We start from the raw sequence: 115,343 nt of genomic DNA, 5'->3' as shown, positions 1-115,343 counted from the left end.
CATCGAGATCCAGTAGCCGCCCGAGGCGGCCACGTTGCCCATCGAGACCACCACCGGCTTGCCGACGGCGCGGATCAGCTCCACTTCGCGGCGGATCTGCTCGGACGGAAACACGCCGCCGCCGGGGGAATCCACGCGCAGCACCACGGCCTTCACGTCCGCGTCCTCGCGCGCATCGCGCAGCAGGCGCGAGGTGGACACGCCGCCCACGGTGCCGGGCGGCAGGTCGCCGGCCGCGATTTCGCCCTGGGCCACCACGATGGCCACCTTGGGCCGCGCATCGAAGGCCGGGCGCTCGCGGTCCACGAAGCCGAGATAGGCGTCCATCGACACCTGGCGGAAGCTGTGGGTTTCGGTGTCCTCGACGCCGCGCTCGACCATCAGGTCGCGGAACTGGTCCTGGGTGACGAGGCCGTCCACCAGCTTCTGCTCCAGCGCGAGCTTGCCCATGTCGCCGGCCACGGACTCGACCCGCGCCGCGAAATCGTCGATGCCGGCCTGCAGCGCGTCGGCGTCCAGCGAGCGCAGCCGCGCTACGTCGGCCAGGAAGTGCCGCCAAAGGTCGTTCATCCAGTAGAGATCGGCCTCGCGCGACTCGGGCGAGGCGGCGTCGAGGATGTAGGGCTCGGCGGCGGACTTGTATTCGCCGACGCGGAACAGGTGCACATCGACGCCGAGCTTGTCCTCCAGCGCCTCGCGGTAGTAGGCGCGGTAGCGCGACAGGCCTTCGAGCAGCACCATGCCGTCCGGGTGCAGGTAGACCTCGTCGGCGAGCGCGGCGAGGTAATACTGCTTCTGGTCCATGCCGTCGGCGTAGGCCACCAGCTGCTTGCCGCTCTTCCTGAACTCGGTCACCGCACGCGCCAGCTCTTCGAGCGCGGCGAAGCCGATCCCGGTCATCTGGTCGGGACGGATCACCACCCGCTCGATGCGGGAATCCGTGGCGGCCGCCTCCAGCGCGCGCACCAGATCGCGCAGCTGGGTTTCCGGCAGCGGCTGGTTGATCGCCTTGGACAGCGCGCGCTCGAACGGATCGGCGCTGAACTGCTCCACCACCTGGCCCTGCGGCGCGATCACCAGCGCGCTGCGCTCGGGCAGCTTGGGGCGGCCGCTGAACAGCGCCACGAGCACGATCAGCCCGATGAACAGGAAGATCGCGTTGAAGACCAGTCGGCGGGTGAAGTTGACGGCGTTCCAGCCGGCGCGGGCAAACCGCAGTAGCGGTCCGGGAGCAGATCGAGACATGGCGTTATCGCGTAAGAACGGGGATGTGGGGACAAGAATACGCGCTTGCCCGGCGCGGGCTACGTGCCGGAGGGCACGGGTGCCGCGGTACGGGCGCGTGGTTCAGGCGGCCGTTGGCGCAGGCTGTGGCGCAGCCGCAGGCCCAGCAGCAGCGCCGCGAAGGTCAATCCCGCCACCAGTCCCACCCACATGCCCGGCGCGCCCCAGCCCAGCCCGAGCCCGAGGCCGGCGGCCAGCGGCATCCCGACGCACCAGTAGGCAAAGGCCGCCAGCAGCATCGGTACGCGCGTGTCCTTGAGCCCGCGCAGCGAAGCGCTGGAGACCACCTGGATGCCGTCGGACACCTGGAAGGCGGCGGCGTAGAGCAGCAGCGTGGCCGCCAGCGACAGCACCGCCGCATCGCGGGTGTAGATGGAGGCGATCAGGTCGTTGCCCAGCGCGATCGCCGACGCCGTCACCAGCTGCACGCCGATCACGATGACATATCCGGCCAGGATGGCGCGCCTCAGCCCGTGGCGATCTCCGGCACCGGCGGCGTGGCCGACCCGCACCGTGGTGGCCTCGGCCAGTGCCAGCGCGCCCATGAAGGTGATCGAGGCGACGTTGATCGCGATCTGGTGGGCCGCTGCCGGCACTTCGCCCATGCGTCCGATCAGAAGCGCCGTGGCGATGAACAGTCCGCCCTCCATCGCCACCGTCACGCCGATCGGAACCCCGAGCGCCAGCAGCCCGCGGATCGTCTCCCGGCGCGGCCACTCCCAGCGCCCGAACAGGGCCAGATCCGCGAAGCGCCGGCTGGTCGCCAGGTGCGCCGCGAAGGCCAGCGCCTGGCACCAGAGCATGATCGAGGTGGCATAGCCCACGCCGCCGGCACCCAGCTCGGGCAGGCCGAAGCGGCCGAACATCAGCACGTAGCCCAGCGGTGCCAGGATGGCGAGCCCGGAGACGCCCAGCACCATCGTGGGCAGGGTCCAGTGCAGGCCCTCGCTCAGGTAGCGCATGCACAGGTAGAAGGCCAGCGCCGGCACGCCCCAGCGCACGCCGTGAATGAAGTCGGCCGCGGCGGGCCGGATTTCCTCGGCGATGCCCATGGGTTCCAGCAGCCCGGTGGCGAGCTGCAGGAATCCGACCAGCAGCGCCGCCAGCGCCGCCGCCAGCCACAGCGTCTGGCGAAACAGCGAAGGAATCTCGGCGCGTCGCCCGGCACCGGCCAGGTGCGATACCGAAGGCGGCACCGCCAGCAGCACGCCCACCAGCACGATCGCCACCACCGACCAGATCGCCGCGCCCACCGCCACCGCCGCCAGGGTGTTGGGATGGTGATGGCCGGCCAGCACCGAATCGACGAAGCCGATCATGCCGGTCGCCACGTGCCCGAAGATCAGCGGCAACGCGAGCGTGAAGGTGCGGCGCATCTCGCGCGCGAGCAGCGCGAAACGGGTGCGGGCGGAGGGCATGGGACGGGTCCTTGCGGAAAATCAGCGACGCGCAGGGGCCATGGCGGCGCGGGCCGGTCGCTCCGGCCCGAAACCGCCGTCAGGCCAGCGCAGCGAGGGCGGCAGCGTACTCCGGTTCCTGGGTGATTTCCGCGACCCGTTGGGCGTGAATCACCGTGTCGTGCTCGTCCAGCACCACCACCGCGCGCGCCGCCAGCCCGGCCAGCGGGCCGTCTTCCATCGCCACGCCATAGTCCTTCAGGAACTCGCGCCCGCGCATCATCGAGAGCATGGTGACGTTCTGGATGCCTTCGGCACCGCAGAAGCGCGCCTGCGCGAAGGGAAGATCGGCCGAGATGCACAGCACCGCGGTGTTCGCGAGCGTGGCGGCCTCCTGGTTGAAGCGCCGCACCGAGGCCGCGCACACGCCGGTATCGATGCTCGGGAAGATGTTGAGGACCTTGCGCTTGCCGGCGAAGTCCGAGAGCGTGCGCTCGGAAAGATCGCCTGCCACCAGCCGGAATCCCGCTGCCTTGCTGCCGACCTGCGGAAATGTGCCGCCGATGCGGACCGGACTGCCTTTGAATGTCACCGTGGCCATGGCCAGGCTCCTTGGGGTTGGGAAAACACCGCACAATCTGGAGGCTGGCGCGCCCGCTTTCAAGCTGCCGCCGCGCGCGGCGGGGGGCGCATCGGATACAGTTCACCGCCTTGGCGCGGCAATGCGCGCCGCCCTGTCTGCACGCGGCCATCGCGCCGGAGGAACCCGCCGTGGCCTATCGCACCATCATCGAACCCTTCCGCATCCACTCGGTCGCGCCGCTGCGCATGACCACCGAGGCGCAGCGTCGCGAGGCGGTGAAGGCCGCCGGCTACAACCTGTTCGGCCTGCATTCGGACGACGTGCTGATCGACCTTTTGACCGACTCGGGCACCGGCGCGATGAGCCGCGACCAGTGGGCCGCGATCCAGCACGGCGACGAGTCCTATGCCGGCAGCCCCTCGTTCGAGATCTTCCGCAGCGCGGTGCAGGAGCTGTTCCCGTTCGCCCACGTCATTCCCACCCACCAGGGTCGCGCGGCGGAGAAGATCCTCTTCACCGCACTGGGCGGCACCGGCCGGGTCATCCCGAGCAACACCCACTTCGACACCACCCGCGCCAACATCGAGTACAGCGGTGCCGAGGCGGTCGACCTGGTGATCGCCGAGGGCCGCGACCCGGTCAGCCGCCATCCGTTCAAGGGCAACATGGACACCGCGCGCCTGGACGCCTTCCTCACGCAGAACGCGGGCCGCGTGCCGGTGGTGATGCTCACCCTCACCAACAACTCCGGCGGCGGCCAACCGGTGAGCCTGGAGAACATCCGCGAAACCAGCGCGGTCTGCCACCGCCACGGCGTGCCGCTGTTCCTCGACGCCTGCCGCTTCGCCGAGAACGCCTGGTTCATCCGCGAGCGCGAACCGGGCCAGGGCGAGCGCGAGGTGTCGGACATCGTGCGCGACATGGCGCGGCTCGCCGACGGCATGACGATGAGCGCCAAGAAGGATCCGATGGGCAACATCGGCGGCTGGCTCGCGCTCAACGACGACGCGCTGGCCGAACAGTGCCGCGCGCTGCTGATCCTGACCGAAGGCTTTCCCACCTACGGCGGCCTTGCCGGACGCGATCTGGAGGCGCTGGCGCAAGGCCTGAAGGAGGTCGTCGACCACGACTACCTGCGCTATCGCATCCGCTCCACCGCGTATCTGGGCGAGGCCTTGGCGAAGGCCGGGATTCCCGTGCTCCAGCCCATCGGCGGCCACGCGGTCTATCTGGATGCCAAGGCGTTCCTGCCGCACATTCCGCCGCTGCAGTATCCCGGCCAGGCGCTCGCGGTGGCGCTGTACGAAGCCGGCGGCGTGCGCGGCTGCGAGATCGGCACGGTGATGTTCGGTCGCCACCCGGACGGCTCGGAAACGCCCGCGACCATGGAGCTGGTGCGCCTGGCCATCCCGCGCCGCACATACACCCAGAGCCACATCGACTACGTGATCGAAGTCTGCGGGGAAGTCGCCCGCCGCGCGCCGACGCTTTCCGGCTACCGCATCAGCCACGAGCCGAAACAGCTGCGCCACTTCACCGCGCGCTTCGAGCCGCTGGCGTAGGGAAACCCCGAGCGGGGCCGTCATGCCCGCGAAGGCGGGAGCGACGAGCGAAGATCGGCGTGCCTGGAGGATCGCCAGGCGCGCGGCAGGCGCGGTCGGCATCGGCCACCAGCGCCCGCCGCGCGGCTCAGATTTTCCTCCACAGGCCGAGCAGGGCCACGGCGGAAAACGCGGCACCCGCGTAAAAGGTGAACGAGGCACCGAGCTGGTCCCACAGCAGCCCGGCGATGACGCTGGCGACCAGCATGGCCAGACCGCTGACCAGGTTGAAGACGCCGAAGGCGGTGCCGCGCAGATCGGACGGCGCGGCCTTGGCCACCATCGTCGCCAGCAGGCCCTGGGTCATTCCCATGTGGACGCCCCAGAGCGCAACGCCGGCCAGAACCGTGGTCCAGCGCGCATCCATCGCCAGCACCAGATCGGCGGCGATCAGGACCACCAGGCCCCAGACCAGGAGCTTCTCGTGGCTCATGCGGTCCGACAGGGTCCCGAACGGGTAAGCGGACGCGGCGTAGACGAGATTCATCGCCACCATCACCAGCGGCACCAGCGCCAGGGCGATGCCGCCCTGCTGCGCGCGCAGCACCAGGAAGGCTTCGCTGAATCGGGCCAGGGCGAAGACCGCGCCCAGGCCGACCACCCACCAGTACGCGCCGCCCAGCCGCCTGAGGTTTTCACGCCGTATCGGGTTGGTGCGCTTCCCGCCCGCCTGACGTTCGGGTTCGCGCACGCCGAACAGCAGCAGCGCGACCGCGAGCAGGCCCGGAATCACCGCCACCCAGAATACCGCCCGAAAGTCGTCGGCCCACAAGAGCATCAGGCCGACCGCCAGCAGCGGGCCGAGGAACGCGCCGACCGTGTCCAGCGACTGGCGCAGCCCGAACGCCGCGCCGCGCACCGCGGGCGGAGCGATATCGGCCACCAGCGCATCGCGCGGCGCGCCGCGCACGCCCTTGCCGACGCGATCGAGCAGGCGCGCCGCAAGCACGACGCCGAGGCTGGGTGCCATGGCAAACAGCGGCTTGGTGAACGCCCCCAACGCGTAGCCGAACACGGCCAGGCCCTTGCGCTTGCCCAGGTAGTCGCTGATCGCACCGGAGAACACCTTGACGATCAGCGCGGTCGCCTCGGCCAGGCCTTCGATCAGACCAACCGCGAATGCGCTGGCACCCAGGGTTCCGACCATGAACAAGGGCAGCAGGCTGTGGATCATCTCCGAAGAGATATCCATCAGCATGCTCACGAATCCGAGCACCCAGATGCCGGCTGGAATCGTGTGGCGCTGCGTTCCCGGCGTTCTTGCCATGGGCATGATTCCGTTGCCTCTATCCGGAGGCGTCGAGAGCCGAAAGGCTCGCCGCCCCTTGGACGGTCTTCTAACCGCGCGTCGTCCGTCACCTCGCGTGACGGGCTTCTTCCGTTCAAGGGGGCCGCGATGAATCACCAGCACACCATGGATTGCCTCGACCAGCTCTATCAGCTGCTGACCTCGATGCAGGGACAGATCAACCTGCTTGTTGACGTGCTCCATTCCTGTCCACGGCACGAGCTGTCCATCTCCAGCGACAACCTGCTCAATGCACTGGTGGTGCTGTCGCAGCAACTGGAAGCTGTACAGGGCATTGCTAGCGGCGAGCTTCTGGAGACGCTTGGGTTGAATGCTGGGCGGATGAAGCGATAAGCGAATATTGCTTGGTAGCTTGCAGTGCACCTCCTCAAGAGATCGCATTATTCATTGCACGCCACCAGTTATCGGATCGGCCTCGGCTTGCAAGGTGTGCGAGGTGTTGGGGTTCGCAAACTCAGTCCAACCTATCGTACTATCGTGCTGTCGTGATCAGATAATCTTCCAGCAGCCTTCCTCGCCATTCCATAGATTTTCGCCGTACACTGAAAATTCAAGTTCGTCTATCACTCCTTTATCTACACAAATCGTCGCCATCAATCCATGATCCAAGCCTTTCATTTCGATGAAGTGTCCTCGCATATCCAAATATCCAGAATATGTATCGAGAAGCGTGGGGGCCTTTAATATGACGCGCCGACCCGACCCGGTATTTATTCGGTCAATTATCTCAATGCTTTGGGGGTTAGGGAAAGAGAGGTCTGAATACTCACGGTAAAATAATTCTAACACATCGGCTTCAAGCGCTGTTGGTTTCATTTGATTTCTCATCTGTCTTTCAGGAATTGCCTGCTGGCACTCCCGATCTCCACAATGGTTCCATTGACTCGCCCACCCACGAGTTGAACATCAATACCATTAACATTAAGAATTGCTCCGGATTGCCCTCCAGGGAGGATTCCGTTAGGCCCGGGTTTTAGCACCCCCTCAGCGAGCGCATTATTCGCAGCATTTTGAAGTCCTGCAAAAGCCCTTTCACGAGACCCTCCGCTAACCTCGACCAAAGCATCTAATTTGTGTTTAGGATTATCAAATAGATGGGAAATTTTCGATGCAGTCCCAGCGGCTAGTGCAGTTGTCCCGGCAAGACTTGCCCCTCCCAGCGCATCACCTGCCGCCACTTCCGCAATGGCGTTGACGACGTTTGTTGTCAGCACCGGGTTCGAGATCGCGGCACCATAAACGAACCCTGCCACTGGCGCTGCAACCATCGCCGTCAGCGCGCCTCCAATCGCCGGTCCCAACCAGTCGTTGGCATTCCGAGGCGGAGGCTGCACCCCTAACCTCTTGTTCTCCATCTCGAACTCTCGCCCGCCCGGAAACCGCCCATCCGGATCAACCAGCGTGTACGGGTTGTTGTTCGCATACCAATACCGATTGAAGCTCCCATGATCGGCGGCCACCGGGTCCGGGCTGATGAAGCCGGTCTCCGGGTCATGGTAGCGCTGCTGCATGTAGACCAGCTGGTTCGCCGGGTCCATCGCATGGCCGGTGAAGCCGGGGCCGTCGCGCCAGAGGTGGTCGTGGGGTTCGCCGTAGGCGTCGTTCCAGCTTCGGTAGATGACGTCGCGGTTGCTCGCGGTCTTCACGCTCGGGGTGCCGCGATGATCGCTGTGCAGGTACGCGACGGTGGCGGCGCTGGCGTTGAGCGCGCGCGTGCGCTCGGCGACCAGCTGGCCGTTGAGGTGGATGTACTCGGTGCGCTGGTTGCTGGCGCTGTCTTCCGCGTAGCGCAGCGCGCCGCTGCGATCGTAGACCTGGTAGCGCGTGCCCCACATGGGTTCGATGGTGAGGACCCTTCGGCCGTGGGCGTCGTAGCGGTGGGTGATGCCGTTGGCGTTGACCAGGCGTCCGGCGTTGTCGAAGGTGAAGGTGCCCGATGTGCTGATGAGGTCTTCCTCGAAGCCGTTGCGGAAGATCGTCGGCGGCGTGACGCCGGGGTTGCCGGCGCTGTGCCAGGTGGTCGACCTACGCGCCCAAGTGTTGATGCTGACCCACGACCGACCGGCCCAGCGGCGGCGCTGGTGGCCTTGGGGGGCTTGACTTTTCCCCTGAATGTTGTTACAATCGTAGTTGCTGCTGAGTAAAAACTATGCAATTCGACTGGGATGAAGACAAAGCCGCCACCAATCTGATCAAGCACGGCGTACCGTTCAATGAAGCCTTGGCCGTGTTCCTCGACGTAAACCGACTCGACCGCTACGACGAGCGCGAAGACTACGGCGAGGATCGCTTCATCACGGTGGGGCTGGTTGATGGCCACGAACTGGCCGTCGCCTACACCTTGCGCGACGACACCATCCGCATCATTTCTGCCCGAAAGGCCACTCCCCATGAGCGACGCGAATACTGGAAAAACCGTTAGGTTCACCCTCGACCCGGCCAACCCGCCCAAGATGAGCGAGGAAACCAAGGCCCGGTTGAAGGCCATGAAGGACGAGGACATCGACTTGAGCGACATTCCGGCCAGCTCGGATAACGCCATATGGACGCGCCCCGGCCTGCTCACCAGCGAGAACAAGCAGCAACTGACCCTGCGGCTGGATCGGGATGTGGTGGACTTCTTCAAGCAGTCTGGCCGCCGGTACCAGACCCGGATCAATGCCGTGCTGCGCGCCTTCGTGGATGCCCAAAGGCCCCGTCCATGACGCAACCCACCTCATGGGCGATACAACCCGTGTGGTCGAGCCGCTTGCCGCCGCTGTACTGATCGAGGATGCGGCCCGGCAGGCCGCGGGCGTTCTGCGTGACGCTGCGCGCGAGGCCGTTGCCGTAGCTGAACCCCTTGACCTGGCCGTTGGGGTGATACGTGGCGGAGATGGCGTGGCTGCCGGCCTGCGTGGGCTGGCCGAGGGCGTTGGGGGTGAAGGCAAGGCTCAGGGCGGTGCCGGGCGCGGTGTCCGGATAGGTGAGCGAGGCGTCGTGGCCGAGGGCGGTGTAGCCGCGGGTGAGGGCGAAGGTTCTGTTTTCCGGCGGCAGGTGCAGGGAGTCGGTGGTGGGCAGGCGGCGCGCCGAGGCGGGCAGCATTGCACCGACTTGATGCGGAGCGTAAGCTCGAATTGCCAGCACGCAACGGTGCTGGCCGGGGGTGACAGCCCGTTGGAGACATGCGCGCAAGCGCCCACTGCCTGATGTTGGCGCTTTTTTTTGCGCCTTCCGCATCGGTAGTGGCTGTGTGCCTCGCCAATCCATGGCGGGCGGCGCGCGGGAGCCGAAAGGCTCGCCGGTGCTTGTCTCCCGGTCTGTCAACCGCGCGTCGTCCGCCACCTTCGGCGGCGACTGGTTGACGGGCACAAGAGGAGCGCGCGATGAATCACCAGCACACCATGGATTGCCTCGACCAGCTCTATCAGCTGCTGACCTCGATGCAGGGACAGATCAACCTGCTTGTTGACGTGCTCCATTCCTGCCCGCGGCACGAGCTGTCCATCTCCAGCGACAACCTGCTCAATGCACTGGTGGTGCTGTCGCAGCAACTGGAAGCTGCACAGGGTATTGCCAGCGGCGAGCTTCTGGAGACGCTTTGGTTGAATGCTGGGCGGATGAAGCGATAAGCGAATATTGCTTGGCAGTTCCTGATTAGCCCTGACTCTCAGTTCGTCATTCCTGCGAAGGCAGGAATCCAGTGTCTTTGCTTCCAGATGCATCCACAACAAAAGCCAAGTCACCGGGTTTCCGCCAAAAGCATGCGGGAATGGCGAGCCAAAGCCACTCTTCGCCGAAGCATCGGCTGAGGATCAGGGCTAATCAGGTAAGCGAATGTTGCTTGGCAGTTTGCAGTGCGCCTCCTCAGAAGGTTGCATTATTCATTGCGACGCCTCCAGTTATCGAATCGGCCTTGCTTGTGAGGTGTACGGGGTGGTGGGGTTGGCAGGCTCACCCCAACCTTTTATCGCGCCGCCAGTAATGATAAATATAAATTGGCTGGGGCAACAGAAATGCGAATAAAAAGAATAGCATGCCTTTAAGCAGGCCGTACCCATACCACATGAATCCCCCGGCAATAAGTGCTATCAGCAAAGCGGATTTTTCATGGTCCAAGAGTATTTTTCTTGCTGCGCTCACTATTTTTTCTCCTCGATTTTTCGCTGTGCGGCAGAACCTATGACATCTACGGAAAACTCGGCAAAAGATGCAGAAGCCGATTGAGAGGCCGCTGCTCTTTGGGCGCTCGCAGTAGATCTGGCAACGCTGCCGCCGATGCCCGCCGGAGTATTAACAGCTGCCCCGCTAATATTTTCTAACTTGATTGCAGTGGCATTTGATATCCTCCCAGCCGCAGCGCTCATCCCCATTGTGGCAGCCCCAGAAATTGCCATGCTGGTAGCACTTGGGGCTTCTCCATGGGCAACACTATCTACAGCCGAGCCCGCGGCACCTATTGCGCCATTTGTTCCTGCGGTACGTGCAACTGCTTGTATGGTGGTTATTGGCTTTCCCGCAATCATCCCGATTCTCGCCGCATTGGCGTAGATCGCACCCACTCCGCCAGTTGCCGCCCCAACACCTGCTGAAACATATACAGAAGTGGTGTCTATATTAGATCCAAGCCCATTCACGAATTGCTGAGCCACCACATCAACCGTTGCGCCAATAACTGCTCCCGTAATTATCGCGCCGAGCAGTTGGGGGAATTTTCCATCCGGATCAACCAGCGTGTACGGGTTGTTGTTGGCATACCAATACCGATTGAAGCTCCCATGATCGGCGCTCACCGGGTCCGGGCTGATGAACCCCGTCTCCGGGTCATGGTAGCGCTGCTGCATGTAGACCAGCTGGTTCGCCGGGTCCATCGCGTGGCCGGTGAAGCCGGGGCCATCGCGCCAGAGGTGGTCGTGGGGTTCGCCGTAGGCGTCGTTCCAGCTTCGGTAGATGACGTCGCGGTTGCTCGCGGTCTTCACGCTCGGGGTGCCGCGCTGGTCGCTGTGCAGGTAGCGCAGGATCGGTGTGGTGGCGTTGAGTGGCCGGCTGCGTTCGCCGACCAGTTGCCCGCTGAGGTGGACGTACTCGGTGCGCTCGTTGCTGGCGCTGTCTTCCGCGTAGCGCAGCGCGCCGCTGCGGTCGTAGACCTGAAGGCGCGTGCCCCACTGCGGTTCCGTGGTGACAACCCGCCGCCCGTGAGCGTCGTAGCGGTGGGTGATGCCGTTGGCGTTGACGAGGCGCCCGGCGTTGTCGAAGACGTAGCCGTGGGGGGTGCTGATGAGGTCTTCCTCGAAGCCGTTGCGGAAGATCGTCGGGGGCGTGAAGCCGGGATTGCCGGCGCTGTGCCAGGTGCGCGTGGTCCATTCGCCGCGGGTGTTCCAGGCGTAGCTGCGCTGCGGGGCGCTGGCCGGGTTTTTGATCTCGTGCAGGCGGAAGGTGCCGGCGTCGTAGTGATAGCGCCAGTCCCTGCCGGGTTGGACGACTCTGCGGATGCGGTCGAGCGGGTCGTAGGCCCAGGTTTCCGCGTAGCTGCCGGCTGAGGGCGTGGCGCTGGTCTGGATCAGGCGGTCGCGGGCGTCGTACTGGAAGGTGCGGCTTTCCTGCGCGCCGGCGAGGCCATCGACGAGCCCGGCCAGGTTGGCGTTGGGGTCGTAGGTCAGGGCGTGGTCGAGCCGCGCGCCGCCGCTGTACTGATCGAGGATGCGGCTCGGCAGGCCGCGGGCGTTCTGCGTGACGCTGCGCTTGAGGCCGTTGCCGTAGCTGAACCCCTTGATCTGGCCGTTGGGGTGATACGTGGCGGAGGTGGCATGGCTGCCGGCCTGGGTGGGCTGGCCGAGGGCGTTGGGGGCGAAGGCCAGGCTCAGGGCGGTGCCGGGCGCGGTGTCGGGGTAGGTGAGCGAGGCGTCGTGGCCGAGGGCGGTGTAGCCGCGGGTGAGGCCGAAGGTTCTGTTTTCCGGCGGCAGGTGCAGGGATTCGGTGGTGGGCAGGCGGCGCTTGTTGTAGCCGTAGGTCCACTCGCTGGTCCTGCTGCTCCAGGCCAGCGGGGCGGTGGCGGACAGCGTGCCGGTGGTGGCGGTGTGCAGCGCGCCGTCGGGGTGGTAGGTGAAACCCACGTCCTCGGTGCTGCCGGGGTGGTCGATGGCGATCAGGCGGTTGCGCGCATCGTGGACATGGGCGCTGCGCTTGCTCGGGCCGACCGAGCCGGTCTGGCAGCTGGTGGTGCTGGTGAGGGTGTTCTGGCCGGTGGCGCGCCAGGCCAGGTTGCCGGCGGCGTCGTACAGGAACAGCGAGATGCCGGCGTCGGGCTCGATGGTCTTGCACAGGCGCTGCTGGCTGTCGTACAGGTAGCGGCGCGTCAGGCTGAGGCTTTCCGGGCCGCCGCCGGGCGGGGTGTAGCTGCCGCTGCGGGTGAGGGTGAGCGGCTTGCCGTAGGCATCGCGCGTGTAGGTGGTGGTGACGCCTTCGGGCGCGGCAACGCTCAGCGGCAGGCGGTAGTCGGGCTCGTCGAAGGTCTGGTGGCTGGTCGTGGTGACGTGGCCCCTCGGATCGATGACGGCGACCTGGTTGCCGGGCAGGTAGCTGATTTCGGTGGTGAGGATGCCGAGCTCGGAGTTGGCCTGCGTTTTCCGGGTTCGGCCCAGCGCATCGTACTGGGTGGTGATGCCGGTGGCGGGGCTGCTGCCGGTGCTGGGATAGGAGGCGAAGGTTTCCCGGCCCTGGCTGTCGAAGGCGCGCTTCACGTAGCGGGTGGTGGCGCTGCTGGCGGTGTCGCGTTCGCGGGTGAGCACGGGGCGCCACAGGGCGTCGTAGAAGGTGTCGCGGCTATGGGTTCCGGTCGTTTCGGCCAGCCGCCAGCGGCCGGCGGGAATGCCTGCGTCGGTGTCGTCACTGGCGAGCGGGGCGAAACTTCGCGAGGTGGGGGTCCAGGCGGTGCTGTCGCCGGCGGGCCAGGTGATGCTGGAGAGCCTGCCCATCGGGTCATAGCCGTAGTTCGTGGCGTAGCCCAGTTCGTCGGTGATCCGGGTGATTTCGCCTCGCGTGCTGACGATGGCCGTCTGCGTCGCGCCGGCGGGTGCTTCGGCGGTGGCCGGGTGCCGGATGTGGCGCGGCACGCCGCGGTACCAGTCGGTGAAGGTGGTGGTGTGGCCGTTGCCGTCGGTGCTGGTGTGCAGCGAACCGTCCGCATGCCAGGTCAGGGTTTGCAGCACCTGGCCATAGGCGGCGTGGATGAGAGGCAGGGCGGTGACGGGATCGAAGGTGGTTTGCGCCACGGCGGTGTTGGTGCAGCCCGTGCCGCCTGTCGTGGTGCTGAGGCAGGTGCGTTTTTCCATCTGGCCCAGCACCCACCGCGCGGTGTTGTCGTGATAGGCGATCTTTTCAACCCGCGTGGCACTGCCCGTCCGGGTGATCCGGGTGGGGCGGGCGAAGATATCGAAGTCCGCCGGCGCGACGGACCAGCCGAAGGTGTTGCCATCCTGCGTGATCGTGTTGCCTTTTTGCGGAATGTTCCGGCCTGCCATGCCGTCGGTGCGCTGCATGGGGCTAAAACCGACATGCGATGGAAAGGCAAGCCCCGCCGATGACGTCTGATGGGTCATCGTTTCGGTACGAAGGATAGTGTTGATGTTGGGACCGGTTTCCCGCTTCAGCAGTCGTCCTTCGTTCTCCGCGTACTTCGTGCCGAAGGTGTGCCGGACGAAATCGTCCGGCCCGGTCACCGCGACCGCCTTGGTGGTGATGCATCCGCTGCCGCACTCGCCCTGCCAGGTGGCGTTGGCGGTGCCGTAGTCGAACTGCCAAGTCAGCGGCGCTGCGAGGCCCGGCCCGGAGATGGTCTTGGTCTTGAGGGCAAAGGATGAGAAGTACCGGGGGTGAACCGTTTAATAGCTGGTTCCGTTATTTTGATTCAGGTACGGTGCGCAAATCTGCGGAACGCTCGCGCGGCCATGTTGCGTGGGCCGGAATGTGAACATGCCCGTGGCACCGGAAGGGTGCGTGATCGTTGCGTGATGGGAGGTTTGCGCGTTGTCTCGCAGCAACTCTCCTCCACACCCCCGGTCTTCCAGGGTCATGGGATAAAGCCACACCAGGTCTGCCATCTGGTAGCCCCAGGCCGAACCATCCGGGCGCGTGGCGCTCAACAGGAAGTCACGCGCGGCATCGTACTGGTAGTTCCAGGTTCGGGTGCCATCCGTGGCCGAAGCAATGACATCGTTGTCGTACGTCAGTGTGATGCTGCGCCCGTCGCTGGCCGCGATCTGCATGAGCTTCGCACCATACCAGGTGAAGGCGACGAAGTTGCCGAAGCGGTCCTCGATCCGGGTCGGGTAAATCCAGACATCGTCACGCGGAAGGATTGCCATGCCCGGTGCCGTCGGCACCAGATCCTTGCTGTCCTCCGTACCAGGCATACTGGGTGTCGCGCGCAACGGCGGCATGCCAAGAGGCTTGCTCAGAAGTTGCGTTCGATAAGGAACCATCCAGTCGAAGGTGTAGCGTGTGCCATTCGGGTCGATGGCCAGAAAGCCCTGCCCTGAATACCCGTTGCCGTTGGCCAGCGTGGACAGACAGCTGAAGAACCACTGGTCCTGCGTGACCCAGTAGTATGGTCCGCCGCTGGCGGGCTGGTTCGGATTGCTGCTCTGCTGGTAGACGAGCAGTTCCTGTTCACCTGCGCCGGGCGCATAGAGGTGATGGCCATACCAGTAGTCGGCACCGCTGAACGGCTGCCCCAGGTAATACACCGTCGGTGGCTCGGTGAGCATGACGTTCGAGCAGCGGTTACCCGAAGGAGGCGAGGACCAGCCCGTCTGGCGGGCAAACGTGCCGTGGACGTGCGGGATGTCGATCTGCCAGTCGGCGAACGGATAGATCGGTTGCTCATCCGCGTCGATCTTGTTCTCGACGACATAGCGCCGCCCTAGCCGGACCGGTACCAGGCCGGGACCGGGCAGTTCGATGTCGGTGACGGTGAACTCGGTGCTGCCGGTGTACAGATTGGTCTGCTCGCCAAAGGCGTCCGGACCCAGGTTGCCGACCACTTCCGCACTTTGGATCACCCGCCCGTATTCGTGCGCCAGCGTGGTTTCCTGGGCGCGGGTGGGGGCAAGAACCGGCAAGGCCAGCAGCAGGAGCGAGAGGCGGCGCAGGAAGCGTGGCGGCGGGATGCCTGCCGAGGATGCGAATGCCTTGTCATTGCGGATCATGGGTTGTCTCCGGTGGAGCGGGCGAGAGTTCTTTCGTACAGGCAGCCGTTGATCCGGCGGTGATCGCAGGTCGGTCGTGGTTCATCCTGCCCCTATGCGGGCTCGGCGGGGAGTGGAGGTGAAGTATTGATTCAATCATTTCACCTGATTAGCCCTGACTCTCAGCTCGTCATTCCTGCGAAGGCAGGAATCCAGTGTCTTTGCTTTCAGATGCCTCCACAACAAAAGCCAAGTCACCGGGTTTCCGCCAAAAGCATGCGGGAATGGCGAGCCAAAGCCACTCTTCGCCGAAGCATCGGCTGAGGATCAGGGCTAATCAGGTCATTTCATGAATCAAACTTCAAATTTCATTGAACCGGAACTTCATCTTCCGGCTCCATGGACGAGAAAAAGCAATTTGCCAAGCGACTGCGTGCCGCGATGATTGCCGCAGGTCATGAGCCGCGCCCCAGCGTGCTCGAAAAACACTTCAACGCCCGTTACTGGGGCCGCTCCGTGACCTATCAGGCGGTGCGCCGCTGGCTTCTCGGGCTATCCATTCCGGCGCAGGAGAAGTTGCAGGTTCTCGCCGATTGGCTGCATGTCGAGCCGCAAGTGTTGCGCTACGGCCTTACCGGGGGCACCCGACAAGCCGCGAAAAGCATGGGCATCCGCGCGCCGCACTGGGACTCGATTGCGGCGACTGACCAGGCACTGATCCAAGCCTATCTCTCGCTCCCCGAGGCCACGCGCCAGCATCTGCGCGCGTTCATCGCGGCGCTGCGGTGATTCGGAGCACAGGGGCGGGAGCGGCGCGCAGCGGCGATGTTCCCGCAGGGCGGAACATCGCCACCTTGCCGGGTCAGGGCACGACCTCCATCCATTCCTGGGTGCCGAACTTCGCCGCGACCAGCGCCTTGGCGCGGGTCATTTCTTCGGCCGAGATCGCGCTCGGGGCGAGGCCGTGGTCCTGGCGGAAGGTGTCGATCATGCATTCGATCACGGCTTCGCGGGGCAGGCCGGTCTGGCTGCGCAAGGGATCGACGCGCTTGACCGCGCTCTGGGTGCCCTTGTCGGAGAGTTTCTCGCGGCCGATGCGCAGCACCTCCAGCATCTTGGCCGCGTCGATGTCGTAGGCCATGGTGACGTGGTGCAACACCGCCCGCGAGCGGCGCGCCTGGGCCGCGCCGGCGATCTTGCCCGATGCCGAGGCGATGTCGTTGAGCGGCACGTACCAGGCCTCGATGCCGAGTGATCGCAGCGCCTTGAGCACCCAGGCATCCATGAAGGCGTAGGCCTCCTGGAAGCTCATGCCTTCGACCAGGGACTCGGGCGCGGAGAGTGAATAGGTGATGGTGTTGCCCGGTTCGATGAACATCGCGCCGCCGCCGCTGATGCGGCGCACCACCTCGATGCCGTGGTGCCGTGCGCCCTCGGGATCGACTTCGTTGCGCAGCGACTGGAAGCGCCCGATCACCACTGCCGACGAGGCCCACTCCCACACCCGCAGCGTGGGTGGACGACGGCCGGCGCCGACTTCATCGGTGATGACCTCGTCCAGCGCCATGTGCAGCGCGGGCGATTGCGGTGCGGCGTGGATGAGCTGCCAGTCGTGCCGGTTCCAGCGTTCGATCACGCGGATTCTCCCACGTCGATGGCGCGCCGCACCGCGGTCGCGATGGCTGCGGGGCTGACGCCGTACATCCGCACGCCGTCCGGCAGGCCGGACGCGATCGCGTCCGCGAGCGCCTCCGCGTCCGTATCGGCGGACAGGCCCGCGAGGGCGGCGTTGATCGCCTCCAGCGCGGCATCGGGCTCCAGGAAGAAGTCGCCGCTGACCTGCACCCGCGCCAGGCACCCGCGTTCGATCGAGAGATCGACGACGGTGAGCTTGCCGCCGGGCATCTTGTATTCGCCGTGTCTGTTCATGCGCGCATCTTAGTGCCGCAGGCGGGGATCGGGATAAGCTTGGGCGATGCGTTTGCCCTGCCTTCCCATCGCACTGGTGTCCGGCTGATGCGTCTGTCCGAGCGTTCCGGCCTGGCGCGTGCCGGTGTCGTCGCGGTGCTGCTGTTGCTGTTCGCCCTGCACCTGGCGCTGTTCGCCTTCGCCACCCTGGTCACCGACTCGGGCCGCGATCTGGCCAACGCCTGGGCGATCGGCCACGGTGGGCCGTATCCGGAGTACGGGCCGAGCCTGTTCGGGCGCTGGAAGCTGGGGCCGGTCTGGTTCTACGCGCTCGCGCTGCCGCTGCGGGTGTTCGGCAGCGTGACTGCGGCGGCGCTGTTCACCGGCGCGCTCGCGGCGCTGAAGATCCCGCTGGCGTTTCTGGTCGGGCGTCGGCTGGTGGATGCGCGCCTGGGCCTGCTCGCGGCATTGGCCATGTCGCTGCCGGGCTGGAGCAGCGTCGGCACGCTGGTGGTCGCGCACACCAGCGCGGTGGAAACCGGCGTGCTGGCGACGATCTGGCTGGCGCTGGCGGCCTGGCAGGACCGCCGTCCGGCCTTCCTCGCGCCGGCCTTTCTTGCGCTGGCGCTGGCGCTGCATGCGCATCCGACCGCGCTGGTGGCCGCGCCGGTGCTGTTGCCCGCGCTCCGGCAGGCGATCCGCACGCCGGGGGTGCGGCGCTGGATCCTCGCGGGTGGCGTGCTGTTCGCGCTGCCCTTCCTGCCGGCGCTGCTGGCGGAAATGCGCGCCGGCTGGCCGCAGGCGGCGGCCAGCCTGGGCTATCTGCAGGAGGCCGATCCGATGGCGCGGCTGGCGCGGATTCCGGCCATCGCCTCGGCGCTGGCGCTGGGCGGCGCGTGGTTCGGCGGGCGTTTCCTGCTGTCGCTGCCGGCCGCGAGCGTCTGGATGCTGCACGGACTGGTCCTGCTGGCCGCGTCCGCGGGCGCGATCCGGTTGCTGCGTATCGGGCCGGGCAATGAAAGCGTCCGGCGCGCGCGCCGCGCGTGGTGGGTCGTGGCGGTCGGTACGCTGTGCGCCATCGCCTTTCTCGCCCTGCTGCGCGACGCCACGCCCGCCTGGATGACCTACGCGCTGGCACCGTTCGGCGCGGGCCTGCTGGCGCTGGGCGGCTGGGGCCTGATCCACGACCGCGCGCGCCGCGACGCTGCGCTGGGCGTGCTGGCGCTGCTGGCGCTGGGCAGCGCTGCGCTGGGGCTGTCGCAGCGCGCGGCGCTGGAATCGTCCGGACGGATTCTGCTGCCGGGCGGCAGCATCGGCGACATCGCCGCCTCGCGCGCCGCAGCGGCGCAGTACAGCCCCTGGCTCTCGGTGCGCCAGTTCGACGCGCTGGCGGCGCGCGCCTGTCCCGCGACCGGGGCCTTGACCCTGCACGGCGAGCTGGCGGCGGTATTCGATTTCAGCCAGGGCGTGGCGGCGCGGCTGCACTGTCCGCCCGATCGCCTGCCGGGGCTTGGCGGCAGCGCCGGGACGCGGCATCTGGCGGGCGTGGCGGCGGGGTTGGCGGTCGAGCTCGGGCTGGAGCCGATGCCGGTCGAGTTCGGCCACGTGCTGCGCACCCCGCTGCGCGTGCTGACCGATGCCGCGCGCCTGGCCGAGGTCGACGTGCGCTATCGGCCGGAGCGGCAGGCGGCCTTCGATGCCGCCGGCGACCAGGTGCTCGAAGGGCGCGCACCCTGCCCACCCGATGCGCTGGTGGCCTTCACCAACCTGACGCCGATGGTCAACCGCGCGCAGTTCGAGCTGTGGATCGACGGGGAAGCGGTGCCGCCGCTCGCCGATTCGCGCCTGACGCGCTACTACGCCTGCGGCGGTAGCGAGGTGGCCTGGCGCGTCCGTACGCCCGATCCGGCCTCGATCGACGCGGTGATTCTCTCCCGCCGCGCCCGCTGAGCCGCGGCGCAACGGCCGGACAGGCCTGCCGAGTGTGCCGGGGCCGCGGCCGGCCGGCATCGGCTACAATCCGCCGGCTGTACCTATTCCTTTGCGATCTTCCGGAAATCCCATGAGCGACGAGTCGGCCACCTGGTTTTACGAGCACTTCGAGCATTCGGGGTCGGCGATCGGCTTTCGCGTCACCGGCAAGGTCGACGAAGTGCAGTCGCCGTTCCAGAAGATCGAGATCTGGGATACCACCGACTGGGGCAAGCTGATGGTGATCGACGGGGCCATCATGCTCACCACGCGCGACAACTTCCTCTACCACGAGATGATGTCGCACCCGGTGCTGTTCACCCACTCCAATCCCAAGCGCGTGGTCATCATCGGCGGCGGCGACTGCGGCACGCTGCGCGAGGTGCTCAAGCACAAGGAAGTGGAGCAGGTGGTGCAGGTCGACATCGACGAGCAGGTCACGCGCATGGCGGAAAAGCACTTCCCCGAGCTGTGCGATGCCAACGCCGACCCGCGCGCCCAGCTGCTGTTCGATGACGGCATCGCCTACATGAAGAACGCCGCGCCCGAGAGCGTGGACGTGATCATCGTGGACTCCACCGATCCGGTCGGCCCGGCCGAAGGGCTGTTCAACGAGGCCTTCTACGCCTCCTGCCACCGCGCGCTGCGGGCCGGCGGCATCCTGGTGCAGCAGTCCGAGTCGCCGCTGGTGCACCTGTCCCTGATCAAGTCGATGCGTCACCACATGGCCGCCGCCGGCTTCGCGCACTTCCGCACCTTGCCTTTCCCCCAGCCCTGCTATCCGACCGGCTGGTGGAGCTGCACGCTGGCGCGCAAGGGGGCCGAGCTCAGTGGCTTCCGCGAGCGCGGCGCGCACTCCAAGATCTTTCCCACCCGTTACTACAACGTCGACATCCACCGCGCCGCGCTCGCCAGCCCCGAGTTCATGCGCGAGCTGGGCGACTGACACAGGATTTTCCCGTGCTGCTTGAACGCCTGCCCGAATTCGTCAGCGCCCATCCGATCCTCGTGCTCGGATTCGTCGCCGTCACCCTTGCCCTGATCGCCAACGAGTTCTCGCGCTTCACGCGCGGCTACAAGGCGCTGACGCCCGCGCTCCTGACCCATCTCATCAACCGCGAGAACGCGCTGGTGGTGGACGTGAGCCCGCTCAACGACTTCGAGAAGGGCCACATCGTGGGTTCGAAGAACGTGGTGATGAGCCAGTTCGATCCGGAGAACAAGCTGCTGGCCAAGGCGCAGGAGCTGCCGATCGCGGTGGTCTGCCGCAACGGCATGGTGTCCGGACAGGCGGCCAAGCGGCTGGTCAAGGCCGGCTTCAAGCGCGTGCACTGGCTGGACGGCGGCATCGGTGCCTGGCAGGCGGCCGATCTGCCGCTCGCACGTGGGCGCTGAGGCGCGGGTTCCGCGCGATGGCTCGCACCACGGGCGCGGATGCGCAAGAATGAAGGCATGAGCCGCTCGCCGCTTCGCAGACTGCTGATCCTCTTCGCCCTGATGCTCCCGGCCGGCTGCGGCGTGGGCACGCAGAACGACCTGCGCGACAACGCCCTGTTCGCCTATGCCGGCGCCATCCGCTGGGGTCACATCGATGATGCGTGGTCGATGGTCGACCCGGACTACGCGCGCGAGCATCCGATGACGGCGCTCGATCGCGAGCGCTTCGAGCAGATCCAGGTGACCGGCTACCAGGTCAAGGGCAGCGAGATGCTGTCCGAGAACGAGATGCTGCAGCTGGTGGAAATCCGGCTCATCAACAAGCACACCCAGGCCGAGCGCACGGTGCAGGATCGGCAGCGCTGGCGCTGGGATCCGCAGCTGCGGCGCTGGTGGCTGACGACGGGCCTGCCAAAAATCACCGCCGGCACTACCTGATCGGTCCACTCGACACCCCCATGATCGCCTCCAACCGGATTCCCGGCGGCCAGTTCGAGCCCAAGCTCGTCTCGATCCTGCGGCACGGCTATACCCTGCGCGACCTGCGCGCCGACGCCATCGCCGGCTTCACCGTGGCGGTGGTGGCGCTGCCCCTGGCCATGGCGCTGGCGATCGCCTCGGGTGCCACGCCCGACAAGGGTCTGCACACCGCCATCGTCGCCGGCTTCCTGATCTCGGCGCTGGGCGGCTCCAAGGTCCAGATCGGCGGCCCCACCGCGGCCTTCATCCCGGTGGTGTTCAACGTCATCGAGAAGTTCGGCTACGGCGGGATGATCATCTGTACCCTGATGGCCGGCCTGATGCTGATCGCGGCGGGCGTGCTGCGGCTGGGCAACCTGATGAAGTTCATGCCCCAGCCGGTCATCACCGGCTTCACCGCCGGCATCGCGGTCACCATCTTCGTCAGCCAGATCAAGGACGCCCTCGGGCTGGAGATCGAGCACCTGCCGGGCGAGTTCATCGCGCGCTGGAAGACCTACTTCGCGCACATGGACAGCTTCAGCCCGGTGACGCTCGGCCTGACCCTGGCGTGCCTGGCGCTGATCATCGTGATCAAGCGCTGGCGGCCGAAGTGGCCGGTGCTGCTGATCTGCGTCGCGGTCGGCTCGCTGGCGGCGCTTGCCCTGCCGGTGGCCACCATCGCTTCGACCTTCGGCGAGCTGCCGAGCACCCTGCCGCGCCTGAGCTTGCCGCACATCCCCTTCGACCGCGCGCTCGAACTGCTGCCGGCCGCGTTCACCATCGCTTTCCTCGCCGGCGTCGAATCGCTGCTGTCGGCGGTGGTGGCCGACGGCATGATCGACGGCCGCCACCGCTCCAACGCCGAGCTGGTGGCGCAGGGCGTGGCCAACATCGGATCGGCCCTGGTCGGCGGCCTGCCGGCCACCGGCGCGATCGCGCGCACCGCCACCGGCATCCGCGCCGGCGCGCGTTCGCCCATGGCCGGCATCCTGCACGCGGCATTCCTGCTTGCCTTCATGCTGCTGCTGGGCCCGGTGATGGGCTACGTGCCGCTGGCCGCGCTCGCGGCGGTGCTGCTGATGGTGGCCTGGAACATGAGCGAGGTGGAGCGCTTCCGCTACCTCATGCGCTCTTCCTGGGGCGACCGGCTGGTGCTGCTGACCACGTTCGTTCTGACGGTGATGTTCGACCTCACCGTGGCCATCGAGGTGGGCGTGGTGATGGCCGCCTTCGTCTTCATGAACCGCATGAGCCGGGTCGTGGAAGTCGAGCCCGACGCGCCGGGACAGGCGCTGCTGGACGAGGTTGGCGAGGAGGCCGGCTCCGCCCAGCGCGAGGCGCTGCCCGCAGGCGTGGAAGCCTGCCGGGTGTCGGGTCCGCTGTTCTTCGCCGCGGTCAGCCGCATCGACAACGTGCTCGACCAGGTGCCCCGCACGACGCGCGTCTTCATCCTGCGCACGCGCCTGGTGCCGATCATGGACGCCTCCGGCGTGACCGCGCTGCAGGGACTGCTGGATCGCTGCCAGCGCTACGGGATGCGCGTGATCTTCTCGGGCCTGCAGGCGCAGCCGCGCCGCGCCGTGGTGCGCATGGGTCTGTCCCGTCACCCGGCCCTGCTGGGCATGGCCGAAGACTTTCCCACGGCCATCGCAATGGCACAGGACTATCTGGCCCGGGAGTGAGCGCGGATTCGGGGGCGGGCGCAGTCGCGGCGCGGCACCGCTACACTGGCAGACCGATTCGCTCCACGAGGATGCCGCCGATGTTCCACGCGCAGGCGCTTGCGGGCAGCAAGCCCGAACAGTACGCCCAGCTCCTGGCGCAGGCGCGCGCGCTGCTGCACGGTGAGCGCGACCGCATTGCCAATGCGGCCAACCTGTCGGCGCTGGTCTACCACGCGCTGCCGGCGCTCAACTGGGTCGGCTTCTATTTCCACGATGGCAGGGAGCTGGTGGTCGGCCCGTTCCAGGGGCGGCCGGCCTGCGTGCGCATTGCGCTCGGGCGCGGCGTCTGCGGCACGGCGGCGGCCACCGGTGAAATCCAGCGCGTGGATGACGTCAACGCCTTCCCCGGCCACATCGCCTGCGATACCGCCTCCCGTTCGGAGCTCGTGATCCCGCTGCACGATGGGCAGCGGCTGGTCGGCGTGTTCGACCTCGACAGCCCCGAGCCGGCCCGCTTCGACGACGAGGACGCGGCGGGCCTGGCGGCAATCGCCGCCCTCTACCTGGAGTCGATCCGATGAGCACACCCCTGAAAATTGGCCCCAAGTCCGTCGCCTGGCTGCGCCAGGTGGGCATCCGCAGCCAGGAGGATCTGGCCGCCGTCGGTGCCGTGGCGGCTTATGTCAAATGCAAGCGCGCCGGCTTCCGCCCCAGCCTCAACATGCTCTACGCGCTGGAAGGCACGCTGCTGGGCTGCCACTGGCAGAAGGTGCCGGAAGCGCGCCGCGCCGAGCTGTCGGCCCAGGCCGAGGCGCAGGTGGCGCTGATCCCGCCTTCGCGCGGACGCGCGGCGGCGCTGGCGGTGTCGGCGGTGCGCGACGTCTCCGCCGAGGCTGGCGAGGCCGCGCCGATGGAGTTCAGCTTCGGCTTCGACGAGCCGGGATCCTCGTCCGCCGAGGATCACTGAGGCGCAGGCGCATCACGCCGGGCGCACCGCTGCTCGCGAACGCGCCTCCTCGCCCCAGCGTGGCGCTGCGGCGATGCCGGGCAGCACGTCCTCGGGCCGCGCCACCCGCGACCACAGTTCGCGGTGCTCGGGATTGAGGAAGCGCTGTGCGATGACCTGTTCATCCATGAACTTCAGCAGCGGCTGCCAGTAGCCGAGCGTGTCCAGCAGCAGGATCGGATTGGCGTAGAGGCCCAGGCGCTTGAGCGTGATGGCCTCGAACAGCTCTTCCAGCGTGCCGCTTCCGCCCGGCAGCGCCACCACCGCATCCGAGCCGGTGAGCAGCAGGTGCTTGCGCTCGCGCATGTCGCCCACCAGCTCCAGACGGGTCAGGCCGGGATGGCCCCACTCCAGGTCGGCCATGAAGCGCGGCAGGATGCCGATGACCTTGCCGCCAGCCGACAGCGCGCCGTCGGCGATCGCGCCCATCGATCCACGCGAGCCGCCGCCATAGACGATCTCGCAGCCAGCCTGCGCCAGCAGCACGCCCAGGCGGGTGGCGTCGTCGGTGTAGGCGGCGGGGGCGTAGTCGCTGGAGGAGGCGTAGATGCAGACGCGCACGGGCGGATGTCCTTGGGGCGGGCCGGCATTCTGCCACGGCGAGGCGGCCGGGTTGCGTGCCGTCCCGGCGCGCATGGCCCCTGATCGCGCCGATTCGCGTGGAGGAAGTCGACCACCCACGGAACCGCCGCCATGACCCTGCGACTGATGCGCTCCTTCCTCTTCCTGCTGCTGGCCGGCACCCTGCCTGCCCACGCCGCCGAATACTGCGTCGGCACCCCGGGAACTTTCCAGATTGCGCTCGATGACGCCGAGCTGGACGGCGAGGACAGCTTGATCAAGGTGCGCGCCGGCACCTACAACCTGAGCAACGAGCTGCGCTACGAGCCAAGCCTCGAATACGCGTTGCCGGCCGGGCGCCTGACCATCCGCGGTGGCTACAACGCCGACTGCAGCAGCTATTCGCTGACGCCGGGTGCAACCACACTGGTCAGCAGCAACCACTCCTCCCTGGATATCATCACCAGCACCGGCCATGCGAGTGTGGCCGGAATGAGCTTCCAGGGCAGCTCGCTGGTGATGCAAAGCCCGATCCTGAGCCCCTGCCCCGCGCAACGGCGCACGTTCGCCCTGTATCGTGTACGCATCGACCAGGCCCAGTTCGATGCCGTCGCGTGGTGCCACAACGTACGGGTCGAGAACTCGCTGTTCACCAACGGGATACGTCATCCCGACAACACCATCGTTCCCTACAACACCGCCTTCAGCACCTATCTGGCTGATGACGATGACACCTACGACGCGGCCTCGACCCTGACCATGGTGAACTCGACGGTGTTCAATGGCTTGACGTGGCTGAACAGCCTGGATGCCGGGAGGCAGGGCACAGCGATCCTCTACAACAGCATTTTCAGCGTCTCCGGCAACGACATCGAAAGCCGGGCGCACATCTTTGCCGCCAGCAGCCGCTATGACGGCATCAGCTTCATCGGCGGCGCGCTGCTGATTCCGGGTTCGGGCCAGAACACCACCGCCAACCCGCAGCTCGATGCCAACTACGTGCCGGCGGTCGGCTCGCCGGTGATCAACGCCGGCACCAGCGTCGTGCCCGACGGGCTGCCGGAGACCGATCATGCCGGCGGTGCCCGCGTGATCGGTGCCGCCGTGGACATCGGCGCGCTGGAATCGCCGGTCGACGGCACCGGCGTGTTCACCGTCACCAATACCAACGCCTCCGGCGCAGGCTCGCTGGCCCAGGCGCTGGCCAACGCCAATGCCGATCCGGGCTTCAACCGCATCCGCTTCAACATCCCCGGCGGCTGTCCGCAGACGATCGCCCTGTCCGGCTCGCTGCAGGCGCAGGAAAGCGTGAACTTCGACGGCTGGTCGCAGCCCGGCTCGGTCAAGAACACCAGCGAATCCGGTTTCAACGCGCTGCCCTGCGTGATCCTGAGCGGCAACGGTGGCATCGGCATCGAAACCATGGGCAGTCTCGGCAGCGACCCGATCACGGTGCGCGGGCTGGCCTTCGGCGGTTTTGACCTGGCCATCTCGCTGGCCTTCGGCAAAGGCCACGCCGTTTACGGCAACCAGTTCGGCGGCCGGATCGGCAGCCAGTTCGGTCCGCTCCTGTCCGCCAACAACCAGGCCATCGCGCTGATCGGAGGCGGTCTCAGCGTGATCGGCGGCAATCCTGCGGCCTATCGCAACATGATCGGCGGCTCCACCGATGTGGGCGTGCTGATCACCACCTTCCTGGGGCTCGGTGGCAACGACAACAGCGTGATCAACAACCTGATCGGCATCGACAAGGATGGCATGAGCGCGCTCGCCAACGGCACCGGCATCCGCATCAACGGCGGCTTCAACCTGATCCGCGGCAACCGCATCGGCGGCAATCTGCAGGACGGCATCCTGCTCTCCGGCGAGAACGCCAGAAGCAACCGGATCGAGGACAACCGCATCGGTGGCGGGGTCCTTGCATTCGGGTTTGCCTCATCCAGCAACGGCCGCATGGGCGTCATGGTGCAATCGGACGCGAACAACAACCGCATCGGGCCGGACAACGTCATCGGTCGCAACGGCGACGACGGCGTGCGCATCATGCCCACGGCGCGCGGCCACAACACCGTCTCCGGCAATCACATCGCCCGCAACTCGGCGCTGGGCATCGACTTGGGTGCCAATGGCGTGACCGCCAACGACGCCGACCCGGTGATCTGCGATCCGACCCTGGGCTGCGCCGCCAATCGCGGGCAGAACTTCCCGGTGCTGACGAGCGCCGAGCTGCGCCACAGCGGGATCATACCGCTCGGCCGGCCGATCCGCGTCCAGGGCACGCTGCGGTCGACCCTCGGCGGACCGTACCGTATCGAGGTCTTCGGCAGCGACGGCTGCGAGGCCAACGGGCACGGTGAAGGCCAGCGGCTGCTGGCCGCGACGTTCCTGACCATCGACAATGCGCCCTATTGCCCGCCGGGCGGTGGCATCTGCATTGTTTGCGCGGACGGCAACTGCACCCAGCCGTTCACGGCGTGGCTGCCCGAGGTCGATGCCGCGGTGGGCGATTCCATCACCGTGACCGTGACCAGCCCCGCTGGCGACACCTCGGAGTTTTCGGCCTGCAAGACACTGACCGAAGAGCAGGGTGTGCCAGGCGGCGATGCGATCTTTGCCGACGGCTTCGAGGATTGATCGTGCAGTGAAGCCGGAGCGCCACGGCGGGCCGCGCACCTTCCCGGGGGCGCTCCGCCGTGGCCTTGGCAGCCCCGGCACGCATGCAAGGGCCGATCCCGGCTTGCGCCACGCCTGATCGAAACCTACAGTGCGTGGGGAAAGTCGAAGGGGTGCGGCACGATGCGGGTGATGGTGACCGGGGGCGGCGGGTTTCTCGGTCGGGCGATCTGCGCCCGGCTGGTCGAGCGTGGCTGCGAGGTGCTTTCCTATTCGCGCGGCGAATATCCCGAACTCAGGGCCATGGGCGTGCGTCAGCTGCGCGGCGACATCGCCAGCTTCAGCGACGTGACCGCCGCCTTTGCCGACGTCGACGCCGCCTTCCACGTTGCGGCCAAGGCCGGTGCCTGGGGCAGCTTCCACGACTACTTCGATGCCAACGTGCGCGGCACCTGGAACGTGATCGCGGCCTGCCGCATGAACCGCGTCCGCACCCTGGTGCATACCTCCACGCCCAGCGTCGCGCACCGCGGCACGCGCCCGGTGACCGGGGCCAATGAAGAAGGCGCGCCGCTGGCCGAGCGTTACAAGGCCTGGTATCCCGCGACCAAGCGCGTGGCCGAGGAGCACGTGCTGGCGGCCAACGGCAATGCGCTCAGCACCGTGGCGCTGCGCCCGCGCCTGATCTGGGGGCCGGGCGACAACCACCTCCTGCCGCGCCTGGCCGAGCGCGCCCGCGCCGGCAGGCTCAAGTTCGTCGGCGATGGCCTGAACCTGGTGGACACCACCTACATCGACAACGCCGCGCAGGCACATCTGAACGCCTTCGACGCATTGCACGACAAGCCCGGCGCGCCCTGCGCCGGCAAGGCCTACTTCATCTCCAACGGCGAACCCAAGCCGATCGGCGACATCCTCAACGGCCTGCTGCGCGCGGTGGGCGCGCCCACGGTGACCCGGCTGATGCCGTTCCGCGTGGCCTACTACGCCGGCGCGCTGCTGGAGCTCGGGTATTCGATCCTGCCGCTCAAGGGCGAGCCGCCGATGACGCGCTTTCTCGCCGAGCAGCTTTCGACCGCGCACTATTACGACATCGGTGCCGCGCGCCGCGATTTCGGTTACCAGCCCAAGGTCAGCACGCTCGAAGGCCTGCGCCAGCTCACGAACTGGTGGCGCAAGCAGGGTGGCGGCGCGCCAGGCACCTGAGCGGGAAGGCGTACTGCACGCGCCGGCGTCGCCCTCACGGGCGAGGGGTCATTCCGGATCGATGCCGTTGGTCGGTACGTCCGGCGCAGCGCCCGCTGCCGCATCGTCGCGTGCCGCCGCCTCGCCTGCGATCATCGCGCCGACCGTGGCCACGCCCACGATGGCCGCCTGGTCCGCACTCGGCTGCGCCGCCTTGCGGCGCGCCTCGGCCTCGCGCATCTGGCGGATTTCCTCCGGACCGATCAGCCGCCCGGCGTCGCCGCGGCTGTTGTCGATGCGCTGCGCGGCCACCGCCAGCGTGCCCACGACCATGAAGACCAGCGCACCGATCAGGCACAGCGCCGCCAAGGCAATCGAGGTGGTCTTGAAGACCACCGCAAAGCACAGCAGGGAACCCACAAACCAAAGCCAGCGCATGGACATCTCCGGGAGCGGCGGACAGGCAGCGGTGACACTGCCCTCCCCGCTAGTTTACGGGCCATCGCGACGGGCAGGCCAGCACCGCGCGGACGGCTGTCGGGCTTGCCGTGCCGGCGGTCGCTTTTGCTAGAGCAGCGGCGAAAACAGCCGCGCGGTGGCGTCGCCGAGGTGGCGCCAGCGCGAGACGGGCTGGTTTGCGCGAACCTCCACGCAGCGCGTGGCGTAGTCGTTCCAGGCCGCTTCCATCGCCAGCGCGAGCTGCGCGTCGCTGACCAGGGTGGACAGTTCGAAGTTCACCCGGAAGCTGCGGTTGTCGAAGTTGGCGCTGCCGATCATGACGTGGTGCCGGTCGATGAGCAGGGTCTTGGCGTGCAGCAGGTTGGGCTGGTATTCGAAGATGCGCACGCCCGCGCCCAGCAGTTCGTCGTAGTAGGAGCGCGCCGCGGCGCTCACCAGGCGCGAGTCGGCGCGCCGCGGCAGCATCAGACGCACGTCCACGCCGCACAGCGCGGCATTGGTCAGCGCCATGCGAGCCGCTTCGCTCGGCACGAAGTAGGGCGTCACCAGCCAGACCCGCGCGGTGGCATCGTGGATCGCTTCGACGCTGACGCGATGGTAGGCCTCCCAGCTGCTGTCGGGGCCGGACGGGATCACCAGCGCCGGCGAACCAGCGGAATCCATCGCCGGCCAGAAGCCGTCGTCGCACAGCGCGGCACCGGTGACGTAGCTCCAGTCTTCGACGAAGGTGACCTGCAGGCCCTGCACCGCCGCGCCGGAAAAGCGCAGGTGCAGGTCGCAAAACGCATCGGCGCGGCGGCGCGGGTCCTGGGTATCGGAGATATTCACCCCGCCGGTGAAACCGAGCCTGCCGTCCACGATCAGGAGCTTGCGGTGGCTGCGCTGATTGAGCGCCGGGCGGCGCGCAAAGCGCAGCCGCACCGGGTGGAACCAGGCGACTTCGCCACCGGCCGCGCGCAGCGCTGCGAAGAAGCGGTTGCGCGTGCCCGCGCTGCCGACGCTGTCGATCAACAGCCGCACCGCGACGCCCTCGCGCGCCTTGGCCGTCAGCGCGTCGCGGAAGCGTCGTCCGGTTTCATCGGGATCGAAGATGTAGCTGGCGAGGTGGATGTGATGGCGCGCCGCCGCAATGGCTTCGAGCATGGCCTCGTAGGTTTCCGCGCCGTCGCGCAGCAGGTGCGGCTCGCGCATGCGCTTGGGCGCGAGTCCGGTGGTGCGCCGTGCCAGCCGCGCCACCTGCAGATCGGAGATCGGAGCCAGATCGTCCGCGAGCGCGGGTGAGGCCAGTGCGGAACGCGCCCGCGCGCGCCGGATGCGCTGGCGGCGAATGCGCATCGGTCCGAACAGGTAGTAGATCACCAGGCCCACGACCGGCAGCGCCGCCAGCGACAGCAGCCAGCTCAACGTGGCGACCGGCTCGCGCCTGTCCCAGATGATCCAGAGCGCCAGGACCACGAGATAGAGGCTCCAGGCCAGCGCCAGCGGCACGCCGATGTGCGGGATCGAGGCAAGCTGCAGCCAGAACGATTCAAGCATGGGCGGCACCAGAGAGGCGACCCATCATCGTCGGCGCGCGACGGTCCGGCAAGTGCGGCCTTCCGGCGGGTCTGCCATGCCGCAAGCGCGCTGCGATCCGCGTCCGGCCATGCGTTCGCATCAACGTGACCGTAGCAAAACCGACACATCCCTGTCGCAGGACCGTCACGCCGGCCGCCTAAGGTACGTGCTCCCTCCCCAACAGGATTGGCAACCATGTCCTTCCCGCTTCGCAAGACTGCCCTCGCGCTGGCGCTGTCCAGCGCCTCACTCGCCTGCGCCGCGCAAGTGGTCGTCAACGACGGCCTCGACGGCAACTGGTTCGCGCCGAACGCGGGTGGACGCGGCGTTTCGGTTGATGCCATCGCAAACGAAGACGGCAGTTCCCGCATCTACGGCGTGGTGTTCACCTACGACACCGCCGGCAAGCCGCTGTGGCTGACCATGCTCGGCGACGTGCCCGCCGGCCAGAGCGTCGTCGACGGCGTGCCCGTGCTTCGCTTCGAAGGCGGTCGCTTCGACAGCGCCAACCCCGCCCCGACCAGCACCGTCGTCGGCACCGCCTCCATCGACGTCTCCAGCTGCAAGGCCATCAGCCTGACGTTCGACATGAACGCAGACTCCGGTCTGCCCGACGCCACCCTCGACGTGGCCCCGGCGCAGGTCAACGTGGGCTATGCCGCCAACCCGCTGTGCGCAGCGGCACCGGTGCTTGCCGCGTGCCCGACCGGCACCACGGCCGAAGGTGCCGACTGCCTCCTGCCCAACAGCATCACCGGCAACCTTTACCTGCCGGCCGGCAAGAAGTACCTCGTGCGCGGCGCGGTGATCGTCGAAGGTGGCGGCACCCTGACCGTCGCCCCGGGCGTCACCGTGCAGGGTCATTCCGACATCTCGGTCGCCAACTTCATTGGCGTCAAGCAGGACGGGCGCATCTACGCCGATGGCACGCCCACCCGCCCGATCGTGTTCACCGGCCCGACGCCGGAAGTCGGCTCCTGGGGCGGCCTGCACATCGCCGGGCGCTCCACCTGCAACGACTACGTCTCCGCGGCCGAGCCGTGCCGCTTCGAGGCGTATCCCGACATGGCCTTCGGCGGCGGCAAGCTCGATGACAGCTCCGGCGTCCTGCGCTACGTGCGCATCGAGTGGGCCGGCGTTCCGATCCGCCCGAACGAAGAGCTGAACTCGCTGACCCTGCTGGGCGTGGGCGCGGGCACCGTGCTCGATCACGTGCAGGTCGACGGCGGCAAGGACGATGGCTTCGAGTTCTTCGGCGGCAACGTCAACGGCAGCCACCTGGTGTGCTCGAACATGGGCGACGACTGCTTCGACTTCGACGACGGCTACCACGGCAAGCTGCAGTTCCTGCTCGCCTGGCAGGGTGACAACACCGACATCGGTTCGGACTCCAACGGCATCGAGTCGGACAACAGCAAGGATTCCCCGGACATTCAGCCGCGCACCCAGCCGCAGATTTCCAACATCACCCTGCTCGGCTCGTCGACCTTCCCCAACAAGCACGGGCTGCGCATCCGCCGCGGCAGCGGCGGCAACTACGCCAACCTGGTGGTGCATGGCTTCACCGACCGCTGCCTGGCACTCGATGATGCCGCCACCTTCGCGCTCGGCACCGCCAGCGGGCAGGGTGCGGCGCTCTCGATGACCCATTCCTTCGTCGGCCAGTGCGGGGGCGGTGCGTTTGACGACAGCGCCAACGATCCCTACCTGGTGAGCGCGTGGTTCAACGCCACCGGAGCCGGCAACCAGAGCGGCGATCCGAAGCTCAACGGCTTCCTGCCGGCGGCCGGTTCGCCGCTGCTGCAGGGTGGCAAGTCGCTGGCGGACCCGTTCTTCCGCCCGGTGAGCTACCGCGGCGCCTTCGCCGGCGCGCATGATGACTGGACCGCCGGCTGGACGGTCCACCTGCCGCGCTGATTGGCAGAGCCACCCCGGGGGCGACCCGCGTGTCGCTCCCGGGACGGCTGTCACACGACTGTCATGATGGTGCGATGCAATAATCACTTTGTCGACATAACGCCATCGCGAATGCACAAGCGAATCCTCATTGTCGAAGACGAAGCCTCCATCCGCGACATGGTCGCCTTCGCCCTGCGGCGGGTCGACATGGAGGTGCTGCAGGCGTCCGACGCGCGCAGCGCGCTGATCGCCCTGGCCGACGGTGCCCCCGACCTGATCCTGCTGGACTGGATGTTGCCCGGAACCTCCGGGCTGGAGCTGGCGCGCCGCCTGCGCGCCGATCCGCGCAGCGCCGAGGTGCCGATCATCATGCTGACCGCGCGCGGCGAGGAAACCGACCGCGTCGCCGGGCTGGAAGCAGGCGTGGACGATTACGTCGTCAAACCTTTTTCCACCCGCGAACTGATCGCGCGCATCCGCGCGGTGCTGCGCCGCGCGCAGGGCGACGATGGCACCGGCTCGATCGAAGTGGGCGGGGTGCGCATCGACGGCCCGGCACACCGGGTCTACGTGGGCGAAGAGCGCGTCGAGATGGGCCCGACCGAATACCGCCTGCTGCATTTCTTCCTCACCCATCCCGAGCGCGTGCATTCGCGCGCGCAGCTGCTCGACCAGGTCTGGGGCGGCAGCGTGTACGTCGAGGAGCGTACCGTCGACGTGCATATCCTGCGCCTGCGCAAGGCGCTCGAACCCTACGGCTGTGAACGCCTGGTGCAGACGGTGCGGGGTGCCGGCTACCGGTTCTCCGCCAAGCCGTGAGCCGCGTCCGCAAGCTGCTGGCCGGTCTCCACGATGTGCGGAGCGCGGCGGCGGCTTTCCCCGATGCCCTGCTGCTGCTCGATGCCTGCGGCCGGCTGCGCTGGTGCAATCCCGCAGCGGACCGCCTGCTCGGACTGGCCTGGCCGCAGCATCGCGGCGTTTGCGTGGCCGAGCACTTTGCCGATACCGAGGTGGGCGCGTGGCTGCGCGATGGCACGAACGATCCGGACGACATCGCGGCACCGACCGCTGCCGGCATGCGCCTGCAGCTCACCGCGATTCCCTACGGTGAACGCGGCCGGCTCCTGCTGGCGCGCGACGTCAGCCACGTCAGCCGCCTGGAGCAGATGCGGCGCGACTTTGTCGCCAACGTCTCGCACGAACTGCGCACGCCGCTCACGGTGATCCACGGCTACCTGGAACTGCTGGAGCCGGACGAGGTGCCGGCGCTGGCACCGGTGCTGGCCGAGATGCGGCTGCAGTCCCAGCGGATGCGCGAGATCGTGGAGGATCTGCTGACCCTGTCGCGCCTGGAGATGGAGCGGCAGCTGCCGGAAGAGTGGGTCAACATGTCCGCGATGCTCCGGGTGATGCGACGCGAAGCGGAGGCGCTGAGTCAGGGCCGCCACCGCGTCGTTCTCGAGGATGAAGCCGGGCTGGACCTGCTGGGCTCACACCGTGACCTGCACAGCGCGTTCTCCAATCTGGTGAGCAACGCGGTGCGCTACACGCCGGAAGGCGGCGTCATCACGATCGGTTGGAAGCAAACGCCCAAGGGCGCGACGTATTCGGTGGCGGACACCGGCTACGGCATTCCCGCCGAACACCTTTCGCGCCTGACGGAACGCTTCTATCGCGTGTCCTCCAGCCGCTCGCGCATCACCGGCGGTACCGGGCTGGGGCTTTCCATCGTCAAGCATGTGCTGAATCTGCACGCGGCGCGGCTCGACATCGCCAGCGAGCTGGGCAAGGGTTCGCGCTTCAGCGCCACCTTTTCCGCCGCGCGCCTGCGCAAGACCGAGCATCCCTGATGTCCGTCACGAAGCGCCGGAGAGCTTGAGCGCAATCAGCGCCGAGGTGTCGGCCTCGCCGTGGCCCTCGCGCACCAGCACGCCGTAGTCGGCCTCGGCCTGCGCCAGCACCGGATGCGCGATGCCGACGCCCTCGGCCGTGGCGCGCGCGATGCGCAGGTCCTTGAGCATGTGCTCGCACTTGAAGCCGGGGGTGAATTCACCGCGCAGCATGGTCGCGCCGCGCTTGTCCAGAAACCAGTTGGCGGCAGCACCCGAGCCCAGCGTGGGCAGCAGCACTTCGGCATCGAGGCCGAGCTTCGCGCCCAGCGCCAGCGCCTCGCACACCGCCTCGTTGATGCCGGCCACCATCACCTGATTGACCGCCTTGGCGGCCTGACCCGAACCCACCGGGCCCATGCGCGAGACGCGCGCTCCGTAGCATTCCAGCGCCGGGCGCACGGTTCCCAGCAGCGCCGGATCGGCACCGCACATCACCGAGAGCCGCCCGTTGCGCGCGCCTTCCACCCCGCCCGACACCGGCGCGTCGATGAAGCCGATGCCCTTGGCGGCGAGGATCTTCTGCGCCTCGATCGCGGTATCGCGCGCCACCGTGGAGTGGTCCACCACGATGGCTCCGGGCCTGAGCACCTCGGCCAGTGCGCGCACGTTGGCGAGCACGTCCGCATCGGCCGAAACGCAGAGCATCACCGCGCCGCAACCGGCGAATCCCGCCGCATCCGCGGACGCGCCCACGCCCAGCTCGGCGGCCAGCGCCCGGGCTTTGGTGTGGGTGCGGTTGCCGACCACGGTCAGCAGGCCTTTCGCGGCCAGGTGGCCGGCCATCGGCGCGCCCATCGCGCCCAGACCGATGAATCCGCAGCGCAGCGTGCTCATGGCGCGTTTCCTTGTGCAGATGCCGACGTCGCCTGCGGCTCCTCGGCCAGATAGGTATAGCCGGTCAGGCCGGCCTCCAGCGCCGCGCCCAGGCGCGCGGCTTCCTCGCGCGCCAGCCCGGCGGCGTCGATCAGCGCGGCGTAGCGCGCGCGCAGTGCGGCGAGGTCGTAGCCGACATAGTCGAGCATCACGTCGGAGGTGTCGCCGCGGCGCGAGCGCTCGAGGCGGTAGCCGGCACCGTCGAGGCGCACGTTGACCGCGTCGGTATCGCCGAACAGGTTGTGGATGTCGCCGAGCGTGTCCTGATAGGCCCCGACCAGGAAGATCCCGAGGCGATAACTCTCGCCCTCGCGCAGCGGGTGCAGCGCCATCGAGGTGTCGAGGTCGCCGTCGTCCACGTAGGTGTCGATGCGTCCGTCCGAATCGCAGGTGAGATCCGCGATCACGCCGCGTCGGGTGGGTTCCTCGTCGAGGCGCGTGATCGGCGCGATCGGGAACACCTGGTCGATCGCCCAGATGTCGGGCGCGGATTCGAACACCGAGAAATTGAGGAAATACTTGTCCACCAGCCGCTCGGCCAGTTCGTCGAGCACGGCGCGGTGATTCTTTTCGTCGTAGGACAGCCGCGCCCGCACGCCGTGGGCGATGGCGTGGAACAGGTCGTCCAGGCGCGCGCGCTGGCGCAGGTCGAGCTGGCCCAGGGCGTACAGGTCCTGGCCCTCGCTCTGGTAGTGGCGCGCTTCCTGATACAGCTCCAGCGCCGGACGCTCGTCGAGCGCGGCGTGGATTTCGCGCAGGTGGCGGATCGTGGCCGGCTCCTCGGCGTCGGGCGGCGGCACGGCACCCGCCGGTGCCGCCTCCACCTCGGTCACGTTCGCCACCAGCACCGCGTGGTGGGCGGTGAGCGCGCGGCCCGATTCGGTGAGCACGCGCGGCGGCGTCAGCCCGTGCTCGGCGCAGGCCTCGGCCAGCGGCTGCACGATGGTGGCGGCGTACTGGCTGAGGCCGTAGTTGATCGAGCAGAAGCTGCGCGAGCGCGTGCCCTCGTAGTCCACGCCGAGGCCACCGCCCACGTCCATGAAGCGGATCGGGCAGCCCATGTGCGAGACCTCCACGAAGTAGCGCACCGCCTCGCGCACCCCGCGCGCGAGGTCGCGCACGTTGGAAATCTGCGAGCCCATGTGGAAGTGCAGCAGCTCCAGGCAGTCGAGCAGGCCGGCGTCGCGCAGGCGCTCGATCAGGTCGAGCAGCTGGCGCGGGGAAAGCCCGAACTTGGCCTTGTCGCCGCCGGAGTTCTGCCACTTGCCGGCACCCAGCGAAGCCAGTCGCATCCGCACCCCGAGGCGCGGACGCACGCCCAGCGCGCGCGCCTCTTCGATCACCAGATCGAGCTCGGAAGCCTTCTCGATCACGATGAAGGTCTCCAGCCCCAGGCGTTGGCCGATCAGGGCGAGGCGGATGTACTCGCGGTCCTTGTAGCCGTTGCAGATGATCGTGCCGCCCGGGCGCGACAGCGCCAGCACCGCCATCAGCTCGGGCTTCGAGCCCGCCTCCAGGCCGAAACCATCACCTGCGTGCGCCGCCAGTTCGCCGGCGACGCCGCGGTGCTGGTTGACCTTGATCGGATAGACCGCGGTGTAGCCGCCGGCGTAGTCGAGCTCGTCCATCGCCTGGGCGAAGGCCGCCTGCAGGCGCGCCAGGCGGTCGCCGAGGATGTCGGAAAATCGCAGCAGCAGCGGCAGCTTCAGCCCGTCGGCGAGCGCGGCATCGACGGCATCGGGCAGGGTGATGCGTGGCCCGCCCGCGCCGCGCGGCTGCACCGTCACCTGCCCGCGGGCGTCGATGTCGAAATAGCCCTCGCCCCAGTGGGCGATGGAGTAGGTGCGGCGGGCATCATCAAGGGTCCACGCGCTCATCGTGCGGCAGGTCTCCGGGTGGGAACGCCGGCAGCGGCCGGTCGGGGCGCAAATGGTATCAGGCGGTTTGTCCGGGTCGGCGGAAAGCTCAGCGCGCCGCGCCGGCCGCCTGCTCCAGCGCGGCACGTGCGGCGATGACGCGGCGGGTCTCCGGATGCTCGTCACCAAAGCCCTTGCGCAGCAGAGTGACCACCGCGTCCTGCTCGGCCAGCGCCAGGTCGTGCCGCCCGAGCGCCGACAGGGCCGCGGCGCGCGCCTCCATGATCTGCCCGCGTTCGCTGTGCAGGGCGGGATCGTCCGATAGCGCGCGCGCCGCGGCCTCGGCCTCGTGCAGCGCCCGTTCGGCCTGACCAGTGCGTGCCAGCAGCATGGCGTGGTTGGCGCGCACCACCACGCAGAGCTGGTTCTCGCTCCGGCCCGCCTGTTCGCACAGGCTCACCGCGCGGTCGAGCGAAGTCAGCGCGGCATCGTGGTCGCCGACCAGGTTCCGGGCGATGGACAGGTAGCGCAGCGGCGAAATCGCGCCGCTGCCGCCGAGGCGCTCGAACATGGTGATGGACTCGTCCAGCAGCGCGATTCCCTCCGACACGTCGCCCCGGTGGGCGCGCTGCAGGCCGAGCTGTGCCAGCGAGGCGGCGGTCCACGGGTGGTCGCCGGTGAAGCTGGTCCGCGCCAGCGCCAGCGCGCGCTCGGTCAGGACCTGTTCCTGCGCGATGTTGCCGAGCTGGTACTCCTGCTGCGCCAGCGAGGTGAGTGCGGGCCACAGCGTGGGGGAGTTGGGGCCATGCTCGCGCTCGATCAGCGCCATGACCTCACCGAAAAGCGCCTGCGCCAGGGGATACTCGCCCGCCTCGGAGGCCAGCAGGGCGGAGTTGGACAGCGCCGGGATCATCCGCGCATCGCCGGGTATCGACTGGCGGTACAGGCGCAGCGCGCGATCGCTGCTCGCGCGGGCGGCGCGGCGATCGCCTTGCGTGTGCTGCAGCGCGGCGAGGGAGGTGAGCGCCGCCGCCAGCGCGACCGGATCGCCGCCCTCGTCGCGCTCGAGGATCGCCACGGCGCGCTGGATGTAGCGGTTCGCGTCCTGGATCCGATCGGTGATCTCGGCGACCACGGCGAGGTTGACCAGCGATTCGGCGGCGACCGGATGGTCGGGGCCGTACTCCTTCTCGGCCACTGCCAGTGCCTGTTCGAACAGCGCTGTCGCCTCGTCGAAACGACCCTGGTTGGCGCGGATTTCGCCGAAGTCGTCGAGCACGTCGGCCTGCAGCACCGGATCGTTGGAAAGCTCGGTGCGGGCGCGTTCGAGCGCGGCGTCGAAGGCCTGCGCGACCGTTTGCGGCGCGTCCGCATCGCGGCGCATCGGATCGGCGGCGATAAAGATCGACACCATGAACTCTTTGACCTTGCCGGTGCGGGCCACCTGCGCGCGCGCCTGCTCCGCCGCGCGCTCGGCGCGCTGCGCCTCGGCGTTGGCACGCACGGCGTGGTCCTGCGCGATCCGGGCCTGCCACAGCGCCAGCGCCAGGCCGCCGAGCAGCGCCAGCAGCACCGCGCTGGCGCTGCCCACGGCAAAACGATGGCGCGCGACGAACTTGCGCATCCGGTAGCTTGCCGTGTCCGGCTGTGCGGCGATCGGCCGACCATCGAGCCAGCGCCGGATGTCATCGCCCAGGCACCGTGCATCGGCGTAGCGTCGCGCCGGGTCCGGCTGCAGCGCGGTGGCAACGAGTGTGTCCAGGTCGGCGGGAATGTCGCTGGCTGCGGCGGTGGTGCGGCTGCCGCCGGTGTCGCGGATCTGCTCGCGCAGCGCGCGGCCGGGATGCGGCGCGGTTTCGTTGGCGAGATCGGCGATGAGGCGCTCCGGGGAGGCGCTGCGCCCGGGATGCGGTGGCGCGCCGACCAGCAGCTCGAACAGCACCGCGCCGAGCGCGAACACATCGGCCGCCGTGCCCACCGCCTGGCCGCGGATCTGCTCGGGGGCGGCATAGGCGGGAGAGAATACGCGTACGCCGGTGCCGGTCAGTGCCTCGGTGCCGGAATCGTCCAGCAGCCGCGCAATGCCGAAGTCCAGCACCCGCACGCGGCCCTGGGCGTCGACGAGGATGTTGGAAGGCTTCAGGTCGCGGTGCACGATCAGCTGCGTCTGCGCGTGCGCCACCGCGTCGCAGACCTGCAGCAGCAGCTCCACCCGCTCGCGCACGCCGAGCGTCCGGTCGTCGGCGAAGCGCACGATGTCGCTGCCCGTCACGAACTCCATCGCATACCACGGCGTACCGTCATCGTTCACGCCGCCGTCGAGCAGGCGCGCGATGCCGGGATGATCCAGGCGCGCCAGGATCTGCCGCTCGCGCGCGAAGCGCTCGCGCAGCGCCGGCGAATCAAGCAGCGGGCGGATCAGCTTGATCGCCACGGCCTGTTCAAAATCGCCCACGCGCTCGGCGCGCCACACTTCGCCCATGCCGCCGGTGCCGAGGTGCCGGGTGAGGATGTAGTGGCCAAACCGCCTGCCGCCGACCGCTTCCGCGCCAGCGCCGTCGGCTGCGGAGGACGCCAGCTGCGACATCACCGTGGCGGCGACGCGGACCACGCCGGCATCCAGCACGCCGTTGCGTTCATCCACCGCCAGCAGGTGTTGCAGCTCGGACGCCAGCGCCGCGTCCTCGCGTGCGATCTGCGCCAGTCGCGCCGCGCACGCCGGCGCGTCCAGCTCGAACAGTTCGTCGAGCAGGGACGCAAGCCGCTGCCAGCGTGATTCATGCATCGTCATGTGCTCCTTCCAGCGCCGCGTGCAGCACCGCGCGGGCGCGCCGCCAGTCGCGCTTGAGGCTGCGCTCGGAGCGGTCCGTGATGGCGGAGATCTCGGCCAGCTCCAGCCCGGCGAAGTAGCGCATTTCGACCAGGCGCACCAGCTGCGGGTCGAGTGCCGAAAGCCGATCCAGCGCCTGATCCAGCTCCAGCATGCGGCCGGCGTTTTCGTGCGAGGGGACGAGCCCGGCAATGTCGTCGAGGTTGTCCGGCACCGCGCCACCGCCACGCTTGGCGCTGGCGCTGCGGCGGGCGTGGTCGACCACGAGCTGGCGCATGGCGCGGGCGGCGAGCGCGAAGAAATGCTCGCGGTCGTTGATGCTCAGCGCCTCCGGGCCGGCCAGCCGCAGGTAGACTTCGTGTACCAGCGAGGTGGCACCCGGCCCGGACGCGGCGCGCTGCACCTGGCGGCGCGCCAGCATCCGCAGGTCGGCATAGACCAGCGCGAACGCCTGATCAGCCGCCTCGCGGTCACCTGCGTTCGCCGCCGCCAGCAGAAGACTCACATCCCCCATTCCGCTCTCCGCATCCGGTAGCGCGGGCGCAGTGTAAACCGATGTGGCGCGACGTGCGGTGCAGGGCAGCATGCCGCTGCCGCACACAGATTCACGGCAGGAACGCTGCCATCACATCGTTGAGGAAGCGCCAGCCGAGTTCGCTCGGGCGCACCCATTCTTCCGCCACGTCGAGCAGGCCGCGTTCGGACAGATCGGCAAGTTTGGGCGCGATGGTGGCTCGCGCAAGGCCGGTGCGGGCCTCGAAGTCGGCAAGCGGGAAGCCTTCGCGCAGGCGCAGGGCGTTGAGCATGTAGTCGAAGGGGCGGCGCTCGGCAGCGAGGTGCTCGTCGCCGCCGATGCGCGCGTCGCCGGCGGCGGCGTCCATGTAGGTTTTCGGGTGCTTGAGCTTCCAGCGCCGCAGGATGGTGCCGTCGGCGGGCAGGGTGATCTTGCCGTGCGCGCCGGCACCGATGCCCAGGTAGTCGCCGAAGCGCCAGTAGTTGAGGTTGTGCGCGCACTGGCGGCCTTCGCGGGCATAGGCGGAGACTTCGTACTGCGCGTAGCCCGCCTCGGCCAGGCGGGTCTGGCAGGCCTCCTGCATGTCCCAGGCGTCATCACCTTCGGGAATGCCGGCGGGTGGCTGGCGCGCGAACGGGGTGCCCGGTTCCAGGGTGAGCTGGTAGTGCGACAGGTGCGCGGGATCGAGCGCGATCGCGCGTTCGAGATCGGCCAGCGCCATCGCCGTGGTCTGGCCGGGCAGGGCGTACATCAGGTCGAGATTGATGTTGGAAAACCCCGCGTCCTGCGCAAGCTTCACCGCGCGCTCGGCCTGCGCGGCGTCGTGGATGCGCCCGAGGCGCGCGAGGCAGCCGTCGTCGAAGCTCTGGATGCCGAAGCTCAGGCGGTTGACGCCGGCGCGCGCGTAGGCGTCGAAGCGGTCGTGCTCGACCGTGCCGGGATTGGTCTCCAGCGTCACTTCCAGATCGGGGCGAAAGCGCAGGCGCGCCGCCGCGCCCTGCAGGAACTCGCCGATGGCCTCGCCGGAAAACAGGCTGGGCGTGCCGCCGCCGAAAAACACGCTGGTCACGGTGCGGCCCCACACCAGCGGCAGATCCTGTTCCAGGTCCGCGAGGAGCGCGGCGACGTACTCGCGCTGCGGCAGGGCCTCGGGCGCGCGGTGCGAATTGAAGTCGCAGTACGGACACTTTCGCACGCACCAGGGGATGTGCACGTAGAGGGCGAGCGGCGGCAGACTGAGCATGGGCGGGCAGTGGTAGAACGGGACGAAACGACGCGGATCCGTACCGCGGCGTACGCGACGCCGCCAGCGCGGGCGCTGGTAGACTGCCATGCTGACACACGCACGCAGAAGCCGGTTATCGAACCGGCCCGTGCCGGGTGTGCCACCACCAGAAACAGCGCCGGGGCGCAGATGCCTCGCAGGGAGCAACCATGAATCCGTTGAATGACATGCCCGACAACGATGCCACCGAAACCCGCGAGTGGCTGGAGTCCCTGCAGGCGGTGACCGAGCGCGAGGGCACCGACCGCGCCCACTATCTGCTCGAGCGCATGGTGTCGCAGACGCGCCGCGCTGGCGGCTTCCTGCCCTTCGCGCCCACGACCGACTACATCAACACCATTCCGCCCCACGCCGAGGTGAAAAGCCCGGGCGATTCGGCGATGGAGTGGCGCATCCGTTCCCTGATCCGCTGGAACGCGATGGCGATGGTGGTGCGCACCAACCGCAAGCCGGGCGATCTGGGCGGGCACATCGCCAGCTTCGCCAGCGTGGCGACGCTGTTCGACGTCGGCTTCAATCATTTCTGGCGCGGCCCCACGGCCGATCATCCCGGCGACCTCGTTTCACTGCAGGGCCACTCCAGCCCCGGCGTGTATGCGCGCTCCTTTCTGGAGGGGCGCTTCACCGAATCCCAGCTCGACAACTTCCGCATGGAGGTGGACGGCAAGGGCATTTCCTCCTATCCGCATCCCTGGCTGATGCCCGATTACTGGCAGATGCCCACGGTGTCGATGGGCCTGGGGCCGCTGGCGGCGATCTATCAGGCGCGCAACAGCCGCTATCTCGAGCACCGCGGCCTCCTGCCCACCACCGACCGCAAGATCTGGTGTTTCCTGGGCGACGGCGAGTGCGACGAGCCCGAGAGCCTGGGCGCGATCTCGGTCGCCGGACGCGAGAACCTCGACAACCTGGTGTTCGTCGTGAACTGCAACCTGCAGCGCCTGGACGGCCCGGTGCGCGGCAATGGCAAGATCATCCAGGAGCTGGAAGGCGTGTTCCGCGGTGCCGGCTGGAACGTCATCAAGGTGCTCTGGGGCAGCTACTGGGATCCGCTTTTCGCGCGCGACAAGGACGGCATCCTGCGTCGCCTGATGATGGAAACCGTCGACGGCGAGTACCAGAACTACAAGGCCTTCGGCGGTGCCTACACGCGCGAGCATTTCTTCGGGAAATACCCGGAGACCGCGGCCATGGTGGCGAATCTCTCCGACGAGGACATCTGGCGTCTCAACCGCGGCGGCCACGATCCGCACAAGGTGTACGCCGCCTACCATCAGGCGGTGAACACCCGGGGCATGCCCACGGTGATCCTGGCCAAGACGGTCAAGGGCTACGGCATGGGCTCGGCGGGCGAGGCGCTCAATCCCACCCACCAGACCAAGAAGATGGACGACGGCGCGATCAAGGCCTTCCGCGATCGCTTCAACATCCCCGTCAGCGACAAGCAGATCGACGAATCCGAGCAGGTTCCGTTCTACCACCCCGGCGAAAACTCGCCCGAGGTGCAGTACATGAAGGAGCGACGCGCCGCGCTCGGCGGCTTCCTGCCGCGCCGCCGCCGCACCGCCGACCAGACCTTCGAAGTGCCGGCGCTGGACAGGTTCGAGCGCCTGCTCAAGAGCACCGGCGAACGCGAAATCAGCACCACCATGGCCTTCGTGCAGGCCCTCAACATCCTCCTGCGCGACAAGATCATCGGCCCGCACGTCGTCCCCATCGTGGGTGACGAGGCGCGCACCTTCGGCATGGAAGGCCTGTTCCGCCAGATCGGCATCTATGCCTCCAGCGGGCAGAAGTACAAGCCGGTGGATGCCGACCAGCTCATGTATTACCGCGAGGACCAGGCCGGGCAGGTACTGCAGGAAGGCATCACCGAGGCCGGCGCGTTCGCCTCGTGGCTGGCGCTGGCCACCAGCTACAGCACCAACAACCTGCCGATGCTGCCATTCTTCATCTACTACTCGATGTTCGGCTTCCAGCGCTTCGGCGACCTGGCCTGGCAGGCCGGCGACATGCGCGCGCGCGGCTTCCTGCTCGGCGCCACCGCCGGGCGCACCACGCTCAACGGCGAGGGCCTGCAGCACGAGGACGGCCATTCGCACCTTTTCTCCAGCGCCATCCCCAACTGCCGCTCCTTCGATCCGGCGTTCGGTTACGAGGTCGTCGTGCTGCTGCAGCACGGCATGCGCAAGATGCTGACCGAACAGGTGGACGAGTATTACTACCTCACCCTGCTCAACGAGAACTACCCGCACCCGGACATGCCGGAAGGTGCCGCGGAAGGCATCGTGAAGGGCATGTATCTTCTGCGCGAATCGGGAATGGGGAATGGGGAATCGGGCAAGGGCAAAAGCCGTAGCAAGGCGCCGAGCGCGCCGTGCGTGCAGCTGATGGGCTCGGGCGCGATCCTGCGCGAGGTGATGGCGGCGGCGGAGCTGCTGGACAAGGAGTTCGGGGTCAAGGCCGACATCTGGAGCTGCACCAGCTTCACCGAGCTGGGCCGCGACGGCTTCGACGCCGAGCGCTGGAATCGCCTCAACCCCGAGACCAGGACGCCGCGCGTGCCCTATGTGACCGCGCAGCTGCAGGGCCGCACCGGCCCGGTGATCGCCGCGACCGACTACGTGCGCACCTTCGCCGACCAGATCCGCGCCTTCGTGCCGGGCCATTACACCGTGCTGGGCACCGACGGCTTCGGCCGCTCCGACACCCGCGCCAACCTGCGCCGCTTCTTCGAAGTGGACCGCTACCACATCGCCCACGCCGCCATCGACGCGCTGGCCAGGGAAGGCACGATGAACGCCCGCGACGTGGCGCGCGCGATCAAGGTGTTCGGCATCGATGCGGCGCGGGAAAACCCGATGCATGTGTGAGTCGGGCGAGGAACGTTGACACAGCGGCGCAAGACGCCGTGACTCTGCTGTCCAGGCTGTGCGCCGGGTTGTCGATCATGGCACCCAGCGCATTCTCCGCGCGGTTCGCGAGGTGCCCTTTCTGCGGGCATTCGGTATTCGTACGCTTGAATCGCAGCGAGTCCGGTGTGCGCTGCCTGCGCTGTGCGGCAAGTACCGTGCATCTTTCCATCGGTCTGGCGGTGGCGAGCGAAATCGAACTCGCCGCCCTTTCCAAGATGGATGTCTATAAGCTTTCCGCCACGGGACCGTTCGTCGAACATTTGCGCAAGCGTGCGGCCCGGGCCGCGTTCTCCGAATACCACCCTGACGCCGTGCCCGGAACCACATGGCAGGGCGTCCGCTGTGAGGACGTGCAGGCCCTGACCTGGCCGGACGCCTGTTTTGATCTGGTTGCCCATACCGAAGTATTCGAGCACGTGCCCGACGATGCGCGCGGATTTTCGGAGTTGCGTCGGGTTCTGCGGCCAGGGGGGAAGATGCTGTTCACCGTGCCGCTGTTCGATGCGCCAGACACCGTGGAGCGAGCCCGGGGTGGGGGCGCCGGCATCGAATACCTGATGCCGGCGGAATATCACGTCGATCCGTTCAAAGGAAACGAGCCGGTGCTGGTATTCCGTGATTACGGTCGCGATATCGTGCAGCGACTCGAGCGCGCGGGCTTTGGAGAGGCAAGGATTGAAGTGCCGGCCTTCCCGGTGCCGTGGGCGCGGCTGCGGCCGGTGGTGCGGGCCATCGCGGCGTGAGGTGACGATTCACGGCGTTGGACGCGCTGAACGCGACCGTTCGTCTGCCCGGATGCCAGCCGGGGTGCAGGCGACTATGCTCTTGCGTTCCGAACGACAGGAGACGTCCCATGAACATCCGCGCCAAGCACTTTTTCACCGCACTGGCCATCGCGTGTGCCGCTGCGGCGTGTTCCCAGCCCGCCGAACCGCCGCCGCCGCCGGCTCCGGCGCAGCCGCCACCGCCGGTTCCGCCCGCACCTCCCGCGCCGCCGCCGGCTGCGACAGCCAGCGCGGCGCTGGCGCCCACCGAGGGCAACGCTGCGTCCGGCACCCTGACGCTGACCGCCGAAGCGGACGGCGTGCGCATCACCGGCAGCCTCGCCGGCGTTGCGCCGGGCGGCACGCACGGCTTCCACGTGCACGAAACCGGTGACTGCAGCGCCCCCGATGCCTCCAGCGCCGGCCCGCACTTCAACCCGGGCGGCCACCCGCACGGCCATCCGGGCCAGGGCGAACACCACGCCGGCGACATGCCGAACCTGGTGGCCGACGACGCGGGCGCGCTGGCGGTCGATGTGGTGGTACCGGGCGTGACCCTGGGCGATGGCGCTGAAACGGACGTCCTCGGCCGCGCGCTGGTGTTGCACGCCAAGGCCGACGACTACGCCACCCAGCCGTCCGGTGATTCCGGCGCGCGCATCGCCTGCGGCGTGATTCGCTGATTTGACGCATCGTGGCGGGAACCCTCGCCGACGCTCGTGCGGAACGGGCGTCGGCGGCGCAGCCTCGAGCCGTGCGGCCGACGCTCCGCCCGGTCGGCTCCCGCCGCCAACACAGTAGGTCGGCCCTACGCGGCCGACGCTCCGCCCGGTCGGCCTCCGGATCGAATCCGGGGCAGGCCGCCGCGGCCGGCGCGGTGCTTCTGCCAGAATTGCGCGGATGAACGACCTGCCCGCACCGCTTGCCGGACACCTGCACCGCCAGCTCGAACGCCTGCGCGCGGCGGCACCGCAGGCGCTGGCGGAGCGGGCCGCCGCGCCGGCGCGGATGGCGTCGCTCGAACGACTTCTGCTCGCCAGCGATTACGCGCTGGATCGGCTGTGCGCCGAGCCGGCGCTGCTGGCCGCGCTCGATGCGCCACGCGAAGCGCTGGCGCTGCCGCCGGGGGATCCGGCGTCGTGGGCCGCGCGCCTGCGCCGCCATCGGCATGCCGAAAGCGTGCGCCTGATCCACCGCGACGTGAACGGTATCGACACCATCGAGGACACCCTCGCCGGCTCGTCGACCCTGGCCGAAGCCTGCCTTTGCGCCGCGCTGACGGCGGTGGAGGACAGCCTGCGTGCGCGCCACGGCGTGCCGCGCAACGACGCGGGGCAGGAACAGCGCCTGGTGGTGTTCGCGCTCGGCAAACTCGGCGGCGGCGAGCTGAATTTTTCTTCCGATGTCGATCTGGTGTTCGCTTTTCCCGAGGCGGGCCAGAGCGACGGCGCGCGTCCGCTCGACAACGGCGACTGGTTCCAGCGCGCCGGCCAGCAGCTGATCCAGATGCTGTCGGCGGTGACCGCCGAAGGCATGGCCTATCGCGTCGACATGCGGCTGCGTCCGTTCGGCCAGAGCGGGCGGCTGGCGCAGTCGTTCGCCGCCATGGAGCACTATTTCCAGCGCGAGGGGCGCGACTGGGAACGCTATGCCTGGATCAAGGCGCGACCGGTGGCCGGCGACCTTGCCGCTGGCGAGCGTTTCCTGGCGACGCTGCGGCCCTTCGTCTACCGCCGCTACCTCGATTTCGGCGCGTTCGAGGGCCTGCGCGAAATGAAGACGCTGATCGAAGCCGAGGTGCAACGCCGCGATCTGGAGGGCCACCTCAAGCTCGGGCGCGGCGGCATCCGCGAGATCGAGTTCATCGTGCAGCTGCAGCAGCTGATCCGCGGTGGACGCGAGCCGACGCTGCGCGAGCGCGGCCTGCTGCCGGCGCTGGCGCGCCTGCGCGAGCACGGCCACGTCCCGGACGCCAGCGCCGCGGCGCTGGATGCGGCCTATCGCTTTCTGCGGCGTCTGGAAAACCGCCTGCAGATGCTGCGCGAGGAGCAGACCCACAGCCTGCCCGAAAGTGAAACCGACCGGGCGCGTATCGCCCTGGGCCTGGGGTTTGCGGACTGGGGCGCGCTGCTGACGATGCTGGAACGGCACCGCGATGCCGTGCGCGACGAATTCGCGCGGGTGTTCGAGGCGCGCGACCAGTCGCCTCGCGGCGCGACCCGGGAGGACGTCGCCGCGCTCGACCTGGTCTGGATCGATCCGGAGGATGCCGCCGCGCCGTCGCGTCTGGCACAGGCCGGATTCACCGATGCTGCCGCGCTGGCGCGGCGGCTGATCGCGTTTCGGTGTCTTCCGGCGCTGGCGACGCTGTCGGCGCGCGCCGCCGGCCGGCTCGATCGCCTGATGCCGCGCCTGCTGGATGCGGCGGCGCACAGCGCTGCGCCGGATGCCGCGGCGATGCGGGCGCTGGAGCTGGTGCAGGCGGTGCTGCGTCGCTCCAGCTATCTGGCGCTGCTCGACGAAGCGCCCGCCGCGCTGGCGCGGGTGGTGGACGTGATGGCGCGCAGCCGCTGGATGGCCGAGCGCCTGTGCGCGCATCCGCTCCTGCTCGATGAACTGCTCGACGCGCGCGCCGATGCCGCACCGCCTTCGCAGGCCGAAATGGAGGCGGCGCTGGACCGCGCGCTCGCCTCCCACGCGGAGGATGACGTCGAGGCGCGCCTCATCGCGCTCAACGAGTTTCGCCTGAGCTGCACGTTCCGGGTCGCGCGTGCGCGCCTGGTGGACCGGCAGGATGCGCCCAGCAGCGCCCGCCAGCTTGCCTTCATCGCCCAGGCGGTGCTGCGCGCGGTGCTGCCGATGGCGGTGGATGAGCTTGCGCGCCAGCACGGCCGCCTGCCGTCCGGCGGCGTGGCCGCGATCGCCTACGGCAGCTTCGGCGGTGACGAGCTGGGCTTTGGCTCGGATCTGGATCTGGTCTTCCTCTACGACGAGGGCTTGGACGCGTCGGAAACCGACGGCGCGCGCCCGCTCGAAGCGGTGCGCTACCACACCCGCGTGGTGCAGAAGGTGATCGCGCTGCTGGCGATGGCGACGCCGGCCGGCCGCCTGTACGAAACCGACCTGCGGCTGCGCCCGGACGGTGCCAAGGGGCTCCTGGTCTCCAGCCTGCAGAGCTTTTCCAGCTATCAGCACGAGCGCGCCTGGACCTGGGAACAGCAGGCGCTGGTGCGCGCCCGCGCCGTGGCCGGGGACGCGGCGGTGCAGGCGGCCTTCGAGCGGATCCGGGCCGAGGTGCTGTGCCGCCCGCGCCCGCGCGCGGCGGTGTGCCGCGACGCGCGCGACATGCGCCAGAGGATGCGCGCCGAACTGGACCGCTCACGCGAGGGCCTGTTCGATCTCAAGCAGGGCCATGGCGGGCTGGTGGACCTGGAATTCCTGGTGCAGGCCGCGGTGCTGATCGCCGCAGCCGAGGCACCGGGCGTGACCGCCAGCACCCGCACGCCGGAGCTGATCGACGCGCTGGCCGGCTGCGGTTTCTTCAGCACGCGTTCCGCGCAGGCGCTGCGCCGGGCGCACGGCGTGCTGCTTGCGCGCGCGTTGGCCTGTACGCTGGACGGCCGCGCGCGGCTGGCGACACCCGACGCCGCGCTGGATGACGCGCGTGCCGCGATCAAGGCCGCGTGGCAGAACTACCTGGCAAAGCCGCTGTCTGATGCAACGGGTTGAGCAATGTCTTCGAACGATACCGGGTCCGTGACCCCTGCGAACGCCCTCGGGCGAGTGATCGATCTTCTGCGCGGACCGGCCGGCGGCGGCGTGCTGCTGGTGCTGTGTGCGGCGGCGGCGATGGTTGTCGCCAACAGTCCCTGGCGCGAAGCCTACTTCGCGCTGCTCGGCTATCCGCTCGGGCTGGGCAGCGGCGCGATGCGGCTGGAGCTGTCGGCGCTGCTGTGGATCAACGATGCGCTGATGGCGCTGTTCTTTCTGCTGGTGGCGCTGGAGATCAAGCGCGAGATGGTGGTGGGGCAACTGCGTACCCGCGCCCAGCTGATGCTGCCCCTGCTGTGCGCGATCGGCGGCATGGCGGTGCCTGCGGCGATCTACGCCGGCTTCAATTTCGGCGACAGCGAAGCGATCCACGGCTGGGCCATTCCCTCGGCCACCGACATCGCCTTCGCGCTGGGCATCCTCGCGCTGCTGGGCAGCCGCGTGCCGCTCGGACTCAAGGTGCTGCTCTCGGCCATCGCGGTGCTCGACGATCTGGGTGCCATCGTGGTGATCGCGCTGTTCTACACCGACAAGCTTCGGATCGCGCTGCTGCTGGCCGCGCTCGGCGTGCTGGGGCTCATGTACCTGCTCAACCTGTTCGGTCTGGCGCGTACCTGGCTGTTGCTGGCGCTGGGCGCGGTGCTGTGGGTGCTGGTGTTCAACTCCGGCGTGCACGCGACGCTGGCGGGCGTGGCGACCGGCCTGATGATCCCGCTGCATGATCGCACCCGGCCGCAGCGCGGGCCGCTGGAGCGACTCGAACGCCAGTTTCATCCCTGGGTGACCTGGCTGATCCTGCCGCTGTTCGCTTTCGCCAATGCCGGCGTCGATCTGGCCGGGGTGACCCTGGAAATGGGCCTGCACCCGGTGCCGCTGGGTATCGCGATGGGCCTGGTGGTCGGCAAGCCGATCGGTATCGGCGGTGCAGCCTGGCTGGCGCGCCGCGCGGGCCTGGCGGCGTGGCCGGCGGGCGTGCGCGGTGACGCCTTGCTCGGCATGGCGATGCTGTGCGGCATCGGCTTCACCATGAGCCTGTTCATCGGCGGCCTGTCGTTTGCGCCCGGCAGCGAAGCCGCGCACATCCATCGACTGGGCATCCTCGGCGGTTCCACCCTCGCTGCCATTTTTGGCAGCTTCTGGCTGCGGCGCTGCCTGCGCCCGGTGGAGCCGGTCTGATGCGCGCACTGGTGCTCGGTGCGACCGGACAGATCGGGCGGTTCCTGCTGCCCGAGCTTCTCGCCCAGGGGTTCGTGATCGAGGCGGTTTCGCGCCAGGCGCAACCCGCACGCGAAGGCGTCACCTGGAGCCGCTTCGATCTTTACGCCGGCGGCGATGCGGCGACGGCACCGGATGTCGTGTTCAGCACCGGGCCACTCGACGGCCTGCTCGCCTGGCTCGGGCGCACGCGGCACCGGCCCGAGCGCATCGTCGCCTTCAGCTCCACCAGCGCGGAAACCAAGCGGGACTCGCCCGATGCGGGCGAGCGCGAACTGGCCGCCAACCTGGCGCGCGCCGAGGCGGCGCTCGAAGCCTTCTGCGAGGCACGCCGCATCGGCTGGACCATCCTGCGACCGACCCTGGTCTACGGCTGCGGCCTGGACGCCAACCTGAGCCGCATCGCCGCGCTGGCCCGGCGCTGGCGCGTGGTGCCGCTTTCCATCGACGCCGTCGGCCTGCGCCAGCCCGTGCATGCGCAGGATCTGGCGGCTTGCGCAGTCCGCGCAGCGATGCGTCCACAAAGTGCGCAACGGCACTATGACCTTGGCGGCGGAGAAGCACTTTCGTATCGGGAAATGGTGCAGCGCACCGTGGCGTGCATCCGGCCGCGGGGCTACCTTGTGCTGCTGCCCGCCTGGCTGTTCGATGGCCTGATGCAGACGGTCTCGCGGTTTCATGCCATGTCGGGAGCGGGGCGCGGCGTGGTGGAGCGGATGCGGCGCGACATGGTGTTCGACAACGCTGCCGCGGCGCGTGATCTGGACTGGAACCCGCGGCCCTACCGGCCGGGCGCGGCGGATTTTCCGAACGCCTGATGCCCGCGTGATGGTGCGTCGCATCATGCGAACTCTTCGGTACCGTACGCCACAGCATTGCTAAGAGCTGAACGCGATACCTATGATAGGACCGCGTTGCGTCCATCCCCGGTTGCCGAAGGAACCCAGAACATGCCACCCAGGATCACCCTGACCTTGGCGCTGTCCTCGCTGCTGCTCGCCGCCTGTGGCGGTTCCAGCAACAGCGACCGCGCCGTGCCGACTTCACCCTCGAACAACAACAACGGCAACCCCGTCACCGGCGTGCTGACCGCGCGCTTCGACCCCACCAACGCGGTGCTGCCGCTGCCGAACAACCTGCTGCTGTCGGGCACCACCGACCTCACGCTGAACCCGCCGGTGGCCAATCCGAACAACTATGGCGATCCGACCGTGGCGATCGGCACGCTGGACGGCTGGAGCACGGTGGGTCCGATGTCCACCAGCTTCAACGCCAAGCCGGACGTGGCGTCGGTGGTTCCGGGACAGAGCGTGCGCATCTTCGAAGTCTCGCTGACCGGACCCGGCGGTGGCACCACCAACATCGTGCGCGAACTCGCCGGCGGTGCCGAATTCGTCACCGCGCTGGCACCCAGCGATGCCAGCGGACGCACCCTGGCCATCATCCCCACCAAGCCGCTGCAGCAGCTCACTTCCTATCTGGTGGTGCTGACCGACGGCATCCGCGATGCCGGCGGCAACGACGCCACGCCCGACCAGACCTATTTCCTCTCCAAGCGCGCCTCGCCGCTGTGCGTCGGCGGCCAGAGCACCGAGCCCCTGCTGCCTGCGGCCACGGCCTGCGCGCTGGAGCCGCTGCGCCAGCTCACCAACTCGCACCTGGCGGTGGCCAATGCCGCCGGCATCGCGCGCGATGACGTGGTGCTGAGCTGGGTCTTCACCACCCAGAGCATCACCCCGGTGATGCAGGCGGTGCGCTCGGTGACAGAGCCCGGTCAGGTGCAGTTGGCGAACAGCGGCCTGACCACGGCGGCTGCGGGCCTGCCGCCGATTGCCGACATCCATATCGGCACGCTGACCGTGCCCTATTACCTCTCGGCGCCGAGCAGCGCCAACCCGACCGCGCCGCTGACTGCCTTCTGGAAGGCTGCGCCCGGTGCCTACGTGCCGCCCTTCAACGCTGCGGGCCTGAGCCCGGCGTCGACCAACATCACCTTCGCCAACCCGTTCCCGGTCAAGACCAGCGACGTCACGATTCCGGTGCTGGCCACGATCCCGAACGCGGCGTCGGGTCGCAGCAGGCCGGACAGCGGCTGGCCGGTGGTGATCTTCCAGCATGGCATCACCGGCAACCGCACCCACGCGCTGGCGGTGTCGGCCACGCTGGCGGCGCAGGGCTTCGCGGTAGTCGCCATCGACCTGCCGTTGCACGGCCTGCCGCCGGAAAGCCCGTTCGCGATCGGCAACACGCCATTCGGCGCGGTCGCCTCGGAGCGCACCTTCAACGTCGACTACGTCGACAACGGCACCGGCGCACCCGGGCCGGACGGCGCTCCGGATGCCTCCGGCACGCATTTCATCAATCTTGCCTCGCTCCTGACCTCGCGTGACAACCTGCGCCAGGCGGTGGCCGATCTCTTCGTGCTGACCGCGTCGATCCCGCGGATTGACCTCGACGGCAACGGCACGGGGGATTTCGATTCCTCCAACATCCAGTTCGTCGGCCTGTCGCTGGGCGCGATGGTCGGCACCTCGTTCCTGGCGCTGGAGCCCAACGTCAACGTCGGCCTGCTGTCGGCACCGGGCGGCGGAATCGCGCGCCTGCTCGACGGCTCCGCCTCGTTCGGTCCGCGCATCCGCGCCGGTCTGGCCGCGTCGGGCGTGCAGGCCGGAACCCCGACCTACGACAGCTTCATGGGTGCGGCCCAGCAGGTGATCGACGCCATCGATCCGATCAACTATGGCTACGCCTCGGCGCAGAACGCCATCCTCCTGCACGAGATCGTCGGCGGCGGCTCCAACCTGCCCGATCAGGTCGTTCCCAACAGCGTGCCTGGCGCGCCGCTCGCGGGCACCGATCCGCTGATCCGCGCGCTGGGCCTTACCACCCTCACCCAGACCACGCAGGCCGCCAACGGCATCCGCGGCGTGGTGCGTTTCACCGCAGGCGAACACGCTTCGCTGATCAGCCCGACGGCACCGGCGGTCACTGCCGAAATGCAGGGCCAGATGGCCAGCCTGCTGGTCAGCGGTGGCGCTGCGGTACTGATCCAAGACACTTCCGTCATCCGCGCGCAGTAAGCCAGGAGCTCTCCCATGATCCCTATGCACAAGACCTCCCGCGCGGCACGCACGCCTCTGGCGCTGGCCATCGCCGGTGCCATCGCGATGGCGCTCCAGCCGGCCGCGGCCTTCGACTTCAGCCGAGGTGAACTTTCCGGCTCGCTCGACACCATCGTGTCCTTCGGTGCTTCCTGGCGTGCCGAGGACCCATCCGAAGATCTGCTGGCCAAGTCCTATATCGATCCGACCATCGTCGCCCAGATCAGCGCACTCACCGCCGCCGGCCGCTACCTGGACGCCCAGGCGCTGCAGGTCGCGGCGAATGGCCGCTTCTCGGCCAACCGCGATGACGGCAACATCAAGTACGAGAAGGGCGACGTGATTTCCAATGCGCTCAAGCTCACCTCGGAACTATCGCTCAACTGGCGCGACTCCGGTGCGTTTGCCCGCGCCACGTACTTCTACGACTTCGAGAACGCCGACCGCAGCGACCTCACTCGCGAGGCCAAGGACCTGATCGGCGAACGCTTCCGCCTGCTGGATGCCTTCGTCTACCACAACTTCAGCTACGGCGAGGCCGGCACCGGCACGGTGCGCCTGGGTCGCCAGGTGGTGAGCTGGGGCGAGAGCACCTTCATCCAGAACGGCATCAATGTCATCAACCCGTTCGACCTGTCCGCCCTGCGCGTGGCCGGTGCGGAGCTGAAGGAAGCCTACCTGCCGGTCGATTCGATCTGGGCCTCGTTCTCCCTCACCGAAAAGCTCTCGCTCGAAGCGCTTTACCTGTTCGAGTTCGAGGAAGTGGAAATCGACGCCTCGGGCACCTACTTTTCCGCCAACGACTTCGCCTCGCCGGGTGGCGAGTACGTGATGCTGAACTTCGGCACCGTGCCGCAGCCGGTCAACAACCCCTCGCTGTACCGCAGCACCTGTTACAACGGTACCGCGGGCTACGCCAACAGCGACCTGTTTGCCGACTACAGCGCGCGTTACGGCGCGGCGACCGCCATGCAGCTGATCGGTGCCGGCTGCGCGGCGGCCTTTCCGCGCAGCCCCAACAACAACGCCAAGGACAGCGGCCAGTACGGTGCCGCGCTGCGCTACTACTCCGACTGGTTCAACGGCACCGAGTTCGGCCTCTACTACCTGCGCTACCACAGCCGCCTGCCGCTCATTTCGGGCATCTCGGTCGTCAACACCGCGCCCAACTCGGGCAGCTATTTCCTCGAGTATCCGGAAGGCATCGACCTCTACGGCCTGTCCTGGAGCACTTCGCTGCCCGGCGGCATCGCCTTCCAGGGCGAGCTGAGCTACCGGCCGAACATGCCGCTGCAGGTGGATGACGTGGAGCTGCTGTTCGCCGGCCTGACCCCGCTCAACGCGGTGATCCCGCAGCCGGCGCTGCGTTTCTCCAGCCAGCTGGGCGAGTACGGGCCCGGCGAGTACATCCGCGGCTGGGAAAAGCACAAGGTCAGCCAGATCCAGTCGACCTTCACCAAGATGTTCGGCCCGGGCAACTTCCTGGGTGCCGACCAGATCGCCGTGGTGGGCGAAATCGGTGCCACCAACGTCTGGGATTTCCCGGATGCGTCCCAGCTGCGTTACGAGGGCGAAGGCACCGATACCGGCGGCGGCTATGCCATCGATACGGGCTACCTGCGCAATCCGGCCAGGACTGCGGGCGGCTTCCCCACGGCCTTCAGCTGGGGCTATCGCGTAGCGGCACGCGCCGAGTACCCCGGTGCCTTCGGCGGCTCCATCAACCTGGCACCGCGCATCGCCTTCAACCACGACGTCAACGGTACCACCCCGGGTCCCGGCGGCAACTTCCTGGAGGGGCGCAAATCGGGCACGCTGGGCGTCGAGGCGAGCTACATGCAGCGCTGGAGCCTCGACTTGAGCTATACCATTTTCAGCGGCGGCAAGCCTTACAACCAGATCTACGACCGCGATTTCTACTCGCTCGTGGCCAAATACTCGTTCTGATCGCAGCCCAAGGAGTGCACACATGACCTTCCGTACCCGTACCACCTTGGCTGTCGTCGTTGGCATGGCGTTTGCTACCGGCAGCGTGTTCGCGGCCGTGGACGCCGGCCAGGCGGGCAAGCTGGGCAAGGAACTCACGCCGATCGGCGCGACCAAGGCCGGCAATGCCGCAGGAACCATTCCGGCATGGGAAGGCGGCATCACCAGCCCGCCGGCCAACTACGTCCAGGGCAAGTTCCACCCCGATCCCTTCGCCGCGGACAAGCCGCTATTCTCGATCACCCAGGCCAACTACAAGGAACATGCCGATCAGCTGACCGAAGGCCAGAAGAGCATGTTCGCGAAGTACGCGACGTTCCGGATGGATGTCTATCCGACGCGCCGCTCGGCCTCGTTTCCCAAGCGCACTTACGAGTACACCATCAAGAACGCCACTACGGCCAGGCTGAGCGAGGACCTCAACGGCGTGCTCGACGCCGCCGAGGGCATCCCGTTCCCGATTCCGCAGAATGGTTCCGAAATCATCTGGAACCACAAGATGAAGTACAAGGGCATCAGCGCCGCGCGCTGGACCAACCTCGCCCCGGTGACCGCCGGTGGCCAGTTCAACATGGTCAAGATCCGCGAGGAGTTCATGGGGCTGTACTACAAGCCCGGCAACACCATCGCCGACATCAACAACGTGCTGCTCTACTTTTACCAGTCGGTGGAAGCGCCGGCGCGCCTCGCCGGCCAGGTGCTGCTGGTGCACGAAAGCCTCAACCAGGCGATCCAGCCGCGCAAGGCGTGGGTGTACAACCCCGGCCAGCGCCGCGTGCGCTTGGCACCCAACGTGGCCTACGACAACCCCGGAACGGCCTCCGACGGTCTGCGCACCTCGGACATGACCGACATGTTCAACGGCTCGCTGGACCGCTACGACTTCAAGCTCGTCGGCAAGCAGGAAATGTACGTTCCCTACAACTCGTACCGGCTGAAGAGTTCCGGTGCCAAGCTGTCGGAGATCATCAAGCGCAACCACATCAACCCGGACTACCTGCGCTACGAGCTGCACCGGGTCTGGGTGGTGGACGCCACGCTCAAGCCGGGCAAGCGCCACATCAATCCTCGCCGCACCTTCTACGTGGACGAGGACAGCTGGCAGATCCTGGTACTGGACCACTACAACGCCCAGGGCCAGGTGTGGCGCTACTCGGAGGCACCGGCGATCAACTACTACGAAGTGCCGGTGTTCTGGACCGCGATGGAAAACAGCCACGACCTGCAGTCCGGCCGCTACCTCGCCACCGGCGTGGACAACGAGGACTCCCCTGCGGACTTCTCGTTCCAGTCCTCGCTCGAGAACTTCACTCCGCAGGCGCTGCGTACCCGCGGCGTGCGTTGATCCATCCGCAGTCTCCGTCCCGTCAGCCGTGTCCGCAAGGCGCGGCTGACGGCGTTTGTACGGCGGGTAAAACCGTGAATCGGCCCCTTGCCTGCCGCGTACCAGTAGCGGCACCATGCGATCAGGGCCGATGCCGGCAGGACCGGCACGGCGAATGCCCAGGGGAGGGTTGTCCATGCAAGTGATCCGAATCGTCTCGCGGCGCGTCGCGCTGGCCGTGCTCGGCGTCAGCCTGGCGGCGTCGGCATCGGCCGCCGAGCCCTTGCACAGCGAAATGATGCCGCTCGCGGTCAGCCGGGGCCTGATCCTTGACCTGGCTGAGGCGGCTTCGCGCGCCGTGGCCGTGGGAGATCGCGGCCAGATTCTCGTGTCCGAGAGCCGCACCGAATGGCGCCAGGTCGCCGACGTGCCCACCCGCGCCACGCTGACGGCGGTGGCAGCCGTGGGCGATGCGGTCTGGGCCGTCGGGCACGACGGCACCATCCTCGCCAGCCGCGATGGCGGCCTGAGCTGGGTGCTGCAGCGCGAAGACGTGCTCGACACCGGTCCCGATGCGGCGTTCGATCCGCGCCAGGGCGTGCCGCTGCTCGATATCCTCATGCTCGACGCCGACCGCGGGTTTGCCGTCGGTGCCTATTCGCAGCTGTTGCGCACCACCGATGGCGGTGCGTCGTGGCAGTTCGTATCCACCGCATCCGATGCTCCCGAAGCCGATCCCGTGGATCAGGGCGGGGCGGTAGGAGACGAAGACAACTGGACGCTGTCCGATGCGGATCTGGCCATGGGCGATGTGAGCGACCCACACTTCAACGCCATCGCCCGCACCGGCAGCGGCGCGCTCCTGATCGTGGGCGAGCGCGGCTCGGCATTCCGCTCGCGCGATGGTGGCGACACCTGGGAGCGCACCGAGCTGCCCTACGGCGGCTCGATGTTCGGCCTTATCGGCTACGAGGGTGAGCATGCGCTCGCGTTCGGCATGCGCGGCAACGTGTTCGAGACCCACGACCTGGGCGAGAGCTGGAGTGCCATCGAGACCGGCACCGATCTGAGCCTGATGGGCGGCGCGGCGCGGGGCGAGGGCGGCTTCGTGCTAGTGGGCGCGAACGGCATCGTTGTCCTGCGTGACGGGGCAGGCGAGGCCGTCACCAATCAGGTCTATGCCAACGCGGCGCATGAAACCCCGGTTCTGGCGGCGGTTCTCGCGCGCGCCAACCGCAGTCTGGTGGTATCCGGTGACAAGGGCGTGGACCAGTTTGCGCCACGCAGGCAATAAGCAGGGGAGCAAGCAATCATGGCGCATGGCGGCAACGTGGAAGCAGGCCCGATCACCCGGGCGCTGGAAAGCCTCATCTTTGGCGCGCGGCCGGTGGTGCTGGCGATATTCACCATCGTCACGGTCATCGCGCTGGTCCTGGCCAGCCAGCTGCGCGTGGACGCGGGATTCAAGAAACAGATCCCGCTGGAACACGAGTACATGCAGACCTTCCTCGACTACGAGGCGGACTTCGGCGGTGCCAACCGCGTGCTGGTCGCGCTGATGGCGCGCGATGGCCAGGACATGTTCACGCCGGGGTTCTTCACCGCGCTGGAGGGCCTCACCTCCGAGGTCATGGCGATCGACGCCACCGACAACGCCCGGGTGCGCTCGCTCTTCACCCCCAACGTGCGTTTCGTGGAGGTGGTGGAAGACGGTTTCGCCGGCGGCAACGTCATTCCCAACGAATTCAGTGCCGAGCACGCGACGGACGAGAGCTTCGAGACCATCCGCAGCAACATCGTCAAGGCCGGCATCGTCGGCCGCCTGGTCGCCAAGGACTGGTCCGGCGCGATGATCTGGGCCGACCTCATCCCGGAAAGCGAGGTCAACAAGATCGACTACCAGGACATCGCCGCCCAGTTCGAGGCGCTGCGCGGCAAGTACGAGGCCCAGGGCTATGACGTGCGCATCATCGGCTTTGCCAAGATGGTCGGCGACATCAGCGACGGCGCGCGTTCGGTGATCCTCTTCTTTTTCCTGACCGTGGCCTTCACCTGGCTGCTGCTGTTCCTGTATTCGACCTCGGCCAAGCTCGCGAGCCTGACCGTGTTCGCCTCCCTCGTCGCGGTGGTCTGGATGCTCGGCGCGCTGCGCCTCATGGGCTTCGGCATCGACCCGATGAACATGCTCACGCCCTTCCTCATCTTCGCCATCGCGGTTTCGCACGGCGAGCAGATGATCAACCGATTCCGCGGCGAGCTGTTCTTCGGCGGCCTGGAAGACGGCACCGTCGACGAGTTGCGCCAGCGCCAGGGCGTGGATTCACTCACCGCCGCGCGCGCCGCCTTCCGCATGCTGCTCATCCCCGGTGCCGTGGCCCTCATCGCCGGCTGCATCGGCTTTGCCACCATCCTGATGATCCCGATCCGGATCATCTTCGAGCTGGCCATCACTGCCACCGTGGGCGTGGCCCTCACGCTCCTGACCGATCTCATCCTGCTGCCGGTGCTGCTGTCCTATACCCGCCTGCGCAACATGGAGCGCAAGCGCGAGTACCGCCTGCGCCAGCTCACCCGCTTCGACGTGATCTGGGCCTTCCTCACCCGCTTCAGCAAGCCCATCCCGGCCGCCATCATCATCCTGATCGGCGTGACGACCTGGTGGTTCGCCGAGGACTATGGCGACAAGGTGATGGTCGGCGATGCCCAGGAAGGCGTGGCCGAGCTGCGCCCCGAGGCGCGCTACAACCAGGACGCGCGCGCCATCACCGAAAAATTTGCGCTCGGCGTGGACATCCTCAACGTCATCGTGGAAGGCCGCCCGGACGCCTGCACCATGAGCTATCCCACCATGGAACTGGTGGACCGCTTCGCCTGGCACCTGACCAACGTGCCGGGCGTGCAGCAGGTCATCACCCTGCCCATGGCCGCCAAGCTGGTCAACGCGGGCTGGAACGATGGCGCGATCAAGTGGCGCGTGCTGCCGCGCGATTCGGATTCGCTGCGCCTGGCCACGCAGGGCTTCGAGACCGATTCGGGCCTGCTCAACTCCGACTGCTCGGCGATGCCGGTCACCGCCTTCCTGTCCGACCACCGCGCCGAAACCATCGACCGCGTCGTTGCCTCCGTCAAGGATTTCCGCGAGGCGAACGGTGCCTGGCACGAAGGCGTGAACCTGCGCGAGCAGCTTGCCGCCGAGGCGCAGAAGGCCGAGGAAGCGGGCGAAGCCTTCACCAGCGATGCGGTCAACCTGCGCCTTGCCACCGGCAACATCGGCGTGATGGCCGCCACCAACGACACCGTGCGCGCGGTCGAGCAGCACATGCTGCTGTTCCTCTACGCCGCCGTGTTCCTGATGTGCCTGATCAGCTTCCGCAATCCGCTGGCGGCGCTGTGCATCGTGCTGCCGCTGGTGCTGGTGACCGAGCTGGGCCACTCGCTCATGGTCGAGCTCGACATCGGCATGAAGGTCAACACGCTTACCGTGGTGGCGCTGGGCGTGGGTATCGGCGTGGACTATGCGATCTACATCTTCGCCCGCATGCGCGAATCGCTGCGCCAGGGCAAGACCGTGTCCGAGTCCTACTTCATCGCGCTCAAGACCACCGGCATCGCGATTTTCTACACCGCGCTGACGCTGGCCGTGGGCGTGGCCATGTGGATCTTCTCGGATCTGAAATTCCAGGCCGACATGGGCGTGATGCTGACCTTCATGTTCGTGGTCAACATGATCGCCGCGATCATCTTCTTGCCGGCCCTGTGCCGCTGGCTGCTGCGCCCGTTCGAGAAGGACACCTTCAAGCCGCAGCTTTGAGCACCGCAGACGGCACAGACCCATCGCCGCGCGTTCGCGCCCCCGCCCACGGCGCGGGGGCGCGACGGCACTGACGTGGCCGGTTCAGGCCGCCGCGTCGCCCGCCAGCCGCGCCAGCAGCGACGCCAGCAGCGCCGGAAGCTGCGCGTTGGCGGCGGCGAGGTTGGCGAACACGTCCTCAAGGCTGATCTCCTTGCCGTCGTCGCAGCCGGCGGCCCAGTTCGCCACCGGTGCCAGGCAGGCGTAATCGAGTTTCAGCTCGCGCGCCAGCGCGGCCTCGGGCATGCCGGTCATGCCGACGAGGTCGCAGCCGTCGCGCCGCATCCGCGCGATCTCGGCGCGGGTTTCAAAGCGCGGGCCGTTGGTCGCGCCGTAGCAGGCTCCATCCACCAGCGCCACGCCGGCGTCGCCGCCGGCATCGAGCAGCGCGTTGCGGATCCGCGCGCCGTAGGGCTCGCTGAATTCGACGTGGCGCATTTCGCCGGCGCCGTCCCAGTAGCTGGCGACGCGGCCGTGGGTGTAGTCGATGAGCTGATCGGGGACCACCAGTGCGCGCGGCGCACAGGCGGTCGTGATGCCGCCGACGGTGTTGATCGCAAGCACGGCCTGCGGGCCAAACTCGGCCAGCGCGTGCAGGTTGGCGCGGTAGTTGACCCGGTGCGGCGGCAGCGCGTGGCTTTCGCCGTGGCGGGCGAGGAACGCGACGGAGTAGCCGCAGAGCCGCCCGACGCGGATCGGGCCGGAAGGCTCGCCCCACGGCGTTGCGGCTTCAATCGTGCGTTCCGGCGTGAAGCCGGGCAGCGCATACAGTCCGCTGCCGCCGATGACCGCCAGCGCGATCGGCCCGCCGCTCATATCGCGTAGATGCCCGGCAGGTTGCGGCCCTGTTCGTAGTAGTCCATGCCGAAGCCGAAGACATAGCGATCCGGCAATTCCACGCCGACGTAGTCGGCGCTGATGCCCGGCACGCGGCGGTCGTGAAGTTTGCTGGTCAGCACCGCGATGCGCACTTCCTTCGCGCCTTCGCGAAGGCAGGCGTCGCGCACCGCCACCAGCGTCTGTCCCTCGTCGAGGATGTCGTCGACCAGCAGCACGCGCCGGTCCAGCATCGGCACCTGCGGATGGCGCAGCCAGCTGAGCCCGGTGCCGCGCGTCTTGCCGCGGTAGCGGGTGGCGTGCAGGTAGTCGAACTCCAGGTCGGTCCTGATCTCGAGCGCCAGCAGCGATGCGAACAGCATGCCGCCGTGCATCACGGTGAGGAACAGCGGACGGTCGCCGGCGTAGTCGGTGTCGATCTGCCGCGCCATGCGCGCGATTTCGCGTTCGAGCGTGGCGCGATCGAACAGCAGGTCGGCGGTGGGCAGGGCGTCGGAAAGCTTGGGGGGAGTGGACATTGGCTTGGCGGCTCTTGCAAGAAACCTTCTCCCCTCGGGAGAAGGTGCCCGGAGGGCGGATGAGGGTACGAACGAAGCGTGACAGCAAAGCCTTGCAGCGAGACTCGGGCACGCGCTTCGGTCGCGCCCTCACCCTCTCCCGGCCAGGAGACGGGCTATGCCGTCTGCATTATGCCAAGCGCGGCGCGCGCATCGGACCAGCGCGCGTCGGCCAGCAGCGACGTCCAATCCATCGCGGGCTTTCCCGCCATCGATGCCAGCGCATCGGGGCGCATGTCCCGCGCGCGCATCGCCGCCAGCGCATCGGGCACCAGCGCCGGCGCGCACACCAGCACGCTGTCGCAGCCGGCATCGTAATGGGCGTGCAGCCGCGCCGCGATGCCGCCGGCGGATTCGGCCGCCGCCATGCCGATGTCGTCGCTGAAGACCACCCCGCCGAACTTCAGGGTTTCGCGCAGGTACGCGATCCAGCGGCGCGAGTAGCCGGCCGGGTCCGCATCCACTGCGGGATAGCTGACGTGGGCCATCATCACCGCTTCGGCACCGGCGGAAATTCCGCTGCGGAAGGGCAGCAGGTCCTCGGCTTCCAGCGCCTGCAGCGGGCGTGGATCGGTCGCGGCATCGAAGTGGGTGTCTTCCAGCACCGAGCCGTGGCCGGGAAAGTGCTTGAGCGTGGCCGCCATGCCGGCCGCGTGCATGCCCTGCACGTAGGCGGCGGCAAGGTTGGCCGTCACGCCGGGCGCGAGGTGGAAGGCGCGCTCGCCGATGGCGCGGTTGCCGCGCTTGAGGTCCACCACCGGCGCAAAGCTGAGGTCCAGCCCGATGGCGCGGATTTCCGCCGCCATCAGCCAGGCATGGGTGCGCGCGGCCTCCATCGCGCCGGCGGCGTCCGTATCGAACTGCGTCCCGAAGCGCGCCAGCGCCGGCAGCGCGGAAAACCCCTCGCGGAAGCGCTGCACCGGACCGCCTTCCTGATCCACGCACAGCAGAAGCGGGCGCGGCGCGGCCTCGCGCAGCGCCGCGCACAGCTCGCCGACCTGCGCGCGCGAAGCGAAATTGCGGGAGAACAGGATCACCCCGCCCACGCCCGGATGCGCCAGCCAGTCGCGCCCGGCGGCGTCGAGTCCGGTACCGGCAATGCCGATCACGAGCACGGGTGGCGCTCCTTCTGCGTCCACTGCGAATACGGCCGCTCGGCCAGGGTCAGGTTGTAGTAGCGCAGCTGGTCGGTGACTTCCGGGCCCACCCATTCGGGCCTTTCGAAGGCCTCATCCAGCGCCGCAAGCTCGATCTCGGCCACGACCAGCCCGGCGTTTTCGCCGCCGAACTCGTCGATCTCCCACAGGTGCCCGGCGTGGTGCACGTGGTGGCGCGTCTTTTCGATCCGCCCGCCCACGCACAGCGCCAGCAGCGCCTCGGCATCGGCCAGCGGCACGGGATAGTCGAACTCCTGCCGCCACGCGCCCAGCTCGCGCGATTTGATGTTGAGCGCCGCCGATTCCCCCGCGATGCGCACCCGAATCGAGACGTTCTGCGCACCCTCGCGCAGCGCCCGTGCGTCGTTGAGATAGCCCTGCGCCATGCGCTGGCTGTACGAGGCACGCGCACGCCAGGCGTCGCTTGCGGGCAGGAACTTGCGCTCGATTTCGATGGACATCCAGAACCTCAGCCTTCCCGCGTCGAACGCGCGCTCGCGTCCTGCCCGCCGACGGTGACGCGGGTTGCCACGCGCTACGACTAGCGAGGCAAAGGGCACCCATTCTGGTGGCGCCTCACCCTCGCATCAACCCTTCTCGAACAGCGCGATCGACTCCACGTGTGCGGTGTGCGGGAACATGTCCATCACACCGGCCGCCGCGAGCCGGTAGCCATGATCGCGCACCAGGAGGCCGGCGTCGCGCGCCAGCGAGCCGGGGTGGCAGGAGACGTAGACGATGCGGCCGATCCCGTCGAGCGGAATCTGTGCGATGGTGGCATCGGCACCGGTGCGCGGCGGGTCGAGCAGCAGCGCATCGAACCCTTGGCGCAGCCACGGCGCATTGCGCAGGTCGCCGACCAGGTCGGCGGCGTGGAAGTCGACGTTGCCGATGCCGTTGCGCCGCGCATTCTCGTGCGCGCGCCGCACCAGTCCGGCGTCACCTTCCACGCCTACTGCCTGGGCGCAGCGGCGCGCCAGCGGCAGGGTGAAGTTGCCCAGGCCGCAGAAGAGATCGAGCACGCGCTCGTGCGGCGCGGGATCGAGCAGGGAGAGCGCGTGGTCGATCATGCGCTGGTTCATCGCGCCGTTGACCTGGATGAAATCGAGCGGGCGAAAGGCGTAATCCACGCCGTGGGCGGGAAGCGCGAAATGCAACTCCTCCGCGCCGCCGTCGATCGGCACCACGGTATCGTTGCCGCCCGGCTGCAGGAAGATCGCGAAACCTTCGCGCTCGCCGAAGGCCACCAGCCGCGCGCGGTCCTCATCGGACAGCGGCTGGAGGTTGCGGAACACCAGCGCGGTGCGGTCGTCGCCGGCGGCGATCTCGATCTGCGGAATCTGCGCGCGCGCGTCCATCGCATCGACCAGTTCGGCGATGGCCGCGACGCGGCTGCCGACGCCCTCGACCAGCACCTCGCAGCGCGAAACGTCCGCGATGAAGCGCGGATCGGCGGCTTCGCGGAAGCCGGCCAGCACGCGGCCCTTCTTCGGCACGAACTTGACGCCGAGCCGGGCCTTGCGCCGGTAGTTCCACGGCTCGCCCACCAGCGGTTCGAGCCAGCGCTCGGGCCGTACCTGGCCGATGCGCTCGAAGTTCTCGGCCAGCGTGTGCTGCTTGGCCGCGACCTGCGCCTGCGGGGCCAGATGCTGCAGGACGCAGCCGCCGCACACGCCAAAGTGCGCGCAGCGGGGCGTGACGCGATGTGGCGAGGCGGCAAGCACCTCGATGGTGCCGCCTTCGTCGAACTGTTTGCGCGAAACGCGGACCTGGGCGCGGACCTTTTCACCCGGCAGCGCGCCGGTCACGAAGACGGCCTTGCCCTCGTGACGCGCGACGCCGCGGCCATCGTGGCTCAGGTCGGTGATGTCGAGCTCAAGCTCGACGAACTGCTGGGGACGGCGCGTTCTGGACACGGGCGGGCACGATGCGAGGCGGGCGGGAGCCGGGCATTCTCGCAGATTCGGCCGTGCGGGCTGACAACGCGGCCGCAGGCATGGACAATGCGCGCTCTTCTTTGCGCCTGTCGTACTTGGGGAAAGGCCAGGTGAGGGGCGAACGGCGAAGCGGCGATGACTCTCTGCTGCCGCGGCTGAAAAAGCCCCCTCACCCCAACCCTCTCCCCCGCCGCAGGCCGGGGAGAGGGAGCACGGAAGCGCGCCGGCCCGAACGGTGCGTTGCGGCAGGAATATCCGGATGGGTGGCCGAGCGGTTTAAGGCACCGGTCTTGAAAACCGGCGTAGTGGCGACACTACCGTGGGTTCGAATCCCACCCCATCCGCCACCTGCGGTGGCTCTGCCAAAGTGATTCCCGGCCATCGCGCTTGCAGGCGCGATGGCGTTCACAGGCTCGCAGCTTCCGCTGCTCGAAAGCCCTGTTCACCCCATCCGCCAGCTTTTTCAGCCGGCGCTCGCCACCGGCGGCAGCACCAGTTCGGCCGCCACGGCCAGGTGGTCGGAGGACAGGTCCGCCAGCGCCCAGCGGCGTTCGACGCCGACCTCGCCCGAGACCAGGATATGGTCGATGGCGCGACGCGGCTGCCACCTCGGGAACGACAGAATGCGCTCGTCGGGCGGGCGCAGCTGGGTGTGGCGATAGAGCGACAGCATCTCGGGCGAATCGGATTCGCAGTTGAAGTCGCCCATCAGCACCTTGTGCCCCGGGCCGGTCAGGAGTTCGCCGAGGAACGCGGCCTGCGCGGTGCGCGCGCGCAGGGAGAGCGAGAGGTGGGCGATGGCGATGGTCAGCGAATCCGCGCCGTGGCCGTAGCGCACCACGAGCGCGCCGCGGCCGGGAATGCGGCTGGGAAGGGCGTAATCGACCACTTCATCGGGCTGGTCCCGGCACAGCAGGCCGTTGGCGCTGGCCGCGACGCCGGCCAGACGGCGGTTGGGCTGGTGGCTCCAGTACGGGAAGCCGGCGCGTTCGGCCAGGTAGTGGGTCTGGTTGACGAAGCCCGAGCGCAGCGAGCCGGCATCGGCTTCCTGCAGGCCCACGAGGTCGAAGCCGGAGACCTGATCGGCCAGCACGTCGAGGTTGTCGCGCTTGCGCCGGCTCGGCAGCACGTGGTTCCACGAACCGGTGACGTACTCGCGATAGCTGTTGGTGGCGTGGCCGGCCTGGATGTTGGCGCTGAGCAGCGACAGGCGCCGCGACTCGGATCGCGGCGCAGCAGGATGCGATGACGGCTTCAGGGTCATGTTGCCGAACTGGGGCCGGTGCGCACGGGCTTCAAGCCGGGCCGGATTCGCGCTTCAGGCCGCGGCCGGCTTGCGCGCGGCGCGCTCGCGGGCGATCAGCCGGTCGACGATCTCCAGCATGCCCTTGAAGCCGCCCCGATCCTGCGGCGGCGCCATGACGCGGTACTTGCCGGCGACGACCATGGTCGGCGTGCCCTCGATGTTCCAGGCCGCGGCGCGCTCGCGCGCGGTGGCGACCTTGGCGTTCACCGGGAAGCTGTCGAGGGTGGACAGGAACTGCGCCTTGTCCACGCCGTGCTCGGCGTAGAAGTCGGCCAGATCCTCGATCTTGCTGACGGGGCGGCGCTCGGTGTGCAGCGCTTCGAACAGGGCGTCGTGGGTCTTGTCGAGTGCGCCCATGGTTTCGGCGGTGTAGTAGACCCGCGCGTAGACCTCCCAGACGCCACCGAAGGCCGCCGGCAGGTATTCGAACTTCACGTCGTCCGCCAGCGTCTTCTTCCACTGGCTGACCAGCGGCTGGAAGTGGGCGCAGTGCGAGCAGGAATAGCCGAACACCTCCACCACCTCGATCGCGTCGGCGCTGGTCTCGGTGGCCGGCGTGATGAGGGTGTAGTCGCGCCCTTCGACCGGATCGGTGGACTGGGCGTACGCCGCGCCGGCAAACGCCGCGGTGAGAAGTACAAGAGCCGCCATCTGGCCGCTTCGGCGCATGAAACGCTGCAACATCGGGAATCTCCCTGCCTTGAAGAAAGAGCCGAAGACGTCGGCCCGAAGTGGTGTCTAGACTACCGCGCGCGGCGAAGGTTCCGCACCCGCCGGGCGGAACGTCGATTCAGGAACCCCCAGACGACGATCCCCGCGCGCGGCGGGGATCGTCTGGTACCCGGCGGGCGAGGCGGGCGCGATCAGCGCGCCGCCGCCTGCTGTTGGGCGATTTCACGCTGCGCCAGCCAGCGCGCGGTCTGCAGCATGCCCTCGTGGCCGCGATCGCCGGTCGGCGGCACGCGGTACTTGCCCGCCACGACCAGGGTCGGCGTGCTTTCCACGCCCCAGCGCACCAGGGTCTTCTGGCTGCGCGAGATCTGGGTGTTGACGGCGAACGAGGCCGCCGTGGCCTTGAACGCCTCGGCATCGACGCCCAGTTCGGCGTAGAGCTTGGCGATGTCGTCGATCTTCCCGGCCCCGAGGCGCTGCTGTTCGGCCAGTGCCTTGAACATGCCGGCCTGGGTCTGCTCGAGCATGCCCATCGCCTGCGCGGCGTAGAAGCCGCGCGCGATCGGCTCGAACGCGCCGTGCGACATCGGGGCCTGGACGAAATTCACCTGCGGCGGAAGCGAGGCCTCCCAGGCCGGGAGCAGGGTCTGCAGGCGCGCGCAGTGGATGCAGGTGTAGGAAAACACCTCGGCGATCTCGACTTTGCCCGGAACCGAGGTCAGCGTCTGCGGCGGATCGATGGGCTGGTAGTCCGTGCCCAGGCGCGGCTCGGGGCCTTCCGGCACGACCGGCACGACCGGCTGCGCCGGTGCGGCGTCGGCCACAGCCGCCTGCGGCGGGGCGGATGGCGCGTCAGGCGTGGCCTCGACGGCGTCTGCTTCGGCTGCGGCGGCTTGCGTCGGCGCGGCGTCGGCGGGCACTGCGGCGGGAGTTGCTTCAGCCGGTGCTTCGGCCGGTGCGGCGGGCGCGCTGGCGGCAGGGGTTGACGCGGCGGGCGGATTCGGCGCGGAGCTTTCGCCACCGCAGGCGGCCAGCGCCAGCAGGCCCAGCGCGATCAGCCCGCGCGTGGCGACGACGTTCAGGCGGCTCATTGGGCTGCCACGTCGGCAGCGGCGTGCAGACCTTCGATGTAGCTGGCCAGCGCCTGGACCTCCTGGTCGGTCAGCTGCCGGGCCACGTCCACCATGACCGTGTTGGCGTTGTCGCCCGCGCCCCAGGCCACGCCGGAGCGGAACGATTCGAGCTGCTTGACGGTGTAGGTCGCGTGCTGGCCGCCGAGCGCCGGATAGCCGCTGAGCGGATTGCCCTGGCCGCTCGGGCCATGGCAGGACAGGCAGGCCGGGATGCCGCGCGGGGTATCTCCGCCGCGATACAGCGCCTGGCCGACCTCGTAGAAGGAACGCCCATCGTCCAGCTTGCTGTCGTCGGCGATGCCGGCCGTGATGGTGAGCGTGGCGTAGTAGGCACCCAGGTCGCGCATGTCCTGCGGGGTGAGCCCGGCCGACATGCCGAGCATGACCGGATCCACGCGGGTGCCGTCCTGGAACATGGCGAGCTGGCGCGCGGCATAGGCCTCGTGCTGCCCGGCGAGCTTGGGATACATCGGGATCATGGAGTTGCCGTCCATGCCGTGGCAGGCCGCGCAAACCGCCGACTTGGCCTCGCCTGCCGCCGCGTCGCCGGGCAGGGCCGGGCCGTGTGCGTCGGTCAGCACCTCGGCCGGGGCCGGTTCGGCCTCGGGCGCGGCGGTGACTTCCGCGGGCGTGGCGGTGTCCTGTGCGGACGCGGTGAATGCCAGACCCAGGCCGAGGGCCAGCGCGACGACCATGCCACAATAGCAACGCAGGTTCATGTGTGTGCTCCGCAAAGAAGTGTGTTCCGGTCTGCGCGTCGGGACGCTGCTGCCCGGGGATCGGGCGCGTTGCGGTCGCCGCCTGCGGGCGGCAACCTTCGCGATCCGGGCAAGCGACAGCGGGTGCTCCACCCGACGACGCAGAAACGCAGGAATTATTCCAGTCGGCCGGTAGCCGGTCAAACCAGAGACGATCCTTAGATGTCCCCACCCAACCTGCTGCGCACCGCGCACTACCTCAAAAGCGTGCACGAACTTCACCAGTTGCCGCCGGACGACAGCCGCGAGGTGGCGATCGCCGGTCGCTCCAACGCCGGTAAATCCAGCGCAATCAACGCCATTTGCGACCAGAACGGCCTGGCCCGCACCAGCAAGACCCCCGGCCGCACCCAGCAGCTGGTGTATTTCCAGGTGGCCCCGCAGCGCTATCTGGTCGACTTGCCCGGCTACGGCTACGCCAAGGTGCCGCCTGGTCTGCGCGACCACTGGCGCGGCCTGATCGAGGCCTACTTCCGCACCCGCGCCAGCCTTCAAGGCCTGATGGTGGTGATGGACGTGCGCCACCCGCTGCGCGATTTCGACCGGCAGATGCTCGAATACGGCACCGCGCGCGGCCTGGCCTGCCACTGCCTTTTGACCAAGGCCGACAAGCTGCCGCGCGGGCAGGCGGCGCGCGCCCTGCAGGAAACCCGGCGCGCGGTTGCGCCGGGCGTGGCGGTGCAGCTGTTCTCCGCGACCTCGCACCAGGGCGTGGACGAGGCGCGCGCGACGCTCACCGGCTGGCTGGCGCTGGGTGACGCGGGCGCGTGATCCGCGGCCGGCGTCGGTGCTGCATTGCACAAGCGCCGCCGCGCGCCGAACCACGCCCCAGGCCGGTTTGACGCGAGTGCTCGCCACCCGCCATCCTCGCGCCTTCATTGCGCCAGCCGTCGGCTGGTTGCGTCCCGTTCACGTATCGATCCGGAGCCCGGCCCATGAGCTCGACCCCAACCCCGGCGACCGGCGACTCCGCCCAGGCGTCGCTGCCCGCATTCCCGCAAATGCTCGGCCATCCGCGCCCGCTGTGGATGCTGTTCATGACCGAATTCTGGGAACGCTTTGCGTTCTACGGCATGCGCTGGGCGCTGGCGCTGTACATCGTGGCGCAGTTCTACGCCGGCGACAGCGCGGGTGAAGCGCCGGCAAGCCGGCTCTACGGCGCGTATCTGGCCCTGGTCTATGCGGCCGCGCTGTTCGGCGGCTACGTCGCCGATCGCGTGATCGGCTACCAGCGCTCGATCCTGCTGGGTGCCATCATCATGGCCGCCGGTCTGTTCATGATCGTCATGCCCAACGAACAGGTCTTCAAGCTGGGTCTGGCCACGATCATCGCCGGCAACGGCCTGTTCAAGCCGAACATCTCGACCATGGTCGGCAAACTGTACGCCACCGGCGACGAGCGCCGCGATTCCGGTTTCACCCTTTTCTACATGGGCATCAACGCCGGTGCCCTGATCGCGCCGATCCTGACCGGCTGGCTGGCCGAGCGCATGTTCGGCGGCTCGCCCGACATGCCGGCGTACAAGGTGGTGTTCATCGCCTCGGGCATCGGCATGCTGATCAGCCTGGTGTGGTTCTGGTTCGGCCGCAGGCAGCTGGCGGGCATCGGCCGTCCGGCGGAAGGCAGCGGCGGCATCCAGCGGGTGGTGTTCACCCTGCTGGGCACGCTGGCGACGATCCCGGTGATCTATTTCCTGCTCGCCATCGACGCCAGCCAGCTGCAGTGGCTCCTGACCGCGCTGTTCGTGGCGCTGTGCGTGCTGATCCTGCGCGAAGGATTCCGCGACGGCGCGGTGCGGCGCGACATGGCCATCGCGATGCTGATCATCTTCGCCTTCAACGTGCTGTTCTGGATCTTCTTCGAACAGGCCGGCAGCTCGTTCAACTTCCTCGCGCAGAACATCGTCAACCGCGACTTCGGCGGCTGGATCTTCCCGGTCGGCTGGTTCCAGTCGGTCAACTCGCTGGCGATCATCACCCTGGCCCCGGTCGTCGCGTGGATCTGGGTGAAGCTGGGGCGGCACAACCCGTCGATTCCGCGCAAGTTCGGCCTCGGGATCATCTTCAACGGCCTGGCCTTCCTGCTGCTGATGATCGCGCTGTCGAGCATGGTCGATCCGCAGACCCTGAAGATCCCGTTCTGGACGCTGTTCATGGTCTACGTGATCCAGTCCATCGGCGAGCTGTGCCTGTCGCCGATCGGCCTGTCGATGGTGACCAAGCTGGCGCCGGTGCGCCTGGTCGGCTTCGGCATGGGCGGCTGGTTCCTTTCCACCGCGATCGGCAACAACCTCTCGGGCATCTTCGCCAGCCACGTCAGCGGCGAAGGCGGCATGAGCGTGGAATCGGCCCTGTCCGGCTACACCTTCGGCTTCTGGGTGCTGCTCGGCTCCGGCGTGTTCCTCTTCCTGATCGCGCCGCTGATCCAGAAGCTCATGCACGGCGTGAAGTGAAGACAGGATGTCTTCATCCCGTGCAGGCCACGGATGGCCACTGGCAGACCATCGATGACTTCGGAAACGGCGGCTCTGGCCGCCGTTTCCGTCTGCGCATTCCCGCGACGATGAGCGCCGCGATCGGCGCGCGGGCCGCGGACCGGCCTTGGCGTCAGTCGTCCGCCGGCTCGGGCGAGGGCGCGAGCACATCGAGCAGGCGCACCAGCCAGCGCTGTTCCTCCCGGCTCAGGCGCGCCAGCAGGCGGCGTTCGTGCTCGATCGCCAGCGGCACGATCTCGTCGTGCACGCGGCGCCCGGCCGCGCTCAGTCGCAGGCGCGAGGCGCGCCGGTCTTCGCGCGCCGTGGCGCGCAGGACGAAGCCGCGCTCGACCAGCGCGGAGAGCGCGCGGCTGACCGCGACCTTGTCCATCGCGGTGCGCTCGGCGACGTCACGCGCGGCCAGACCGTCGTGCCGGCCCAGGATCGCCATGACCCGCCACTGCGTCACCGAAAGCCCGAAGCGTTCTTCGTAGTCGGCGGCGATCGCCTGGCTGATGGTGTTGGATGCCACCGACATGCGATAGGGAAGAAAGTTGGCGAAGTCGAGTGCGGGGCGATGGGGCATGGTGCGTTGCCGATTGCAAATGGTTTCAGTTGAAACTATAAAGGCGAATACTTGGCCGGACAATCGCGGCCTCGTCCACTCCAGGAGAATCCCATGAGCGCCCAACCCGACGCCGGCATGAAGCCGGTCACCTTCGAGAACCCCATGGGCATCGACGGCTTCGAGTTCGTCGAGTATGCCGCGCCCGCCGGCCAGGCTGGGCTTTTGCACGACTACTTCAGGAAGCTCGGCTTCGTGCAGGTTGCGCGGCACAAGTCCCGCCCGATCCACACCTATCGGCAGGGCGACTGCACCTTCCTGATCAACGAGGATCCCGACTCCTTCGCGGCGCGTTTCGCCGCCCAGCACGGCCCCTCGGCCTGCGGTTTTGCGATCCGCTTCAGCAAGCTGGCCGAGTGGGTGCGGGTGCAGGCGCTCAAGAACGGTGCCGAAGCCTTCGACGCGAAGGACGAGTTGTCCAAGGCCGTGGCTGCGCCGGTGATCAAGGGCATCGGCGGCTGCATGCTCTACCTGGTGGACCGCTACGACGCCAAGGGCACCATCCATGATCCGGACTACGAGTACCTGCCGGGCGTGGAGCTCATGCCCAAGGGCTTCGGCCTGACCTTCATCGACCACCTCACCCACAACCTCTTCGAGGGGAACATGGCGAAGTGGTCGGACTACTACGAGCGCCTGTTCAACTTCCGCGAGATCCGCTATTTCGACATCAAGGGCGCCAAGACCGGCCTCCTGTCCAAGGCCATGACCGCGCCCGACGGCCTGGTGCGCATCCCGCTCAACGAGTCCTCCGATCCCAAGAGCCAGATCAACGAGTACCTCAACGAGTACAAGGGCGAAGGCATCCAGCACATCGCCTGCTTCACCGACGACATCTATGAAACCGTGGAGAAGATGAAGGCGGCCGGCATCGCCTTCCTCGACACGCCCGACGCCTATTTCGACTACGTCGACGAGCGCATTCCCGGCCACGGCGAAGACCTGCCGCGGCTGCGCAGGAACAGCATCCTCATCGACGCCGATCCGGAGACGAAAAAGCGCCTGCTGCTGCAGATCTTCACCCAGAACGCGCTCGGTCCGATCTTCTTCGAGATCATCCAGCGCAAGGGCAACGAGGGCTTCGGCGAGGGCAACTTCCAGGCGCTGTTCGAATCGATCGAGCGCGACCAGATGCGGCGCGGCGTGCTGTAAACATGAGCCCCTCTCCCGCTGGGGCAAACAGGGCTTTCGAGCGGCGCAGCCGCGAGCCTGCGAGCGCCCGCCGGCATGCAAGCCGGTGGGCCGGGGCGCGGGTTTGAAGATCGTGGAGAGGTTGAAGATGTCACACGCCAATACCTACATGACCGGCTTCGGCAACGAATTCGCCACCGAGGCGCTGGCCGGCACGCTGCCGGTCGGGCGCAACTCGCCCCAGCGCGTGGCGCACGGGCTCTACGCCGAGCAGCTCACCGGCACCGCCTTCACCGCGCCGCGCGCGGCGAACCGGCGCAGCTGGCTGTACCGAATCCGCCCGGCGGCAGTGCACGGAAGGTTCGAGCCGTTCTCCCAGCCTGCGTTCCACAGCGACTTCGGCACCGGGCCGGTGACGCCGGAAAAGCTGCGCTGGAGCCCGCTGCCGCTGCCACAGGCACCCACCGACTTCATCGAAGGCCTCTACACCATGGCCGGCAACGGCGGGCCGGTGGCCGGCACCGGCGTCGGCATCCATCTTTATGCGGCCAACCGCGACATGCAGGGCCGCTGGTTCTGCAACGCCGATGCGGAAATGCTTTTCGTGCCGCAGCTGGGCCGGCTGCGGCTTGAAACCGAGCTGGGCATCGTCGAAATCGAGCCGCAGGAGATCGCCCTGGTGCCGCGCGGGGTGCGGTTCCGCGTGGCGCTGCCGGACGGGCAGGCGCGCGGCTATGTCTGCGAGAACTTCGGCGCGCTGCTGCGCCTGCCGGACCTGGGTCCCATCGGCAGCAACGGCCTGGCCAATCCGCGCGATTTCCTCTATCCGGTGGCGGCCTACGAGGACGTGGAAGGCGAATTCGAGCTGCTGACCAAGTTCCAGGGCCACCTGTGGCGCGCGCCGATCAGCCACTCGCCGCTGGACGTCGTCGGCTGGCACGGCAACTACGCGCCCTGCAAGTACGACCTGCGCCGTTTCAACGTGATCGGCTCGATCAGCTTCGATCATCCGGACCCGTCGATTTTCCTGGTGCTGTACTCGCCCAGCGATACGCCCGGCACCAGCAATCTCGACTTCGCGATCTTCCCGCCGCGCATCCTCGCCATGCAGGACACCTTCCGCCCGGCCTGGTTCCACCGCAACATCGCCAGCGAATTCATGGGCCTGGTGCACGGTGTGTACGATGCCAAGGCGGAAGGCTTCGCGCCCGGCGGCTGCTCGCTGCACAACTGCATGACCGGGCACGGGCCGGACGCGGCCACCTTCGAGAAGGCCAGCCGCGCCGATACCTCCCGGCCCGACTACGTCACCGATACCATGGCCATCATGTTCGAGACCCGCGCGGTGATCCGGCCGGTGGCGCAGGCGCTGCAGGCACCGCACCGCCAGACGGACTATCCGGACGTGTGGATGGGCCTGGCGCGGCACTTCAGCGGCGGCTGATCCGCCCTTTCCGCTTCAGAACGAGTCTTGCCGATGAAACTAGCTTCGCTTCGTGAGGGCGGCCGCGACGGCACCCTGATCGTGGTCTCGCGCGACCTGTCGCGCGCCGTGGCCGTGCCCGACATCGCGGCGACGCTGCAGGCCGCACTCGACGACTGGGCGCGCACGGCACCGCGGCTGGCGACCGTGGCCGAGGCGATCGAAGCGCCGAACGTGGCGACGATCAACGGCATGGACGTGTTCGCACTCGATCCTGCCGCGCTGGCCGCGCCGCTGCCGCGCGCCTACGAATTCGTCGATGGTTCGGCCTACCTGCCGCACGTGGCGCGCGTGCGGCGCGCACGCGGCGCGGAAGTGCCGGAGAGCTTCTACGTCGATCCGCTGATGTATCAGGCCACCAGCGCCGGGTTTCTCGGTCCGCGCGATCCGGTGAAGGTGCCGAGCGAGGACATGGGCATCGACCTGGAGGCCGAGGTCATTGTCGTCACCGACGACGTGCCGATGGGCGTCACGCCCGAAGCCGCGGCCGGCCACATCGTGCTGGTCGGACTGGTCAACGACGTTTCGCTGCGCAACCTGATTCCGGCCGAGCTAGCCAAGGGCTTCGGCTTCCTGCAGTCCAAGCCGCGCTCGGCGCTGTCGCCGGTGTTCGTCACGCCCGACGAGCTGGGCCCGGACTGGCGCGACTCCACGCTGCACCGGCCGCTGGTCACGCACATCAACGGCGCATGGTTCGGCGCGCCCGAGGCCGGCGTGGACATGCAGTTCAATTTTGCCCGGCTCGTGGCCCACGCCGCCCGCACCCGCCCGCTGACGGCCGGCACCCTGGTCGGCTCGGGTACGGTCGCCAACGAGGACACTTCGCTGGGTGCCTCGTGCTTTGCCGAGAAGCGCACCGTGGAAACGCTCGAACACGGCGCACCGATCACGCCCTTCATGAAGGACGGCGACACCGTGCGGATCGAGATGTTCGACCGCGAGGGCCACAGCATCTTCGGCGCCATCGAGCAGCGCATTGCCGTCTGATCCCGTCGCGCGCGGCCTGAGATCGCGGTACGCTGGGCGAAAACCGCGGGAGGGCCGGATCATGGTCGAGCGTTTCGAGCTGTACGGCTACTGGCGATCGAGCGCGGCCTACCGCGTGCGCATCGCGCTGAACCTCAAGGGCCTGGAGTACGAGCAGGTGCCGGTGCACCTGGCGCGCGACGGCGGCGAGCAGCATCGACCGCAGTTCCACGAGATCAGCCCGCAGGCGCAGGTGCCGGTGCTGCGCCACGGCGCGCGCCTGATCCGGCAGTCGATGGCCATCATCGAATACCTCGACGAAGTGCATCCCGCCCCGCCGCTGCTGCCGGCGGTATCGCGCGACCGGGCGCGGGTGCGTGCGCTGGCCATGGTGGTGGCCTGCGACATCCATCCGCTCAACAACCTGCGCGTGACCCGGTATCTGGAGCGCGAGCTGGGCGCGAACGAGGCGCAACGCCTGGCCTGGATGCAGCACTGGATGGCGCTCGGTCTGGAGGGCCTGGAGGCGCAGGTGGCCGATCACCCCTCCACCGGCGACTTCTGCGAGGGCGAAGCCCCGACCATGGCCGACTGCTGCCTCGTTCCGCAGCTCTACAACGCGCGCCGCTACGGCATGGACCTGACGGCCTGGCCGACGCTGTTGCGCATCGAGGCCAACTGCATGGCGCTGGGGGCATTTCAGGACGCCGCACCCGAGGCGCAGCCGGACGCGCCCTGAGGCATCCGCCGCGCCGCCGCTCAGGCGTTGAACGCGTCCGCGTAGGGGTCGTGCTCGCCGCTGGCACCTTCCGACAGGCGGATCTTGAGGGCGAGCCCATCGCGCGAGTCGGCCTTGCGCAGCGCCTCCTCCAGCTCGATCCGTCCGTCCTTGTACATGGCGAAGAGGTCCTGGTCGAAGGTCTGCATGCCTTCCTGCAGCGAACGCTCCATCGCTTCCTTGATCTCGTGGATCTGGCCGCGACGGATGATGTCGCGGATCAGCGGCGTATTGATCAGGATCTCCGCCGCCGGCATGCGCTTTCCATCCATGCCCACCACCAGGCGCTGGCTGACGACCGCCTTCAGGTTGAGCGAGAGGTTCATCAGGATGTTCTTGTGCGCGGCCTCGGGGAAGAAGTTGAGGATGCGCTCCAGGGTCTGGTCGGCGTTGTTGGAGTGCAGCGTGGCCAGGCACAGGTGGCCGGTCTCGGCGAAGGCGATGGCCGCCTCCATCGTCACCTGATCGAGGATTTCGCCGATCAGGATCACGTCCGGCGCCTCGCGCATCGCGTTCTTGAGCGCATTGTGGAAGCCGTGGGTGTCCAGCCCGACCTCGCGCTGGTTGACGATCGACTTCTTGTGGCGGTGCAGGAACTCGATCGGATCCTCCACCGTCAGGATGTGGCCGGTGGTGTTGGTGTTGCGGTGGTCGATCATCGCCGCGAGCGAGGTGGACTTGCCCGAGCCGGTGGAGCCGACCACCAGGACCAGGCCGCGCGGCTCCATGATGATGTCCTGCAGCACCTGCGGCAGCTTGAGCTGCTCGATCGTCGGGATCTCGCTCTTGATCGCGCGGATCACCATGCCGACCTCGCCGCGCTGCTTGAACACGTTGACGCGGAAGCGCCCGGCGTCCTTGACCGCGATCGCCATGTTCAGCTCCAGATCGCGCTCGAACTGCGGCACCTGGCCCTCGTCCATCAGCGAGTAGGCGATCTTCTTCACCATGCCGGCGGGAAGGCCCGTGTTGCCGAGCGGATAAAGCCTGCCTTCCACCTTGATGTTCACCGGCGCGCCGGTCGTCAGGAACATGTCCGAGGCGTTCTTCTCGGTCATGAGCTTGAGGAAATAGCCGATGTCCATGCGTGGTCCTTGGTCTGTCTTTCCGGCAGGTCGGGCGGTGCCGGCACGGTTGGCGATTGCGGGCAGAGCCCACGGGACGCCAGAATGCCATGCATCCGGGCCGATGTGCGATGCCCCCTTGACGGTTGCATGATATGACACCCCACACCGCCAGACTTCGATTCGCCGCACTGATTGGCGCACTGCTTCTCGCAGGCTGCGCCGCCGCCCCGCCGCCGCGCACGGCGCTGGAGGCCGCGCAGACGGGTATCGAACAGGCCAGCGCGCTGGGCGCGCGGGACTACGCCCCGATGGAACTGGCGCGCGCGCAGCAGCGTCTGGGCGACGCCGAGGCCGCCTTCGGCGGGCGCAAGTACGCCGATGCCGACCGCCTGGCCTCACACGCCCTGCTGGAGGCCCAGCTCGCGCAGTACCGCTCGCGCGCCGCGACCGGGCGCGAGGAAGTGCGGCGACGCAACGAGGAGAACGCGCGCCTGCGGCGCGAGCTGCTGGGTCAGGGAGGCACGCCATGAATCGCCTGCTGATGAGCGCGGTCCTGGCGCTGTGCCTGTGCGCGCCGGCGCTGGCGCAGAAGGTCGATCCGGAAATGGAACGGCTGCGCGCGCAGCTTCGCTCGCTCGATGAGGAGCCCGCCCTGGGCACCCTGGCACCGGCCGAGCGCCTGCGCGCGCAGCAGGCCATCGAGGCGCTGTCCACCGCCTCCCGGCGCGAACGGTCGGACGCGCTGCTGGTGGCCGAGCGGCGCCTGGACATCGCCCGCGCCGCAGCCGAAGCGGAAGCCTGGCAGCAGCAGATCGCCCAGCTCGAGCGCGAGCGCGACCAGATCCTGCTGGAAGCCAGCCGCCGCGACGCCGAGGCCGCGCGCCTGGAAGCCGAAAAACTGCGCCTGCAGAGCCTGGCGCGCGCCGAAGAGGCCGAGCGCGCGCAGGAAGCGGCCGCCAGCGCCATCGCGCTGAGCGAGCTGTCCAGCGCCGAGGCCGAACAGGCCAAGCGCCTGGCCGAAGCCCAGTCGCAGGAGGCCGCGCTGGCGCGCCGCGAGGCCGATCTCGCGTTTGCCGCCGCCGACAGCCTGCGGCTTCAGCTGCAGACCATGACCGCCACCAGCGAGGCGCGCGGCCAGGTCATGACGCTCTCTGGCGAAGCCTTTGCCAGCGGCCAGTCGCGCCTCAAGCCCGAAGCCCGCGCCAACCTGCAGCGCGTGGTCGAGTTCGTCGGCCGCTTTCCCGACAAGGACGTGCTCATCGAAGGCCATACCGACAGCCAGGGCGGTGCCAACCTCAACCAGGTGCTGTCGCAAAAGCGCGCCGAAGCGGTGCGCGACGCCCTCGTCCAGGACGGCGTGGACGCCACCCGCCTGACCGCCGTGGGCCTGGGCAAGGACCGCCCGGTCGCCGACAACGCCAGCGCCGAAGGCCGCGCCCGCAACCGCCGCGTGGAGATCGTGGTGCTGGAGGCGCGCTGAGGGCGCTGTCCGGGTGCGCCATCGCGGTCAGCCGGTTCAGGGCATCGTGGCTGGGCCGCCGTGACGCCGTGCGCGTCGGTCTGGCTGCTGCGGTTGCCGGCGGCGTCGTAGGCGTATTCGCGTGCCTCAGCGTTCCGAATGCCCGGTATCGAATCCGTCGCGGCGGCCGAAGAGCGAGGGTTTCACCAGATCGACGAAGGCGCGCGCCTGGGGCGAGAGGTATTTGCCCTTGCGGATCACCACGCCGTAGCTGCGCGGCGGGAAGTAGGCGCGCAGGTTGCGCACCGCCAGGCGCTCGTGGTCGGCGTCGGTGATGCAGATGCCGGTGACGATGGAAATGCCCAGGCCCATCGCGACGTACTGCTTGATGATTTCCCAGCCGCCCACTTCCAGCGCCACGGTGTAGGGTACGCGGCGCTGCTGGAATACCAGGTCCACGAGGCGGTAGGTGGTCAGGCGGCTGGGCGGCAGGATCAGGCCGTAGGGTGAAAGATCTTCCAGGGTGAGCGGGTGGCGCGCGGCCAGCGGGTGGTCGTGCGGGGTGATCAGCATGGGGTCGAAGCTGCGCACCGGGGCGTAGTCGAGGTCGGTGGGCACGTCCAGCATCGAGCCCACGGCCAGATCCACCTCGTCGGAGCGGATCAGCGCCAGGCCGTCCTTGCCGGTGACGTTGTGCAGCTTGAGCTGCACTTCGGGATACGCGGCGCGGAAGGCCTCCACGAACGGCGGCAGGAAGTAGAGGATGGTCGAGCTGCCGGCGGCGATGTTGAGCTCGCCGGCCGAGAGCCCGCGCAGACGGTCGCGGAAGTCGCTTTCCAGCGAATCGAGCCCGTCCATCAGCGGGCGCGCCAGCTCGTAAAGCTCCTCGCCCTCGTGGGTGAGGTTGAGGCGTCGGCCCCGGCGATCGAACAATTTCACGCCCAGTTCGCTCTCCAGCGCGCCCAGCTGCAGGCTCACGGCCGGTTGGCTGAGGAACAGCGCTTCGGCCGCGCGGGTGACCGATCCCAGCCGCGCGGCGTGGCAAAAAGCCCGCAACTGCTTGAGCCGACTGCCTTTGTAGTAGAAACGCGGAGAGGTCTTGGCCATGATTCGAGCAGATGCTCCATTCGCGTATTGGGAATGTTAATGCCAGGCATTGAAACATTTAGCTTGGCAAAGTCAACGCTTGCTGCCTACCTTTGACCCGTCCCGCCGCTCAGGAGGCCGCCATGGCCGATGCGTCCAATCATCGCGATATCGAGTTTCCGACACCGGCCGCGCCGGGCCAGGAGGCGATCCTGACGCCGGCCGCGCGGGAGCTGATCGCCGATCTGCACCGCCGCTTCGAGCCGCAGCGCCAGGCGCTGCTGGCGGCGCGCCGCGCGCGCCAGGCGCGTCTGGATGCCGGCGGGTTGCCCGACTTCCGCGCCGATACCCGCTCGATCCGCGAGTCGGACTGGCGCGTGGCGCCGATACCCGCCGCCCTGCAGGATCGCCGCGTGGAAATCACCGGGCCGGTCGACCGCAAGATGATCATCAACGCGCTCAACTCCGGCGCGCGGGTGTTCATGGCCGACTTCGAGGATTCCACCAGCCCGACCTGGGCCAACCTCGTCGAGGGGCAGGTGAACCTGCGCGATGCGGTGGCCGGCTCCATCAGCTTCACCGCGGAGAACGGCAGGCACTATGCGCTCAAGCCGGACGCGGCCACGGTGCTGATGGTGCGCCCGCGCGGCTGGCACCTCACGGAAAAGCACGCGCTGGTGGATGGTCATCGCGTCTCGGGCGGCCTCTTCGATCTGGCGCTGTTCGCCCTGCACAACGCCGCAGCGCTCGCCGCGCGCGACCGCGGGCCGTACTTCTACCTGCCCAAGCTGGAGGCGATGGAGGAGGCCGCGCTGTGGGACGAGGTGCTGGCCTTCCTGGAAGTGCGCCTCGGGCTGCCCATTGGCGCGATGAAGGTCACGGTGCTGATCGAGACGCTGCCGGCGGTGTTCGAGATGGACGAAATCCTGCACGCCCTGCGCGCGCGCATCGTCGGGCTCAACTGCGGCCGCTGGGACTATATTTTTTCCTACATCAAGACCTTCCGCCGCCACGCCGATCGGGTGCTGCCGGATCGCTCGCAGGTCACCATGGGCTCGGGTTTCCTGAGCGCCTATTCCCAGCTCCTGATCCGCACCTGCCACCGCCGCGGTGCCTTTGCGATGGGCGGCATGGCCGCGCAGATTCCGATCAGCGGCGATCCGGAGGCCAACGAGAAGGCGCTGGCGCGGGTGCGCGCCGACAAGGAGCGCGAGGCCCGCAACGGCCACGATGGCACCTGGGTCGCGCATCCGGCGCTGATTCCCGTGGCGCAGGCCGTGTTCGACCAGCACATGCGCGGGCCCAACAATCTCGCCGTGGCGCGTGAGGATGCCAGCGCCGCACGCGACGCGCTGATCGCGCCCTGCGGGGGCAGCATCACCCGCGAGGGCTTCCAGGCCAACGTCGATGTCTGCGTGCGCTACCTCGCCGCCTGGCTCGACGGCCTGGGCTGCGTGCCGATCAATCATCTGATGGAAGACGCCGCCACCGCCGAAATCAGCCGCGCGCAGCTGTGGCAGTGGCTGCACCTGGGCGACCAGGTCTTCGAGGACGGTGCCGCAGTCGACTTCGCCTGGTTCGACGCCGTCCTGGCGCGCGTCCCCCAGCGCCTGCCCGAAAGCGGCCTGCCCGGGCAATCGAAGATCCCCGAGGCGATGGCGCTGCTTTCCGAACTCACCCGTGCCGACGAACTCGCCGACTTCCTTACCTTGCCTGCTTACGAGCGGATTTGAGGGGTAGGGATTGGGGATTGGTGAATCGTGAAAGCCAAGCCTGCACCCCAGCCCCTTCCCGAAACCCGCACCGCCGTCGCTCTTGCCAATCCCCAATCCCGGAGAACACCATGACCACCCGCCAGCAACAGATCGACGCCCTGCAAAAGGAATGGAACACCGATGCGCGCTGGGCGCGGGTCACGCGCCCCTACGCCGCGGCCGACGTGGTGCGCCTGCGCGGCAGCCTGCAGCCCGAGCACACGCTTGCCAAACGCGGCGCGGAAAAGCTCTGGAAGCGGGTCAACGGCGACGCGAAGAAGGGCTATGTCAACGCCTTCGGCGCGATCTCCGCCGGGCAGGCGATGCAGCAGGCCAAGGCCGGGCTGGAAGCGGTCTACCTCTCCGGCTGGCAGGTCGCGGCCGATGGCAACACTTCGGAAACCATGTACCCGGACCAGTCGCTCTACGCCTACGACTCGGTGCCCACCATGGTCCGCCGCATCAACAACACCTTCCAGCGCGCCGATGAGATCCAGTGGAAGGCGATCTGCGACGGCAAGCTCGACGAGAAGGCCGCCATCGACTTCTTCCTGCCCATCGTGGCCGACGCCGAAGCCGGCTTCGGCGGCGTGCTCAACGCCTACGAGCTGATGAAAAACATGATCGTCGCCGGCGCGGCGGGCGTGCACTTCGAGGACCAGCTCGCGGCGGTGAAGAAGTGCGGCCACATGGGCGGCAAGGTGCTGGTGCCCACCGCGGAAGCCGTGCAGAAGCTCGTCGCCGCGCGCCTCGCCGCCGACGTACTCGGCGCACCGACCCTGATCCTGGCGCGCACCGACGCCGAAGCGGCCAATCTCATCACCTCCGACCACGACGCCAACGACCAGCCCTTCCTCACCGGCGAGCGCACCGCCGAGGGCTTCTACCGCGTCAAGAACGGCCTGGAGCAGTCCATCTCGCGCGGCGTCGCCTATGCGCCGTATGCGGACCTGGTCTGGTGCGAAACCGGCACCCCCGACCTCGGCTTCGCGCGCGAATTCGCCCAGGCCGTGCTGGCGAAGAATCCCGGCAAGCTGCTCGCCTACAACTGCTCGCCCAGCTTCAACTGGAAGAAGAACCTCGACGACGCCACCATCGCACGCTTCCAGGACGAGCTCTCCGCGCTGGGCTACAAGTTCCAGTTCATCACCCTGGCGGGCATCCACATCAACTGGTTCAACAGCTTCAAGTTCGCGCACGACTACGCCCGCGGCGAAGGCATGCGCCACTACGTCGAGCAGGTGCAGGAACCCGAGTTTGCCGCGCGCGAGAAGGGCTACACCTTCGTGTCCCACCAGCAGGAAGTCGGCGCTGGCTACTTCGACGACGTCACCACCGTGATCCAGGGCGGCGCCTCCAGCGTCACCGCGCTCACCGGCTCCACCGAGGAAGCGCAGTTCTACGAGGAGAAGAAGCGCGCCGTGGCGTAAGCGCCCGGCGTCATCCGCCTCGAAAAACAGCGCCGGAGAAATCCGGCGCTGTACTTTGTTGGGAACCCTCGAAGGACCATAAATAAATCCCCCGCCTCCCACCCATAGTTTTGCACCTTGCAACGTAGGTTTTCGTTATACCTCCGCCTCACGAATCATTACCCTGCCGCTATACGGTGACGACACCGTGGTTGTAGCTCCCTCTCTCACCCCGGAAAGCTACAATTGGTCGATCTTGGCCGCCCGCGGCTCGCATGTTGTAGCTCCCTCTCTCACCCCGGAAAGCTACAATGGCGCGACATCACACCGCCCTGCCCGGCTCGTTGTAGCTCCCTCTCTCACCCCGGAAAGCTACAATGGCGCTGGACATTGCTAGATCGGCTGGCCAGTTGTAGCTCCCTCTCTCACCCCGGAAAGCTACAATCCTGCCACCGCGATTGCCTGATGTTGGTTTGTTGTAGCTCCCTCTCTCACCCCGGAAAGCTACAATTTGACGGGCATCGTCCTGACCGTAGCCTTGGTTGTAGCTCCCTCTCTCACCCCGGAAAGCTACAATCCAGCCGCACTCCAGCGCCACCAGATGTGCGTTGTAGCTCCCTCTCTCACCCCGGAAAGCTACAATAGGTGCATGGCGAAGCCAATGAGAAGGCCAGTTGTAGCTCCCTCTCTCACCCCGGAAAGCTACAATCATCTGCTTTGTCACTCGCATTGACCACGGGTTGTAGCTCCCTCTCTCACCCCGGAAAGCTACAATCGATCCGCGAGACAGGCTGCATCGTCGCGTGTTGTAGCTCCCTCTCTCACCCCGGAAAGCTACAATTCGCTAGACCGCTGGGGCTGCGATAGCTGGGTTGTAGCTCCCTCTCTCACCCCGGAAAGCTACAATTCATCAGTACCGGGGGCCGCTAGTCCGGTAGTTGTAGCTCCCTCTCTCACCCCGGAAAGCTACAATAAAGACCCTCGCCACCAAGACCACGCGCTAGTTGTAGCTCCCTCTCTCACCCCGGAAAGCTACAATATCTCGGCGCGCAAGGCCTAGCGCGCTGACGTTGTAGCTCCCTCTCTCACCCCGGAAAGCTACAATCGCGAAACCGCCGCCGCGCAGCGCGCCACGGTTGTAGCTCCCTCTCTCACCCCGGAAAGCTACAATTGAAGCCTCCCAAGTCCATGAATTCCATGGGCTTGGGAGGGTTTCGTGGCTGAAAAAAGAGCCATCAGAACAGCAAGAGCTGGCGGCTTCCGATGCTTTCCTCCTGGACAGACTGCGTGCCGACCAGGATCTCCATGCCTGCGTACTGCTTTTCGCTGACCTTCATGCAGCGCACCGAGCCCTTTCTGGGCAAGTTGGCCGACAGGCGCTTCTGGTGCTTGGTAATGTCGTCCATGCCATTGACGATACGGGCGTAGACCGACCACTGCAGCATGTCGTATCCATCTTGCAGCAAAAAGCGTCGAAACACGACGTAGGCGCGCTTGTCCGCCTTCGTCACCGTGGGCAAATCGAAGAAAACCATCAAGCGCATGAATCGTCGGGTGTCCTGGCTCATCGAATCGCATCCGATTCACTCCAGCAAGGTCGGCCAATCCAGCTCCTCCAGACTGGCAGAATCGCAGTAGCGCCCCAATCCTTCCACCATGTATTCAATGGCGGACAGTACGTTCATGTTCCCCCGCCGCATGGCCACATCGGCATACAGCAGTTGCACCAGGCCGGCTTTGTCTGCCTTTAGCAACTGGGGCGACTCCCTGTCGGCCTGTGCAACGACCCAGTTATCCACAACCGGGCGCAGCACTTCAATCAGATCGTCTGCCAGATTGAAGCTGTTGAGCTGGCTCTTGTGCTGCAAGCCGAACGGCGGAAGAAAACCATGCGCCACCAGCCCGCGCGCTATGGCAGCGCGCAAGATGGCGTAGCCATAGTTCAGTGCCGAATTGTACCACCCTTGCCGGGTGCGCGTGAATCCAGCTCCAAACAACTCGGAAAAATAGTACTGCGCGGCGCTGGCTTCCCTGTTGTCCGGGTCGCCGGAACGCACCTTTGTCGCAAGGTTTGCAAGGTGCTTTCCCTTGCCCGGACGGTAGCGCTCGAGGCATGAGCTTTGATTGCGCAGTTTCTGCCGCACTATCGTCTGCCAGACGCGCTTCTTCTGCGGCACGGAAAGCGCCAACTGTTTTTGCATGACATTCAGGGTGCGGCTGTGCGCAAGGAAGGGCAGCAGCGCGCCGTTCGGGTGGTGTTCGGCATCGCAACAGACAAGCGCCACGCCATGCGTCGCTAGCTCCGACAGCACCGCGCCGGTCAGCAGCACCTGCGGCGTATCCAGAACAACCGTACTCAAATCCTCCAATGGCAAGGCGGCGAGATTTCCTTCATCTTGCTGCAGCAGCAGCTGTCGGTTCTTCACCGACAGCTTCGCGGGTTTGCTGATGATAACGCTACGCCAGCCCACGATGTTGCCTTGGCAGTGGCGGATAAACATTGCCGAGTACGTCAACATGATGCTTGTTGATTGCTTTTGCCCTTGAAACCATCTTTCTAAAGTACATCTTGTCGGGCTGTGGCTGGTCGTGTCCACGCAACGTCATACGGCCATCGCTTTCGTACATGACGAAGTAGCCTTGATAGACATGATTTCCTATGTCGATGGATACCAGATTGTTCTTGGTCAATGAGAAAATAAACTCTGCACCATTTGGAATGACGTTTTGTTGGATGTGGTCTTCTTCATTGCTGAGATAGGCAGGCCGGATGTAATAGCTATCATGCATGGCGTAGACGTCTACGTGAGTCATTTCCCCAAGTTCCGCAACACCGCCACGAATTTTCACGCCACTCTTCTGCGTATCAAGCACCTTCACGGTGCGCACAAGTGGTGCCTTTTCGGGGTTCGATGAAGGTTTGTAGACGGGCTCCTTAAACGCTTTGCTGCCATCATCCCCGTGTCTCTCGAGCCGTTCGCGAAGCAAGGCAATGAGCTTCTCATTGCGACCGTCGTGCGCGCCCACGATTTTTTCAAGCTTAGAAATCGTCAGTTTCGATAATGGGGTTTTTATATAGCTCTGCTCGACTCCGGCGTTCTTTATTGATCGGATCATTGCCTCGTGTAATGCCCCACCTTTTCGACGCTTCGGGGCCCGTGAAACGAACAGTGGGCGAACGTGATTCAGCACCTCGTCCAAATAGCGTGGCTGGTTGTCCGTGTCGCGGAACCGACGCAAACCCTCATGGAGCGTTTCGACCGACGTGTCTTCCAGAGCCCGGCCAGTGCTGCGGTCAATCCCGATACGCAGGCAAAGCTCATCCTCGAAGCCATCCCAAGGGCGTGGAAAATGCGCCTCCAGTCGGCGCAGCGCATTGACATCCACCACTTCGCCGGTTTCCACATCCACGAAGCCCTGTTCGATGTGCTCCAACTCCTTGCGTCGCGCATAGTCGGACATGCGTTTGACCATCGCATGGCTGCACGCGGCGACCACGGCGGCGTCAAGCGCGTGATGGCGGTCGCTGGAGTCGCGGGATTTGGTCAAGCCCCAACGTCTGCGAAGCAGGGCTGTCAGTTGGCCACTTAGAACGACGCAACGCTTGCTCTCGCTGGACAAGGCCAGGTTGTCCTCGACGTACTGCTTGAAGAACTTGCAGATATAGCGGGTGTCGTTGAGATTGCGATCCTTGAAGCCTTGGGCTTCTTCGCGCCCATAATTTTTGCGCAGCAGTCGATTGCGCTTGGCGAGGCGATAGCTTTTATTGCCCCCCACCCATGCCACGAAGTTGTGCCACTGCGCGCTGTCGCTTTGCCCATCCAGAAGCTCATACGGGGTTCTGTTGCCTTTCTCCTGATTGCATTTTGTATGCACCAGGACCTTGTTGTTCCTGCTGTCGTCGAAACTCCGGGAATACGGCAGCACATGATCGACTTGCGTGCGGTTGTCGGTGAATATGGAAGATGCGTCGCTGCCGTTTGCCAGTGGGCTGAGACAGTAGGCGCACTTTCCCTGCTGCTCGCCATAGAGGAGCCACTTCTCGAAGTCCCGGCCGTTGGGGATTCTCTGGAACAGTTCCGTGAACCTCAGGCGTGCCGCGTCGTTTCGATCGCGATACTCCTGCTGCTGCCTCTCGATGTCGCGCCGCTCATCGAGCGGGCGTGACAGATCCCGGGCCATCTCGACATGAACTTCTGCGGGCGAACCGTATTCCGCGATGATCGCATTTACCACTTTGCGAGCCTGATTCAGTGCGCGAAGCACGACCGGGTTGCGGGGCAGACTCGGGTCGTCCTTGAGCTTGGCGCTTCCTGATCCGTATTCATAGAACGATGGGAGGTAGTGTGATTTTTTGGGCGACCGTACTATCTGGCTGTGATGGCCGTATTCAGGAATTTGCGCTACCGCTTCGTCGTAGCGTAGACCTTGTTCCATCAGCGGGATGATCCGGCGCAGTGCCTTCAGCGACAGGTTGCTGAACTTGTCGAATCTGATCGACAGCAGGACTTCGATCATCTTCTCAGAGTGCGGCAAATTCAGCTTTGTCAGCTCTGCGCGCGCTTCATCGTCGTCCTTGTAGACGCTCAGCACGCAGGTGATGCCGTCAAGTATCTCGGATCTGCCTTCAAGTGCGTCGGATGCCAGTTGCTTCCATTCGGTTGTCAGGCCGGCATCTTCCAGGGTCTTGCGCAACTCCTGCCATGCAGGGATACGGATCAGCGCCTCACTTTCCGGATCACTGACTTCGCCGCTCTTCTTTCTCCTTGCGCCCGGCAGCCCCAGGAACCGGAAGCCCTCGAGGCGGGGGAATTCCCCGGTCAGTTTCTTGCGCAGATCGGCGTAACTGAACTTCGTGGCGGACCGAGACTGTCGATAGGGTAACAACAGGGCGAACTGGCGCTCCTCATCATTCAGAGGCCGCGCAATGCCGTCAACGACGATCCGCAGATTGACCAGGCGCGTGAGCCAGACATGGCGTTCGGCGCTGAAGCTGGCCTTGGGCGCGCGGTACTCCTGCGTCTCGAAAGTGCAGTGCCCCAGCATGTTCAGCAGTCTTGATCCGGTTAGTGCGGGTTCCTGCTTCCAGAACAAGCCGTTACGCTGGTCGCCCGGTCCGCGAATGTGGTGTTCAAGTTCCGCATGCGCGAATGGATTGCCGTGTTCACGCTGGGCGACAAACAGTTTTCCGAGCTCCTCATCGAGCAACACGCGGGACAGCGCCTTGTCGTAGTGGCGCTGCTTGTTGCGCTGTGCGTCGGGGAATTCCGCCAACACCATCTCGGCAGCGGTGCGATAGTTCTTGTCCTTCATCCTCGCGGCGTTCTGCGACAAGCCCTGCTTGACGCTGCCACCACTTGCGCCGGATTCGCTTTCGCCTTTGGCCTGTTCGGCCTTGCTGTACCAGTGAAAGCCGCGATGCTTGCACAGGTGGTACAGGACCCGCGCCCATTCTTCACCGGATAACGGGCGGTCGAGGGCTTCCACGCGCAATCGCCACAGGTTGGGTGTCTTGAACCCTTTGCTTGGGGGGCGCTTGAGCACGGCGATGTGGTCGATCAGACCTTCGCGCTTCAGGAGTCGTGCCAGCTTCGTGAGGCGCCATGCGCGACGATGCAGGCGGCGTCGCAGCAGCCGCGCATCGCGTCGGGTTTTGTTGAGCGACTCGCCCTTGTCAGGAGTCTCGGCCTTGTCGAAGGCGCGCACGCCAAGGTCAATGATTCGGTTCTTGCCGAGCACGCACCATCCAACAGAGGCGATGCCAATGTCCAAACCGAGGATGTGGTTGTCGGGCGCACTCGGCGCGCGGTTGACGGCTTGTGTCATGGCTACTCCCTGTAGTAGATTTACACACTGTAGCTTTCCGGGGTGAGAGCCGTTGCTACAATAAGACGTGCTCGCAAGAGTACGGTCGAATCCAAACCCGCTCAAGGCAACTTGGGCGGGTTTTTCGTATGCGCTCTCGAATTCATGCGCAAACGACGATGCCCATGGTCATCGCCTGGAAGGCGGTGGATTCAACCGTCTGGGCAAGGACGAGCAAAGCAACCGAGGCGGCCACGCCACGGTCTCGCAGGAAGCGCGTGGCTCAGTTCACGCGCGCTGCAATCAAGCTCTCAACGCTGCATCGACAGCGCCGCTTCCATGATCGGCTTGGCCCAATCCGGGATGCTGCGTAGGGTTTCGATGTCGTTTGGCTAGGTGATCCGGCTGCGCTCCATTGGCAGCAGCAGGCGGGGATTGGGCATCGGCTGGCCGAGAACGGCGGTGATGCTGTTGTCGCTGGCCTGCAGCCGGGCAAGCTCCGGCAGCTGAGGGGGATGATGGTTGGTCACCACCGCCGCGCCTTCACGCCGCACGGCTTCCATCACGCTGCGCCGGCTGAGCTTTTTCATGTCCGAAGCGGGCGTGCGGGCGAGGTTTCCCAGGGCGCGGGACGCGGGAACGGTGTGTATGGCGTGGCTCCAACAATGGCGGGTCCGATGTGCCCTTATTGCCGATAATTAGCGAAGCTGCCCTGTCTGACGCAAGAAAAAGGCCGCGCCGACGGTGCGGCGCGGCCTTTCCCGAAGCGGATGCGGATCAGTTCTTGATCTGCACGTCGTCGATGTAGACGTAGACGTTGTAGGCGGTCTGGGCGCGGAACAGCCAGACCGCGTCGAGGGTGACGCTGCTGGCGGTGATGGCACCGTTGCCGCCGACCCAGGGATTCCACTGGGCGGCGTCGGTCAGGCTCCACTCCAGATAGGTCCAGGTGTTGGCCGGGATCGAGCGCTGGATGGACATCTCGGTGCCGTCGCTGTCATCCACGCCCAGCGCCGCCGACATGCCGGTGCCGCCGGTGTAGACCCAGAAGCCGACCCTGCCGTTGCTGCGCGTCAGCGTGGTGTTGGCCGAGGGCGTGCCGCCGCCGGACAGCAGGCGCACCGCCCAGTTGGCCGAGCTTGCGGAGTTGTCCACCAGCTTCACCTGCAGCGAGCAGGTGCCGTTCTTGCGCAAGCTGCAGTCGCGCAGCGCGGTCGATGTGGACGAGATGCCGGTCGTGCTGCCCGAGTAGGTGGGCGAGTGGGTGAAGTGGCCAACGCTCGCTTCGAAGGAGTCGATCACCTTGGTGGTCGCCGGCGGCGGCGGGTTGAGCCGGTTGTAGTAGCTGCCCCAGTTCCAGTAGATGCCCGGGTCGGTGTGGGTCTGGCCGGCGTAGTGCTGGTGGCCCTTCACCTTCACCGAGGTCGCGAGCACGTTGATGCCGCTGCTCGCGGCGCCCTTGTAGGCGCTGGCGCAGCTGATCGCGCTGTACTTGGCGCACATGTGGCGCACCAGCGCGGCCGAGGCGTTGTACATGGCGGTGGTGTACCAGGAGCTGTTGCTGACGTAGCCCTCGTGCTCGATGCCCAGGGTGTAGCCGTTCTGGCTGCCCACGTGCCAGGCGGTGTGCGCATCGCGCACCATCTGGGTGACCTGGCCGTCGGAGCTGCGGATCACGTAGTGCGCGCTGACCTTGGCGGAGGCGTTCTTGAACCAGGAAATCGCGCCGGAGTAGCTGCCCTGCGTGGTGTGGATGGTGACCGCGCTGATCGCCTGCGAACGCGACGCCGTGTAGTTGCCCGAGTAGGCCGCGTTCCAGATCGCCGGGCCGTAGTCGGTGCTCTTGGCAGCGGCGCTGCCGTCGGTGCGCACCAGGGTTTCGCTGATCGGATCGATGGCATAGCCGCCGACGTCGATGCTGTCGCGGGTCGCGTCGAGGCGCACGAACGGTGCGCGCAGCTTGACCAGCGCATCCATCGGGAACGCCTTTTCCCACTCGACGGCGCGCTCGGGCACCACCATGCCCTTGTCGTTGATGCCGCGGTCCATCGCCAACAGCACGTCGAAGGCAAAGCTCTGGCGCGCGTATTCGTCGATCGCGCTCTTCCTTTCCTTCATCGGCGACAGGCCGGCGTAGCGCGCCAGCGCGGGCGCGATCGCCTCGGGATCCGCTGCGCTGCCGCGCTTGGAAAGCCCGTCGGCGTCGATCTCGCGCGCCAGCAGCGCGGCGGCGGCGAGGATGTTCCAGCGGCTGTCGGTGGCAATGGCGTGGGCGGAAACCCCGAGCAGGGCCTGGGCCTGCTTGATCTGGTTGGTGAAGCCTTCACCGGCATACAGGCCCATGACGCCGTGCGCGGTGGGCATGTGGTGGTGGCCGTCGTTTTCACCGCCCTTGGCCAGCGGCATCCAGCGGCTCTGCGAGTAGGCGATGGCTTCCAGCGTGCCGGCAGGAATCTGCGGGTAGCTGGCGTAGGCCTCGGCGAACAGGGCGGGCAGTTCGGCGCGGATGGCGCGAAGCTGCACTTCTTCCGACGCCAGGCGGGACGCGAGCGCGGCTTCTTCGGCGGCGGATCCCGGCGAGGCGAATGGCGCATCCGCGCCGGGTCCGGCCGCAAGGGCCAGCGAGGAGAAGCCAAGCGCAAGCGCCAGGCTTGCGAGCAAGCGAGTACGGATCATCGAATTTTCCCCATCGAATGGAAGTTGACAGCAAGGCGCGCGGCCCCCCGGCGCGCGCCGGGCGCACATTACCACTCCAATGTTCAAGGCGCGTGTCGCGCTGCACCATGCCGTGCGGTATGGGCTGCCGCCGCGCCCGCGTGCCGGCACCGGAACGGCCGGCCGGCCGCGAGCGGCTATCATCCTCCGGCCCGGCGTGTGGAGGCGGGAACTTCGATGCGGATCATGACTTTCAACGCCAACGGCGTGCGCTCGGCGGCAAGCAAGGGGTTCTTCCCCTGGTTTGCCGCGCAGGACGTGGACGTTCTGTGCATGCAGGAAACCAAGGCGCAGGAACACCAGCTGGCTGACGCCGCGTTCCGCCCGGCCGGCTACCACGTCGCATTCCGCGACGCGATCACCAAGAAGGGCTACAGCGGCGTGGCGATCTACAGCCGGCGCGAACCGGACGAGATCCGCACGTCGCTGGGCTGGGCACCGTTCGATGACGAAGGGCGCTACATCGAGGCGCGCTTCGGAAACCTGAGCGTGGTGTCGTTCTACATTCCCTCCGGTTCCTCGGGCGAGGCGCGCCAGGGTTTCAAGTTCGAGGTGATGGACTGGCTCCAGCCGATCCTGGATCAATGGCTGGCGAGCGGTCGCGACTACGTGCTGTGCGGCGACTGGAACATCGTGCGGGCGCGCAGCGACATCAGGAACTGGACCTCCAACCAGAAGAACTCCGGCTGCCTTCCGCCCGAACGCGCCTGGCTCAACGGCATGATCGCCGACGCCTGCGGCGACGGCTCGCCGCAGCCCGAAGCCGGCTGGATCGACACTTTCCGCGCGTTGAAGCCCGACGCCACGGACGAATACACCTGGTGGTCCAACCGCGGCGCGGCGCACGCCAACAATGTCGGCTGGCGCATCGACTACCAGCTCGCCACGCCCGGCCTGCGCGAGCGCCTGCGCGCCTGCGAGGTCTGGCGCGAGCCGCGCTTTTCCGATCATGCGCCTTACCTGGTGGATTACACCCGATGAGCGAGGCGGCAGCGCAGCCCGCCTCCGGCTGGCGCACGGCGCTGGCCGCATTCGCCACGCCCTCGGCGTGGACGATGTTCTTCTTCGGCTTCGCCTCGGGGCTGCCCTTCCTGCTGGTCGGCGTCACCCTGGCGTACTGGCTGCGCGAAGGCGGCATCGAGCTGCGCGAGATCACGATGATCGCCAGCGCCGGGCTGGCGTATTCGTTCAAGTTCCTGTGGGCACCGCTGGTGGATCGCTGGCGGCTGCCGCTGCTCGGTCGCCTCGGGCAGCGGCGCGGCTGGCTGCTGCTGGCGATGGGAGCCATTGGCATCGGCCTGCTGGCGATGGCGGAAATCACCCCGGAGCGGCTGTCGCTGTTCGTCGGCATGACCGTGGCGGTGGCCTTTCTGGGCGCGACGCTGGATATCGTCGTGGATGCCTACCGCGTCGAGATCGCGCCGATCGAGGCGCAGGGCGCGCTGGTGGCGACCTACTCGCTGGGCTACCGCATCGCGCTGATCGCCAGCGGCGCACTGGCGCTGGTGCTGGCCGATCATGTGGCCTGGCCGATGGTGTATCGCGCGATGGCGCTGCTGATGCTGGTCCCGATCGCGGCGTGCCTGCGCGCGCCGGAGCCGCAGGTGCTGCGCACGCGCGCGCAGGGCTGGATGGCGGCGATGCGCGAGGGCGTGGTGGAGCCGTTCGCGGATTTCTTTCGCCGCTTCGGCGGCAGGGGCGCGCTGGCGATCCTGCTGTTCATCCTCGGCATGAAGATCTCCGACCAGGCGCTGGTCGGCGGCATCATCGGGCCGTTCTACCTCGACCAGGGCTTCAGCAAGACCCAGATCGCGGCGGTGACCAAGGTCTACGGCATCTGGGTCGGCATCGCCGGCACCTTCCTCGGTGGCCTCGCGGTGGCGCGCTGGGGCGTGTCGTGGCCGCTGCTGGTCGCGATCGCGCTGGGCGCGGCCAGCAACCTCCTGTACCTGATCCTGATCGGCGCGGGCGGCGATATCGCATTGCTGACGCTGGTCATCTCCGGCGAGAACCTGGCGCAGGGGTTTCTCGGCACCGTGGCGGTGGCCTACATGTCGGCGCTGGTGAACACGCGCTACACCGCGACCCAGTATGCGCTGTTCTCTTCGCTCATCATGCTGCCGGGCAAGGTGCTCGGATTCTTCTCCGGCCGCATCGTGGAGCTGGGCGCAGGCTACGCGGGCTATTTCGTGCTGACCGCGGCGCTGGCGATTCCGGCGCTGCTGCTGTTTTTCTGGCTGCGCCCGCGCGTGCCGCAGGCCAACCCGCCGGGGCACTGATCGAACGGAAGGCAAACCTTTGCTACAGCCGACTGCGCAGCCGCTCGCGGTCGTGCTATGTTCCCGGTTGCGCCGCGTGCGTTTCGCAACAGGGGGTCGCGTCGTGATTCCGGCCGCACTAACGATCACACATGCCCGACTTTCTCGTCCGTGACATCGAACCGCAGGTCGCCGATCGCATCAAGCGCATCGCGCGTGAACGCGGCTGGCCGATCAATGACGTGATCCTGCGCCTGATCAAGGAAGCGCTGGGGATGGAGCAGCCGGAAGTGCCCGAGCCCGGCGACATCGCGCGCCTGGCTGGAGCCTTCGAAGACGAAGAATCGCGGGCGCTGGCCGAAGCCATGCGAGCCATGCAGCAGCTGCCCGACGACACGCCTTACTGAGCCTGCGCCGCGCCCGATCGTTCCGTGGGAGCGGCGCACCACTACCGTAGGTCGGCCCTACGTGGCCGACGCTGCCGGGCTTCGAACAGCTGCCGGGCGTCGAACACCCCGTCGGGGGCGTAGCCCCGACCTACGAACCCCGGGCGCGCCGCCACCGTAGGCCCTACGTGGCCGCCGCTGCCTCTCCTCAGGCCGGATGGATCGCGCCCAGCACGCGCGCGCCGCGCGCGCCGGTGGCCGAGGGCAGGTTTCCGGGCAGTCCGCGCAGCGTCTGCCGCGCCAGCCACGCAAAGCCGATGGCCTCGACGAAATCCGGATCGACACCCAGTGTCGCGGTGCTGGAAAGCTCGGCGTCGGGCACCAGCGCAGCGATGCGTCGCATCAGCGCGCCGTTGTGCACCCCGCCGCCGCAGGCCAGTAGCCGTCGCGTGCGCGGCTGGGTGCGCAACAGCGCCTCCGCGACGCTGCGCGCGGTCAGCTCCAGCAGCGTCGCCTGCACGTCCTCGGCGGCGAGCGTCCGCTCGCCCAGGTGCGCGCGCAGCCAGCGGAGGTGGAACCGGTCGCGGCCGGTGCTCTTGGGCGGGGCCAGCGCAAACCAGGGATCGGCAAGCAGCTCGGACAGGAGCCGCGCATCGACCTGCCCGCACGCGCCGAACGCGCCGTCGAGATCGCAGGGCACACCGCGTTGTTCAAGGATCCAGGCGTCCATCAGGCCGTTGGCCGGACCGCTGTCGAAGCCGCGCACGTCGCCATTGGCGGGCAGCAGCGTGAGGTTGGCGATGCCGCCCAGGTTCAGCACCGCGCGGTCTTCCCCCGGATCGGCGAACAGGGCGCGGTGCACGGCCGGCATCAGCGGCGCGCCCTGGCCGCCGGCAGCCACGTCGCGGCGCCGGAAATCGGCGACCGTGGTGATACCGGTGCGCTCGACGATGAGGCTGGGATCGCCCAGCTGCCAGGTGAAAGGCGCATCGCCCGAAGGCGCATGGCGCAGGGTCTGGCCGTGCGAGCCGATGGCGGCAACCTGCGCGGCGCGCACGCCGGCCTCGTCCAGCAGCCGGCCGGCGGCGCGCGCGAAGGCGGCACCGATGCGGTGGTCGAGCCGCGCCAGCCGGTCCGGTTCGACCGTCACCGCCGCCTGCGACAGCGCCAGGATTTCCTCGCGCAGCCCCGGTTCCCACGCGAAGGTGCGCGCCGCCGCCAGCGCGGGCGTGTCGTCCTGGGAGAAACGCACCAGCGCGGCATCGACGCCATCCACACTGGTGCCGGACATCAGGCCGAGATAAAGCGCCTCGCCGAGGCCGGGATCCTCAGCGCGCGGCATAGTGCCGCTTGCCGCCGAGCAGGTCGAGCCTGGCAAGCAGCGGGCGGGTTTGCTCCTGGAAGCGCCCCAGCTCGGAGGCCGGCAGCGGCTCGGGCTTGGGCAGGGTCACCTTGAGCGGATCGCGGTGGGCACCGTTGATGCGGAACTCGTAGTGCAGGTGCGGGCCGGTGGCCAGGCCGCTGGCACCGACGTAGCCGATGGTGTCGCCCTGGCGCACCCGCGCGCCCTTGGCATACCCGCCCAGCCGGGACATGTGGCCGTACAGCGTGGTGTAGCCGCGGCCGTGGTCGACGATCACCGTGCGCCCATAGCCGTTCTGCCAGCCGGCAAAGCTGATCCGGCCTTCGCCGGCAGCCATGATCGGGGTGCCGGTGCGCGCGGCGTAGTCCACGCCCTTGTGGGCGCGCATCGTGCCCAGCACCGGGTGCCTGCGCGCGGTGGTGAACTGCGAACTGATGCGGGTGAACTCGACCGGGATGCGCAGGAAGCTCTTCTTCATCGGCCGGCCTTCGAGGTCGAAGTATTCGGTGCGGCCATCGGCGAAGGTGTAGCGGAAGGCGTGGTAGGGCTTGCCCTGGTTGATGAAGCTGGCGGCAAGGATGTCGCCGCTGCGCAGGCGCTCGCCGTCGCGATAGACCTCCTCGTACACCACGTTGAAGGTGTCGCCGACGCGCAGATCCTGGGTGAAGTCGATGTCGTAACCGAACACCTTGGCCATTTCCAGCACGGTGCCGTAGCCGATCCCGGACTTGCCCGCCGCAGCGACCAGCGAGCCTTCGATCACGCCGCTGGCCATGTTCACCCGGTGCTGGATGTCGCGCTGGGCGATTTCCTCGTGGATCGCGTCGCCGTCGATCGTCACCGTGGCGATGCGCGCCTCGTCGCGCTCGAAGCGCAGGCCGCGCAGGCTGCCGTCGGATCCGATCAGGAAATCGAAGCGCGCGCCGGCGCGCACGCGGGTCAGCGGTTCGCGCAGGCCGGGGCGTTCCAGCAGGCGGTGCAGCAGGGAAGAGGGCAGCGACAGCGAGGCGAAGACCGCCCCCATCGTCTGGCCGGGCTTCACTTCCACGGTGCGCCACTCGGCGACCTGGGTGCCCTGTGCGGCGGCGTCCTCGCCGTGCGCGCCGGCCTCGGTCTCGACCATGGGTTCGGGCAGCGGAAGCGGCTGCACCCAGCGCTGGATCAGGTGGTCATCGACGGTGGCGCTGGCGAAGCCGGGGCCGATGGCGGCGATGAGCGAAACGGTGGCGGCCACCGTGCTGGCCAAGAGCCAGCGCTCGTGCGGGCGCGTGCCGGCAGCCTTCGTTTTTGCTTCCGCGCCGTGCCGGTGCTGTTCCGCGTGTTCCTGCATGCGTGTGTCCCCGGCGCGAGCGCGCGGTGCGTTGAAACCGGGCAAAACGATAACGAGCGGGAAGACTGTTCGTCAAACCCTTGTTCGCGCAGACTTTTTTCCTGAACGACTTTAACGGATCATTAACATTGCCCTCCGGCGGCGCGCGTGCCACCCCGTGGCGCGCCACCGCGAGGCGTCGCGATCCTCTAAGCTGGCCCGCTCGGTGGCGCGCGCCGCCATTCCAAGTTCGATGCAACGCGAGGCATACGCCAGTGACGGTACTGCAGGAAGCCCTGGACACGATCGGCCGCGGTGCCGACGAGATTCTCAAGCGCGAGGAGCTGGAGGCGCGGCTGCGCGCCGGTCGCCCGTTGCGGGTCAAGGCCGGCTTCGACCCGACCGCGCCCGACCTGCATCTGGGCCACACCGTGCTGCTCAACAAGATGCGCCAGTTCCAGGACCTGGGGCATCGGGTGATCTTCCTGATCGGGGACTTCACCGGGATGATCGGCGACCCCAGCGGCAAGAACGTCACGCGCAAGCCGCTCTCGCGCGAGGATGTGCTGGCCAACGCCGAAACCTACGCCGAGCAGGTGTTCAAGGTGCTCGACCGCGAGCACACCGAGGTGCGGTTCAACTCCGAATGGTTCGGTGCCATGAGCGCGGCCGACATGATCCGCCTGGCCGGCCAGCACACCGTGGCGCGGATGCTGGAGCGCGACGACTTCGCCAAGCGCTATGCGGCGCAGCAGCCCATCGCGATCCACGAGTTCCTCTATCCGCTGGTCCAGGGCTACGACTCGGTGGCGCTGAAGGCCGATGTGGAGCTGGGCGGCACCGACCAGAAGTTCAACCTACTGATGGGCCGCGGCCTGCAGGAGCATCACGGCCAGCCGCCGCAGGTCGTGCTGACCATGCCGCTGCTGGAAGGGCTCGATGGCGTCCAGAAGATGAGCAAGTCGCTGGGCAACTACGTCGGCATCGCCGAACCGGCCATCGACATCGTCACCAAGACCATGAGGATCGACGACGCGTTGATGTGGCGCTGGATCGACCTTTTGAGCTTCGAGATATCCATCGCCGAAGCGCAGCGCCTGAAGGCCGACATCCAGGCCGGCCAGCTCAACCCGCGCGACCTGAAACTGCGCCTGGCGCAGGAACTGGCGGCGCGCTTTCACGGTGCCAGCGCCGCCGCGCAGGCCGTGGCCGGATGGAACGCCGCGGTGCGCGGCGAGGGCGATGTCTCGGCCCTGCCGCTCAACGAGCTCGCCGTGCCGGCCGAGGGACTGCGGATCGCGCCGCTGCTGGTGCTGGCGGGTTTGGCCGCCAGCAACTCCGAGGCCGGCCGCAAGCTCAAGGAGCACGCCGTGCGCGTGGATGGCGCGGTGCTGGAGGATGCGGCACGGGTGTTTGCCCCCGGCTTCGAGGGCGTGCTGCAGATCGGCAAGCGCAGCTTCGCGCGCGTGCGCCTGGCGGCAGCCGGTTGAGGCGTGTCCCGGCACCGGCTTCGCGCGGCGCGTTCCCTCACGGCCCGCTGCCGGGCACCTGGATCGGGGCCGCATGACGCCTTCGCCGGTTTTGCTCTAAGCTAATCGGCCTGCCGCGCCCCAGCGGCTGGAATCCGGCAGGCTGATGCGTCGGGAATGCCGGCGCAGCGATGCTCGGCGCAGCGCGTTTCCGGGCCGCCGTCGACAGCGACAGTGCGTGTACCTTCGCCGGCCCACGTGCCTGCCTTCCTCGTTCACATCCATCCACGAGTGATCCCATGAAGTTCATCGTTCTTCCGCTGACCGTTGCCGCAGCCTTGGCGCTCGTCGCCTGCAACAACCAGTCCAATGCCCCGGCCGCGGTGTCCTCGACGCAGGCCCCTGCGGCGGCCGCGCCCGCGGTTACCGGTCCGGCCATCACGGCCAAGGTGAGCATCGACCAGCTCGCAACGCTGCCGCCGGGCCTGTCGCTGATCATGCGCCTGGTGGATGTCACCGACGCGGCCAACCTTCCGGTGGTCGTGGCCGAATCGACCCAGCCCGCCTCGGCGGCGCTGCCGCTCAAGGTCGCGCTTGGCTACGATCCGGCAAAGATCGACGCCTCGCACCACTATGGCCTCCAGGTGATGCTGCAGGCGGAAACCCTGGTCCTCTACGGCACCGATCGCCCGATTCCGGTGCTGACCCAGGGCGCGCCCAAGGGCGAGCTCGCCGTGTCGCTGGTGCGCGGCGGCCAGCCGGCCGCCGATGTGCCGCCGGCAGAGGTGGCCAAGGGCGAGTTCGAGAAGCTCGTCGCCGGCATCGGCGCGCTGCGCCGCATCCAGGGCGAGCGCCTGGAGGACGATATCGCGGTGGGCTGGGACGCCTTCGTCGAGGACAGCGGGCAGATCCGCATGGCGCGCGAGCAGGTCGACTACGGCGATGCCGGATCGGCGCAGTTCCGCTATGCCTACAAGGGCGGCAAGCCCTGGGTCGTCGAGCGCGTCCAGAAAGGGGTCACGACGCTGGTGGGATGGAACGAAGCCGGCGACCTGATTCTCAACGAGAAAGGTTCCAGCGAGGCCGACGAAGCCGACGTCGCGCGCCTGAGCGCGCGCGCCGAATCGCTGTACGGTCAGGCGGCTGCCAGGCGCTGAGCCGCAGCACGGCGCGACGTCGTCTGCAGGACGGATCGGGGCGCGCAACGGTCGCGCGCTCCCACTCGCCGCGCCGCGCCGACATCGCGCAATCCGGGGATTTTCACGGGGTCCGACGTGACCTGCGGCACGGTCCGTGTTGCCCCGGCTTGCGCGCAATCGCTATGATCGGACAATTCGCAACGTTCGCGCAGGGTTCAGACCGGGTACGGGACTGGCTGCCGGCAGCCACGCGAAACACACTAGGGAGACGCTGCAGGCAGGAATGCAGCGTGGACGCATGGGGTTCAAGGCAGGGGCTCGTCCCCGAGGTAAGACAATGACCAAGGCAGCGCGCATGCTACGCATCGGTTTCGGGTTGACGGCACTTCTCGCGGCGGGCGTGGCGCTGGGTGCCGATCCCCAGCCCTGGCAGCTCAACATGGGGCCGGGCGTGACCGAGGTGTCGCGCGAGGTCTACTGGCTCCACAACCTCATCCTGTGGATCTGCACCATCATCGGCCTGCTGGTCTTTGGCGCGATGGGCTATGCGATGTTCGCATTCCGCAAGTCCAAGGGTGCAGTGCCGGCCACCTTCAGCCACAACGCCAAGGCCGAGGTCATCTGGACCGCCATTCCGGTCGTGATCCTGGTCCTGATCTGCTGGCCGTCGACCAAGACGCTGTACAAGATGTACGACGCCAGCGAGTCGGAGATGACGGTCAAGGTCACCGGCTACCAGTGGATGTGGAAGTACGAAATCCTCAACTACCGCGGCGAGCAGACCGGCGTCAGCTTCGCCAGCCGCCTGGATGCGCAGAGCAACGCCGCGCGCCGTTTGGGCTCGGGCGTGGATCCGAGCGGGGTGACGGACGGCGAGTTCAAGAGCTATCTGCTCAACGTCGACAACCCGTTGGTGCTGCCGACCGATACCAAGATCCGCTTCGTGCTCACCGCAGACGACGTGATCCACTCCTGGTGGGTGCCGGCGTTCGGGTGGAAGCAGGACGCCATTCCCGGCATGGTCAACGAGCAGTGGACCCGGATCGACACGCCGGGCACCTATCGCGGCCAGTGTGCCGAGCTGTGTGGCAAGGACCACGGCTTCATGCCGATCGTGGTGCGCGCGGTGCCGCGCGCCGAATTCGAGGGTTGGCTCAGCGCGCAGCCGGGATCGACCTACGGGCAAGAGGCCGAGCGCACCGCGCAGGTCGACGAATCCGCGCCCGTCGTTCCCACCCAGGGCTGATTGCCCGTCGCACGCATTTTGAGAGGCTAGACCATGGCAACCGTCCGCAGCGATATCGATGTCGGCCACGAGGCGCACCACGACGCGCACGAGCACGACCATCACCCGACCTTCTTCCGCCGCTGGTTCATGTCCACCAACCACAAGGACATCGGAACCCTGTACCTGCTTTTCAGCTTCATCATGGCGATCGTCGGGGCGGCATTCTCGGTCGTGATCCGCGCCGAACTGGCGGTGCCGGGGCTGCAGTTCGTCGATCCGCTGTTCTTCAACCAGATGACTGCGATGCACGCGCTGGTGATGATCTTCGGCGCGATCATGCCGGCGTTCGTCGGACTGGCGAACTGGATGATCCCGCTGCAGATCGGCGCGCCGGACATGGCGCTGCCGCGCATGAACAACTGGTCGTTCTGGATCCTGCCGTTCGCCTTCACGGTGCTGCTGGCCACCCTGTTCATGCCCGGTGGCGCGCCGGCCGGCGGCTGGACGATGTATCCGCCGCTGTCGCTGCAGGGCGGCAGCAACGTGGCGTTCGCCATCTTCGCCATCCACATGATGGGCATCAGCTCGATCATGGGCGCAATCAACATCATCGCCACCGTGCTCAACATGCGCGCGCCCGGCGTGGATCTGCTCAAGATGCCGATCTTCTGCTGGACCTGGCTGATCACCGCCTTCCTGATCCTGGGCGTGATGCCGGTGCTGGCCGGCGCGGTGACGATGCTGCTCACCGACAAGTTCTTCGCCACCACCTTCTTCTCGGCGGCCGGCGGCGGCGACCCGGTGATGTACCAGCACATCTTCTGGTTCTTCGGGCACCCCGAGGTCTACATCATGATCCTGCCGTCGTTCGGCCTGATGAGCGAGATCGTGCCGACCTTCTCGCGCAAGCCGCTGTTCGGCTACCGCGCCATGGTGTACGCCACCGCCTCGATCGCCTTCCTGAGCTTCATCGTGTGGGCGCACCACATGTTCACCGTGGGCATGCCGCTGGGCGGCGAGCTGTTCTTCATGTACGCCACGATGCTGATCTCGGTGCCGACCGGGGTGAAGATATTCAACTGGGTCTCGACCATGTGGAAGGGCTCGATCAGCTTCGAATCCCCGATGCTCTGGTCGATCGCCTTCATCGTCCTGTTCGCCATCGGCGGCTTCTCGGGCCTGATGGTGGCCGTGGTGCCTGCCGACTTCCAGTACCACGACACCTATTTCGTGGTCGCGCACTTCCACTACGTGCTGGTGACCGGCGCGCTGTTCTCGATCATCGCGGCCATCTACTACTGGTGGCCCAAGTGGACCGGGCGCATGTACAACGAGACCTGGGCCAAGGTCCACTTCTGGTGGAGCCTGATCTTCGTGAACCTGCTGTTCTTCCCGCAGCACTTCCTCGGCCTGGCCGGCATGCCGCGCCGCATCCCGGACTACAACGTGGCATTCTCCGACTGGAACCTGGTCAGCTCGATCGGTGCCTTCGGCATGTTCGTCACGCCGTTCATGATGGCCTTCATCCTGCTGCACTCGCTGCGCCGCGGCGAGAAGGCCAGCGCGCGCGTCTGGGAAGGTGCCCGCGGCCTGGAGTGGACGGTACCTTCGCCGGCACCGCACCATACCTTCGCCCGCCCGCCGGTGATCCGCCCCGGAGACCTGGCGCACGAGGACACTCTGCACTGAGGCGGCGCTGCGGCGAAGCCCCGTGCCGGACACCATGGCCATGAATCCACCGATCCAGGACAACGACACCCAGGCGCGCCGCCGCGGCGTGCGCCGCACGGTGGTGGTGACCACCGTGCTGGTCGTCCTGATCTACGCGGCGTTCGTTGCCGGGCTGATCGGCCGATGAGCGCGCCGGACGCCAGCACCCGGGTGCTCAAGCGCGGGCTGTGGGTCGCGGCCCTTGCCTTTGGCCTGTGTTTCTCGCTGGTGCCGCTGTATCGCATCGCCTGCGAACAGCTCTTCGGGATCAAGCTCGGCGGGCCGGGCGGCGCGGTGGCGGCGGAAATCGACACCTCGCGCTGGGTCACGGTGGAGTTCGATGCCGGGGTGAACTCGGGCCTGCCCTGGGCCTTTCGGCCGGCCCAGGCCGAGGTGAAGGTGCGCCCGGGCGAACCGACCGACGTGCTCTACTACGCCCGCAACGAGAGCGCGCTGGCGCTGGTCGGGCAGGCGGTGCCCTCGGTGGCCCCGAGCCGCGCCTCGGCCTATTTCAACAAGACCGAATGCTTCTGCTTCACCGAGCAGATGCTGGCGGCCGGGGAAGAGCGGCCGATGCCGGTGCGCTTCGTGGTTGATCCGGACCTGCCGACCGATATCCACCGCCTCACGCTTTCCTATACCTTCTACAAGAACGAGCCGGCCACGCAGCGCCTCGCCGGTGAACTCGCCGCGCACGCGGCCCCCTGACCGACCAGCCAAACCTCGGGAATCGCCATGGCCCACGCTACCCACGACGCAGATCTCTACTTCGTTCCCAAGCAGAGCGCCTGGCCGCTGATCGGCTCCATCGGCATGTTCACGCTCGCCGTGGGAACCGCCAACTGGTTCAACGGCCACCTCTGGGGCAAGGCCGTCTTCTTCCTCGGCATTGCGATCATGATCGGCATGTTCATCGGCTGGTTCGGCGCGGTCATCCGCGAGTCGGTGGCCGGTTCCTACAACCGCCAGGTCGACGTGTCCTTCCGCATGGGCATGATCTGGTTCATCTTTTCCGAAGTGATGTTCTTCGCCGCGTTCTTCGGCGCGCTCTACTACGCGCGCAACTTCTCGGTGCCGTGGATCGGCGGCGAGGGCCACGGTGTGATGACCAACGCGCTCCTGTGGAGCGGCTTCGATCCGGCCTGGCCGAGCAACGGCCCGGCGCAGGTGGGCGGCAGCTTCCAGACGATGTCGGCCTGGGGCCTGCCGCTGATCAACACGGTGCTGCTGCTCACTTCCGGCGTGACCCTGACCATCGCCCACCACGCGCTCAAGGCCGGCAACCGCAGCAAGGTGCTGCTGTGGCTGGGGCTGACCGTCCTGCTGGGTGCGACCTTCCTGTTCTTCCAGGTCGAGGAGTACATCCACGCCTATACCGAGCTGAACCTGACGCTCGGCTCGGGCATCTACGGTTCGACGTTCTTCATGCTTACCGGCTTCCACGGTGCACACGTCACGCTGGGCGCGATCATGCTGACGGTCATCTGGTTCCGCGTACTCAAGGGGCATTTCACCGCCGACGACCATTTCGGTTTCGAAGCGGTGGCCTGGTACTGGCACTTCGTCGACGTGGTGTGGCTGCTGCTGTTCCTGTTCGTGTACGTGCTCTGAGGCCGGGATTCGGGAATCGGGAGCTGGGAATCGTCGAGGGCGTCGGGGTGGCTGAACCTTTCACTCCGGCATCAACCTGCTCCTGACCCTTCCCGATTCTCCATTCCCGGCGTTTGAATCAGCCGCCCACGCCGTGCGGCGAGATCATCCCGGTCCAGATGCCCAGGATCAGCAGGACCACGAGCGCCACGCTGAGGCCGACGCGCCAGCTCAGGGCGTTGACGGTGCGCTTGGTTCGACCCTTGTCCACGATCATGTAGTACAGCCCCGCGCCGAGGTTGTAGAGGATCAGGACCAGGAACGTGAAGATGATGACTTTTGGCCACATGGTGATATCCGACTCTGCGTGCGTGGGGTGGCGGCCAGGTGCCCTGGGCGGGAACTTCGACCGGACAAACGATTTTCGCACGGCGGCGGGCGCGCGCGCGTGAACGCCGGTGCGCGCGTCGCCTGGGCCGCGCTGGCCCTGATCGTGGCCGGCGGCTTTGCCTCGCTGGGATTCTGGCAGGCGGGCCGCGCCGACGAAAAGACGCGAATGCTGGCGGCGCGCGAAGCGGCGCAAGCGACCGGCCCCGCACTGCTCGCCGATGCCTTGAGCGCCGATTCGCCTTCGTTGCCGATGCGGGTCGAGGGCGAGGTCGTGATCCGCCCGGCACCGCTGCTCCTGCTCGACAACCAGCAGCGCGACGGGCGCGTGGGCGTGCGCGCCTATGTCCCTGCCGATGCCGGGAGGGGTGGCGTGGTGCTGATGGAGCTGGGCTGGCTGCCGCTGGCGGCCGACCGCACGCTGCCGGCGGTGGAAGTCCCCGCCGGCCGCCGCCGGATCCAGGGGCTGCTGCTGCCGTGGCCGGGGCAGGGCCTGCGTCTGGCCGACAATCCCTGGCCGGAAGGCGCGGACACGATCCTGCTCGCCTTCCTGGAGCGCGATGACATCGCCGCGCATCTTGACGTCCAGGTGTGGAACGGCATCCTCCAGCCCGATCCGGCCGATCCGGCCGATCCGCTCGGCTACGCACGCGAGCCCGGGCTCCTGCCCGACCCGATGCCGCCCGAACGGCACCGCGGATACGCGGTGCAGTGGTGGGGCCTGTCGCTGACTGTCATCATCACCTATTTGCTGCTGGCCCTGCGCCGGAAATCCCGATGAACCAGACCCTGCCCTTCGATCCCGTCCGCCGTCGCCGCAACCGCATCATGCTGGTGCTCCTGGTGCTCTGCTTCGTGCTGCCCCTGATGGTTGCCGTGGCCCTGCAGCAAAGCGGCTGGCGCCCGGAGCACACGGCCAACCGCGGCACGCTCCTGCAGCCGCCGGTGGCGCTGGCCGACCTCGCGCTGCGCCATGCCGACGGCAGCGAGTACCGCTATGCCCCGCAGGAAGCGCGCTGGCAGATCGCCGTGGTGCCGCCGGCCGACTGCGGCGCGGCGTGCGGCGAGCTGATCGACAGCCTCGCCAAGGTCTGGCAGCTGCAGGGTCGGCGCGCCGATCGGCTCCAGGTGCTGTGGTTCGGCACCGTGCCGGAACAGGCCGACGGTTTCCGCGCGCTGCTGCCGATGCAGGTCGATCCGGCGCTCAATGCGCGCCTGCCCGGGCTGGCCACGAGCGGAGCACCGTCCGCCTACCTGATCGATCCGCGCGCCTTCCTGGTGATGCACTACGCGCCGGGCTTCGATCCGGGCGACCTGCGCGCGGACGTGGCCAAGCTGCTGAAATGAGCCTCATGACACCGCACCGCAACTTCCACCGCCTGGCGTGGATCGCGACCCTGCTTGCGCTGTTCGTGATCGTCTTCGGTGCCTTCGTGCGGCTCTCCAACGCCGGATTGTCCTGCCCGGACTGGCCGACCTGCTACGGCAAGGCGACCTGGCCGGTGCATGCGCACGAGATCGACCGGGCCAACGACGCCTTCGACCGCCCGGTCGAATCGCACAAGGCCTGGCGCGAGCAGGTGCACCGCCACCTGGCCGCCACGCTCGGGATGCTGGTGTTCGCGCTGGCGTTCCTCGGCTCGCGCCGCCTGCGCGGCGGCAAGGCCGTCGTGATCGGGGCCAGCCTGCTGGTGGCGCTGGCGATCCCGCTGTACATGCGCGGCGAGTACGGGCTGTCTTCCGCGCTGGCCGTGGCCGGAGAGACGATCCTTCTGGGCTGGGCGCTGCGCCCGGGCAGCGTCGCTTCGTCGCGCGGCGACTATTCCCGCATTTCCGCGCTGCTGCTGGCGGTGATCGTGTTCCAGGCGCTGCTGGGCATGTGGACGGTGACCTGGCTGCTCAAGCCGGTGGTGGTGATGGGGCACCTCATCGGCGGCATGACCACGATGGCGCTGCTGGCCTGGATGGCCTGCCGCGCCTCGCCGCAGGCCTCGTTGGTTCTTCCGGCGGCGTGGCGGCTGCGCCCGCTGCTGATCGGTGCGATCGCCGTCGTCGCCATCCAGATCGCGCTGGGCGGCTGGGTGTCGGCCAACTATGCGGCGCTGGCCTGCGGCATCGATTACCCGACCTGCCTGGGCCAGTGGTGGCCCGAGCACGATTTCCGCGAAGCCCTGGTGCTGTGGCGCGGCATCGGCACCGACTACGAGGGCGGCGTGCTGGACGGGCCGGCGCGGGTGGCGATCCAGATGATGCACCGCCTGTTCGCGCTGGTGGCGCTGGGCTGGCTGGTGTGGCTGGGGCGCAGGCTGCGCGCGGTGCCGGAAATTTCCGGCTGGGGCACGGCCGTGCTGATCCTGATCGGCCTGCAGTTCGGCCTCGGCATCCTCAACGTCATTTCCGGCCTGCCGCTGAAGATCGCGGTCGCGCACAACGCGGTGGCGGCGCTGCTGCTGTTCGTGCTGGTGGTGTTGCTTGCTCGGCTGCGCCGACCCGAGGCGGCCGCCTGATGGGCCCCAAGCTGCGCCAGTACTGGACGCTGACCAAGCCCGGCGTGGTGGCGCTGATCGCATTCACTGCGGTCATCGGCATCCTGCTGGCGGTGCCGGGCCTGCCGCCGCTGGTGCCGGCGCTCGCGGGTCTGGTCGGCATCTGGCTGGCGGCTTCGTCGGCCGCGGCCATCAATCATCTGATCGACCAGCGCATCGACGTGGTGATGGCGCGCACCGCGCACCGGCCGCTGCCCAGCGGCCAGCTGCGGCCGCGCCAGGTGCTCGCGTTCGCCTGCGCGCTGGCGGCGCTGTCGATGACGGTGCTGGTGCTGTGGACCAACGTGCTCACGGCGGTGCTGACCTTCGCCTCGCTGATCGGCTACGCCATCGTCTACACCGCCTGGCTCAAGCGCGCCACGCCGCAGAACATCGTGATCGGCGGCCTGGCGGGCGCCGCGCCGCCGCTGCTGGGCTGGGTCGCGGTCACCGGCGAGGTGCATCCGCACGCGCTGTTGCTGCTTCTGATCGTGTTCGTCTGGACCCCGCCGCACTTCTGGGCGCTGGCGATCTTTCGCCGCGACGACTACGCCCGCGCCCTGATCCCGATGCTGCCGGTCACCCACGGCGTGGTCTACACGCGCTGGCACGTGCTGTTCTACACCCTGCTGCTGACCGTGGCGACGATGCTGCCCTGGCTCACCGGCATGAGCGGACCGTTCTACCTGGGCGGGGCGCTGGTGCTCGATGCGGTCTTCATCTACTACGCGATCCGCCTGCTGAATCCGCCGTCGGAGCGTTTCGCGATGGCGGTGTTCGGCTATTCGATCGTCTACCTGATGCTGCTTTTCGCCTTCCTGCTGATCGATCACTGGCTGCCGCCGCCGGCCTGATCATCCGCCGGCACCTGCTGCGCGAAGCGCTGCGCCAGCACCGCGCAGACCATCAGCTGGATCTGGTGGAACACCATCACCGGCAGCACGATCATGCCCAGCGTGGCCTGGCCGGCGAACAGGATGTTGGCCATCGGCACGCCGGTGGCGAGGCTCTTCTTCGAGCCGCAGAAGAGAATCGTGATGCGGTCGGCGCGGCTGAACCCGAGCCGGCGCGTCGCGCTCCAGATCAGCCCCATCACCAGCGCCAGCAGCGCGCAGGCTACCGCCACGAGGCCCAGCAGCGTGCGCCCCGGCACCTGCGCCCACAGGCCTTCGATCACCGCGTGGCTGAAGGCGCCGTAGACCACCAGCAGGATCGTGCCGCGATCGGTCAGCGACAGCAGCCGCGCGCGCCGCTGCACCCAGCGCGCGAGCCAGGGCCGCAGCAGGTGTCCCAGCACGAACGGAGCCAGCAGCAGGAGCAGGATGTCGATGATCGCGCGCCAGGGCGAACCCATCGCCCCGTGCGTGGCCAGCAGCAGCGCCGCCAGCAGCGGGGTGAGGAAGACCCCGACCAGGTTCGAGACCGAGGCCGCGACCACGGCGGCGGCAATGTTGCCGCGCGCGATCGAGGTGAAGGCGATGGACGACTGCACGGTCGAGGGCAGGGCGCACAGGAACAGCACGCCCAGGTACAGCTCCGGCGTCAGCAGCGCGCCGGCCAGCGGCTGCACGGCAAGGCCCAGCAGCGGGAACAGCGCGAAGGTGGCGGCCAGCACCGTCGCATGGAGCGGCCAGTGGCGCAGGCCCGCCACCACCGCCTCGCGCGGCAGCCGCGCGCCGTGCAGGAAGAAAAGCAGCGCGATGCCCGCCGTGGTGAGGTGCGAAAACCAGGTGGCCGCCACGCCCGCGACCGGCCACAGGCTCGCCAGCACCACGGTGGCGATCAGCGCCAGCGAAAACCGGTCGAACAGGAAGCGCAGGTTCATCCCGGCATTGTGCCCAAGTGCCGCAGCGTCGGGCGCGGTTGCCGCGCCGCGCAGGCTAGAATCGCGCAACACGAATCGGCGGAGGACGTGATGGATCGAACGAGCGAAGGGCGCGCCGCCAGCCGCGCGCGCAGGGGCTTGCCGGACAGCAGGTCCACGTCGCAATCCATCGCCGCGGCCCGCCCATGCCGACGCTGACCTTTCTCGGCGGCGCCGGCACCGTCACCGGCTCCAAGCACCTGGTCAGCGACGGCGATGCCCGCCTCCTGGTCGATTGCGGCCTGTTCCAGGGGCTCAAGAACCTGCGCGAGCAGAACTGGGAGCCGCTGCCGATCCGCGCCCGCGACGTCGATGCCGTGGTGCTGACGCACGCGCACCTGGACCATTCGGGCTACCTGCCGCGGCTGGTGCGCGACGGGTTTTCCGGCAGGATCCACGCCACCCCGGCGACCTGCGAGGTGGCCGCCCTGATCCTGCGCGACAGCGCCCACCTGCAGGAAAAGGACGCCGAGTACGCCAACCGCAAGGGGTTTTCCAGGCACAGGCCGGCGCTGCCGCTGTATCGCTCCAGCGACGCCGAGCGCGCCATCGGCCGTTTCGCGCCGACCCCGCCGCACCGCGAGTTCCGCCTGCCGGGCGAGGCGAGGTGCCTGCTGCGGCGCGCCGGCCACATCCTCGGCGCCGCCACCGTGCAGATGGACATCGGCGGCCGGCGCCTGGTGTTCTCGGGCGATCTCGGACGCTACGACGACCCGGTGATGTTCGATCCCGAGCCGGTGCCCGAGGCCGACTACGTCGTCATCGAATCGACCTACGGCGATCGCCTGCACGAACGCATCGATCCGGTGCAGGCGCTGGGCGCGGTGATCGAGCGCACGGTGCGGCGCGGCGGCACCGTGGTGATCCCGGCCTTCGCCGTGGGCCGCACCCAGTCGCTCCTGTGGTACCTGTGGCGCCTGCGCCAGGACGGGCGGCTGAACAACACGCCGGTCTACCTCGACAGCCCCATGGCCACCAGCGCCACCGAGCTGATGCGCGAGTGGCCCGACGAGCATCGCCTCGATCCGGCCGATTACGAAGCCGCCTGTGTCGCGGTCACCTGCGTGCGCGACGTGGAGGAGTCCAAGGCGCTGTCGGCCAACCCGTATCCCAAGGTCATCATTTCCGCCAGCGGCATGGCGACCGGCGGGCGCGTGCTGCACCACATCGCGGCCTTCGGGCGCGACCACGCCAATACCCTGCTTTTCTCCGGCTACCAGGCCAGCGGCACGCGCGGACGCGCGCTCCTGGCGGGCCGGCGGGAGGTCAAGATGTTCGGCCAGTGGATTCCGATCGCCGCCGAGGTGACCGACCTGCCCATGCTTTCGGCCCATGCCGACAGCGACGAGTTGATGCGCTGGCTGTCCGGCTTCCGCCGCCGTCCCGAACGGGTCTTCATCGTGCACGGCGAGCCGGACGCCTCCGAAGCCCTGCGCGTGCGCATCGGCAGGGAGCTGGGCTGGAACGCCTGCGTGCCGCGCGAGGGACAGCGCTTTTCCCTGTAGCCACGAAGGTGTGCGTACCGGACCCGAAGACCGAACCGGGGTGCCGCGGCACCCCGATGTCCGGTGCCGGATGGCGCTATTGGGGAGAAAACCGCGCCGTCATCGCCATGGGCCGGGAAATGCGCACGCGGCAGTGGCCGCCGACGATGCTGTCGCACTGGCTGGGCATCCATCCGAGGAAGCGCGAACCGGCGCCGGGCGTGGCGATCAACTCGTGGGTGGCGTCGGGCGGCCCGAGGCGGCAGGGATACTGCGTGCAGGTGCCCAGCGTCTCCCCGGTGGACAGACGCTTCACCAGCACGGTGCCGTTGCCCGAACCCTGGCGTTCGATCGTCAGCGCCGGGCTGTTGGGCCGCGACATCACGAAGCGTGCGGTCAGGCTGCGTGCGGCCGCGAGCCTGATGCGGCAGTAGTTCGCGCCGGGCCGGCTGTCGCAGACGCCTTGCCACTCGGCGAAGCTGGAACCGAACGCCGCGGTGGGGATCAGGTCAAAGGAGATGTTCTCGGGTACGGCGACCGTGCAGGGGAAGGCGCCGCAGGTGGCCAGGGTCTCCCCGGTGGCCGCGCGCCGTATGGCCACGCTGCCGCCGCCCAGGCCCGCCCAGCCTATGGTGAGCTGCCGGGTCGGCACGAAGGGGGTGTAGTTCGCGGTGAGGGTCAGCCCGCTCACCGCCGCCTCGGCGTGCAGCATGACGTAGTAGGTGCCGGCGGCCGGCGTGGCCGTGGCGCAGGTCTCATTGCTGCCGACCAGGTAGGGACGGCAGTCGAAGGTGTCGAAGGTCGGCACGCCGCCGCGGCGCACGTACAGGTCCGCATCGCCGCTGCTGCCCTGCATCTTGATGCTGAGGTCGGTGGCGCCCTGGGGCACGGTGAACCGGTAGTAGCGCGCGCCGTCCGCCGGGATCGACACATTGCGCACCGGCGCGTTGCGGGCCAGGGAGCTGCCGCCGTTCGGGCCGGCGGTGTAGCGGGTCCGCAGTTGCACCCCGCTGAAGCTGCCGTCGGCGGAAATCATCGCGAAATACCGCCCGGCCACGGGCGCCTCGAAGCTGCAGGTTTCGCTGTTGCCGATTTTCCAGGGTCGGCAGTCGAAGGTTTCGCCGTCCGTCGTCGGCTCCGCATCGCGGCGCACGTAGAGGTCCGCATCGCCGCTGCCGCCGCTCATCTCGAACGCCAGGTTCGTGGCGCCCGCCGGAACGTCGATGGAGAACATCAGCTTCCTGCTGCCGGACGCCGCCAGGCCGGTGCGCACCGAGCCGTTGCTCATCGCCAGCACCGGGATCTTGAAGGTGGCGAAGACGGCGTGCCCCCGCGTCATGGCCAGCTCGCAGGTGCGCGACGTTCCCTGGCAGGCGCCGGCCCAGCCGGTGAATTCGTAACCCTCTTCCGGAGTGGCGCGCAGGGTGATCGTGGTGTTCGCATCGAACCGGCTTGCGCACGAAGTTCCGCAGGTGATGCCCAGGGGCAGGCTCGTCACCGTACCCGCACCGTTGCCGTAGATCGCCACGCTCGCCGGGAACGCGTAGAAGGGCCCGCCGCGCACGCGCCGCACCGCGGCGGCCGCATCGACGATGCCGGTGCCGCAGCCGCCCAGGCAGTAGCTGGGGAAGGGGCGCGCGGTGTCGCGCAGGATGCCGGCCACCTGGTCGGGCGTGAGCGCGAGGTTGCGTTCCAGCATGAGGGCCACCACGCCGGCCACGTAGGGCGCGGCCATGGAGGTGCCGTTCATGCCGGCGTAGGTGGGCGAGAGCGGCGTGGTCCGGCCCGAATTGACCGTGGAAAGGATCATCCCGTCGCCCGAGCCCTCTCCGCCCGGCGCGGCGACGTTCACCGCCAGCCCGTAGTTCGAGTAGTCGGACTTCTTTCCCTCGCGGTTGTTGGCCGCCACGGTGATGACGCCGCTGCAGTTGGCCGGGCGCGCCAGCGCGGCTGCCATCGAATCGTTGCCGGCCGCGACCACCAGCACCGAGCGGCGTGAGCGCGCGCTGTCGATCGCGCGCTGATAGGTGGTGCCGCATTCGCCGCTGCCGCCCAGGCTCAGGTTGAGCACGCGCGCCGGGGTGGGGTTGGTGGGTACGCCGCTGACCTGCCCGCCGCTGGCCCAGATGATGCCTTCGGCGATGTCGGCCGTGGTGCCGCCGCACCGGCCCAGCACCCGTACGTGCTGGATCGCCGCGCCCGGCGCGGCCCCGGCGATGCCAAGCCCGTTGTGGGTCAGGGCCGCGGCGATGCCGGCCACGTGGGTGCCGTGCCAGCTGGAATCCTTCGCCGGCTCGCCGGCGCCGCACTCGCCGGCGCTGTTCCAGGTTCCCATGTCGGATGGATCGCTGTCGCGCCCGCTGCCGTCGCGCGCTTCCGCCGCGTTGCTGATGAAGTCGTAGCCGGGCACGGTCTTGGCATCGAGATCCGGGTGCGCGGTGCGGCCGGTGTCGATGACCGCGATCACCACCCCGCTGCCCACGGTGTGGTCCCAGGCCGGCTCGATGTTGAGCCCGCCGACCGCCTCGCGCAGCCCCCACTGGCTGGAATAGTGGGGATCGTTCGGCACGGCGGTGGGCCAGTGCCGGACGTTGGGCTCGATGGAGTCGATCTGCGGATTGGTGGCCATCTCGCGCATGAAGCCTAGCGCCGCGCTCTTTCCCAGCGCCTTGGGAACGCTCAGCAGATGGCCGCCGGTGGCCAGCCGCCGATCGCGCTTGGCCTCGATGGACAGCGCCGCCTTGACGCGCGCCAGATCCTGATCCACCGCCTTGCGCGTATCCACCGCGGCCTTGGCGTTCTCCTCCCCGGGCGCGGCGTCGTCGCGGTAGTAGACGATGAATCCGCTGACCGCCTCGTTCGCCGCTCCCGCGTCGAGCATCACGCGCGGCGCGGCCGCGGGCGGCGTGACCGCATCGGGCACGGCCCCCGCCGCGCCACCGGCGGGCAGGAGGGTGGCGGCGAGAATCAGCAGGGTGGGGTTCACGCTGGGGCGGGCTGCGGGTTTCATGCGGCACCTCGGTCTGAGTGAAGGGGCGGGCGCATCGCGTCGCGTCCGGCAGGGAGAGAAGGCGCAAGACCGCGCCGAACCGGCTCACCCATGGGATCAGTACGCAATCGGCGACGGATCGTGTCACGCCGCCGCCGGCGTGCGCAGCGGCGCTCGGGCGTGCCGCACACGCGGCTCCTCCACCCCCAATGCTCCGGACTGTCTAGTCTCGGGACTCAGCCGGCAGTTCCCTCTCCCCCATGCAAATGGGGGAGAGGGTCGGGGTGAGGAGGAACTGTCCGTGATTAAAGCAACCGAACCTGCGGCGCTTTCCCTTCATCCCAAGAAACCTCTGAACGAGCTGCTGCAGAAAATCTGGCAGCCAATACTGTTCGCGCGAACAAGGCGCACGTCTTTGACTACATCGATGTCTACTACAATCGAATCCGGCTCCATTCGACTCTGGGCTATCGAAGCCCTGAGCAGTTCGAGCCATCCCGTGTCGCTTAAACGGGTGTCCGAGAAACAGGGGCAGGATCAGATCACGAGAGAGCCCAAAAGTCGGAGCGGTTCGGGGTCTATGGGCCATTCAAGATCAACAGGAGATATTCGTTCAGCCTGGATACCTCGCCAGGTGGAACCATGTGTTGACGAAGGAACATCTCATAGGATGTATAGCCACATGCTCCAGTCCCTGTACATATTGAATCCAGGACAATCGAGCCTGGCCCGCAGTTTGCGCCCGCCTGGCAGCCAGCAATGGCCCACGCGGCCTCGGAAATCGGGTCTCCAACCAGCATCGAATAGGGCATGTCCAACGATCCATCAATACCTTTTCTAGCCAAGGAGGACATGGCGAGCATGGCATCTGGATCACGACTCGAAATGACCTGGGCGATCAATTCTTCCATCTTCTCGGCCTTTATTGGCTCAATGGAATGCGTCTCCACGTCTATCTGCGCAACCAAGTCGCCACCCTGTGCAGCGGACTCCATCAGATGGCGTATCTCATCGATTGAAATGGGCTTGCCTCCATTTGCTCCGAGGCAACGTTGATCAGTACGGGATTTCAGGCTTTCAAACGGTTGCCTATGACCTCCTGAATGTGCAGCAAACGCATCTATCATGGCGAAATGGGCATCTGGATCAAGACTATACCCGAAGCATGCGCCATAAATCATGGCGAGCCTCCGCCGGGCTATTACAGAGCCGGCTGCGGCTTTTGCTTCCAGGTCTGCCACCTCATGTCTCAGGTCTTGGCTTTCCCCCAAGGAATAATCGGGCGCGCTACCAGTCGCAGTTGATTGGTGGCTATCGTGTATGGTGCTTACCGGAGTCTGACTGGCCTCCCTTGTGCCAGATATGGCAGCGCTCTCAGGCTCCGTCTCAGAGAAGAATCCGAATAAATTCCCCCATGCCATTAGCGACAGAACCACGAGCACGAGCACGAAAAGCGCCACAATCTTTAAATTTTTATTTCTTGATACGGGCATCGTCTTCTCCTTAAGACAAGTCAGACATCTCGACGACTTCAAGTTCCTAAGTAATTACGCTATAATACGTATTAATTTTCAATCAACTGTCGATCATAGCTTTGCACTTCCCCATACACCAATCTTGAAGTCTCTAGACACAAACAACGACGACTCCAGTGGATTCACCTCTTGAGGAACAACCGGAGTGAACCAGCAAAATCAATTGGTTACGCAGGCATGGACGACCGGGATCTGGCTGTTCCTCTGCGAACGCCTGCCCCGTGTGCAGGGTTGAGAAGCTGATTAGCGTCGAATCTCAGTGGTGCCTCGGATCATCTTCCCACGAAATCAATAGATTGCATGTTTAGGGCCGTAATGAAAATAATCCACAGGCAGGGCAGGATTAACCTGTTGCCCTGCCCGGGACTAAACTCACCTCATCCCAACACCCAGCGTCATGGATGCTCTAATTCCCCAACTTCAACCGTACCACACCCACTGCCATAACACCCCGGAGGAGGCAGGGGTGGATTCCAGGGAGGAAGACCGCCGCCGCCGCCGCCACCACCGCCACCACTCGGTGGTGGCTGCTGTGTATTAGCTATTGGCTGCACACAATAGCTTCCTATCAAGCAGACGACAGTAAATTTTTCTTTTGAGCCATCCTGATATGTAACTGTGACAACAGTGCCAACTGGGACTGACAAGGCACCATGTGTTGTTCGATACATCCCTACTAGCCCTAGGGAACCTCTGAACAAGTCCCCATCCCTTGCCCCGTCCCACGTGTAGCCTCACATCGGCGACAATACCCGCATGAAC

General features: G+C 67.5%; 96 protein-coding genes, 1 tRNA gene, 1 pseudogene and 1 CRISPR repeat array (1 of these 99 running past the window's edge). Of the genes and pseudogenes, 56 read left to right on the top strand and 42 right to left on the bottom strand.

Features of this window, described 5'->3' with window-relative positions; all coding sequences use genetic code 11:
* The 3 genes from sppA to tpx form a co-directional block, all read right to left on the bottom strand.
* A protein-coding gene (sppA, locus tag WB794_RS08965; RefSeq protein WP_337335515.1) for a signal peptide peptidase SppA crosses the window boundary here: on the bottom strand, positions 1-1,245 show its 5' portion. Its footprint begins 621 nt before the window's first position; only the first 1,245 of its 1,866 coding nucleotides appear in the window; it begins with the start codon at positions 1,243-1,245; the stop codon falls past the left edge of the window.
* A 59-nt stretch (positions 1,246-1,304) separates the two neighbouring features.
* Entirely contained in the window at positions 1,305-2,702 is a 1,398-nt protein-coding gene (locus WB794_RS08960; protein ID WP_337335514.1) for an MATE family efflux transporter, read from the bottom strand.
* 79 nt (positions 2,703-2,781) lie between these two features.
* On the bottom strand, positions 2,782-3,282 hold the full coding sequence (gene tpx / locus WB794_RS08955) for a thiol peroxidase (RefSeq protein ID WP_337335513.1): 501 nt from the start codon (positions 3,280-3,282) through the stop codon (positions 2,782-2,784).
* A gap of 170 nt (positions 3,283-3,452) precedes the next feature.
* Between tpx and WB794_RS08950 the strand changes: the two genes are divergently transcribed.
* Positions 3,453-4,826, top strand: coding sequence for a tryptophanase (locus WB794_RS08950; RefSeq protein WP_337335512.1), 1,374 nt, complete (start codon positions 3,453-3,455; stop codon positions 4,824-4,826).
* Positions 4,827-4,953: 127 nt separating this feature from the next.
* Here WB794_RS08950 and WB794_RS08945 read toward each other — a convergent pair whose 3' ends face one another.
* The gene (locus WB794_RS08945) at positions 4,954-6,132 is read right to left on the bottom strand and encodes an MFS transporter (protein WP_337335511.1); all 1,179 of its coding nucleotides are present in this window, start codon (positions 6,130-6,132) and stop codon (positions 4,954-4,956) included.
* A gap of 129 nt (positions 6,133-6,261) precedes the next feature.
* Between WB794_RS08945 and WB794_RS08940 the strand changes: the two genes are divergently transcribed.
* A complete protein-coding gene (locus WB794_RS08940) occupies positions 6,262-6,507 on the top strand; it encodes a hypothetical protein (RefSeq protein WP_337335510.1) in 246 nt (81 codons plus the stop codon).
* Positions 6,508-6,663: 156 nt separating this feature from the next.
* Here the strand turns inward: WB794_RS08940 and WB794_RS08935 are convergent, their stop codons facing one another.
* The gene (locus tag WB794_RS08935) at positions 6,664-6,990 is read right to left on the bottom strand and encodes a hypothetical protein (protein ID WP_337335509.1); all 327 of its coding nucleotides are present in this window, start codon (positions 6,988-6,990) and stop codon (positions 6,664-6,666) included.
* Positions 6,991-6,998: 8 nt separating this feature from the next.
* Positions 6,999-8,009, bottom strand: a complete 1,011-nt coding sequence (locus tag WB794_RS08930; protein WP_337335508.1) for an RHS repeat-associated core domain-containing protein — start codon at positions 8,007-8,009, stop codon at positions 6,999-7,001.
* 314 nt (positions 8,010-8,323) lie between these two features.
* Here WB794_RS08930 and WB794_RS08925 point away from each other — a divergent pair, with 314 nt between their 5' ends.
* Positions 8,324-8,596 (top strand): BrnT family toxin, encoded by a 273-nt coding sequence (locus WB794_RS08925; RefSeq protein ID WP_337335507.1) that lies wholly within the window; start codon positions 8,324-8,326, stop codon positions 8,594-8,596.
* A complete protein-coding gene (locus WB794_RS08920) occupies positions 8,565-8,879 on the top strand; it encodes a BrnA antitoxin family protein (protein WP_337335506.1) in 315 nt (104 codons plus the stop codon). Before WB794_RS08925 ends, WB794_RS08920 begins: the two co-directional genes overlap by 32 nt.
* On the opposite strand, the gene WB794_RS08915 is transcribed toward WB794_RS08920, so the two are convergent.
* Positions 8,830-9,258, bottom strand: a complete 429-nt coding sequence (locus tag WB794_RS08915) for a hypothetical protein (protein ID WP_337335505.1) — start codon at positions 9,256-9,258, stop codon at positions 8,830-8,832. The genes WB794_RS08920 and WB794_RS08915 overlap by 50 nt on opposite strands.
* A gap of 281 nt (positions 9,259-9,539) precedes the next feature.
* Here WB794_RS08915 and WB794_RS08910 point away from each other — a divergent pair, with 281 nt between their 5' ends.
* The gene (locus WB794_RS08910) at positions 9,540-9,785 is read left to right on the top strand and encodes a hypothetical protein (RefSeq protein ID WP_337335504.1); all 246 of its coding nucleotides are present in this window, start codon (positions 9,540-9,542) and stop codon (positions 9,783-9,785) included.
* Between the two features lie 510 nt (positions 9,786-10,295).
* Here WB794_RS08910 and WB794_RS08905 read toward each other — a convergent pair.
* A complete protein-coding gene (locus tag WB794_RS08905) occupies positions 10,296-13,691 on the bottom strand; it encodes an RHS repeat-associated core domain-containing protein (protein ID WP_337335503.1) in 3,396 nt (1,131 codons plus the stop codon).
* A gap of 342 nt (positions 13,692-14,033) precedes the next feature.
* On the bottom strand, positions 14,034-15,359 hold the full coding sequence (locus tag WB794_RS08900) for a hypothetical protein (protein ID WP_337335502.1): 1,326 nt from the start codon (positions 15,357-15,359) through the stop codon (positions 14,034-14,036).
* Positions 15,360-15,737: 378 nt separating this feature from the next.
* Here WB794_RS08900 and WB794_RS08895 point away from each other — a divergent pair, with 378 nt between their 5' ends.
* Positions 15,738-16,127: a hypothetical protein gene (locus WB794_RS08895; protein ID WP_337335501.1), complete on the top strand. Its 390-nt coding sequence runs from the start codon at positions 15,738-15,740 to the stop codon at positions 16,125-16,127.
* Positions 16,128-16,200: 73 nt separating this feature from the next.
* Here WB794_RS08895 and WB794_RS08890 read toward each other — a convergent pair whose 3' ends face one another.
* Both WB794_RS08890 and WB794_RS08885 read right to left on the bottom strand, forming a co-directional pair.
* Positions 16,201-16,974 carry a lipoate--protein ligase family protein gene (locus WB794_RS08890; RefSeq protein WP_337335500.1) on the bottom strand — a complete coding sequence of 258 codons (774 nt, stop codon included), beginning with the start codon at positions 16,972-16,974 and terminating at the stop codon, positions 16,201-16,203.
* Positions 16,971-17,267, bottom strand: a complete 297-nt coding sequence (locus WB794_RS08885; protein WP_337335499.1) for a lipoate-protein ligase small subunit — start codon at positions 17,265-17,267, stop codon at positions 16,971-16,973. Before WB794_RS08885 ends, WB794_RS08890 begins: the two co-directional genes overlap by 4 nt.
* 87 nt (positions 17,268-17,354) lie before the next feature.
* Here WB794_RS08885 and WB794_RS08880 point away from each other — a divergent pair, with 87 nt between their 5' ends.
* The 7 genes from WB794_RS08880 to WB794_RS08850 all read left to right on the top strand — a co-directional run bounded on the left by WB794_RS08880 (position 17,355) and on the right by WB794_RS08850 (position 23,747).
* Positions 17,355-19,196 (top strand): hypothetical protein, encoded by a 1,842-nt coding sequence (locus WB794_RS08880; RefSeq protein WP_337335498.1) that lies wholly within the window; start codon positions 17,355-17,357, stop codon positions 19,194-19,196.
* Between the two features lie 112 nt (positions 19,197-19,308).
* Positions 19,309-20,163, top strand: coding sequence for a polyamine aminopropyltransferase (gene speE / locus WB794_RS08875; protein WP_337335497.1), 855 nt, complete (start codon positions 19,309-19,311; stop codon positions 20,161-20,163).
* 14 nt (positions 20,164-20,177) lie between these two features.
* Positions 20,178-20,612, top strand: coding sequence for a rhodanese-like domain-containing protein (locus WB794_RS08870; protein ID WP_337335496.1), 435 nt, complete (start codon positions 20,178-20,180; stop codon positions 20,610-20,612).
* 57 nt (positions 20,613-20,669) lie between these two features.
* Positions 20,670-21,092: a hypothetical protein gene (locus tag WB794_RS08865; RefSeq protein WP_337335495.1), complete on the top strand. Its 423-nt coding sequence runs from the start codon at positions 20,670-20,672 to the stop codon at positions 21,090-21,092.
* A gap of 20 nt (positions 21,093-21,112) precedes the next feature.
* Positions 21,113-22,798 carry a SulP family inorganic anion transporter gene (locus tag WB794_RS08860; protein ID WP_337335494.1) on the top strand — a complete coding sequence of 562 codons (1,686 nt, stop codon included), beginning with the start codon at positions 21,113-21,115 and terminating at the stop codon, positions 22,796-22,798.
* Positions 22,799-22,878: 80 nt separating this feature from the next.
* Positions 22,879-23,361 carry a GAF domain-containing protein gene (locus tag WB794_RS08855; protein WP_337335493.1) on the top strand — a complete coding sequence of 161 codons (483 nt, stop codon included), beginning with the start codon at positions 22,879-22,881 and terminating at the stop codon, positions 23,359-23,361.
* Positions 23,358-23,747, top strand: coding sequence for a TfoX/Sxy family protein (locus tag WB794_RS08850; RefSeq protein WP_337335492.1), 390 nt, complete (start codon positions 23,358-23,360; stop codon positions 23,745-23,747). Before WB794_RS08855 ends, WB794_RS08850 begins: the two co-directional genes overlap by 4 nt.
* A 12-nt stretch (positions 23,748-23,759) precedes the next feature.
* Here the strand turns inward: WB794_RS08850 and WB794_RS08845 are convergent, their stop codons facing one another.
* Positions 23,760-24,347, bottom strand: a complete 588-nt coding sequence (locus WB794_RS08845) for an LOG family protein (RefSeq protein WP_337335491.1) — start codon at positions 24,345-24,347, stop codon at positions 23,760-23,762.
* A 132-nt stretch (positions 24,348-24,479) separates the two neighbouring features.
* On the opposite strand from WB794_RS08845, the gene WB794_RS08840 reads away from it, so the two are divergent.
* Positions 24,480-26,981, top strand: a complete 2,502-nt coding sequence (locus WB794_RS08840; protein WP_337335490.1) for a choice-of-anchor Q domain-containing protein — start codon at positions 24,480-24,482, stop codon at positions 26,979-26,981.
* A 162-nt stretch (positions 26,982-27,143) separates the two neighbouring features.
* Positions 27,144-28,166 carry an NAD-dependent epimerase/dehydratase family protein gene (locus WB794_RS08835; protein ID WP_337335489.1) on the top strand — a complete coding sequence of 341 codons (1,023 nt, stop codon included), beginning with the start codon at positions 27,144-27,146 and terminating at the stop codon, positions 28,164-28,166.
* Between the two features lie 48 nt (positions 28,167-28,214).
* Here WB794_RS08835 and WB794_RS08830 read toward each other — a convergent pair whose 3' ends face one another.
* Together WB794_RS08830 and cls are read right to left on the bottom strand one after the other, a co-directional pair.
* The gene (locus WB794_RS08830) at positions 28,215-28,583 is read right to left on the bottom strand and encodes a hypothetical protein (RefSeq protein WP_337335488.1); all 369 of its coding nucleotides are present in this window, start codon (positions 28,581-28,583) and stop codon (positions 28,215-28,217) included.
* Positions 28,584-28,712: 129 nt separating this feature from the next.
* Positions 28,713-30,140: a cardiolipin synthase gene (cls, locus tag WB794_RS08825; RefSeq protein ID WP_337335487.1), complete on the bottom strand. Its 1,428-nt coding sequence runs from the start codon at positions 30,138-30,140 to the stop codon at positions 28,713-28,715.
* 216 nt (positions 30,141-30,356) lie between these two features.
* Between cls and WB794_RS08820 the strand changes: the two genes are divergently transcribed.
* The 3 genes from WB794_RS08820 (at position 30,357) to phoR (ending at position 33,910) form a co-directional block, all read left to right on the top strand.
* On the top strand, positions 30,357-32,078 hold the full coding sequence (locus tag WB794_RS08820) for a hypothetical protein (protein ID WP_337335486.1): 1,722 nt from the start codon (positions 30,357-30,359) through the stop codon (positions 32,076-32,078).
* A gap of 111 nt (positions 32,079-32,189) precedes the next feature.
* Positions 32,190-32,879: a phosphate regulon transcriptional regulator PhoB gene (phoB, locus tag WB794_RS08815; RefSeq protein ID WP_337335485.1), complete on the top strand. Its 690-nt coding sequence runs from the start codon at positions 32,190-32,192 to the stop codon at positions 32,877-32,879.
* Complete coding sequence (gene phoR / locus WB794_RS08810; protein WP_337335484.1) at positions 32,876-33,910, top strand: phosphate regulon sensor histidine kinase PhoR; 1,035 nt, start codon at positions 32,876-32,878, stop codon at positions 33,908-33,910. The genes phoB and phoR overlap by 4 nt, the downstream gene beginning before the upstream one ends.
* A gap of 6 nt (positions 33,911-33,916) precedes the next feature.
* Here phoR and WB794_RS08805 read toward each other — a convergent pair whose 3' ends face one another.
* The 5 genes from WB794_RS08805 to hemW form a co-directional block, all read right to left on the bottom strand.
* Positions 33,917-34,786, bottom strand: a complete 870-nt coding sequence (locus tag WB794_RS08805; protein ID WP_337335483.1) for an NAD(P)-dependent oxidoreductase — start codon at positions 34,784-34,786, stop codon at positions 33,917-33,919.
* A complete protein-coding gene (gene speA, locus WB794_RS08800) occupies positions 34,783-36,702 on the bottom strand; it encodes a biosynthetic arginine decarboxylase (protein ID WP_337335482.1) in 1,920 nt (639 codons plus the stop codon). The genes WB794_RS08805 and speA overlap by 4 nt, the downstream gene beginning before the upstream one ends.
* An 88-nt stretch (positions 36,703-36,790) precedes the next feature.
* Positions 36,791-39,472, bottom strand: coding sequence for a protein kinase domain-containing protein (locus WB794_RS08795; protein WP_337335481.1), 2,682 nt, complete (start codon positions 39,470-39,472; stop codon positions 36,791-36,793).
* Complete coding sequence (locus WB794_RS08790; RefSeq protein WP_337335480.1) at positions 39,459-40,016, bottom strand: ECF-type sigma factor; 558 nt, start codon at positions 40,014-40,016, stop codon at positions 39,459-39,461. The genes WB794_RS08795 and WB794_RS08790 overlap by 14 nt, the downstream gene beginning before the upstream one ends.
* 100 nt (positions 40,017-40,116) lie before the next feature.
* A complete protein-coding gene (gene hemW, locus WB794_RS08785) occupies positions 40,117-41,268 on the bottom strand; it encodes a radical SAM family heme chaperone HemW (protein WP_337335519.1) in 1,152 nt (383 codons plus the stop codon).
* 191 nt (positions 41,269-41,459) lie between these two features.
* On the opposite strand from hemW, the gene aceE reads away from it, so the two are divergent.
* The 11 genes from aceE to WB794_RS08730 all read left to right on the top strand — a co-directional run bounded on the left by aceE (position 41,460) and on the right by WB794_RS08730 (position 60,197).
* Positions 41,460-44,183, top strand: a complete 2,724-nt coding sequence (aceE, locus tag WB794_RS08780; protein WP_337335479.1) for a pyruvate dehydrogenase (acetyl-transferring), homodimeric type — start codon at positions 41,460-41,462, stop codon at positions 44,181-44,183.
* 197 nt (positions 44,184-44,380) lie between these two features.
* A complete protein-coding gene (locus tag WB794_RS08775) occupies positions 44,381-44,968 on the top strand; it encodes a class I SAM-dependent methyltransferase (RefSeq protein ID WP_337335478.1) in 588 nt (195 codons plus the stop codon).
* Positions 44,969-45,078: 110 nt separating this feature from the next.
* Positions 45,079-45,672: a superoxide dismutase family protein gene (locus tag WB794_RS08770; RefSeq protein ID WP_337335477.1), complete on the top strand. Its 594-nt coding sequence runs from the start codon at positions 45,079-45,081 to the stop codon at positions 45,670-45,672.
* Positions 45,673-45,889: 217 nt separating this feature from the next.
* Positions 45,890-48,718: a bifunctional [glutamate--ammonia ligase]-adenylyl-L-tyrosine phosphorylase/[glutamate--ammonia-ligase] adenylyltransferase gene (gene glnE, locus WB794_RS08765; protein WP_337335476.1), complete on the top strand. Its 2,829-nt coding sequence runs from the start codon at positions 45,890-45,892 to the stop codon at positions 48,716-48,718.
* 27 nt (positions 48,719-48,745) lie between these two features.
* On the top strand, positions 48,746-49,936 hold the full coding sequence (gene nhaA / locus WB794_RS08760; RefSeq protein ID WP_337335475.1) for a Na+/H+ antiporter NhaA: 1,191 nt from the start codon (positions 48,746-48,748) through the stop codon (positions 49,934-49,936).
* Entirely contained in the window at positions 49,936-50,793 is an 858-nt protein-coding gene (locus WB794_RS08755; protein WP_337335474.1) for an SDR family oxidoreductase, read from the top strand. The genes nhaA and WB794_RS08755 overlap by 1 nt, the downstream gene beginning before the upstream one ends.
* A 132-nt stretch (positions 50,794-50,925) precedes the next feature.
* Positions 50,926-53,055, top strand: a complete 2,130-nt coding sequence (locus WB794_RS08750) for an alpha/beta hydrolase (RefSeq protein WP_337335473.1) — start codon at positions 50,926-50,928, stop codon at positions 53,053-53,055.
* Between the two features lie 15 nt (positions 53,056-53,070).
* Positions 53,071-55,023 (top strand): DUF1302 domain-containing protein, encoded by a 1,953-nt coding sequence (locus WB794_RS08745; RefSeq protein WP_337335472.1) that lies wholly within the window; start codon positions 53,071-53,073, stop codon positions 55,021-55,023.
* A 22-nt stretch (positions 55,024-55,045) separates the two neighbouring features.
* Positions 55,046-56,407 (top strand): DUF1329 domain-containing protein, encoded by a 1,362-nt coding sequence (locus WB794_RS08740; protein WP_337335471.1) that lies wholly within the window; start codon positions 55,046-55,048, stop codon positions 56,405-56,407.
* 175 nt (positions 56,408-56,582) lie between these two features.
* Positions 56,583-57,680: a WD40/YVTN/BNR-like repeat-containing protein gene (locus WB794_RS08735; RefSeq protein ID WP_337335470.1), complete on the top strand. Its 1,098-nt coding sequence runs from the start codon at positions 56,583-56,585 to the stop codon at positions 57,678-57,680.
* Positions 57,681-57,698: 18 nt separating this feature from the next.
* The gene (locus WB794_RS08730; protein ID WP_337335469.1) at positions 57,699-60,197 is read left to right on the top strand and encodes an efflux RND transporter permease subunit; all 2,499 of its coding nucleotides are present in this window, start codon (positions 57,699-57,701) and stop codon (positions 60,195-60,197) included.
* Between the two features lie 84 nt (positions 60,198-60,281).
* Here WB794_RS08730 and WB794_RS08725 read toward each other — a convergent pair whose 3' ends face one another.
* The 5 genes from WB794_RS08725 to rlmD form a co-directional block, all read right to left on the bottom strand.
* Positions 60,282-61,052: an S-methyl-5'-thioinosine phosphorylase gene (locus WB794_RS08725; protein WP_337335468.1), complete on the bottom strand. Its 771-nt coding sequence runs from the start codon at positions 61,050-61,052 to the stop codon at positions 60,282-60,284.
* Positions 61,049-61,591 carry a hypoxanthine-guanine phosphoribosyltransferase gene (locus tag WB794_RS08720; RefSeq protein ID WP_337335467.1) on the bottom strand — a complete coding sequence of 181 codons (543 nt, stop codon included), beginning with the start codon at positions 61,589-61,591 and terminating at the stop codon, positions 61,049-61,051. The genes WB794_RS08725 and WB794_RS08720 overlap by 4 nt, the downstream gene beginning before the upstream one ends.
* 155 nt (positions 61,592-61,746) lie before the next feature.
* Positions 61,747-62,745 (bottom strand): beta-N-acetylhexosaminidase, encoded by a 999-nt coding sequence (gene nagZ / locus WB794_RS08715; RefSeq protein WP_337335466.1) that lies wholly within the window; start codon positions 62,743-62,745, stop codon positions 61,747-61,749.
* On the bottom strand, positions 62,736-63,248 hold the full coding sequence (locus WB794_RS08710; protein ID WP_337335465.1) for a CYTH domain-containing protein: 513 nt from the start codon (positions 63,246-63,248) through the stop codon (positions 62,736-62,738). The genes nagZ and WB794_RS08710 overlap by 10 nt, the downstream gene beginning before the upstream one ends.
* A gap of 126 nt (positions 63,249-63,374) precedes the next feature.
* The gene (gene rlmD, locus WB794_RS08705; RefSeq protein ID WP_337335464.1) at positions 63,375-64,703 is read right to left on the bottom strand and encodes a 23S rRNA (uracil(1939)-C(5))-methyltransferase RlmD; all 1,329 of its coding nucleotides are present in this window, start codon (positions 64,701-64,703) and stop codon (positions 63,375-63,377) included.
* Positions 64,704-64,981: 278 nt separating this feature from the next.
* Here rlmD and WB794_RS08700 point away from each other — a divergent pair.
* Positions 64,982-65,071, top strand: a tRNA-Ser gene (locus WB794_RS08700).
* Positions 65,072-65,187: 116 nt separating this feature from the next.
* On the opposite strand, the gene WB794_RS08695 is transcribed toward WB794_RS08700, so the two are convergent.
* The 4 genes from WB794_RS08695 to WB794_RS08680 form a co-directional block, all read right to left on the bottom strand.
* A complete protein-coding gene (locus tag WB794_RS08695; RefSeq protein ID WP_337335518.1) occupies positions 65,188-65,928 on the bottom strand; it encodes an endonuclease/exonuclease/phosphatase family protein in 741 nt (246 codons plus the stop codon).
* Between the two features lie 114 nt (positions 65,929-66,042).
* Positions 66,043-66,681 carry a thiol:disulfide interchange protein DsbA/DsbL gene (locus tag WB794_RS08690; RefSeq protein ID WP_337335463.1) on the bottom strand — a complete coding sequence of 213 codons (639 nt, stop codon included), beginning with the start codon at positions 66,679-66,681 and terminating at the stop codon, positions 66,043-66,045.
* Between the two features lie 212 nt (positions 66,682-66,893).
* Entirely contained in the window at positions 66,894-67,793 is a 900-nt protein-coding gene (locus tag WB794_RS08685; protein WP_337335462.1) for a thiol:disulfide interchange protein DsbA/DsbL, read from the bottom strand.
* Positions 67,790-68,554 carry a c-type cytochrome gene (locus WB794_RS08680; protein ID WP_337335461.1) on the bottom strand — a complete coding sequence of 255 codons (765 nt, stop codon included), beginning with the start codon at positions 68,552-68,554 and terminating at the stop codon, positions 67,790-67,792. The genes WB794_RS08685 and WB794_RS08680 overlap by 4 nt, the downstream gene beginning before the upstream one ends.
* 201 nt (positions 68,555-68,755) lie before the next feature.
* Between WB794_RS08680 and yihA the strand changes: the two genes are divergently transcribed.
* Both yihA and WB794_RS08670 read left to right on the top strand, forming a co-directional pair.
* Positions 68,756-69,364: a ribosome biogenesis GTP-binding protein YihA/YsxC gene (gene yihA, locus WB794_RS08675; protein ID WP_337335460.1), complete on the top strand. Its 609-nt coding sequence runs from the start codon at positions 68,756-68,758 to the stop codon at positions 69,362-69,364.
* A gap of 164 nt (positions 69,365-69,528) precedes the next feature.
* Entirely contained in the window at positions 69,529-71,046 is a 1,518-nt protein-coding gene (locus WB794_RS08670) for a peptide MFS transporter (RefSeq protein ID WP_337335459.1), read from the top strand.
* 154 nt (positions 71,047-71,200) lie between these two features.
* Here WB794_RS08670 and WB794_RS08665 read toward each other — a convergent pair whose 3' ends face one another.
* Positions 71,201-71,653 carry a MarR family winged helix-turn-helix transcriptional regulator gene (locus WB794_RS08665; RefSeq protein WP_337335458.1) on the bottom strand — a complete coding sequence of 151 codons (453 nt, stop codon included), beginning with the start codon at positions 71,651-71,653 and terminating at the stop codon, positions 71,201-71,203.
* Positions 71,654-71,746: 93 nt separating this feature from the next.
* On the opposite strand from WB794_RS08665, the gene hppD reads away from it, so the two are divergent.
* The 4 genes from hppD (at position 71,747) to maiA (ending at position 76,011) form a co-directional block, all read left to right on the top strand.
* Positions 71,747-72,844, top strand: a complete 1,098-nt coding sequence (gene hppD / locus WB794_RS08660; RefSeq protein WP_337335457.1) for a 4-hydroxyphenylpyruvate dioxygenase — start codon at positions 71,747-71,749, stop codon at positions 72,842-72,844.
* Positions 72,845-72,971: 127 nt separating this feature from the next.
* Positions 72,972-74,267, top strand: coding sequence for a homogentisate 1,2-dioxygenase (gene hmgA / locus WB794_RS08655; protein WP_337335456.1), 1,296 nt, complete (start codon positions 72,972-72,974; stop codon positions 74,265-74,267).
* A gap of 33 nt (positions 74,268-74,300) precedes the next feature.
* Positions 74,301-75,293, top strand: coding sequence for a fumarylacetoacetate hydrolase family protein (locus tag WB794_RS08650; RefSeq protein ID WP_337335455.1), 993 nt, complete (start codon positions 74,301-74,303; stop codon positions 75,291-75,293).
* A gap of 61 nt (positions 75,294-75,354) precedes the next feature.
* Positions 75,355-76,011: a maleylacetoacetate isomerase gene (gene maiA, locus WB794_RS08645; RefSeq protein ID WP_337335454.1), complete on the top strand. Its 657-nt coding sequence runs from the start codon at positions 75,355-75,357 to the stop codon at positions 76,009-76,011.
* A gap of 20 nt (positions 76,012-76,031) precedes the next feature.
* Here the strand turns inward: maiA and WB794_RS08640 are convergent, their stop codons facing one another.
* Positions 76,032-77,135: a PilT/PilU family type 4a pilus ATPase gene (locus tag WB794_RS08640; protein ID WP_337335453.1), complete on the bottom strand. Its 1,104-nt coding sequence runs from the start codon at positions 77,133-77,135 to the stop codon at positions 76,032-76,034.
* 134 nt (positions 77,136-77,269) lie between these two features.
* Between WB794_RS08640 and WB794_RS08635 the strand changes: the two genes are divergently transcribed.
* Positions 77,270-77,647 carry a DUF4398 domain-containing protein gene (locus tag WB794_RS08635; protein WP_337335452.1) on the top strand — a complete coding sequence of 126 codons (378 nt, stop codon included), beginning with the start codon at positions 77,270-77,272 and terminating at the stop codon, positions 77,645-77,647.
* The gene (locus WB794_RS08630) at positions 77,644-78,597 is read left to right on the top strand and encodes an OmpA family protein (protein WP_337335451.1); all 954 of its coding nucleotides are present in this window, start codon (positions 77,644-77,646) and stop codon (positions 78,595-78,597) included. Before WB794_RS08635 ends, WB794_RS08630 begins: the two co-directional genes overlap by 4 nt.
* Before the next feature lie 126 nt (positions 78,598-78,723).
* Here WB794_RS08630 and WB794_RS08625 read toward each other — a convergent pair whose 3' ends face one another.
* Positions 78,724-79,683 (bottom strand): LysR family transcriptional regulator, encoded by a 960-nt coding sequence (locus WB794_RS08625; protein WP_337335450.1) that lies wholly within the window; start codon positions 79,681-79,683, stop codon positions 78,724-78,726.
* Positions 79,684-79,805: 122 nt separating this feature from the next.
* On the opposite strand from WB794_RS08625, the gene aceB reads away from it, so the two are divergent.
* Both aceB and aceA read left to right on the top strand, forming a co-directional pair.
* A complete protein-coding gene (gene aceB, locus WB794_RS08620; RefSeq protein ID WP_337335449.1) occupies positions 79,806-81,395 on the top strand; it encodes a malate synthase A in 1,590 nt (529 codons plus the stop codon).
* A gap of 110 nt (positions 81,396-81,505) precedes the next feature.
* Positions 81,506-82,846 carry an isocitrate lyase gene (gene aceA, locus WB794_RS08615; protein WP_337335448.1) on the top strand — a complete coding sequence of 447 codons (1,341 nt, stop codon included), beginning with the start codon at positions 81,506-81,508 and terminating at the stop codon, positions 82,844-82,846.
* A 190-nt stretch (positions 82,847-83,036) separates the two neighbouring features.
* Positions 83,037-83,996: direct repeats of the CRISPR family, unit length 36 nt; unit sequence GTTGTAGCTCCCTCTCTCACCCCGGAAAGCTACAAT.
* A gap of 64 nt (positions 83,997-84,060) precedes the next feature.
* On the opposite strand, the gene cas2 is transcribed toward aceA, so the two are convergent.
* The 5 genes from cas2 to WB794_RS08590 form a co-directional block, all read right to left on the bottom strand.
* Positions 84,061-84,393 (bottom strand): CRISPR-associated endonuclease Cas2, encoded by a 333-nt coding sequence (gene cas2, locus WB794_RS08610; protein WP_337335447.1) that lies wholly within the window; start codon positions 84,391-84,393, stop codon positions 84,061-84,063.
* A 15-nt stretch (positions 84,394-84,408) separates the two neighbouring features.
* Positions 84,409-85,326, bottom strand: a complete 918-nt coding sequence (gene cas1 / locus WB794_RS08605; RefSeq protein ID WP_337335446.1) for a type II CRISPR-associated endonuclease Cas1 — start codon at positions 85,324-85,326, stop codon at positions 84,409-84,411.
* On the bottom strand, positions 85,283-88,651 hold the full coding sequence (cas9, locus tag WB794_RS08600; protein WP_337335445.1) for a type II CRISPR RNA-guided endonuclease Cas9: 3,369 nt from the start codon (positions 88,649-88,651) through the stop codon (positions 85,283-85,285). Before cas9 ends, cas1 begins: the two co-directional genes overlap by 44 nt.
* Before the next feature lie 371 nt (positions 88,652-89,022).
* Positions 89,023-89,220 (bottom strand): hypothetical protein, encoded by a 198-nt coding sequence (locus WB794_RS08595; RefSeq protein WP_337335444.1) that lies wholly within the window; start codon positions 89,218-89,220, stop codon positions 89,023-89,025.
* A 187-nt stretch (positions 89,221-89,407) separates the two neighbouring features.
* Positions 89,408-91,306 carry an N-acetylmuramoyl-L-alanine amidase gene (locus WB794_RS08590; protein ID WP_337335443.1) on the bottom strand — a complete coding sequence of 633 codons (1,899 nt, stop codon included), beginning with the start codon at positions 91,304-91,306 and terminating at the stop codon, positions 89,408-89,410.
* Between the two features lie 216 nt (positions 91,307-91,522).
* On the opposite strand from WB794_RS08590, the gene WB794_RS08585 reads away from it, so the two are divergent.
* The 3 genes from WB794_RS08585 (at position 91,523) to WB794_RS08575 (ending at position 94,010) form a co-directional block, all read left to right on the top strand.
* Positions 91,523-92,326 carry an exodeoxyribonuclease III gene (locus WB794_RS08585; protein WP_337335442.1) on the top strand — a complete coding sequence of 268 codons (804 nt, stop codon included), beginning with the start codon at positions 91,523-91,525 and terminating at the stop codon, positions 92,324-92,326.
* Complete coding sequence (locus WB794_RS08580; RefSeq protein ID WP_337335441.1) at positions 92,323-93,624, top strand: AmpG family muropeptide MFS transporter; 1,302 nt, start codon at positions 92,323-92,325, stop codon at positions 93,622-93,624. The genes WB794_RS08585 and WB794_RS08580 overlap by 4 nt, the downstream gene beginning before the upstream one ends.
* A 131-nt stretch (positions 93,625-93,755) precedes the next feature.
* On the top strand, positions 93,756-94,010 hold the full coding sequence (locus tag WB794_RS08575) for a hypothetical protein (protein WP_337335440.1): 255 nt from the start codon (positions 93,756-93,758) through the stop codon (positions 94,008-94,010).
* A 187-nt stretch (positions 94,011-94,197) separates the two neighbouring features.
* On the opposite strand, the gene WB794_RS08570 is transcribed toward WB794_RS08575, so the two are convergent.
* Complete coding sequence (locus tag WB794_RS08570) at positions 94,198-95,331, bottom strand: anhydro-N-acetylmuramic acid kinase (protein WP_337335439.1); 1,134 nt, start codon at positions 95,329-95,331, stop codon at positions 94,198-94,200.
* A complete protein-coding gene (locus WB794_RS08565; RefSeq protein ID WP_337335438.1) occupies positions 95,318-96,682 on the bottom strand; it encodes a M23 family metallopeptidase in 1,365 nt (454 codons plus the stop codon). The genes WB794_RS08570 and WB794_RS08565 overlap by 14 nt, the downstream gene beginning before the upstream one ends.
* A gap of 254 nt (positions 96,683-96,936) precedes the next feature.
* Here WB794_RS08565 and tyrS point away from each other — a divergent pair, with 254 nt between their 5' ends.
* The 7 genes from tyrS to WB794_RS08530 all read left to right on the top strand — a co-directional run bounded on the left by tyrS (position 96,937) and on the right by WB794_RS08530 (position 103,818).
* The gene (tyrS, locus tag WB794_RS08560) at positions 96,937-98,151 is read left to right on the top strand and encodes a tyrosine--tRNA ligase (RefSeq protein ID WP_337335437.1); all 1,215 of its coding nucleotides are present in this window, start codon (positions 96,937-96,939) and stop codon (positions 98,149-98,151) included.
* Positions 98,152-98,429: 278 nt separating this feature from the next.
* The gene (locus WB794_RS08555; RefSeq protein ID WP_337335436.1) at positions 98,430-99,287 is read left to right on the top strand and encodes a YbaY family lipoprotein; all 858 of its coding nucleotides are present in this window, start codon (positions 98,430-98,432) and stop codon (positions 99,285-99,287) included.
* 319 nt (positions 99,288-99,606) lie between these two features.
* Entirely contained in the window at positions 99,607-100,515 is a 909-nt protein-coding gene (gene coxB / locus WB794_RS08550; protein ID WP_415926671.1) for a cytochrome c oxidase subunit II, read from the top strand.
* 33 nt (positions 100,516-100,548) lie between these two features.
* Positions 100,549-102,186, top strand: coding sequence for a cytochrome c oxidase subunit I (gene ctaD / locus WB794_RS08545; protein WP_337335434.1), 1,638 nt, complete (start codon positions 100,549-100,551; stop codon positions 102,184-102,186).
* 40 nt (positions 102,187-102,226) lie between these two features.
* Positions 102,227-102,355, top strand: coding sequence for a hypothetical protein (locus WB794_RS08540; protein ID WP_337335433.1), 129 nt, complete (start codon positions 102,227-102,229; stop codon positions 102,353-102,355).
* Entirely contained in the window at positions 102,352-102,915 is a 564-nt protein-coding gene (locus WB794_RS08535; protein WP_337335432.1) for a cytochrome c oxidase assembly protein, read from the top strand. The genes WB794_RS08540 and WB794_RS08535 overlap by 4 nt, the downstream gene beginning before the upstream one ends.
* A gap of 27 nt (positions 102,916-102,942) precedes the next feature.
* Positions 102,943-103,818, top strand: a complete 876-nt coding sequence (locus WB794_RS08530) for a cytochrome c oxidase subunit 3 (RefSeq protein WP_337335431.1) — start codon at positions 102,943-102,945, stop codon at positions 103,816-103,818.
* 118 nt (positions 103,819-103,936) lie between these two features.
* Here WB794_RS08530 and WB794_RS08525 read toward each other — a convergent pair whose 3' ends face one another.
* Positions 103,937-104,146, bottom strand: coding sequence for a twin transmembrane helix small protein (locus WB794_RS08525; RefSeq protein ID WP_337335430.1), 210 nt, complete (start codon positions 104,144-104,146; stop codon positions 103,937-103,939).
* A gap of 99 nt (positions 104,147-104,245) precedes the next feature.
* Here WB794_RS08525 and WB794_RS08520 point away from each other — a divergent pair, with 99 nt between their 5' ends.
* Genes WB794_RS08520 through cyoE form a run of 4 tightly spaced genes read left to right on the top strand, consistent with a single transcriptional unit; the run spans position 104,246 to position 107,563 of the window.
* Positions 104,246-104,965, top strand: a complete 720-nt coding sequence (locus tag WB794_RS08520) for an SURF1 family protein (RefSeq protein ID WP_337335429.1) — start codon at positions 104,246-104,248, stop codon at positions 104,963-104,965.
* Positions 104,962-105,531: a hypothetical protein gene (locus WB794_RS08515; protein WP_337335428.1), complete on the top strand. Its 570-nt coding sequence runs from the start codon at positions 104,962-104,964 to the stop codon at positions 105,529-105,531. The genes WB794_RS08520 and WB794_RS08515 overlap by 4 nt, the downstream gene beginning before the upstream one ends.
* A complete protein-coding gene (locus tag WB794_RS08510; protein WP_337335427.1) occupies positions 105,528-106,691 on the top strand; it encodes a COX15/CtaA family protein in 1,164 nt (387 codons plus the stop codon). Before WB794_RS08515 ends, WB794_RS08510 begins: the two co-directional genes overlap by 4 nt.
* Positions 106,691-107,563, top strand: coding sequence for a heme o synthase (gene cyoE, locus WB794_RS08505; protein WP_337335426.1), 873 nt, complete (start codon positions 106,691-106,693; stop codon positions 107,561-107,563). Before WB794_RS08510 ends, cyoE begins: the two co-directional genes overlap by 1 nt.
* Here the strand turns inward: cyoE and WB794_RS08500 are convergent.
* Complete coding sequence (locus WB794_RS08500) at positions 107,539-108,534, bottom strand: bile acid:sodium symporter family protein (protein ID WP_337335425.1); 996 nt, start codon at positions 108,532-108,534, stop codon at positions 107,539-107,541. The two genes, cyoE and WB794_RS08500, sit on opposite strands and share 25 nt — an antisense overlap.
* A gap of 185 nt (positions 108,535-108,719) precedes the next feature.
* Between WB794_RS08500 and WB794_RS08495 the strand changes: the two genes are divergently transcribed.
* Positions 108,720-110,078, top strand: coding sequence for an MBL fold metallo-hydrolase RNA specificity domain-containing protein (locus WB794_RS08495; protein ID WP_337335424.1), 1,359 nt, complete (start codon positions 108,720-108,722; stop codon positions 110,076-110,078).
* A gap of 76 nt (positions 110,079-110,154) precedes the next feature.
* Here WB794_RS08495 and WB794_RS08490 read toward each other — a convergent pair whose 3' ends face one another.
* On the bottom strand, positions 110,155-113,067 hold the full coding sequence (locus tag WB794_RS08490) for a S8 family serine peptidase (protein WP_337335423.1): 2,913 nt from the start codon (positions 113,065-113,067) through the stop codon (positions 110,155-110,157).
* Between the two features lie 366 nt (positions 113,068-113,433).
* Here WB794_RS08490 and WB794_RS08485 point away from each other — a divergent pair.
* Positions 113,434-113,556 (top strand): annotated as a pseudogene (locus tag WB794_RS08485) (IS3 family transposase); the annotation flags it as partial.
* 68 nt (positions 113,557-113,624) lie between these two features.
* Here the strand turns inward: WB794_RS08485 and WB794_RS08480 are convergent.
* Positions 113,625-114,287 carry a hypothetical protein gene (locus WB794_RS08480; protein WP_337335422.1) on the bottom strand — a complete coding sequence of 221 codons (663 nt, stop codon included), beginning with the start codon at positions 114,285-114,287 and terminating at the stop codon, positions 113,625-113,627.
* Positions 114,288-115,343: the final 1,056 nt, after the last annotated feature.

This window comes from Denitratimonas tolerans, assembly GCF_037203605.1.
GTDB lineage: Bacteria > Pseudomonadota > Gammaproteobacteria > Xanthomonadales > Xanthomonadaceae > Denitratimonas > Denitratimonas tolerans.
The sequence above is the reverse complement of the archived record's forward strand: the minus strand, read 5'-3'. Positions and strand labels throughout refer to the sequence as shown.

Bases quoted from the DNA above. Each gene is read 5' to 3' on its own strand.
- WB794_RS08750 (WP_337335473.1), top strand. From the start codon at position 50,926: ATGCCACCCAGGATCACCCTGACCTTGGCGCTGTCCTCGCTGCTGCTC.
- WB794_RS08755 (WP_337335474.1), top strand. From the start codon at position 49,936: ATGCGCGCACTGGTGCTCGGTGCGACCGGACAGATCGGGCGGTTCCTG.
- cls (WP_337335487.1), bottom strand. From the start codon at position 30,140: ATGCTTGAATCGTTCTGGCTGCAGCTTGCCTCGATCCCGCACATCGGC.
- WB794_RS08745 (WP_337335472.1), top strand. From the start codon at position 53,071: ATGATCCCTATGCACAAGACCTCCCGCGCGGCACGCACGCCTCTGGCG.
- aceA (WP_337335448.1), top strand. From the start codon at position 81,506: ATGACCACCCGCCAGCAACAGATCGACGCCCTGCAAAAGGAATGGAAC.
- WB794_RS08840 (WP_337335490.1), top strand. From the start codon at position 24,480: ATGACCCTGCGACTGATGCGCTCCTTCCTCTTCCTGCTGCTGGCCGGC.
- WB794_RS08930 (WP_337335508.1), bottom strand. From the start codon at position 8,009: ATGTGGGGCACGCGCTACCAGGTCTACGATCGCAGCGGCGCGCTGCGC.
- WB794_RS08525 (WP_337335430.1), bottom strand. From the start codon at position 104,146: ATGTGGCCAAAAGTCATCATCTTCACGTTCCTGGTCCTGATCCTCTAC.
- WB794_RS08580 (WP_337335441.1), top strand. From the start codon at position 92,323: ATGAGCGAGGCGGCAGCGCAGCCCGCCTCCGGCTGGCGCACGGCGCTG.
- WB794_RS08640 (WP_337335453.1), bottom strand. From the start codon at position 77,135: ATGGACATCGGCTATTTCCTCAAGCTCATGACCGAGAAGAACGCCTCG.
- WB794_RS08635 (WP_337335452.1), top strand. From the start codon at position 77,270: ATGACACCCCACACCGCCAGACTTCGATTCGCCGCACTGATTGGCGCA.
- WB794_RS08830 (WP_337335488.1), bottom strand. From the start codon at position 28,583: ATGCGCTGGCTTTGGTTTGTGGGTTCCCTGCTGTGCTTTGCGGTGGTC.
- speA (WP_337335482.1), bottom strand. From the start codon at position 36,702: ATGAGCGCGTGGACCCTTGATGATGCCCGCCGCACCTACTCCATCGCC.
- WB794_RS08710 (WP_337335465.1), bottom strand. From the start codon at position 63,248: ATGTCCATCGAAATCGAGCGCAAGTTCCTGCCCGCAAGCGACGCCTGG.
- WB794_RS08555 (WP_337335436.1), top strand. From the start codon at position 98,430: ATGAAGTTCATCGTTCTTCCGCTGACCGTTGCCGCAGCCTTGGCGCTC.
- hppD (WP_337335457.1), top strand. From the start codon at position 71,747: ATGAGCGCCCAACCCGACGCCGGCATGAAGCCGGTCACCTTCGAGAAC.
- WB794_RS08515 (WP_337335428.1), top strand. From the start codon at position 104,962: ATGAACCAGACCCTGCCCTTCGATCCCGTCCGCCGTCGCCGCAACCGC.
- yihA (WP_337335460.1), top strand. From the start codon at position 68,756: ATGTCCCCACCCAACCTGCTGCGCACCGCGCACTACCTCAAAAGCGTG.
- WB794_RS08835 (WP_337335489.1), top strand. From the start codon at position 27,144: ATGCGGGTGATGGTGACCGGGGGCGGCGGGTTTCTCGGTCGGGCGATC.
- WB794_RS08575 (WP_337335440.1), top strand. From the start codon at position 93,756: ATGCCCGACTTTCTCGTCCGTGACATCGAACCGCAGGTCGCCGATCGC.
- WB794_RS08925 (WP_337335507.1), top strand. From the start codon at position 8,324: ATGCAATTCGACTGGGATGAAGACAAAGCCGCCACCAATCTGATCAAG.
- WB794_RS08940 (WP_337335510.1), top strand. From the start codon at position 6,262: ATGAATCACCAGCACACCATGGATTGCCTCGACCAGCTCTATCAGCTG.
- WB794_RS08530 (WP_337335431.1), top strand. From the start codon at position 102,943: ATGGCCCACGCTACCCACGACGCAGATCTCTACTTCGTTCCCAAGCAG.
- coxB (WP_415926671.1), top strand. From the start codon at position 99,607: ATGACCAAGGCAGCGCGCATGCTACGCATCGGTTTCGGGTTGACGGCA.
- WB794_RS08630 (WP_337335451.1), top strand. From the start codon at position 77,644: ATGAATCGCCTGCTGATGAGCGCGGTCCTGGCGCTGTGCCTGTGCGCG.
- WB794_RS08735 (WP_337335470.1), top strand. From the start codon at position 56,583: ATGCAAGTGATCCGAATCGTCTCGCGGCGCGTCGCGCTGGCCGTGCTC.
- WB794_RS08540 (WP_337335433.1), top strand. From the start codon at position 102,227: ATGAATCCACCGATCCAGGACAACGACACCCAGGCGCGCCGCCGCGGC.
- phoB (WP_337335485.1), top strand. From the start codon at position 32,190: ATGCACAAGCGAATCCTCATTGTCGAAGACGAAGCCTCCATCCGCGAC.
- WB794_RS08730 (WP_337335469.1), top strand. From the start codon at position 57,699: ATGGCGCATGGCGGCAACGTGGAAGCAGGCCCGATCACCCGGGCGCTG.
- WB794_RS08625 (WP_337335450.1), bottom strand. From the start codon at position 79,683: ATGGCCAAGACCTCTCCGCGTTTCTACTACAAAGGCAGTCGGCTCAAG.
- WB794_RS08740 (WP_337335471.1), top strand. From the start codon at position 55,046: ATGACCTTCCGTACCCGTACCACCTTGGCTGTCGTCGTTGGCATGGCG.
- WB794_RS08935 (WP_337335509.1), bottom strand. From the start codon at position 6,990: ATGAAACCAACAGCGCTTGAAGCCGATGTGTTAGAATTATTTTACCGT.
- WB794_RS08565 (WP_337335438.1), bottom strand. From the start codon at position 96,682: ATGCAGGAACACGCGGAACAGCACCGGCACGGCGCGGAAGCAAAAACG.
- speE (WP_337335497.1), top strand. From the start codon at position 19,309: ATGAGCGACGAGTCGGCCACCTGGTTTTACGAGCACTTCGAGCATTCG.
- aceE (WP_337335479.1), top strand. From the start codon at position 41,460: ATGAATCCGTTGAATGACATGCCCGACAACGATGCCACCGAAACCCGC.
- WB794_RS08910 (WP_337335504.1), top strand. From the start codon at position 9,540: ATGAATCACCAGCACACCATGGATTGCCTCGACCAGCTCTATCAGCTG.
- WB794_RS08795 (WP_337335481.1), bottom strand. From the start codon at position 39,472: ATGACGATGCATGAATCACGCTGGCAGCGGCTTGCGTCCCTGCTCGAC.
- WB794_RS08900 (WP_337335502.1), bottom strand. From the start codon at position 15,359: ATGATCCGCAATGACAAGGCATTCGCATCCTCGGCAGGCATCCCGCCG.
- WB794_RS08770 (WP_337335477.1), top strand. From the start codon at position 45,079: ATGAACATCCGCGCCAAGCACTTTTTCACCGCACTGGCCATCGCGTGT.
- WB794_RS08680 (WP_337335461.1), bottom strand. From the start codon at position 68,554: ATGAACCTGCGTTGCTATTGTGGCATGGTCGTCGCGCTGGCCCTCGGC.
- WB794_RS08535 (WP_337335432.1), top strand. From the start codon at position 102,352: ATGAGCGCGCCGGACGCCAGCACCCGGGTGCTCAAGCGCGGGCTGTGG.
- WB794_RS08895 (WP_337335501.1), top strand. From the start codon at position 15,738: ATGGACGAGAAAAAGCAATTTGCCAAGCGACTGCGTGCCGCGATGATT.
- WB794_RS08915 (WP_337335505.1), bottom strand. From the start codon at position 9,258: ATGCTGCCCGCCTCGGCGCGCCGCCTGCCCACCACCGACTCCCTGCAC.
- WB794_RS08725 (WP_337335468.1), bottom strand. From the start codon at position 61,052: ATGAGCGGCGGGCCGATCGCGCTGGCGGTCATCGGCGGCAGCGGACTG.
- WB794_RS08495 (WP_337335424.1), top strand. From the start codon at position 108,720: ATGCCGACGCTGACCTTTCTCGGCGGCGCCGGCACCGTCACCGGCTCC.
- WB794_RS08880 (WP_337335498.1), top strand. From the start codon at position 17,355: ATGCGTCTGTCCGAGCGTTCCGGCCTGGCGCGTGCCGGTGTCGTCGCG.
- aceB (WP_337335449.1), top strand. From the start codon at position 79,806: ATGGCCGATGCGTCCAATCATCGCGATATCGAGTTTCCGACACCGGCC.
- WB794_RS08805 (WP_337335483.1), bottom strand. From the start codon at position 34,786: ATGAGCACGCTGCGCTGCGGATTCATCGGTCTGGGCGCGATGGGCGCG.
- cas9 (WP_337335445.1), bottom strand. From the start codon at position 88,651: ATGACACAAGCCGTCAACCGCGCGCCGAGTGCGCCCGACAACCACATC.
- hmgA (WP_337335456.1), top strand. From the start codon at position 72,972: ATGTCACACGCCAATACCTACATGACCGGCTTCGGCAACGAATTCGCC.
- WB794_RS08650 (WP_337335455.1), top strand. From the start codon at position 74,301: ATGAAACTAGCTTCGCTTCGTGAGGGCGGCCGCGACGGCACCCTGATC.
- WB794_RS08665 (WP_337335458.1), bottom strand. From the start codon at position 71,653: ATGCCCCATCGCCCCGCACTCGACTTCGCCAACTTTCTTCCCTATCGC.
- WB794_RS08570 (WP_337335439.1), bottom strand. From the start codon at position 95,331: ATGCCGCGCGCTGAGGATCCCGGCCTCGGCGAGGCGCTTTATCTCGGC.
- WB794_RS08670 (WP_337335459.1), top strand. From the start codon at position 69,529: ATGAGCTCGACCCCAACCCCGGCGACCGGCGACTCCGCCCAGGCGTCG.
- WB794_RS08960 (WP_337335514.1), bottom strand. From the start codon at position 2,702: ATGCCCTCCGCCCGCACCCGTTTCGCGCTGCTCGCGCGCGAGATGCGC.
- WB794_RS08690 (WP_337335463.1), bottom strand. From the start codon at position 66,681: ATGGCGGCTCTTGTACTTCTCACCGCGGCGTTTGCCGGCGCGGCGTAC.
- WB794_RS08585 (WP_337335442.1), top strand. From the start codon at position 91,523: ATGCGGATCATGACTTTCAACGCCAACGGCGTGCGCTCGGCGGCAAGC.
- WB794_RS08850 (WP_337335492.1), top strand. From the start codon at position 23,358: ATGAGCACACCCCTGAAAATTGGCCCCAAGTCCGTCGCCTGGCTGCGC.
- WB794_RS08885 (WP_337335499.1), bottom strand. From the start codon at position 17,267: ATGAACAGACACGGCGAATACAAGATGCCCGGCGGCAAGCTCACCGTC.
- WB794_RS08595 (WP_337335444.1), bottom strand. From the start codon at position 89,220: ATGAAAAAGCTCAGCCGGCGCAGCGTGATGGAAGCCGTGCGGCGTGAA.
- WB794_RS08510 (WP_337335427.1), top strand. From the start codon at position 105,528: ATGAGCCTCATGACACCGCACCGCAACTTCCACCGCCTGGCGTGGATC.
- WB794_RS08685 (WP_337335462.1), bottom strand. From the start codon at position 67,793: ATGAGCCGCCTGAACGTCGTCGCCACGCGCGGGCTGATCGCGCTGGGC.
- WB794_RS08905 (WP_337335503.1), bottom strand. From the start codon at position 13,691: ATGCAGCGCACCGACGGCATGGCAGGCCGGAACATTCCGCAAAAAGGC.
- cas1 (WP_337335446.1), bottom strand. From the start codon at position 85,326: ATGTTTATCCGCCACTGCCAAGGCAACATCGTGGGCTGGCGTAGCGTT.
- glnE (WP_337335476.1), top strand. From the start codon at position 45,890: ATGAACGACCTGCCCGCACCGCTTGCCGGACACCTGCACCGCCAGCTC.
- maiA (WP_337335454.1), top strand. From the start codon at position 75,355: ATGGTCGAGCGTTTCGAGCTGTACGGCTACTGGCGATCGAGCGCGGCC.
- WB794_RS08490 (WP_337335423.1), bottom strand. From the start codon at position 113,067: ATGAAACCCGCAGCCCGCCCCAGCGTGAACCCCACCCTGCTGATTCTC.
- WB794_RS08860 (WP_337335494.1), top strand. From the start codon at position 21,113: ATGATCGCCTCCAACCGGATTCCCGGCGGCCAGTTCGAGCCCAAGCTC.
- WB794_RS08820 (WP_337335486.1), top strand. From the start codon at position 30,357: ATGTCCTTCCCGCTTCGCAAGACTGCCCTCGCGCTGGCGCTGTCCAGC.
- cas2 (WP_337335447.1), bottom strand. From the start codon at position 84,393: ATGAGCCAGGACACCCGACGATTCATGCGCTTGATGGTTTTCTTCGAT.
- hemW (WP_337335519.1), bottom strand. From the start codon at position 41,268: ATGCTCAGTCTGCCGCCGCTCGCCCTCTACGTGCACATCCCCTGGTGC.
- WB794_RS08500 (WP_337335425.1), bottom strand. From the start codon at position 108,534: ATGAACCTGCGCTTCCTGTTCGACCGGTTTTCGCTGGCGCTGATCGCC.
- tpx (WP_337335513.1), bottom strand. From the start codon at position 3,282: ATGGCCACGGTGACATTCAAAGGCAGTCCGGTCCGCATCGGCGGCACA.
- cyoE (WP_337335426.1), top strand. From the start codon at position 106,691: ATGGGCCCCAAGCTGCGCCAGTACTGGACGCTGACCAAGCCCGGCGTG.
- ctaD (WP_337335434.1), top strand. From the start codon at position 100,549: ATGGCAACCGTCCGCAGCGATATCGATGTCGGCCACGAGGCGCACCAC.
- WB794_RS08720 (WP_337335467.1), bottom strand. From the start codon at position 61,591: ATGTCCACTCCCCCCAAGCTTTCCGACGCCCTGCCCACCGCCGACCTG.
- WB794_RS08920 (WP_337335506.1), top strand. From the start codon at position 8,565: ATGAGCGACGCGAATACTGGAAAAACCGTTAGGTTCACCCTCGACCCG.
- WB794_RS08865 (WP_337335495.1), top strand. From the start codon at position 20,670: ATGAGCCGCTCGCCGCTTCGCAGACTGCTGATCCTCTTCGCCCTGATG.
- WB794_RS08590 (WP_337335443.1), bottom strand. From the start codon at position 91,306: ATGATCCGTACTCGCTTGCTCGCAAGCCTGGCGCTTGCGCTTGGCTTC.
- WB794_RS08855 (WP_337335493.1), top strand. From the start codon at position 22,879: ATGTTCCACGCGCAGGCGCTTGCGGGCAGCAAGCCCGAACAGTACGCC.
- WB794_RS08945 (WP_337335511.1), bottom strand. From the start codon at position 6,132: ATGGCAAGAACGCCGGGAACGCAGCGCCACACGATTCCAGCCGGCATC.